General features: G+C 64.8%; 106 protein-coding genes and 1 tRNA gene (2 of these 107 only partly in view). 54 read left to right on the top strand and 53 right to left on the bottom strand.

The features are described from left to right. A protein-coding gene (locus AC3A4T_RS20370; RefSeq protein ID WP_487677053.1) for a serine/threonine protein kinase crosses the window boundary here: on the top strand, positions 1–352 show its final stretch. 2345 nt of this gene lie to the left of the window's left edge; 352 of the gene's 2697 nt are visible here — the last part of the coding sequence; its start codon lies off the left edge, out of view; its stop codon occupies positions 350–352. Positions 353–419: 67 nt separating this feature from the next. On the opposite strand, the gene AC3A4T_RS20365 is transcribed toward AC3A4T_RS20370, so the two are convergent. Further along, positions 420–1253 carry a hypothetical protein gene (locus tag AC3A4T_RS20365; protein WP_487677052.1) on the bottom strand — a complete coding sequence of 278 codons (834 nt, stop codon included), beginning with the start codon at positions 1251–1253 and terminating at the stop codon, positions 420–422. A 603-nt stretch (positions 1254–1856) separates the two neighbouring features. Here AC3A4T_RS20365 and AC3A4T_RS20360 point away from each other — a divergent pair. Continuing rightward, complete coding sequence (locus AC3A4T_RS20360; RefSeq protein WP_487677051.1) at positions 1857–2981, top strand: serine hydrolase domain-containing protein; 1125 nt, start codon at positions 1857–1859, stop codon at positions 2979–2981. On the opposite strand, the gene AC3A4T_RS20355 is transcribed toward AC3A4T_RS20360, so the two are convergent. Continuing rightward, on the bottom strand, positions 2965–4596 hold the full coding sequence (locus tag AC3A4T_RS20355) for a winged helix-turn-helix domain-containing protein (protein ID WP_487677050.1): 1632 nt from the start codon (positions 4594–4596) through the stop codon (positions 2965–2967). The two genes, AC3A4T_RS20360 and AC3A4T_RS20355, sit on opposite strands and share 17 nt — an antisense overlap. 294 nt (positions 4597–4890) lie before the next feature. Between AC3A4T_RS20355 and AC3A4T_RS20350 the strand changes: the two genes are divergently transcribed. Next, on the top strand, positions 4891–5154 hold the full coding sequence (locus AC3A4T_RS20350; protein WP_487677049.1) for a hypothetical protein: 264 nt from the start codon (positions 4891–4893) through the stop codon (positions 5152–5154). 161 nt (positions 5155–5315) lie between these two features. Here AC3A4T_RS20350 and AC3A4T_RS20345 read toward each other — a convergent pair whose 3' ends face one another. After that, a complete protein-coding gene (locus AC3A4T_RS20345; RefSeq protein WP_487677048.1) occupies positions 5316–6776 on the bottom strand; it encodes an MFS transporter in 1461 nt (486 codons plus the stop codon). 100 nt (positions 6777–6876) lie between these two features. On the opposite strand from AC3A4T_RS20345, the gene AC3A4T_RS20340 reads away from it, so the two are divergent. Next, complete coding sequence (locus tag AC3A4T_RS20340) at positions 6877–7800, top strand: LysR substrate-binding domain-containing protein (protein ID WP_487677047.1); 924 nt, start codon at positions 6877–6879, stop codon at positions 7798–7800. 7 nt (positions 7801–7807) lie between these two features. Here the strand turns inward: AC3A4T_RS20340 and AC3A4T_RS20335 are convergent, their stop codons facing one another. Next, positions 7808–8353 carry a DUF2058 domain-containing protein gene (locus AC3A4T_RS20335; protein WP_487677046.1) on the bottom strand — a complete coding sequence of 182 codons (546 nt, stop codon included), beginning with the start codon at positions 8351–8353 and terminating at the stop codon, positions 7808–7810. A gap of 136 nt (positions 8354–8489) precedes the next feature. Here AC3A4T_RS20335 and AC3A4T_RS20330 point away from each other — a divergent pair, with 136 nt between their 5' ends. Next, entirely contained in the window at positions 8490–8963 is a 474-nt protein-coding gene (locus AC3A4T_RS20330; protein WP_487677045.1) for a hypothetical protein, read from the top strand. 121 nt (positions 8964–9084) lie between these two features. Here AC3A4T_RS20330 and AC3A4T_RS20325 read toward each other — a convergent pair whose 3' ends face one another. The 7 genes from AC3A4T_RS20325 to AC3A4T_RS20295 form a co-directional block, all read right to left on the bottom strand. Next, on the bottom strand, positions 9085–9657 hold the full coding sequence (locus AC3A4T_RS20325; RefSeq protein WP_487677044.1) for a relaxation protein: 573 nt from the start codon (positions 9655–9657) through the stop codon (positions 9085–9087). A gap of 178 nt (positions 9658–9835) precedes the next feature. Further along, a complete protein-coding gene (locus AC3A4T_RS20320; protein WP_487677043.1) occupies positions 9836–10084 on the bottom strand; it encodes an Imm32 family immunity protein in 249 nt (82 codons plus the stop codon). Between the two features lie 76 nt (positions 10085–10160). Further along, entirely contained in the window at positions 10161–11399 is a 1239-nt protein-coding gene (locus tag AC3A4T_RS20315) for an MFS transporter (RefSeq protein WP_487677042.1), read from the bottom strand. A gap of 65 nt (positions 11400–11464) precedes the next feature. Then, positions 11465–12973 carry an XVIPCD domain-containing protein gene (locus AC3A4T_RS20310; RefSeq protein ID WP_487677041.1) on the bottom strand — a complete coding sequence of 503 codons (1509 nt, stop codon included), beginning with the start codon at positions 12971–12973 and terminating at the stop codon, positions 11465–11467. A gap of 27 nt (positions 12974–13000) precedes the next feature. Next, the gene (locus tag AC3A4T_RS20305) at positions 13001–13486 is read right to left on the bottom strand and encodes a hypothetical protein (RefSeq protein WP_487677040.1); all 486 of its coding nucleotides are present in this window, start codon (positions 13484–13486) and stop codon (positions 13001–13003) included. An 80-nt stretch (positions 13487–13566) separates the two neighbouring features. Next, complete coding sequence (locus tag AC3A4T_RS20300; RefSeq protein WP_487677039.1) at positions 13567–14052, bottom strand: hypothetical protein; 486 nt, start codon at positions 14050–14052, stop codon at positions 13567–13569. Between the two features lie 131 nt (positions 14053–14183). Continuing rightward, positions 14184–15305 (bottom strand): metallophosphoesterase, encoded by a 1122-nt coding sequence (locus AC3A4T_RS20295; protein WP_487677038.1) that lies wholly within the window; start codon positions 15303–15305, stop codon positions 14184–14186. Positions 15306–15575: 270 nt separating this feature from the next. On the opposite strand from AC3A4T_RS20295, the gene AC3A4T_RS20290 reads away from it, so the two are divergent. Continuing rightward, the gene (locus tag AC3A4T_RS20290) at positions 15576–16151 is read left to right on the top strand and encodes an RNA polymerase sigma factor (protein ID WP_487677037.1); all 576 of its coding nucleotides are present in this window, start codon (positions 15576–15578) and stop codon (positions 16149–16151) included. Continuing rightward, on the top strand, positions 16148–16636 hold the full coding sequence (locus AC3A4T_RS20285) for a hypothetical protein (RefSeq protein WP_487677036.1): 489 nt from the start codon (positions 16148–16150) through the stop codon (positions 16634–16636). The genes AC3A4T_RS20290 and AC3A4T_RS20285 overlap by 4 nt, the downstream gene beginning before the upstream one ends. Positions 16637–16654: 18 nt before the next feature. On the opposite strand, the gene AC3A4T_RS20280 is transcribed toward AC3A4T_RS20285, so the two are convergent. Beyond that, the gene (locus tag AC3A4T_RS20280; RefSeq protein ID WP_487677035.1) at positions 16655–17065 is read right to left on the bottom strand and encodes a RidA family protein; all 411 of its coding nucleotides are present in this window, start codon (positions 17063–17065) and stop codon (positions 16655–16657) included. A 145-nt stretch (positions 17066–17210) separates the two neighbouring features. Here AC3A4T_RS20280 and AC3A4T_RS20275 point away from each other — a divergent pair, with 145 nt between their 5' ends. The 4 genes from AC3A4T_RS20275 to AC3A4T_RS20260 all read left to right on the top strand — a co-directional run bounded on the left by AC3A4T_RS20275 (position 17211) and on the right by AC3A4T_RS20260 (position 20397). Next, the gene (locus AC3A4T_RS20275) at positions 17211–18137 is read left to right on the top strand and encodes a LysR family transcriptional regulator (RefSeq protein ID WP_487677034.1); all 927 of its coding nucleotides are present in this window, start codon (positions 17211–17213) and stop codon (positions 18135–18137) included. Positions 18138–18228: 91 nt separating this feature from the next. Further along, a complete protein-coding gene (locus AC3A4T_RS20270) occupies positions 18229–18798 on the top strand; it encodes a DUF2753 family protein (RefSeq protein WP_487677033.1) in 570 nt (189 codons plus the stop codon). A gap of 38 nt (positions 18799–18836) precedes the next feature. Continuing rightward, positions 18837–19469, top strand: coding sequence for a superoxide dismutase (locus tag AC3A4T_RS20265; RefSeq protein ID WP_487677032.1), 633 nt, complete (start codon positions 18837–18839; stop codon positions 19467–19469). A gap of 19 nt (positions 19470–19488) precedes the next feature. Next, positions 19489–20397: a ZIP family metal transporter gene (locus AC3A4T_RS20260; RefSeq protein WP_487677031.1), complete on the top strand. Its 909-nt coding sequence runs from the start codon at positions 19489–19491 to the stop codon at positions 20395–20397. Positions 20398–20671: 274 nt separating this feature from the next. On the opposite strand, the gene AC3A4T_RS20255 is transcribed toward AC3A4T_RS20260, so the two are convergent. Beyond that, positions 20672–21631, bottom strand: coding sequence for a LysR family transcriptional regulator (locus tag AC3A4T_RS20255; RefSeq protein WP_487677030.1), 960 nt, complete (start codon positions 21629–21631; stop codon positions 20672–20674). Positions 21632–21707: 76 nt separating this feature from the next. Between AC3A4T_RS20255 and AC3A4T_RS20250 the strand changes: the two genes are divergently transcribed. The 5 genes from AC3A4T_RS20250 to AC3A4T_RS20230 all read left to right on the top strand — a co-directional run bounded on the left by AC3A4T_RS20250 (position 21708) and on the right by AC3A4T_RS20230 (position 26294). After that, on the top strand, positions 21708–22943 hold the full coding sequence (locus tag AC3A4T_RS20250) for an MFS transporter (protein ID WP_487677029.1): 1236 nt from the start codon (positions 21708–21710) through the stop codon (positions 22941–22943). Next, a complete protein-coding gene (locus AC3A4T_RS20245; protein ID WP_487677028.1) occupies positions 22940–23638 on the top strand; it encodes an alpha/beta fold hydrolase in 699 nt (232 codons plus the stop codon). Before AC3A4T_RS20250 ends, AC3A4T_RS20245 begins: the two co-directional genes overlap by 4 nt. 55 nt (positions 23639–23693) lie before the next feature. Beyond that, positions 23694–24161, top strand: a complete 468-nt coding sequence (locus tag AC3A4T_RS20240) for a gamma-glutamylcyclotransferase family protein (RefSeq protein ID WP_487677027.1) — start codon at positions 23694–23696, stop codon at positions 24159–24161. Positions 24162–24339: 178 nt separating this feature from the next. Beyond that, entirely contained in the window at positions 24340–25305 is a 966-nt protein-coding gene (locus AC3A4T_RS20235) for an MBL fold metallo-hydrolase (protein ID WP_487677026.1), read from the top strand. Positions 25306–25616: 311 nt separating this feature from the next. Further along, positions 25617–26294 (top strand): hypothetical protein, encoded by a 678-nt coding sequence (locus AC3A4T_RS20230; protein ID WP_487677025.1) that lies wholly within the window; start codon positions 25617–25619, stop codon positions 26292–26294. 402 nt (positions 26295–26696) lie between these two features. Here the strand turns inward: AC3A4T_RS20230 and AC3A4T_RS20225 are convergent, their stop codons facing one another. The 3 genes from AC3A4T_RS20225 to AC3A4T_RS20215 all read right to left on the bottom strand — a co-directional run bounded on the left by AC3A4T_RS20225 (position 26697) and on the right by AC3A4T_RS20215 (position 28785). Beyond that, the gene (locus tag AC3A4T_RS20225) at positions 26697–27206 is read right to left on the bottom strand and encodes a lipocalin-like domain-containing protein (RefSeq protein ID WP_487677024.1); all 510 of its coding nucleotides are present in this window, start codon (positions 27204–27206) and stop codon (positions 26697–26699) included. A 215-nt stretch (positions 27207–27421) separates the two neighbouring features. Next, complete coding sequence (locus AC3A4T_RS20220) at positions 27422–27748, bottom strand: cupin domain-containing protein (RefSeq protein ID WP_487677023.1); 327 nt, start codon at positions 27746–27748, stop codon at positions 27422–27424. A 329-nt stretch (positions 27749–28077) separates the two neighbouring features. Further along, a complete protein-coding gene (locus AC3A4T_RS20215; RefSeq protein WP_487677107.1) occupies positions 28078–28785 on the bottom strand; it encodes a class I SAM-dependent methyltransferase in 708 nt (235 codons plus the stop codon). Positions 28786–28952: 167 nt separating this feature from the next. Here AC3A4T_RS20215 and AC3A4T_RS20210 point away from each other — a divergent pair, with 167 nt between their 5' ends. Then, on the top strand, positions 28953–29315 hold the full coding sequence (locus tag AC3A4T_RS20210; protein WP_487677022.1) for a hypothetical protein: 363 nt from the start codon (positions 28953–28955) through the stop codon (positions 29313–29315). A 97-nt stretch (positions 29316–29412) separates the two neighbouring features. Here the strand turns inward: AC3A4T_RS20210 and AC3A4T_RS20205 are convergent, their stop codons facing one another. From AC3A4T_RS20205 to AC3A4T_RS20185, 5 genes are all read right to left on the bottom strand, one after another. After that, a complete protein-coding gene (locus AC3A4T_RS20205) occupies positions 29413–32280 on the bottom strand; it encodes a type 2 lanthipeptide synthetase LanM family protein (RefSeq protein WP_487677021.1) in 2868 nt (955 codons plus the stop codon). Positions 32281–32395: 115 nt separating this feature from the next. After that, positions 32396–32581: a DUF6229 family protein gene (locus tag AC3A4T_RS20200; RefSeq protein WP_056106709.1), complete on the bottom strand. Its 186-nt coding sequence runs from the start codon at positions 32579–32581 to the stop codon at positions 32396–32398. A 348-nt stretch (positions 32582–32929) separates the two neighbouring features. Beyond that, positions 32930–34315 (bottom strand): MFS transporter, encoded by a 1386-nt coding sequence (locus AC3A4T_RS20195; RefSeq protein ID WP_487677020.1) that lies wholly within the window; start codon positions 34313–34315, stop codon positions 32930–32932. A gap of 99 nt (positions 34316–34414) precedes the next feature. Beyond that, positions 34415–34891: a DUF4442 domain-containing protein gene (locus AC3A4T_RS20190; RefSeq protein WP_487677019.1), complete on the bottom strand. Its 477-nt coding sequence runs from the start codon at positions 34889–34891 to the stop codon at positions 34415–34417. A 22-nt stretch (positions 34892–34913) separates the two neighbouring features. Next, positions 34914–35945: a phosphotransferase family protein gene (locus AC3A4T_RS20185; protein ID WP_487677018.1), complete on the bottom strand. Its 1032-nt coding sequence runs from the start codon at positions 35943–35945 to the stop codon at positions 34914–34916. Between AC3A4T_RS20185 and AC3A4T_RS20180 the strand changes: the two genes are divergently transcribed. From AC3A4T_RS20180 to glk, 7 genes are all read left to right on the top strand, one after another. Continuing rightward, complete coding sequence (locus AC3A4T_RS20180) at positions 35911–36084, top strand: hypothetical protein (protein ID WP_487677112.1); 174 nt, start codon at positions 35911–35913, stop codon at positions 36082–36084. The genes AC3A4T_RS20185 and AC3A4T_RS20180 overlap by 35 nt on opposite strands. A 765-nt stretch (positions 36085–36849) precedes the next feature. Then, entirely contained in the window at positions 36850–39918 is a 3069-nt protein-coding gene (locus AC3A4T_RS20175) for a TonB-dependent receptor (protein WP_487677017.1), read from the top strand. A gap of 292 nt (positions 39919–40210) precedes the next feature. After that, positions 40211–40942: a SapC family protein gene (locus tag AC3A4T_RS20170; RefSeq protein ID WP_487677016.1), complete on the top strand. Its 732-nt coding sequence runs from the start codon at positions 40211–40213 to the stop codon at positions 40940–40942. Further along, on the top strand, positions 40926–41951 hold the full coding sequence (locus tag AC3A4T_RS20165; RefSeq protein WP_487677015.1) for a cupin-like domain-containing protein: 1026 nt from the start codon (positions 40926–40928) through the stop codon (positions 41949–41951). Before AC3A4T_RS20170 ends, AC3A4T_RS20165 begins: the two co-directional genes overlap by 17 nt. An 8-nt stretch (positions 41952–41959) precedes the next feature. Beyond that, positions 41960–43498, top strand: a complete 1539-nt coding sequence (locus tag AC3A4T_RS20160) for a tryptophan halogenase family protein (RefSeq protein ID WP_487677014.1) — start codon at positions 41960–41962, stop codon at positions 43496–43498. A gap of 4 nt (positions 43499–43502) precedes the next feature. Then, complete coding sequence (locus tag AC3A4T_RS20155) at positions 43503–45251, top strand: cellulase family glycosylhydrolase (RefSeq protein ID WP_487677013.1); 1749 nt, start codon at positions 43503–43505, stop codon at positions 45249–45251. Beyond that, positions 45251–46237, top strand: a complete 987-nt coding sequence (gene glk / locus AC3A4T_RS20150) for a glucokinase (RefSeq protein ID WP_487677012.1) — start codon at positions 45251–45253, stop codon at positions 46235–46237. Before AC3A4T_RS20155 ends, glk begins: the two co-directional genes overlap by 1 nt. A gap of 98 nt (positions 46238–46335) precedes the next feature. On the opposite strand, the gene AC3A4T_RS20145 is transcribed toward glk, so the two are convergent. The 5 genes from AC3A4T_RS20145 to AC3A4T_RS20125 form a co-directional block, all read right to left on the bottom strand. Next, complete coding sequence (locus AC3A4T_RS20145) at positions 46336–47856, bottom strand: hypothetical protein (RefSeq protein ID WP_487677011.1); 1521 nt, start codon at positions 47854–47856, stop codon at positions 46336–46338. Positions 47857–47900: 44 nt separating this feature from the next. Then, entirely contained in the window at positions 47901–48161 is a 261-nt protein-coding gene (locus AC3A4T_RS20140; protein ID WP_487677010.1) for a hypothetical protein, read from the bottom strand. A gap of 94 nt (positions 48162–48255) precedes the next feature. Then, a complete protein-coding gene (locus AC3A4T_RS20135; protein WP_487677009.1) occupies positions 48256–48702 on the bottom strand; it encodes a hypothetical protein in 447 nt (148 codons plus the stop codon). 116 nt (positions 48703–48818) lie between these two features. Then, positions 48819–49136 (bottom strand): hypothetical protein, encoded by a 318-nt coding sequence (locus tag AC3A4T_RS20130; RefSeq protein ID WP_487677008.1) that lies wholly within the window; start codon positions 49134–49136, stop codon positions 48819–48821. Positions 49137–49551: 415 nt separating this feature from the next. After that, complete coding sequence (locus tag AC3A4T_RS20125; RefSeq protein WP_487677007.1) at positions 49552–50316, bottom strand: glycoside hydrolase family 16 protein; 765 nt, start codon at positions 50314–50316, stop codon at positions 49552–49554. A 606-nt stretch (positions 50317–50922) separates the two neighbouring features. Between AC3A4T_RS20125 and AC3A4T_RS20120 the strand changes: the two genes are divergently transcribed. The 4 genes from AC3A4T_RS20120 to AC3A4T_RS20105 all read left to right on the top strand — a co-directional run bounded on the left by AC3A4T_RS20120 (position 50923) and on the right by AC3A4T_RS20105 (position 55210). After that, positions 50923–51195: a DUF6289 family protein gene (locus AC3A4T_RS20120; RefSeq protein WP_487677006.1), complete on the top strand. Its 273-nt coding sequence runs from the start codon at positions 50923–50925 to the stop codon at positions 51193–51195. Between the two features lie 307 nt (positions 51196–51502). Further along, complete coding sequence (locus AC3A4T_RS20115; protein WP_487677005.1) at positions 51503–52528, top strand: M15 family metallopeptidase; 1026 nt, start codon at positions 51503–51505, stop codon at positions 52526–52528. A 72-nt stretch (positions 52529–52600) separates the two neighbouring features. Next, complete coding sequence (locus AC3A4T_RS20110) at positions 52601–53287, top strand: hypothetical protein (protein WP_487677004.1); 687 nt, start codon at positions 52601–52603, stop codon at positions 53285–53287. A gap of 603 nt (positions 53288–53890) precedes the next feature. Continuing rightward, the gene (locus AC3A4T_RS20105) at positions 53891–55210 is read left to right on the top strand and encodes a VOC family protein (protein ID WP_487677003.1); all 1320 of its coding nucleotides are present in this window, start codon (positions 53891–53893) and stop codon (positions 55208–55210) included. A 59-nt stretch (positions 55211–55269) separates the two neighbouring features. On the opposite strand, the gene AC3A4T_RS20100 is transcribed toward AC3A4T_RS20105, so the two are convergent. Continuing rightward, positions 55270–56640: an aminotransferase class III-fold pyridoxal phosphate-dependent enzyme gene (locus AC3A4T_RS20100; protein ID WP_487677002.1), complete on the bottom strand. Its 1371-nt coding sequence runs from the start codon at positions 56638–56640 to the stop codon at positions 55270–55272. Between the two features lie 105 nt (positions 56641–56745). Beyond that, positions 56746–57969, bottom strand: a complete 1224-nt coding sequence (locus tag AC3A4T_RS20095; RefSeq protein ID WP_487677106.1) for an acyltransferase family protein — start codon at positions 57967–57969, stop codon at positions 56746–56748. 42 nt (positions 57970–58011) lie between these two features. Between AC3A4T_RS20095 and AC3A4T_RS20090 the strand changes: the two genes are divergently transcribed. From AC3A4T_RS20090 to AC3A4T_RS20060, 7 genes are all read left to right on the top strand, one after another. After that, positions 58012–58785 (top strand): nuclear transport factor 2 family protein, encoded by a 774-nt coding sequence (locus AC3A4T_RS20090; RefSeq protein WP_487677001.1) that lies wholly within the window; start codon positions 58012–58014, stop codon positions 58783–58785. A 72-nt stretch (positions 58786–58857) separates the two neighbouring features. After that, positions 58858–59955 (top strand): sensor histidine kinase, encoded by a 1098-nt coding sequence (locus AC3A4T_RS20085; RefSeq protein ID WP_487677000.1) that lies wholly within the window; start codon positions 58858–58860, stop codon positions 59953–59955. Further along, the gene (locus AC3A4T_RS20080) at positions 59952–60716 is read left to right on the top strand and encodes a LytR/AlgR family response regulator transcription factor (RefSeq protein ID WP_487676999.1); all 765 of its coding nucleotides are present in this window, start codon (positions 59952–59954) and stop codon (positions 60714–60716) included. The genes AC3A4T_RS20085 and AC3A4T_RS20080 overlap by 4 nt, the downstream gene beginning before the upstream one ends. A 422-nt stretch (positions 60717–61138) precedes the next feature. Next, positions 61139–61402, top strand: coding sequence for a hypothetical protein (locus AC3A4T_RS20075; RefSeq protein WP_487676998.1), 264 nt, complete (start codon positions 61139–61141; stop codon positions 61400–61402). A gap of 202 nt (positions 61403–61604) precedes the next feature. Next, positions 61605–62408: a MipA/OmpV family protein gene (locus AC3A4T_RS20070; protein WP_487676997.1), complete on the top strand. Its 804-nt coding sequence runs from the start codon at positions 61605–61607 to the stop codon at positions 62406–62408. 37 nt (positions 62409–62445) lie between these two features. Continuing rightward, a complete protein-coding gene (locus tag AC3A4T_RS20065) occupies positions 62446–63156 on the top strand; it encodes a response regulator transcription factor (protein WP_487676996.1) in 711 nt (236 codons plus the stop codon). Further along, a complete protein-coding gene (locus AC3A4T_RS20060) occupies positions 63143–64528 on the top strand; it encodes a sensor histidine kinase (RefSeq protein ID WP_487676995.1) in 1386 nt (461 codons plus the stop codon). Before AC3A4T_RS20065 ends, AC3A4T_RS20060 begins: the two co-directional genes overlap by 14 nt. Positions 64529–64679: 151 nt before the next feature. Here the strand turns inward: AC3A4T_RS20060 and AC3A4T_RS20055 are convergent, their stop codons facing one another. Together AC3A4T_RS20055 and AC3A4T_RS20050 are read right to left on the bottom strand one after the other, a co-directional pair. Further along, a complete protein-coding gene (locus AC3A4T_RS20055; RefSeq protein WP_487676994.1) occupies positions 64680–65027 on the bottom strand; it encodes a cupin domain-containing protein in 348 nt (115 codons plus the stop codon). Positions 65028–65275: 248 nt separating this feature from the next. After that, positions 65276–65602: a hypothetical protein gene (locus AC3A4T_RS20050; protein WP_487676993.1), complete on the bottom strand. Its 327-nt coding sequence runs from the start codon at positions 65600–65602 to the stop codon at positions 65276–65278. Positions 65603–65796: 194 nt separating this feature from the next. Here AC3A4T_RS20050 and AC3A4T_RS20045 point away from each other — a divergent pair, with 194 nt between their 5' ends. After that, positions 65797–66255, top strand: a complete 459-nt coding sequence (locus AC3A4T_RS20045; RefSeq protein WP_487676992.1) for a hypothetical protein — start codon at positions 65797–65799, stop codon at positions 66253–66255. Positions 66256–66268: 13 nt separating this feature from the next. Here the strand turns inward: AC3A4T_RS20045 and AC3A4T_RS20040 are convergent, their stop codons facing one another. Together AC3A4T_RS20040 and AC3A4T_RS20035 are read right to left on the bottom strand one after the other, a co-directional pair. Then, entirely contained in the window at positions 66269–67105 is an 837-nt protein-coding gene (locus AC3A4T_RS20040) for a transglutaminase-like domain-containing protein (RefSeq protein ID WP_487676991.1), read from the bottom strand. Positions 67106–67157: 52 nt separating this feature from the next. Next, the gene (locus tag AC3A4T_RS20035) at positions 67158–68162 is read right to left on the bottom strand and encodes a LacI family DNA-binding transcriptional regulator (protein ID WP_487676990.1); all 1005 of its coding nucleotides are present in this window, start codon (positions 68160–68162) and stop codon (positions 67158–67160) included. 91 nt (positions 68163–68253) lie between these two features. On the opposite strand from AC3A4T_RS20035, the gene AC3A4T_RS20030 reads away from it, so the two are divergent. The 5 genes from AC3A4T_RS20030 to AC3A4T_RS20010 all read left to right on the top strand — a co-directional run bounded on the left by AC3A4T_RS20030 (position 68254) and on the right by AC3A4T_RS20010 (position 72968). Continuing rightward, entirely contained in the window at positions 68254–69306 is a 1053-nt protein-coding gene (locus tag AC3A4T_RS20030) for a sugar phosphate isomerase/epimerase family protein (protein ID WP_487677105.1), read from the top strand. A gap of 27 nt (positions 69307–69333) precedes the next feature. Next, entirely contained in the window at positions 69334–70563 is a 1230-nt protein-coding gene (locus tag AC3A4T_RS20025; RefSeq protein WP_487676989.1) for a nucleoside permease, read from the top strand. A gap of 12 nt (positions 70564–70575) precedes the next feature. After that, a complete protein-coding gene (locus AC3A4T_RS20020; protein WP_487676988.1) occupies positions 70576–71700 on the top strand; it encodes a Gfo/Idh/MocA family protein in 1125 nt (374 codons plus the stop codon). Between the two features lie 98 nt (positions 71701–71798). Beyond that, positions 71799–72653 (top strand): sugar phosphate isomerase/epimerase family protein, encoded by an 855-nt coding sequence (locus AC3A4T_RS20015; protein WP_487676987.1) that lies wholly within the window; start codon positions 71799–71801, stop codon positions 72651–72653. 15 nt (positions 72654–72668) lie between these two features. Then, a complete protein-coding gene (locus AC3A4T_RS20010; RefSeq protein ID WP_487676986.1) occupies positions 72669–72968 on the top strand; it encodes a c-type cytochrome in 300 nt (99 codons plus the stop codon). A 34-nt stretch (positions 72969–73002) separates the two neighbouring features. On the opposite strand, the gene AC3A4T_RS20005 is transcribed toward AC3A4T_RS20010, so the two are convergent. The 11 genes from AC3A4T_RS20005 to AC3A4T_RS19955 all read right to left on the bottom strand — a co-directional run bounded on the left by AC3A4T_RS20005 (position 73003) and on the right by AC3A4T_RS19955 (position 89167). After that, on the bottom strand, positions 73003–73746 hold the full coding sequence (locus tag AC3A4T_RS20005; RefSeq protein WP_487677104.1) for a 3-keto-disaccharide hydrolase: 744 nt from the start codon (positions 73744–73746) through the stop codon (positions 73003–73005). Positions 73747–73787: 41 nt separating this feature from the next. Continuing rightward, a complete protein-coding gene (locus tag AC3A4T_RS20000) occupies positions 73788–74366 on the bottom strand; it encodes a gluconate 2-dehydrogenase subunit 3 family protein (protein WP_487676985.1) in 579 nt (192 codons plus the stop codon). Next, a complete protein-coding gene (locus AC3A4T_RS19995; RefSeq protein ID WP_487676984.1) occupies positions 74366–76051 on the bottom strand; it encodes a GMC oxidoreductase in 1686 nt (561 codons plus the stop codon). Before AC3A4T_RS19995 ends, AC3A4T_RS20000 begins: the two co-directional genes overlap by 1 nt. Positions 76052–76078: 27 nt before the next feature. Next, entirely contained in the window at positions 76079–76906 is an 828-nt protein-coding gene (locus tag AC3A4T_RS19990) for a hydroxypyruvate isomerase family protein (protein ID WP_487677103.1), read from the bottom strand. Between the two features lie 640 nt (positions 76907–77546). Continuing rightward, positions 77547–78263 (bottom strand): M48 family metallopeptidase, encoded by a 717-nt coding sequence (locus tag AC3A4T_RS19985; RefSeq protein ID WP_487676983.1) that lies wholly within the window; start codon positions 78261–78263, stop codon positions 77547–77549. A 3-nt stretch (positions 78264–78266) separates the two neighbouring features. Continuing rightward, positions 78267–81377 carry a type I restriction endonuclease subunit R gene (locus AC3A4T_RS19980; protein ID WP_487676982.1) on the bottom strand — a complete coding sequence of 1037 codons (3111 nt, stop codon included), beginning with the start codon at positions 81375–81377 and terminating at the stop codon, positions 78267–78269. Between the two features lie 42 nt (positions 81378–81419). Further along, complete coding sequence (locus tag AC3A4T_RS19975) at positions 81420–82367, bottom strand: endonuclease NucS domain-containing protein (RefSeq protein ID WP_487676981.1); 948 nt, start codon at positions 82365–82367, stop codon at positions 81420–81422. Continuing rightward, positions 82364–83620, bottom strand: coding sequence for a restriction endonuclease subunit S (locus tag AC3A4T_RS19970; RefSeq protein ID WP_487676980.1), 1257 nt, complete (start codon positions 83618–83620; stop codon positions 82364–82366). Before AC3A4T_RS19970 ends, AC3A4T_RS19975 begins: the two co-directional genes overlap by 4 nt. Positions 83621–83628: 8 nt before the next feature. Continuing rightward, positions 83629–86052: a type I restriction-modification system subunit M gene (locus AC3A4T_RS19965; protein ID WP_487676979.1), complete on the bottom strand. Its 2424-nt coding sequence runs from the start codon at positions 86050–86052 to the stop codon at positions 83629–83631. Positions 86053–86858: 806 nt separating this feature from the next. After that, complete coding sequence (locus tag AC3A4T_RS19960) at positions 86859–88622, bottom strand: hypothetical protein (protein ID WP_487676978.1); 1764 nt, start codon at positions 88620–88622, stop codon at positions 86859–86861. A 119-nt stretch (positions 88623–88741) separates the two neighbouring features. Further along, positions 88742–89167 carry a fucose-binding lectin II gene (locus AC3A4T_RS19955; RefSeq protein WP_056106798.1) on the bottom strand — a complete coding sequence of 142 codons (426 nt, stop codon included), beginning with the start codon at positions 89165–89167 and terminating at the stop codon, positions 88742–88744. 400 nt (positions 89168–89567) lie between these two features. Between AC3A4T_RS19955 and AC3A4T_RS19950 the strand changes: the two genes are divergently transcribed. From AC3A4T_RS19950 to AC3A4T_RS19940, 3 genes are all read left to right on the top strand, one after another. Beyond that, positions 89568–89900: a YegP family protein gene (locus tag AC3A4T_RS19950; protein WP_487676977.1), complete on the top strand. Its 333-nt coding sequence runs from the start codon at positions 89568–89570 to the stop codon at positions 89898–89900. A 489-nt stretch (positions 89901–90389) separates the two neighbouring features. Then, entirely contained in the window at positions 90390–91583 is a 1194-nt protein-coding gene (locus AC3A4T_RS19945; RefSeq protein WP_487676976.1) for a hypothetical protein, read from the top strand. Positions 91584–92307: 724 nt separating this feature from the next. After that, the gene (locus AC3A4T_RS19940) at positions 92308–92640 is read left to right on the top strand and encodes a hypothetical protein (RefSeq protein WP_487676975.1); all 333 of its coding nucleotides are present in this window, start codon (positions 92308–92310) and stop codon (positions 92638–92640) included. A 430-nt stretch (positions 92641–93070) separates the two neighbouring features. Here AC3A4T_RS19940 and AC3A4T_RS19935 read toward each other — a convergent pair whose 3' ends face one another. The 4 genes from AC3A4T_RS19935 to AC3A4T_RS19920 all read right to left on the bottom strand — a co-directional run bounded on the left by AC3A4T_RS19935 (position 93071) and on the right by AC3A4T_RS19920 (position 98011). Further along, complete coding sequence (locus tag AC3A4T_RS19935; RefSeq protein ID WP_487676974.1) at positions 93071–93943, bottom strand: ion transporter; 873 nt, start codon at positions 93941–93943, stop codon at positions 93071–93073. A 62-nt stretch (positions 93944–94005) separates the two neighbouring features. Beyond that, positions 94006–94440, bottom strand: a complete 435-nt coding sequence (locus AC3A4T_RS19930) for a hypothetical protein (protein ID WP_487676973.1) — start codon at positions 94438–94440, stop codon at positions 94006–94008. Between the two features lie 586 nt (positions 94441–95026). After that, positions 95027–96505: a SulP family inorganic anion transporter gene (locus AC3A4T_RS19925; RefSeq protein ID WP_487676972.1), complete on the bottom strand. Its 1479-nt coding sequence runs from the start codon at positions 96503–96505 to the stop codon at positions 95027–95029. 663 nt (positions 96506–97168) lie between these two features. Beyond that, positions 97169–98011 carry an oxidoreductase gene (locus AC3A4T_RS19920; RefSeq protein ID WP_487676971.1) on the bottom strand — a complete coding sequence of 281 codons (843 nt, stop codon included), beginning with the start codon at positions 98009–98011 and terminating at the stop codon, positions 97169–97171. A 100-nt stretch (positions 98012–98111) separates the two neighbouring features. Here AC3A4T_RS19920 and AC3A4T_RS19915 point away from each other — a divergent pair, with 100 nt between their 5' ends. Then, entirely contained in the window at positions 98112–99074 is a 963-nt protein-coding gene (locus tag AC3A4T_RS19915) for an AraC family transcriptional regulator (protein WP_487676970.1), read from the top strand. Positions 99075–99788: 714 nt separating this feature from the next. Here AC3A4T_RS19915 and AC3A4T_RS19910 read toward each other — a convergent pair. Continuing rightward, positions 99789–99864 (bottom strand) — tRNA-Ile (locus tag AC3A4T_RS19910). Positions 99865–100077: 213 nt separating this feature from the next. After that, the gene (locus tag AC3A4T_RS19905; protein WP_487677102.1) at positions 100078–102390 is read right to left on the bottom strand and encodes a GH92 family glycosyl hydrolase; all 2313 of its coding nucleotides are present in this window, start codon (positions 102388–102390) and stop codon (positions 100078–100080) included. Positions 102391–102713: 323 nt separating this feature from the next. On the opposite strand from AC3A4T_RS19905, the gene AC3A4T_RS19900 reads away from it, so the two are divergent. The 6 genes from AC3A4T_RS19900 (at position 102714) to AC3A4T_RS19875 (ending at position 109611) form a co-directional block, all read left to right on the top strand. Next, positions 102714–103766: a LacI family DNA-binding transcriptional regulator gene (locus AC3A4T_RS19900; RefSeq protein ID WP_036105828.1), complete on the top strand. Its 1053-nt coding sequence runs from the start codon at positions 102714–102716 to the stop codon at positions 103764–103766. Beyond that, positions 103763–105061, top strand: a complete 1299-nt coding sequence (locus AC3A4T_RS19895) for a sugar MFS transporter (RefSeq protein WP_487676969.1) — start codon at positions 103763–103765, stop codon at positions 105059–105061. The genes AC3A4T_RS19900 and AC3A4T_RS19895 overlap by 4 nt, the downstream gene beginning before the upstream one ends. Continuing rightward, entirely contained in the window at positions 105061–106098 is a 1038-nt protein-coding gene (locus tag AC3A4T_RS19890; RefSeq protein WP_487676968.1) for a carbohydrate kinase family protein, read from the top strand. Before AC3A4T_RS19895 ends, AC3A4T_RS19890 begins: the two co-directional genes overlap by 1 nt. Positions 106099–106111: 13 nt before the next feature. Next, positions 106112–107332 (top strand): AGE family epimerase/isomerase, encoded by a 1221-nt coding sequence (locus tag AC3A4T_RS19885; RefSeq protein WP_487676967.1) that lies wholly within the window; start codon positions 106112–106114, stop codon positions 107330–107332. 421 nt (positions 107333–107753) lie between these two features. Further along, on the top strand, positions 107754–109109 hold the full coding sequence (locus tag AC3A4T_RS19880) for a serine hydrolase domain-containing protein (RefSeq protein ID WP_487676966.1): 1356 nt from the start codon (positions 107754–107756) through the stop codon (positions 109107–109109). Positions 109110–109245: 136 nt separating this feature from the next. Further along, positions 109246–109611: a SnoaL-like domain-containing protein gene (locus AC3A4T_RS19875; RefSeq protein ID WP_487676965.1), complete on the top strand. Its 366-nt coding sequence runs from the start codon at positions 109246–109248 to the stop codon at positions 109609–109611. A 105-nt stretch (positions 109612–109716) separates the two neighbouring features. Here the strand turns inward: AC3A4T_RS19875 and AC3A4T_RS19870 are convergent, their stop codons facing one another. The 4 genes from AC3A4T_RS19870 to dtd form a co-directional block, all read right to left on the bottom strand. After that, on the bottom strand, positions 109717–110217 hold the full coding sequence (locus AC3A4T_RS19870; RefSeq protein WP_487676964.1) for a hypothetical protein: 501 nt from the start codon (positions 110215–110217) through the stop codon (positions 109717–109719). 53 nt (positions 110218–110270) lie between these two features. Next, positions 110271–110774, bottom strand: a complete 504-nt coding sequence (locus tag AC3A4T_RS19865; protein ID WP_487676963.1) for a hypothetical protein — start codon at positions 110772–110774, stop codon at positions 110271–110273. A gap of 158 nt (positions 110775–110932) precedes the next feature. Then, positions 110933–112798: an RNA polymerase sigma factor RpoD gene (gene rpoD, locus AC3A4T_RS19860; protein WP_487676962.1), complete on the bottom strand. Its 1866-nt coding sequence runs from the start codon at positions 112796–112798 to the stop codon at positions 110933–110935. A 126-nt stretch (positions 112799–112924) separates the two neighbouring features. Beyond that, positions 112925–113365 carry a D-aminoacyl-tRNA deacylase gene (gene dtd, locus AC3A4T_RS19855; RefSeq protein WP_036105813.1) on the bottom strand — a complete coding sequence of 147 codons (441 nt, stop codon included), beginning with the start codon at positions 113363–113365 and terminating at the stop codon, positions 112925–112927. Positions 113366–113497: 132 nt separating this feature from the next. Here dtd and AC3A4T_RS19850 point away from each other — a divergent pair, with 132 nt between their 5' ends. The 3 genes from AC3A4T_RS19850 to AC3A4T_RS19840 all read left to right on the top strand — a co-directional run. Beyond that, positions 113498–114418, top strand: coding sequence for a lauroyl acyltransferase (locus AC3A4T_RS19850; protein WP_487676961.1), 921 nt, complete (start codon positions 113498–113500; stop codon positions 114416–114418). Between the two features lie 177 nt (positions 114419–114595). Continuing rightward, positions 114596–115165, top strand: a complete 570-nt coding sequence (locus tag AC3A4T_RS19845; protein WP_487676960.1) for a PH domain-containing protein — start codon at positions 114596–114598, stop codon at positions 115163–115165. Between the two features lie 116 nt (positions 115166–115281). After that, positions 115282–115343 carry the 5' end (the start) of a PH domain-containing protein gene (locus AC3A4T_RS19840; RefSeq protein WP_487677101.1) on the top strand. 1378 nt of this gene lie beyond the right edge of the window, so the window shows 62 of its 1440 coding nt (coding positions 1–62); its start codon is at positions 115282–115284; its stop codon lies beyond the right edge, outside the window.

Genomic DNA, 115343 nt, shown 5'->3' with positions numbered 1-115343 from the left:
TCTGCGCAAGGCGGTGGAGATCGCCACCGTCGCCACGCCGGAGCATATGAACCTGGCGATGTACCGGCTGGCCTGGGCAATGGCGCTGCACGACCTGGGTCGCGACGCGCAAGCGCGCGCGGTGCTGGCCCCGGCGATCGAGCGATTCAAGCCGATGCCCGGGCATGCCGCGAACCTGGCGCTGGCGCAGGCCGAAACGCTGTGCCTGGGCGATCTGCCGACGCCGGCGAACGCGACCCGCGAACTGGCCGACGCACTGGCGGTGATCCGTGTCGATTTCGCCGCCGACAACCCGCGCGTGCTGCGCCTGCAGGCCTGCCAGACCCGCCTGGGCGCGCTCACCGGAAAGTGAGCGCGCCGCAGGCGCATCGGGCGATCCGCGCGACCGGTCGAGATTGATCGAGGTCGCGCGCGGCGGCTTATTGCAACTGGGGCACGGTCGGATCCGGCGGCGGTATCGGCTGGTCCAGCGGATTGATCGGCGCCGGCACCGGAGCCGACCAATAGTGATCGAACGCAGTCGGCCAACCGATGCTCACCTCGGTACCGCTCTGCGTCGGCACGCCGAGCAGCAGCGCATTACGCAACCGCACCGGCCGCCAACTCGCCGACGGCAGCGGGAAACGCACTTCGCGCAATTGATCGGCGGCCCACACGCCGACCACGACCGCGCCGGGAACCCACTTCAGATACGCCGGCTGGCCTGTCACCTCAGGGCCGTCCAGGACGATGCTGCGGTGATCGAGCCATTCCGGTTCCAGCAACGACGCGGTGGCGTACGACCAGTCCGTCCTGGGCGACTTCAGCCAGTCGAGCACCAAGGTGATCTGTTTCTCCTCGCGCCGCAGCGATATCACCAGCATGCGCTCGACCCCGTACTTGTCGGTCGGCCGGAACGACCACTCGATCATCCGCGCCTCGGACGCCTGCGAGGTATTCCCGCCCAGCTTGAAATTATCGATGTGCCAGGCGATTTCCACCTCGTTGGACGGGTTGCGCAGACGGTTCAGCAGGGCGTCGCTGAAGCCGATCTCGCGAATGCGGCCGCGGGCTTCGATCGGCACCGTATCGAACATGCTGAGGGTGTAGACCAGATTGACTTCGCACGAGCCTGTGCCCGGATCTTGGCCCGACTCGGTGGTTTCCGGCGGCTCCGGGCCGTCGCCGCGGTCGTCGCAGAATTCTTCGCCCGCCCAGGCGGGTCCGACCGCCAGCGATACGGCAATGGCGAGCAGTCCTAGCATCTTCTTCATGGGAGCCTACTTGTCATGTTGAATAAGTGAGAAAGAGCCACGCGCCGCGACGGCGATCCTTGCGACCCCGCGACGCGCAACCTGGAACCACCCGATCCGCCCGGCGCGGACCGACCACCACCACCCCGGCACCCGGTCGCCGTGCCGGCCGACCGATGCGGGTCCGACCCGCGGCCCCGTTGCCTGTCAGGCGCAACGGGTCCGTGGACAGGCCGCTCGATCGGCACCGGCCGGGCGGAGCCGGATCGGCCCGGAGCCTCGGCGACGCCGAGCGTCGCGTGACGATAAACACGTAATCGACGTGAGGAACGGCTCATCGCGTATCAGCATCGCTTCGACACCGCTCCGCCCTCGCCGCTAACGCGCGCGGCCGCCTGTCCCCCTACGCGATGACGGGCGCCGGCCGTCGGATCGGTCCGCGTTGCCCGAGCCGTTCGCCCTCGCACGCCCCTGCCCGACGCGGCGCGAAGCCGCCCGACGCCCGCCCCCGCCTGCCCGCAAACCCATGCCGCGCAAGGCCTTCATAATTCTTCACCCAGGTTTCAGGCACTTCATCCGGCGCTCGTTCGCAATCGGGTTTCCTCATCGCTCGGAACCTCGACCATGCGTCCACGCCTCAGTTGCCTGACCCTTCCGCTGCTCGCCCTGCTCGCCGCCGCTCCCGCCCTGGCCGGTGCCTACCAACCGCCGCAAGCACGCGACGACGGCTGGGCGGTCGCCGACGCCGCCGGCCAGGGCTGGCAGGTCGAACGCTTCGGCGAACTCGAAGCCGCCATCGCCAAGGGCACCTTTCCCGACGTCACCAGCATCGTCGTCGCCAAGGACGGCAAGCTGGTCTACGAGGCTTACTTCAACAAAGGCGGCGCCGACGTCCTCAACGACGTGCGCTCGGCGACCAAGAGCGTCACCTCGCTGCTGGTCGGCGCGGCCATCGACCGCGGCCTGATCCCCAGCGCCCAGGCCGGCGTGTACGGCTACTTCGCCGACAAGCGCCCGTGGCAGAACCCCGACCCGCGCAAGGACAAGTTCACCCTCGAAGACCTGCTGACCATGAGCTCGCTGTGGGACTGCGACGACGACAACCCGTTTTCCGACGGCAACGAAGAGCGCATGTACGTGCGCGAGGACTGGACCGGCTTCGTCCTGGGCCTGCCGATCAAGGGCTTCGCGCCGTGGATGACGCGGCCGGAGAAAAGTCCGCACGGCCGTTCGTTCTCGTACTGCACCGCCGGCAGCTTTCTGCTCGGCGCGGTGGTCGAACGCGCGAGCGGACAGCCCTTGGAAAAATTCGCCGCGCAGACCCTGGAACAGCCACTGGGCATCAGCCGTTCGCAATGGAACCGCGCGCCCGAGGGCGTCGGCATGGGCGGCGGCGGCACCCGCTATCGCAGCCGCGACCTGGCCAAGCTCGGGCAGATGGTCGCCGACGGCGGACGCTGGCAGGGCAAGACGGTGATTTCGAAAGCCTGGATCGACGCCGCGCTGAGCGTGCATGCGCAGGCGCGCGACGACGCCGACTACGGCTATCAGTTCTGGCGCTTCCGCTTCCCGCTGCACGGCAAACAGACCGGGGTCTGGGCGATGTCGGGCAACGGCGGCAACTACGTGTTCATCCTGCCCGAGCAACGCCTGGTCGCGGTGTTGACGCGTACAGCGTTCAATCAGCGCAACGCCCATCCGCAATCGCAGCAGTTGTTCGCCGACTATCTGCTCAAGGCGATGCCGTAAGCCGCGCCAGCAACTCGCGCGGGACTTGGCGGTTTTGATCGGCCACGCGCTGATGGATGAGGTCGAGCGAACGCGCGAACTGCGGATGCGCGGCCAGCGATCGGAACAGCGGCGAGGCGCCGAGGTAATCGGCGTCGCGATAGCCTTCGTCGACCGCGCGCTGCACGTCGCGCAGCGCGGCGGCGGAGTCGCCGCTGCCGGCGTGCAGCAAGGCCACTTCCAGCCAATCGGAGGGATAGCCCGCGCCTTGTTGCAGATAACGGCTCGACTCGCTGGCGCGCTCGCGCAGGACCGCGGGCGCGGCCGGCGGACCGTACAGATCGACCAGCGTCCGCGGCAGACTCGCCTGCGGCCTCAGCGCGGCGGCGCGCGCGAACGCCGCCGCCGCGTCCTTGCGATCGCCGCGCGCCAACGCCAACTCGCCGGCCAGCAGATGCAGGTCGGCGTGTTCGGTGCCGCGCTGCAAGGCCTGGTCCAGCGCGCCCCGCGCTTCGGTCAGGCGGCCGTGACGGAACAGGAACCGCGGCCAGGCGATATTGGAAAACACATTGTCCGGGTACAGCCGGAAACTTTCGCGATAGCGCGCCTGAGCCGCCTGCGGATAACCGAGCAAGTCCAGATTGCTGGCGATCTGCAGTTGCAGAAAACGCACGCGCGCCGGATCGCCGTGCAATGAGGTGTTGGCGACCAATGCATCGGCCAGGCGGCCTTTGCGGTCGTACAGATACGCGGCCGAGGCGCGGGTGGCGTCGTTCGCCGGGTCCAGGCGCAGCGCCTGTTCGTAACCGGCCAGCGCGTCGTTGAGGCGCCCGCGGCAATCGTGCGAATACCCCAGCGCGGCGTAAGCGGCGGCATCGTTCGGCCCGGCGGCGATCGCGGCCTGGGCCAGGGTCTGCGCGCGCGCCGCCCAGTCGGGCGCGAAATTGAACAGGCATACGCGCGCACTGTAGGCGCGGCTCAATCCGACCTGGGCGGCGCGGTCGCGTGGCGTTTCCTGCAAGGCCTGCTGATACAGCGCGATCGCGCGTTCGTTGTTGTCGCGCTGGCCGAGGCTGGCGTAGTACTCGGCGCGCTGGGTCAGGCTTTGCGGCGCGGCGGCGACGGGCGCGACAGGCGCGCTGGAACGGCCGCGCCATACGCCGAAACCGATCGCCGCGATCGACAGCAGCGCGAGCGCGGCGATCCACGGCGCGAATCGGCGCAGCGATGACGGCGACGACAACGGGTGTGCAGGCATCGTCGCCGGCGCGGCCACCGCCTCGTCCGCATCGCGCAACCGCTCGGGCCGCACGCACAACTGATAACCGCGTCCGCGCACCGAACGCAGATAGCGCGGATCGCGGCCGTCGTCGCCCATCGCCTGACGCAGCAGCTTCACCCGCTGAGTCACGGTTTCCTCGTTGACCACCGCCGGCGCCCACACCTGCTGGATCAATTCGTCGAACCCCACCACGCGATCGCCCTGCGCGATCAGATACGCCAGCAATTGGAAGCTCAGCCCCGAGACCTTGAGCGCCACGCCGTCGCGTTCCACCCGCTGTCCCGCCGTGTCGACCACCAGGTCGGCCAGGGCGTAGCGGCCGGCAACGGGCGCGGAAGGAGCGGCATCGGCCATGCGGATCGTCGCTGCGTAGGGAACCCGAGTTTATCAGCCCGGCTCCGATCACCCGCGCGCGCTTCCGCGCGGGCAGTCGCACACCGATCGCCGCACCGTGTCGGGTTTTGCCCGCCCGCTACGAACTGGGTCATGTGCGGCGACGCGGTGATCGCGTAACGCACAGGCGTGTCGGACCGCGGCCCGGTCGGTCATCCGGGTCCGGCTGCAGACCAGACCCGGGTCGGCTTCCGGTCCGCACCCAGGACATTCACCGGCGCACATCTGTTCGCCGCCACTCATGGAGAGAACCGTATGAAAAAACCCTACAGAACCTTGATTCTCGCGATCGCGGCGACGGCGTTGTCGGCGGGTATCGCGTTCAACCTCTCGGCTCAGCCGGGCGCCTATGTCGAGATACGCACCTACCGCGACACCGGCGGCACGGTGCACGGCGTGCGCTACATCAGCCACGGCTGCGCCGACCCGCAGCCCGCGGGCTGGGGCCGGGCCATCGGCCTGTTCACCTCGCAGCAGAGCATGTGTTTCGCCCTGCCGACTCCGGGCGGCGAGTTGTGATTCATCGGTCGTGACCGTGGACTTGTGATCCACGATTAAGACCATGGCGTCGCGGGACGGGGCCCCAACACCCGTCCCGTTACGTTGCAGCGATGCGCGGTCTCGGCGTGATCTCGGCATGGAGCGCCGGCCATCGCCGTCGCGTTCGCAATGCGCCGCCCTCAGCGCCGCTTGCGCAGCAACTGCGCGAGCAAGGTCAGCACCGCGAACACCAGGATCACGACCACGCCCGGGTACAGCATCGACAGCTGCGTCGCCGGCGCGATCGCCGCGGTGACCACCGCCAGGCCGCAGGCGCCGCCCACCTGCAACGAACTGTTGAGCAATCCGGCCGCGAGCCCTTGCTCCTCGTCCTCGACGCCGTTGGTGCCGGCGACCATCAAGGCCGAAATGCTCAGCGCGAACCCCACACCCCACAGCACCGAGGCGGGCAGCAGCACCGTCCACAAGTCGGGCCGCGGTCCGATGCGCAGCATCAACAGATAGCACGGCACGAACGCGAGCAAGCCGACCAGCAACACCTTGTCGACGCCGAAGCGGCTGATCGCCGCGCCGAGTTTCGGCCCGAGGATCACCACCATCAACCCCGCCGGCAGCAACACCAGCGCCATCTGCCACGGCTGCCAGCCGTGCAGGTTCTGCAGGTACAAGGCGATCAGGAATTGAAAGCCCATCGCGCCGCCGTACAACAACGCGGCGCTGAGGTTGGCGGCGACCAAGCCGCGATTGCGGAAGATGCCGAGCCGGATCAGCGGATGCCTGGACTTGCGTTCGATCCGATAGAAGCCGAGCAGCAGCAGCGCCGAGACCGCGAAGCCGGCGATCGTGCGCGTCGCGATCCAACCCACTTGCTCGGCCGACACCAGGGTGAACACCAGCAACAGCATGCCGCCGACCAGGGTCAGCGCACCGGCGATGTCGAGCCGCACCGGTTCGCTGCGCGGCGGGTCCGGCGGCAGGAAACGCAGCGCGGCCAACAGCAGCAACACCGCGACCGGAATCGGCAAAATAAAGATGTAGCGCCAGTCCAGCGCCGCGAGCAGGCCGCCAATCAACAAGCCGCTGGAATAACCCGAGGCCTCGAACAGATTGAAGATGCCGAACGCCTTGTTGCGATGTGGGCCTTCGGCGAAGGTCGTGGTCAACAGCGACATCGCCGCCGGACCGGTGAAACCCGCGGCCATGCCCTTGACGAAGCGCGAGACGATCAACAGGCCGGCATCGCTGGCGAACGCGCCGAGCACCGACACCAGCGCGAACACTGCCAGGCCGATCACCAGCACCCGCCGGCGTCCGAACAGATCGGCGCAGCGTCCGCCCAACAACAGGAACCCGCCGAAGGCCAGGATGTAAGCGCTGACGAACCATTGCGCGGTGGCCGCGCTGATCGCGAACTCGCGCTGGATCTCCGGGATCGCCACCGCGATCATCGAGATATCCAGACCGTCGAGCAGGATCACCCCGCTGAAGATCAACAGCGCGATCCACGAACGCGCCGACCAACGCACGCGCTCGTCGCGCGGCACCGATGCCGTCGCGGACGCGGCCTCGATCGCGGAAGCGGACGCAGGCAAAGCAACGCCGTCCCGCGGCGTTTCGCCCGGGTTCAAGCCAACCGACATGACGCACTCCAATGGTTTCGTTGCCGCGATCATCGCCGCTTGTCGGCGCGCGCAAAAACGAGTAATTCTCAGCGCATCGTCAAACGTGGCTTGAAGATCGATGAATCGCATGCTGCCCGGCACCCGGGCGCTCAGGACCTTCGAAGCGGCCGCGCGCCACCTCAACTTCACCCGCGCCGCCGATGAAGTCGGCCTGACCCCGGCGGCGGTCAGTTACCAGATCAAGGAGATCGAAGAGCAACTGGGCATCGTGCTGTTCGTCCGCACCAGCCGCAGCATCCAGCTCACCGCGGCCGGCGCGGTATTGTTCGAAGCCACGACCGACGCCCTGGGCACGCTGCAACGCGCGCTCGCCCGCGCGCGCAGTCTCGAGCGCGGATCGAGCCGGTTGCGGGTGTCGCTCAGCGCCGGATTCGCCAGCAATTGGCTGCTGCCGCGCATGGCCCGATTCAATGCCGCCCATCCGCAGTTGCAACTGAGCTTCGACATCAGCGACGAGTTGCGCGAGTTCGAAACCGACGACATCGACGTGGCGATCCGCTTCGGCACCGGCGACTACCCGCGGACGCGATCGCACCGCTTGTTCGATACCGTCGTGGTCGCGGTATGCAGCCCGGCCTTGCTGGCTCAAGGGATGCCGCTGAACGAGCCGCGCGACTTGTTGCAACACACCTTGTGCTATGTCGACTGGAAGACCGAGCGCATGGTCTGGCCGAACTGGCGCATGTGGATGGCCGCGGCCGGCATCGACGATTTCGACGACAGCCGCTGCGTCGCCTTCGCCGATTCGGGCTATGTGGTGCAGACGGTGATCGACAGCGGCGCGATCGGCCTGGTCGACCTGGCGCTGATCGGCAACGACCTCGCCCAGGGCAGGCTGGTGCGTTTGTTCGATATCGGCGTCGAGGTGGCGGCGGATTACGCCTACCACCTGGTCTATCCGGAAAGCGGCGAGGACGATCCGCGCATCCAGGCGTTTACGCAGTGGATGCTCGATCAGGCCGGACAAAATATCCAGCCCTGACGATCGATCACCAGATCAGATCGTCCGGCACCTGGAACTTGGCGTAGAACGCATCGTCGTCGCTGGCCTCGGCTTGTGCCGCCGCCGCGGACGCGGCGTGGTCGAGCACGATCATCGACGGATCGCGCGCCATGACTTTTTCCGCCGCGGCGCGCGGCAGCAGCTCGTAGCCGTCCTCGTGGCGCGCGATCACCAGCGCGCCGCTCGCCAACTGCGCGCGCAAGGCCGGATTGATCCACACGCTCTTGATCGCCGCGCCATCGGTGAAGCGGTAGCTGATCTCGCCTTCGCGCTTGACCTTGTTCGCTTCGACGATCTGGCGGATCTGCGCGCGCAACTCGTGCGCGCGCGCCTGCGCATTGCGTTCGGCGGCCAGGGCGCGATCGCGCTCGGCCCGTTCCGCGCGCGCGCGCTCGGCTTCGATCTGCTCGGCGCTGGGCGCGGCCGGCGCCTTGCCGTGGCGCTGCTTGGCCTGCTCGCGCGCGACCTGGGCGACCTGGGACTTTTTCACCAGGCCGGCTTTGAGCAATTGATCTTGCAGGGGATTTCGCATGCTTACGAGTCTAGTACGCGCGGCGGCCGGCCGGAAGCGGGCAACCCCTCGCGCCGCAGGGTCTGCGCGATCCGTCCCGGCGGATTGACCCGGCCTCGCACCGGGACTGTAATGAATCCTCCGACGAGGCCCGCCCATGCCCGCTTACGCCGTCACGCCGCGCCTCGCCCAGTTCGAAGGCGAACACCTGCCCGGCAACAGCGTGTGGCGGACCAGCCACGTGCATTACCTCAGCGACGCCGAACTGCCGCCGTACCGGATCGAGGTTCGCGACGGCCGGCTGTACCGCGCCGACGGCAGCCTGTTCGACACCTCCGACTCGCACACCCATTGGAGCGGCCAGGGCCGCGCGATCTTCGTCATGCACGGCGACGGCGCGATTTATTCGGCGAAGGAACACCTGGTGGGCCGTTTCCATCATTCCAGCCTCGGCCAGGGCAAGCCGGTCGCCGGCGCGGGCGAACTGGAAGCGCGCGACGGCGTGCTGACCGCGATCACCGATCACAGCAGCCACTATTGCCCGACGCGGCGCTACACCGAACAAGTATTGAGCGAATTGGCGCGCGTCGGCGTGGACCTGACCGGGGTGACAAAGGAATTCCGCTACTGATCGGCGCGGCGCAGCACGATCGGATTCGCCATCGCCCGCACCGGTGACCGCGACGCATGCACGGCGCATCGGCAGGACGGGACGGACGGATGCCCGCGGCGGCAACGCCGCATCGACGGCCTCAGCGTCGCGGCTGCACCACGCGATACTGCTTCTGATCGCCGTAGCTCTTGCCTTGCGGCTCGACATTGGCGCACAGGCGGCCGTCGCACAGGGTCACGTCGGCCTGGTTGTAGGCGCGCAGCAGATCGGCCGCGACCCGGTTCTCGTCGATGTCGGCGCGGTACTGCCACAACAGCCAACCGCCGCCGACCAGCAACAGCAACACGCTGCCGAACGCGGCGCCGACCACTTTCCAGACCAGATGCTTGTGCAGCGATTCCATGCGCTTGAGCTGCGCGGCCAGGGTCTGCGAGCCTTCCTGCAGCAATCCGCCGGCGCTTTGCAGACGTTTCTCGTAAGCGCCCACCGGCTGGTCCAGGCCGCTTTCCAGCCGACCCATGACCGCGCCGGGCAAGCTGCGCAGGCTTTCGTCGGCCGACTGCCGGACCACGCCGGGTACTTGCTGGGCCAGTTGCTGCAGTTGCTGCATCACCGCGCGCTGACTGGCGCTGATTTCGTCGCAACGCCGCTCGAACTGCTCCATCAGCACCGCGGTCTTGCTGATCAAGGCCATCAATTCGTCTTGCTGCATGGTCCCCTCCTTGAGATCGTCATAGCCAATGATCGCGCGGGGTCGCTGCGTCCGGCGATGACCGCGCATCCGGCCGATCGCATCGCAGACACTCCCCACCAGACGGTCCCGAGCCTATGCCAGGGCGCGGGACAAGGCAACGACCGACGCCGCTTACCTCGAGGCGACGGCGTGTCGGCTAATCGTCGGCACGCCCGCTGGCGATCACCACGAAATGCGGTGAGTCGTCGAAACCCGGTTGCCGGTCCGACAGATGCTCATGGCCGTAGTTCGCGCCCATGCGCTGCATGGTGTCGGCGGCCTTGTTGAGAAAGTTCGCGATCCGGCGAAGTTCGGCTGGCGTCGCGACCAGGCTGATTTCCGCCATCTCCTTCGACTGGATCTCGCCGCTGGACCGACCCTCACCGCTGTAACCGTGGATCTTCATGTTCGATGGTCCTGGGTGATTCGCGGCTTGGTTGCCGAAGCCGTGCTCGTATCGCCGCGGCGCTTCGAGCGAACGATCAATCGGCTTCGCAAGGCACCGTCGACGGCGTTGCGCGACGTGCGTCGGCGCGCGCCCAAGCATAGATCAGCAATCCGGCCAGCGCGGTGATCGCGCCGACCACGCCGGTCGAGGTCCAACCGTAGCCCGCGGTGATCGCCATGCCGCCCAACCACGGCCCCAACGCATTGGCCATGTTGAACGCGGAGTGGTTGGAGGCCGCCGCCAAGGTCTGCGCCGACTTGGCGACGTCCATCAGATGCGCCTGCAACACCGTCGCCAGCGCGCCCATCGTGCCGACCGCCAACACCGCCGGCAGCACCGTCCACACCGAGCGCGCGGCCAGCGGGAACAGCAGCAGGATGATCGCCGACCACACCAGGATCCACGCCGCCGCGCGGAACTGCAGGCGATCGAACAACCAGCCGCCGCCCAATGTGCCGAGAATGCCGCCGATACCGAACGCGATCAGCCCGAACGGAATGAACGACTCGCGCACGCCGGTGACATGCACCAGGGTCGGCGCGAGATAACTGAAGACGCAGAACATGCCGGCGAAACCGATCGCGCCGATGCCCAGCGCCAGCCACACCGGCTTGCGATTGAAATCGCGCAGTTCGCGCATCGCGTCCGGACGCGGCGCGTTCATGCCGCGCGGCAATACCCGCATCGTCATCGCCACCGTCGCCAACGCGATCAGCGACACCAAGGCGAACGCCCAACGCCAACCGAAACTCTGCCCAAGCCACGTCGCCAGCGGATTGCCCAGCAACAGCGCGACCGACAAACCCAGCATGACCCGTCCGACCGCGGCGCCGCGTTGCTCGGGTGGACTGATGCGCGCGGCGACCAGGGCCGCGATCCCGAAATACGCGCCGTGCGGCAGGCCGGCGACGAAGCGCGCCAGCATCAGACTGTAGTAGCCCGGCGCCAACGCGCTGGCCAGATTGCCGAACGCGTAGAAGCCCATCAGCGCGAGCAGCAGACTGCGCCGCGACATGCGCGCGCCGAGGATCGCCAGGGTCGGCGCGCCGATCACCACGCCGAGCGCATACGCGCTGATGACATGCCCCACCTGCGGCTCGGTCACCGCCATCGCGCGGGCGATGTCGGTGATCAGCCCCATCACCACGAACTCGCTGGTGCCGATGGCGAAACCGCCCATGGCCAGCGCGAACACGATCAGGCCGACCTGGCGGGGAGACAGGATCGGGGCGGGTGCGGGGGTGTCCGGGCGGACGGGGGCGGCGACGGTCATGCAGCCATTATTGTGCATTGCAGCATGCGGCGCCATTGCGGGATTGGCCGGTCGCGGCGGCGGGACTAAACCCTCGGGCCTTTGATCGCCGGATCGTCCTGCGCCTGCGCGGGTGCTTGTTGCGCCACGCCCTGCGCTTGTGACGGCTGCTGGGCCAGGGTGTCGCGAACCTGCTGCGAGGCCTGGGACAGGCTGGTGGCGTTGTCCTGCGCGGCGGGCAGCAGGGCCAGTTTCGCGGTCGGATTGCGCAGTTCGCCCTGACCGGCGATCAGGCCGCTGCGGTCATTGTTGAACACGACGAAATCGATCCGATCCAGCCGCTCGTTCTGCCCGCCCTGCGGCCGTTGCGCGCCCGCGAGGCTGGCATAAGCCAGGTTGGCGGCGGCCTGCTGCAGGCGTTCGTCCGGAAATGTACCGGGCGGGATGTTCGGCGAACGCCCGATCGCGTCTATCGCTTGCTGGAAGCGCTCGTGCCCGGGGTGATTGCGGTCGGTGATGCTGGCCGCGCCCGGAGGCGAAGCGGCCGGTGCCTGCGATCCGGGTTGAGCCGGTTGCGTTGGTGTCGGCTGCGTCGTCGGCGCGCCTTGCGTTGGCGCGCTCTGCTCAGGCGAAGGCGCGCCTTGCTGCTGCGACTGCACGCGCGCCGCCGGGCCGATGTTGAACTCGGCGAAACTGCCCGCGTTTACAAGCCGATTGAGGTTGACTGTGATCTCCGGGTTGTTCGCGTTCCAGTTTGCGCCGATGTTGTGGTTACCTTCGTCTGCGAGCAGGTTGTTCCCGTAGGGATTGCGCAGCGTGACCTGGGCCTCGTTGGTGCGCGGATCGCGCGACACGCCCATCACCATATAGGCGTGGCTTTCCTCGAGACCATCTTGAACATCCCGGCCTTGCGTCGCCATCGATACCGGCCGATGTGTCGCCAGCGCCTGCTCCACCTCGGTATAGACCGCATCCAGCTCCAACTTGGCGCCATGTAAAGGTGCCCGGTACGGCGGCGGCTCGGGGCGTGCGACATGGTCGGGGCCGGTGGGCCGCATCGGCGGGGCGTCGGGATTCCGGATCTGGAGACTGCGGCCTGATTCTCCGGTCAAGGCATACACGCCGTCAGCAAGGCCACCGCCACCCGTCGGATCGCCTATCGTGCGATAACCCCGGTTCAAATTGACTTTTCCCTGCGCATCGCGGCCGTACAGTTCGGCGAACCCGGCTTCGATCACGGTCGGCCACAGGGGACCATCACCATTGCCATTGTTGTCGGCCGTGCCGCCGCCCTTCTTGCTGATGTTCCGGCGAATATCGTCTTGCGACACGACGATCGATTCCCGGATGGGATCGGTCTGCCCCTGCCCACGCTCTTGCGTGTTCGGCGGACGGTAGAGCGTTACCGTGAACTCACCGGACCGATCATCGAAGTCGATGGCATCGCGAATGCGATCGGGCTGTGTTTCGCCCAGCGCCCCCATCGGCGCGAGGAAATAGCAGTCGTAAATACTATCTTGAGTGATATGGGACGCGCGCGGTCGGCCGTCCGCACCATACAAATCCGCCGCCGTGTATTGCCGCTCCGTTGCCATGTTGATTTCTTCCCTGGATGGTCTTCGTCACTGTTTCGCGGATGGCACGAGTTCAAAATAGCCCACCAAACTTCGCTCATGTGTGCCAGGCAAGAAAACATTGGTAATCGTAAAAGCGATATAGCGCGGTGAGCTATCGCCAAATTTCCACAGAAGCATCATGTAATTATCATCGTCATACCAGCCTTCGACATGCATCGTGCCGCCCAGAGTCTGGGTCACATACTGATGCGCCTTGGAGCCGATCCCCGCATTGCTGGTGAACCCTGGCGCGGTCAAGACGAAACGTTGACTGACCACCCGATAGTCATGTTTCAGATACTGCTCGACCCACTGCACCATCGCCGCTTTGGCGCGCCGCTGCTCGTGCTCGGGCGACACGCTACCAATCAGCTTGGGCATCGACGCCTGTTGCAAATCTTCGAGCGTGCTATTGGTTGGCTCTATGGTTTTGCAACTCATCAGCGCGCAGCACACCACGAGGAGCAAGACCACGAGGGGACGGAGTTTCATGGCGATGCTCCTTCTGCTGAATGCGGCCGTGTGCCGTCGTTCTTCCCTGCTCATATCGAATTCCTGTCGTCGTGGGCCGGTCAATTTTTCGCCACGGGTGCGAGTTCCAGATAGCCCAACATACGGCGTTCGCGCGTACCAGGCAAAAAATCGCGGGTCAACACGAAAGCCACATAGCGTGGTGAGCTGTCGCCGAATTTCCACACATGCAGCATGTACTTATCATCGTCATACCAGCCATCGATATGCATCGCGCCACCCAAGTTCTGCGTGACATATTGATGCGCCTTGGAGCCGATCGCCGCTCCTGCGGTGTCCCCGGGCGCGGTCAAGACGAAACGTTGGCCGACCACTCGATATTCGTGCTTCAGATACTGCTCGACCCACTGCACCATCGCCGCCTTGGCGCGCCGCTGCTCATGCTCGGGCGACACGCTACCAATCAGCTTGGGCATCGACGCCTGTTGCAAATCTTCGAGCGTGCTATTGGCTGGCTCGATGGTTTTGCAGCTTGTCAGCGCGCAGCACACCAGAACGAGCAAGACCGCGAGAGGGCGAAATTTCATGGCGAGCTTCCTACTGCCGATTACCGCCAGTCTAGACCGTGCCTGTCGTGGTTGCCCGTCCTTTCCAGCCGCTGTGTCCCGCCCATACCGCCACGCCACGCTCCGCGGTCGTACCAAGCCCCGCACCCGACTCAAAGCGGCACGCGTTTTCCATCCAGCATGCCGCGTTCCAAGCGTCCGTTCTCGACGAACAATAATTCGCCGGAGCGGCCTTCCTTGATGCTGCTGTCGACGGCAATCACGCGGCCGTCGAAGTAGCCGCCGACATGCTCCATCGAGGTATGGCCGACGACGATCCGGCTCACGCCAAGTCGGTCGAGGATCGTCTGCACGTCGTTCTGGGCGAGTTCGCCTTGCTTGAAGTAGCCGCGGTACCAGATCGGGCTGGTCTTTCCGTCGTAGAGCGGCGCGAACAGCGGGTCTTGTTTCACCGTGGTCTTGGCCAGGCCGAGCGATTGCCGGTAGCGCGCGTTGACCGCGTCGCGATCCAGATGCAGATCGAAATGACCCGGCTCGATGCCGCCGTGAACGAACAGCAGGTCGTCGATCTTCAGCATCGTCGGCAGTGTGCGCAGCCACGCGCCCAGTACGCTGTCGGCGTCGTACAGCTGCGGGTAGGATTTGCCCAACAACTCGGCGCCGCGCAGGTACTTCGGGTTGACGTAACGCAGGTCGTCGTACAGCACCATGGTTTCGTGATTGCCGAGCAGCACATGCACGTCGCCGCCGGCGTCGCGCGCCTGCTGCTGCAACTGATACAGCAGCCAGAACGTCTCAGTGACGCGCGGGCCACGATCGAACACATCGCCGACCACGACCAGGTGACCGTTGCCGTAGTTCCAGCGACGCCGCTTATCGATGACGTGATTGGCTTGCAGCAAGCGCACGGCCAGATCGAACTGGCCGTGGATGTCGGACAGGGCGACGATGCGGTCGACGCCGCTGATCGACGATGTGGGTTCGGCGACCGCCTTCGCCCTGACGTCGATGGGATCGGGATAACCGCAGCGAGGCGGTATCCGCAGGGGCCATCGCCGCGCCTTGAACGTCTTGCGGATCACCTCGCCGTCGCAGACCCACTGCGCCTGCACCTGCGAGGCGCCGTAGCTCAGGTACGGCCCGTCCTGGATCGATGTCGCCGCCACCGCGTCGGCTTCGGCCGGTTGCTGGCTGCGCTGCTGCGCGAAGGCCGCGCCGCCAACCGCGAGCGTGGAGAGCAGGCATCCCGATAGCAGACGTGCGAAAGCATTCATCGAGGTCGGATTCCGTCCGGGGTCATGATTCATCGGCGCGGCCAGACCGCGCTCAAGCTTGCCACGATGCGCCTGCGTCGTCGTTGCCGAACCAGGCGCGGCGCGTGGCCGGATCTTGGACGATCCGGCGCCGCTTCTCCAGCATGCGACCCAGGCAGCACCCGGCGCCCGGCGACTGCCGATTGCGGCCTGGAAGGTCCCGCCGGCGCAGCGTGAACCTTTTTCCCCATGCACCGACTACCTTGGGGACGAGTGAAGGAGAGTCCGTCAGTGGACGAACACGCATCCGACCGCGAACCCATCGACCAAGCGCGCGCCGACCTGTTGCTGGTCGTGCGCTGCCAGTTGGGCGAGCGCGCGGCGTTCGACGATCTGATCCGGCGCTGGTCCGGCTCGCTGCATCGGTATGCGCTGAAGCTGTGCAATGACCCCGAACTGGCCGACGACCTCACCCAGGAGGTGTGGCTGCGCGCGTTGCAGGGGCTGGGAAAACTGCGCGAGGCCGCGCAGTTCCGCGCCTGGCTGTTCGGGATCGCGCACCGCAGCTTCATGGACCGGCTGCGAACCCGCTATGCCATGCCCGTGGACAGCGGCATTGATCTCGATGAGCTGGCGACGGTCGAGGCGGACGACGACGACGAGGATATGGAGCGGGCGCTCGCCGTCGGCATGGCGTCGCTGCCGTTGATCGAACGCGAAGTGTTGACGCTGTTCTACCTCGAAGAGCTGTCGCTGGCGGATATCGCCGCCGCGCTGGGCATTCCGCTCGGCACGGTCAAATCCCGGCTGTTCCGCGCCAGAACGCTGTTACGCAAACACATTGTCCCGGAGGCATCGCGCTCATGATCATCCAATCCTCGCCACGCTCGCTGGAGGCGGAACTGCGGCAGCTGACCACGCATGCGCTGTCCACGCGCTCACGCTATGGCCATGTCGCCTTGTTGTTGGCGGCGCTGATGATGAGCGTGCTGCTCGGCGCATTGCTCGCAACCGAGCCTGCGTTGTCGGGCCGCACCCGGGTCGCGCTCACGGTCATGCTCGGCATCGGTGCCAGTTGGGTCGTGTATGCGGTGTGGGTGCTGCGTCATCGCAGGCCTCTGCTGGCCAATCACCGGGTGGTGGCGGGCTGGATGGCGGTGACGTTCACCACGCTGTTTTTCGCCGGCGCATCGGCGATGGCGCTCACCGCGGGCGGCCCGGTTTACCAGGCCGCGGCCGCGATGGGCGCCGCGATGCTCGCCGTCGCGGTGGCCGTGCTGATTCAGGCCTGTCGCAACTTCGCCCGACTGCAGGCCCGGCGCCGCGAACTGGAACGGCAACTGGGCCTATGACGAACGCCGCGGCGTGGATCAGGCTGCCGACGCATCCGTCCGCGGCAGTTTGGCGATCACCTTGATCTCGAACTGAAAGCCGTACAGCCAGGTCACGCCGATGCCGGTCAGGGTCGGGTATGGCGCGCTGCCCCAGTAATCGGGCAGAACGCTCCAGATGGTGTCGAAGTTCGTTTCGGGATCGACGATGAACACGGTCACGTCGACCACATCGTCGAACGTGCAGCCCGCGGCTTGCAGGATCGCGTTGAGGTTGTCGAACGCGCGTCGCACCTGCGCGGTCAGTTCGGGCTCGGGCGAACCGTCTTCGCGGCTGCCCACTTGGCCGGAGACGAACAGGAAACCGTCGGAGCGGATCGCTGGCGAGTAGCGATTGCGTTCGTAGAGCGCCTGGCGCCCGGCGGGGAAGACCACGTCGCGTTTGTTCACTGAGTTATCTCCATCGAGGAATCGCAGCCGACCCGCGCTGCAACGATGCCAGGACTCTAGGACACAGGTTCCGGCGGATAAACAGGCCAGTACGGTCATCACTGTCCGTAGAATCCAAACAATCCCCGACCCGGCCGGAGCACGGATGGACCGTTTCGATGCGATGCAGGCCTTCGTTCGCGTGGTCGAAGCCGGCAGCTTCACCAAGGCGGCGCAGACCCTGCACATGAGCAAGACCAGCGTGACCCAGCTGGTGCAGCAACTGGAAGCGCGCTTGCGCGTGCGCCTGCTCAACCGCACCACGCGCAAGCTCGCCGTCACCGCCGACGGCGCCGCTTACTACGAGCGCGTGGTGCGCCTGTTGGCCGACATGGACGATGCCGAGACCAGCCTGTCCAGCGCCTCGGCGGCGCCCAAGGGCCGGTTGCGGGTCGACGTGCCCAGCCCGCTCGCGCGCATGATCCTGATGCCGGCGCTGCCCGCGTTCCACGCGCAATACCCGGACATCCAGTTCGACATGGGCGTGAGCGATCGTATCGTCGACCTGATCGGCGAACACGTCGACTGCGTGGTGCGCGGCGGCGCGCTCACCGATCAGTCGCTGATGGCGCGGCATGTCGGCGATCTGCAACTGCGCGTGTATGCGGCGCCTAGCTATCTGCAGCGCGTCGGCGCGCCGTCGCATCCAAGCGAACTGGAGGACAGCCATCACCGCATCGTCGGCTTCCATTGGGCGCGCAGCGGCAAGGTCTTTCGCTACGCCATGCAGCGCGGCGCAGAAAGCATCGACGTGCAAGGCCGCTACGTGCTCGCGGTCGACGACGGGAACGCCTATCTCGCCGCGGGCCTGGCCGGCATGGGCGTGCTGTGGTTGCCGGATTACATGGCGAAGGCGCATGCGGCTAGCGGCGAACTGATCCCCTTGTTCGAGGATTGGCGGATGGAACCGATGCCGTTGTACCTGGCGTTCCCACCCAACCGACATGTCAGCCGCAAACTGCGGGTGTTCATCGACTGGATCACTGAGCTGATGGCGCAGCACGCGCCGATCACCACCCGGCCCGATCCATGAACGCCGTCGCGGAAGCGTGATCCAGGTCGAATCATGACCGCCTGATCAGACAGTCCGTGCCATCGACGCGACTGGACGGACCGAACGGCGCGTGGCTATCATCCCAGCGCCTGAATACGCACGCAGATCCTCACGCAAAGGGCCCCTTGCAACCGAGGAGCCGCCCATGCGTGCGCAGTCCAGCCTTGAAACGATCCCGCAACCGGATGCGCAAACCGGACTCGCCCAATGGCGCGAGCTGACGCGCCAGGCCAACGCGGCCTTCGACCGACGCCAGATCGCGCATGCGCAGCGCCTGTACCGGCAGGCATTGCAGACAGCGCTCGCGCTGATCGCAAGTCCGGCGCTCGCCGCCTGCCCTGACGACTGCCTCGCCGCCCTGGTCGTGGCCCATCACAACGTGTCCGAAACCCATCGCCAGCGCCGCGATCCGGCCGGCACGCTCGACCACTTGTGCCTGCCGCACGAAGCCCTGATCCGGATCGCCGCCGATCCGCTTGCGCCCGATGCCGCGCGTCGCCGCGCCGTGCATCACCTCAGCCGCACCCGACTCGCGCTGCTCGACTGGCAGACCCGCCACGGCGCATGCGCGAGAACCCAAGCCCTGTTGCGCGATGGTCTGTCGGCGTTGTCGTCGCTGGGCGCAGCCGCGCTTCACTGATTCGCTTTGCCCCCTCTCCCGCCTTCGGAAAACCCGCCATGACTTACGCGCTTCCCGCCCTGCCCTACGCCTTTGATGCACTCGAGCCGCATATCGATGCGAAGACGATGGAGATCCATCACAGCAAGCATCACCAGACCTACATCAATAATCTCAACGCGGCGCTGCAAGGCAGCGAACACGACGGCGTCGCGGTGGAAACGCTGATCGCCGAGATCGACCGCCTGCCCGAACACCTGCGCGCACCGGTGCGCAACAACGGCGGCGGCCATACCAACCACAGTCTGTTCTGGACGGTCATGGCGCCCGCCGATCAAGGCGGCGGCGGTCGACCCGACGGCGCGTTGGCGCAGGCGATCGAGTCCGACCTCGGCGGCTTCGACGCCTTCAAGGACGCCTTCACCAAGGCCGCGCTGACCCGCTTCGGCAGCGGCTGGGCGTGGTTGGTGGTGAGCGCGGACGGAAAGCTCGGCGTCGAGAGCAGCGGCAATCAGGACAGCCCGCTGATGCGTGGGATTGGTTCGGGCGGCGTGCCCATCCTCGGCCTGGACGTGTGGGAGCACGCGTATTACCTGAAGTACCAGAACCGGCGGCCGGACTACATCGCCGCGTTCTACAACGTGGTGAATTGGCCGGAAGTGGCGAGGCGGTATGCACAGGCGCAGAACTGATTCCCGCGCCGGGGGCGCGATGAGCGGCGCGCGCGCGACGGTGTTCGGTCGCAGGTTGAGCGTGGCGCAATGGTTCGGGCTGGCGATCCTCGCGCTGGGCGCGATGGCGATGATCGCCGACGCGTGGCGCTTCATCGACAGCGTGCCGGCGGTGCGCGCCGCGTTCGTCGGCGGTTCGGTCGCGGCGCTGGCGACGGCACTGGGTGCGCTGCCGGTGTTGTTCTCGCAACGCCTGTCCGATCGCATCCAGGACACTCTGTTCGGATTCGGCGCCGGGGTGATGCTGGCGGCCTGCGCGTTCTCGCTGATCATTCCAGGCCTGGCGGCGGCGCAGGCCACCGCCCAGTTCGGCGGTGGCGAACGCGGCGCCAGTCTGGTGATCGGGCTCGCCGTGCTGCTGGGCGGCGCGACGATCATGCTGATCGATCGAGTCGTGCCGCACGAGCACTTCATCAAGGGCCGCGAAGGACAGTCGCCGGGAAAACTGCGTCGCACCTGGCTGTTCGTGTTCGCTATCGCGCTGCACAACCTGCCCGAGGGCCTGGCGATCGGCGTGGGTTATGCCGGCAACGAGGGCGCGGTGCGCGCCAATGCGCTGGCGATCGGCATCGCGATCCAGGACGTGCCCGAAGGCCTGGTGGTGGCGGTGGCGTTGCTGGCCGCGGGTTATGGCCGGTTATGGTCGGTGTTCATCGGCGCCGCGAGCGGTCTGATCGAACCGGTCGGCGCCGTGCTCGGCGCGGCCGTGACCAGTCATTCGCACGCCTTGCTGCCGTGGGGGCTGGGCTTCGCCGCGGGCGCGATGCTGTTCGTGATCAGCCACGAGATCATTCCCGAATCGCATCGCAAGGGCCACGAGAGTTTCGCCACGGCCGGGTTGATGATCGGGTTCGTGTTGATGATGGTGCTGGATACTGCATTAGGTTGAAGCCGGCGCTGGGCTGAGGCCGGCACTGGGATAACGCGGCGCGACACAAGATCGCAGCGCATCGATCCGCGCCTTGCACGGCCCCCAGGGCGGTATCGCGAACCGCAGGCTGCAATCGCCGCCAGTGGTGTGCGTCCACAGGCCGATGTGAGCTGGATCATGGCGATTTCCTGGGCCTGCGCGATCCACGCGAACGAGCAGCGCGGATGATGGCAACCGCGCGCCTGCAGTTCCTGCACTTCACCGCAGCGAATGACGCTTCATGCTTCCGCCGTCACCTCGGCGGCGTCCGACGTTTCTTCGCCGCGCCCTCGGACCGGGCAATGTCGTTCTGCTCGGGCGGACGGTCCGCGCAGGTCAGCGCCACGAAATTTTTCGTCTGCGCCGATTCCTGATCGAGCAGATGCGCCAGCGCCAGACGCGCGATCGGTTGCAGGCCGGCGATGTCGCGATAGACGATGCCGGGCAACGCGAACCGGCGCATCGCCTCGGGCACGATCGACACGCCCAGTTCGGCCGCGACCAATGCCAGCGACGAGGCGAGTTGCGGCGCATGCTGGCCCAGGCGCGGTTCGAATCCGGCATGACGGCAGGCGCCGACGATCGCGTCGTGCAGGGTCGGGCCGACCGTGCGCGGCGTCAGGATCAACGAATCCTCGCGCAGTTCGGTCAGGTGGATCGATTTGCGCCGGCCGTCGCGCGCGGCCGGGTGCGCGCTCGGAAGCGCGGCGATCATCGCCTCGTCGAGCAGCGGATACAGACGCATGTCGCCGTTCTCGGAACCGTCCGGGCGCAGGAACGCCAGGTCCAGCGACCCGTCGCGCAGCTTCGCCGAAAGATAGGCGCTGTTGCCTTCCTCCAAGGTGAGTTCGACATCGGCGTAGCGGCGGCGGAAATCGCGGATCGCCCGGGTCGTCAGCGGCGCGAGGATCGCCGATGAAGTGAAACCAAGACGCAGCGCGCCGGTCTCGCCGCGCGCCGCGCGCTGCGCCTGACGCATCGCCGCGTTGGCCTGCTCGGGCAATGTGCGCACGCGTTCGAGAAAGGCGCGGCCCGCGTCGGTGAGTTCGGCGCCATGCGGTACCCGGTGGAACAGACGCGCGCCGATCTGGGTTTCCAGATCGCGGATCTGCTGGCTCAACGGCGGCTGGCCGATGCCGAGCCGTTCCGCCGCGCGGGTGAAGTTGCGCTCGTCGGCGACGGCCAGGAAATAGCGGATATGGCGCAGTTCCATCGATATCTCCAAAACATATGGAGCATGTAGGTTTCATATATTGGACGAATGAAACACGCGGCGCCATCCTGCCCGCATGAGCACGACACCCCTGCCGCTATCCGCCCTCGCCGCGCCGATCGAACGTGGCACCAGCGCCTATCGCCGCGCCAATTTCGCCCTGTTCCTGGCCGGCTGTTCGACCTTCTCGCTGCTGTACTGCGTGCAGCCGCTGCTGCCGGAGTTCGCGCGCGATTTCGCTCTCGCTCCGGCGGTCAGTTCGCTCGCGCTGTCGCTGACCACCGCGGCGCTGGCGATCGCGATCTTCATCGCCGGCGCGCTGTCGCAGCAGGTGTCGCGGCGACGCCTGATGTTCGCCTCGATGGCCCTGGCCGCGGCCTGCAACCTGCTCGCCGCGGTCGCGCCGGACTGGAGCTTGCTGTTGCTGGCGCGAACGATCGAAGGCGCGATGCTCGGCGGCGTGCCGGCGGTGGCGATGGCCTACCTGGCCGAGGAAATGGACCCGCGCCATCTGAGCGGCGCGATGGGCCTGTACGTCGCCGGCACCGCGTTCGGCGGAATGATGGGCCGGGTCGGCATGGGCTTGCTGGTCGAGATCGGTTCCTGGCGCTCGGCGATGGCGGCGATCGGCGCGTTCGGGCTGATCGCGGCGATCGGCTTCGCCGCGCTGCTTCCGCCGTCGCGCCGGTTCGCGCCGCGTCGTGGTTTCGTGGTGCGTCATCATCTCGAGTCCTGGCGCGCGCATCTGGCTCATCCGGGCCTGCTGCGTTTGTTCGTGATCGGCTTCTTGCTGACCAGCGTGTTCGTGGCGCTGTTCAACTACGTCGGTTTCCGCCTAGCCGGCGCGCCCTATGCTCTGGGGCCGGCAGGGATCAGCCTGATCTTCCTGGCTTACGTGTTCGGCATGTTCTCCTCGCCGTTCGGCGGCCGTCTCGCCGATCACTTCGGCGGACGCGCGCCGCTGATTGGCGGCATCGCGATCATGACCGCCGGCGCCGTGGTCACGCTGGCCGCTTCGCTGCCCTTGATCGTGGTCGGCATCTGTCTGATCACGATCGGTTTCTTCGTCGCCCATTCGGTCGCCAGCGCCTGGGTCGGACGGCTCGCGCGCGCCGACAAGGGCCATGCTTCGTCGTTGTATCTGTTGTTCTACTACTTCGGCTCCAGCGTGACCGGCGTGATCGGCGGCTGGGCCTGGCAGCACGGCGGCTGGACCGGCGAAGTCGCGTTGACCGCGAGCCTGGCGCTGGCGGGTATCGTATTGGCGACCCGGATCGAAGACCCACGCCAACCGGACAGCAGCGACGCGTGAGCGACAAGCAACCGCTGCTGTTTCTGCCCGGCCTGCTTTGCGACGAACGCCTGTGGCGCGATCAGGCGCGCGATCTGGCCGATATCGCCGCGCCGACCATCGCCGACCTGAGTCTGGACGACAGCGTGGCGAGCATGGCCGCGCGCGTTCTGGCTGATGCGCCGCCGCGGTTCGCCCTGGCCGGATTGTCGATGGGCGGCTATGTGGCGTTCGAAGTCCTGCGCCAGCAACCCGAGCGCGTCTGTCGGCTGGCTCTGCTCGACACCCGCGCCGCGCCAGACTCGCCGGCGCGCGCCGAGCAACGACGCGCCGGCCTGCGATTGCTCGAACGCGGACGCTTCGCCGGCGTCACCCAGCAATTGCTGCCGACGTTGGTGCACCCGCGCCATGTGCATTCGGCGATCGGCGCGGAGGTGCGGGCGATGGCGCAACGGGTCGGCGCGCACGCGTACCGGCGCCAGCAGGCGGCGATTCTGCAACGGCCCGATTCGCGACCGCTGCTGGCCTCGATCGCGGTGCCGACCCTGGTCGTGGTCGGCGAAGACGACGTGCTCAACCCGCCCGCGGCGGCCGAGGAGATCCAGCGCGGCATCGCCGGCGCGGTGCTCGCGCGAATACCCGATTGCGGCCATCTGCCGACGATGGAAGACCCGCTGCAAACCAATCCCCTGTTGCGGCAATGGCTGACGTGGTGATCGCAGCGCGCTGCATCCGTACTATCCGACTTCGACGATCGACTGGAGCAATGCAATGAACGCGGTGGACTTCGACAATACCGATCTGGATGCGCTGCTGCGCCTCAACCGCCTGCGCGCCGAAGCGGCAAGCGAAGCCGCGCAAGCGATCGAACGCCATTTCGCCGAGCGCTGTCAGGCGGATCGCCGCTTCGCCGTGTACGGAACCCTTGCGCCCGGCAAGCCGAACCATCATCACCTCAGCGATCTGGACGGCAGCTGGACGCCGGGGCACTTCGTCACCGGACGGTTGGAGCAATCGGGATGGGGCGCCGACATGGGCTACCCGGCCTTGCGCTGGTCCGAAGCGGGCGACGCGATCGAAGTGCAGCTATTCGCATCCGACGACTTGCCCGCGCACTGGGCGCGGCTGGATGCGTTCGAAGGCGACGAATACCTGCGCATTCTGGTACCGGTGCATGGCCCGGACGGATCGGTGACGGTGGCCAATGTGTATGCCGCGAGGCCCGATCGGCAAGCCTGATCGTGGCGCGAAGTCCGATCGACTTCGTGTCCGTTCGCAACCCGAAGCGTCGGCGACTGCTGCGCGCGAGCGACCTTGCCCTCGTCCTGATCGCATCCGAGAATGTGGACGGTGCATCGCGCCGCGGCGCCATCGACGGCGTCGCGCGCCGCATCCCTCTCCCCTTGAGAGCATCCTCATGGCCCGTAACCACCTCTCCACCTTGGCGCTCGCGCTGTTCACCACCGCGATGCTGGCCGGATGCCCGCAATCCCGGCCGCTGCCGACCGAAACACCCAAGGCGGACGCCCCGGCGCCCGCCCCGGCCGCGACATCCGCGCCGCAGCCCGCGAACGCCGATGTGTTCCGTTTCAAAATCGGCACGCTCGACGCGGTGGCGCTGAAAGACGGCGACATCGACGTCGCCAACGACGGTAAGACCTTCGCCATCGGCCAACCGGCCGATGCGGTCAACGCGCTGCTGACCGCGGCGGGCCAACCGACCGACACCCTGCACCTGAGCATTCAACCGCTGCTGGTGCGCAGCGGCGCGCAGGTGCTGCTGTTCGATACCGGCGCGGCGGATGCCTCGTTCGCGCGCGCCGGACGCTTGCCGGCGTCGCTGCGCGCGGCCGGCGTCGAGCCCTCGCAGGTCACCGACATCTTCCTCTCGCATCACCATGCCGATCATGCCGGCGGCCTGCTCGGCAAGGACGGCGCGCTCGCTTTCGCCAACGCCAAGATCCATCTGTCGGCGCCCGAATGGGATGCGATGAAGAAAGACGACGGATCCGCCAAGCTGGTCGCCGCGATCGCGCCGAAGGTCGAAACCTTCCAGCCCGGCGCGGCGATCGTGCCCGGCGTGGTGACCGCGGTGGCCGTCGACGGACATACCCCGGGCCACAGCGCTTACGAGATCGCATCTGGCGATCAACGCCTGCTCTACATCGGCGACAGCGCGCATCACTTCGTGATCTCGGTGCAGCGCCCGGAGTGGACCGTGCAATACGACCAGAACGCACCGTTGGCTCAGACCAGCCGGCGCGCGCTGATGCAACGCGCCGCCGACGGCAAGCTGCGCGTGTACGCCGTGCATTTCCCGTTCCCCGGCCTGGGCCAGTTCAAGGCTCAGGGCGACAGCTTCGTGTGGGAACCCGAACGCTGATCCCCGCGCCCGCGACGAAACGACGGGTGTATAAGCCAGCATGAGCGGACGTCGATGGCGACGTCCACTCACTGTGAGCGGCATCCGGTACTCCATGGCACAGGCCTGCATCGCTGATGAACCTGACGTCAACGGGCCCGATCGGACCCGTCTCAAGCCCACCTCCTGGTCATGCCCCGGCATGGCCGCTGAACGGCTACGGCCCGGTCCCGCCACCGGCGGTCTTTGGCGCTAAGCTCTCGCCACGGCGCGCCGAAGGATGCCGCGCGATCGCCGTTCCCGCTCTGATGCACTACGACGAGGTGCCTGCGATGAAATCCCTGAAACGTTCCGCTCTATGCCTGATGCTCGGCTTGAGCTTTTCCCTGGCCCTGTCGGCGCAGGCCCAGACCGTCGGCTACAACATCCGCACCGGCGACGTCTGGGTCGATACGCGGCTGGGCGAGATCAACGATTACGGCCGCCGTTATCCGGAGCCTTTCGTCGACGAAATCAGCGGCTACTACGGTGCGCCGCGTTCGTACGTCGAAGAGCTGCTGCAGCGTCGGCGCTGGGCGCCGGGCGATGTCTACTACGCCTGCGCGCTCGCGCGTTCGCTCGGCGTGCCTTGCCAGAACGTCGTGCGCGAGTACGACCGCAACCCCGGGCAGGGTTGGGGCGCGGTCGCCAAGCGCATGGGCATCAAGCCCGGCTCGCCCGCGTTCCATGCGCTCAAGCGCGGCGCGGTGACGACTTACGACCGTTGGGGCTATCCGATCCGTGTCGATCAGTCCGTGCATGTGAACTGGGCCGATCATGGACCCGGTAAGGGCCATGGCAAGTCGAAAGGACCCGATCACCGCTCGTACGACTCCGGCCATCCGTCTTCGCAAGGCCACGGCAAGGGCAAGAGCCACAAGGGCGGCGAATCGCACGGCGGCGGCAAGGGCCACGGCAAAGACAAGGGCCACGGCAACGGCAACGGCAAGGGTAACGGCAAGGGCCACTGAGCCATCCTGGGCCGTGTAGACGACGGCCCGTTCTTCTCGACCCGACCGAGCCGCGACGCGGTTTCGGCTGGGTCGACCACCCGCGGTTTTCCGTTCACGACATCGGCGACGGCGCGCTGCGTCACCACGTAATGGCTGGCGAAATCCTCGCTTTCATCACGCCGAAGCAGTTGTACGAATAGACATCGGGATCCTGCCGATCCGGGACGAACGAGCAACTGGCGCGATAGCCGGCGAAAGAACCGCCGCTGCAGGCCGCGGCATTCGCCCGTTACTTCAGGGCGACGGCGATGAACTTCGGCGTTCCGCCGACGCGCTCGATCAGGTCCTGGGTGCGCGCGGTCGTGGCCTCGAGCAGGATCGCGCCTTGCACGTCAACGCCTTGCTCGTCGCGGACGTCCGCTACTTCACTCTGCGCAAGCGCCGGTAGAAACCGCCTTCGGGCGTGCTGCCTTCGATGATCAATTCATCCCCGACCAGCTTGATCGGGCGAGGCTGATCGGTGCCGGTGTAACTCGGCATCAGGCTGCCTTGCACCTGATGGATCACCTTGCTCTGCGCTTCATCGACCCGGTAGGTGCCGAAGTACGCGACATAACCGTCGTAAGCGGCGCGGACTTCGCGCTCGCTGCCGTTCTGGTCGCCCGCGGCGAACGGCGGTGTCGCGGGCGTTCGCATGACCTGCGCGTGCATATGGCCCGTCGCGTCGTAGACGATGTATCCGAGCGGATGCTCGCCATAGGGGTGCCGGACGACGCCGGACGAATCGGTGTCGGTCATTTCCATGACCTGCCAGGTACCCACCAGACGGGAGCTCAGCGAGTCCGCGCGACCCTTCGCCGCGCTCGGACCCGCGGTGGCGCAGCCGATCAACAGACTCGCCGCTATCGAAACGAAAAAGCAGGCTTTCACCGATTCCTCCACTGAATTAAATGCGACAAAAGGTCGGTATCCGCGGGCTGCGACGCAAGCCGCATATGTCATTGATGACGCATGACGGAGTGGATCGCGGCGTCGCCTGTACCGCCGTGCACGCGTCTGCCGATGAGAATGGCCAGGGATTCAGGCGCGGACGTGGAACCAGCCCGCGCTCAGTCCAGCGAGCGATGCGACCGTCGCCTGGCGCCTCAATCGCCCGACATCGGCGCCGGATGCAGATGAATCGCCAACCAGACCGCTCCCTGCGAAACCCTTCGCACAGTGTGCGGTGTACCGGCGGGCAAGAACACATAACCGCCGGCCTGCAACTCGATGGTCTCGTCCGCGACCTCCAGGGTCGCCTCACCCTGCAGCAGCGCGACCCACTCGTCCTGGGCCTGCACGTATTCCATCGGAACCGTCGCGGCGGAGCTGAGGATTCGTTCGACGACCAGGTTTTTGTGCGCGAGCAAGGTCTCGAAGCGTTCGCCCCGGACAGGCGCATCGGCATCGGCGAACAGGTTTCCAGTCGGCATGCAAACGATCTCCTCTCCCATACGGCTCGACCTCGAATCGGCCGCGTCGCCAAGCCTGTTCGGCTGGATGCCGCCGTGAGACGCGAGCGTACACGATCGCCATCGATGTCGAGTTGAATCGTCTACGCGAACGCTGCATGCCGTCGATGCATGGTCAGGCCGAAATCGCCGCGACAACGTCGGAAATTCATCGCGGCTGCTTGGTGCTCTACCGCGGAATGTAAATCCCATCGGCGATGGCTTTACTGGTGGAAGCGACGGTGAAGCCGGTGAGGCGTGCAGGCACCTCGGTAGAAGGTAGCGGCTCGTAGACTTCCGATCAGCCGCGGTTAGGACGGGTTGTACGCCACCCATCCCTTGAACGTGAACGCGGCATAGAACAGTTCGACATTCTCGAATCCGGCGTCGCGCAACAACGCCTCATCCTGTTCGGGCGAAAGCATGGGCAGCCGGCTGTCGAGTGCGACGACCGATTTGCCCGCGTCCTGCGCGGGAATACCACCGGACGCCACCGCGAATTCCGCATAGCGATGAAGCCATTGCAGCTTGCGATCGTCGGGAACGCTGTGGTGGGCCACGATCAACGGCGCGCCGGGCTTGAGTCGTCGCCTGAGTTCGACCAGCGTGCGCAGGCGTTCTTCGGCGGGCAGAAAATGCAGGGTCAGCAGACAAGTCGCGCCGTCGAACGGGCCGACCGGCGCGGTGTCGATATAGCCTTCGCACAGTTCGACCCGCGATGCGAGCGGGCCGAGGGTTTCGCTCGCCAGTTTCAGCATCTCGGCCGACGGATCCACGCCGACGAAACGCCATTCGGGCTGCGCGTCGGCGAAGACCTTCAACTCCAGGCCGCCGCCGGCGCCGAGAACGAGCACTTCGCCATCGCCAGGAACCGCCTCGGCGAGCAGTAACGCCGTCATCTGCTGCAGGGCGTGAAAGCCGGGAACCTGCCTGACCGGGCCTTGTGCGTAACGAGCGACCGCTTGGGGATCTGAGAACGACAAAGCACCGCTCCACTTGGCGAGTTCAATACGGCTCATGCTAGCGCAGCGCGTTTGCGCCTGGCCGATCGCGGATGCTTCGATCTGTTCCATCGATGTATCGCTGCGGGCGTTGCGCGCAACAACGATCCATAATGCCGCGGGCGATTCGCTGTAAGCGGATACACTCGTCATCGCTTATTGCCGCCAAGCCCAGAACGACCCGCATGCCCACGAAAGCGCGACCCCGGCTGATGACGATTGGAGCGACCAAGTACTCATGGATCGTTCGTCCCATCGATCCCAACCACGTCGTCCTGAAAGTCTGGTCGAAGCAGCGAGGGCGCAAGGATTTCCCGCTCGAAGTCCGCATCCGCTTCGACGATCCATGGCTGAACTATGGCCCGATCATCACGGCGCCCAGCGAACGGCGCCACGAGCTTTTCGAACTGGCCCCCGTCACTCCGAAACTGGTGCGCTTGGCCATCGATGCCGCGATAGCGGCGGGCTGGAATCCGGAGCAAACGCGCGAGCATCGCTTGTTCGAACGAGGATCGAACGGCGATCTGGTGAGCGTGCAAAGGCCCTGACGCGCCGGAGCGTTCCTGGGCCGACATTCGGCTTTCACGCTGGCGGAGAGAACCGGCCGTTCAAGGCGAGAAGACGTCCGCTATCTAGGACGCACGCTCAGGAAATCGCCAATGCCTCCATGTCCGCCACCGTCTCGCGCTCCTTCGCATTTTTCCGCCGGCATTCAAGCAACAACGGCGAAGCCAGATTGCAATCGGGATGCATCCGGTTGAGCGCATGAATCGCCCCAGCCAGACCGGTCATCAGACCAGGCGTGAATGCCTGACGGGTGATGCCGCCGACGATGCCGTGCTCTTCGATCGCCGAGACCACTTCGGCGGTCGCCTCATCAAAATCGATCGCGGAACCTTGCGGATCGAGCGCCGCCGCGCGCACCAGCAATTCCCACAGCGAGAAATCGCCGTGGCAGAGCGTGTGGGTAAAGCCCCATTGGCCGCGCGACGCCGCCACCGCGCGTCGCAAGTCGCGCAGATCGCGCGGATCGCCATTGCGTGCATACAGATCGGCCGCGGCCAGGCCGATGCCGACTCCGCCGTTGCACCAGGTCGGAAAGTTGACCGTGTCCTTCATGCGCACGTCGCGCCAGTTGCCGACCGCCGCGTCGAACAGCGAGTCCTGGAAGGCGAACGCGCCTTCGGCGAGCGCGTTCCAGCGTCGACGATCGTCTTCGCTGCCGGCTTCGGTCTGGACCAGGCGTGCCAAGGCCCAACCGATGCCGTAGCCGCCGTGGGCGAAGCCGCCGATCGGGTCGGCTATGCCCGCGGTGAGCCAGTAGGTACCTTGTTCGTCGACCCGCACTTTCGATTCCAGATGCGCGGCCGCGCGTGCGGCGAGCGCCAGCCAGCGTGGATCGGCGCTTGCCTCGGCGAGGCCCAGCAATGGCGCGATGGCGCCGCAACTGCCATCGGTGATATCGAGGCTGGGATCGTCGTCGAAGCCTTTTTGCTCCAACGCCGCCGCGCACGCACAAGCATTGGCGAGCAATTGCGGCCGCCTCAGCAGATCGTGCAACACCAGCCAGGCCCAGATGCGGCTGCCGTCGCCGGTGAAACCGCCGACCGTTGCCGGCGTTTCGGCCGCGACGAAGGTTTGCAGGGCGAGCAATGCACCTTCGAGCGCTTCATCCACGCCCGCGACCGGATCCGCGCGTCCGTGCGCGACTTCATGGCGGTAGCCGGCCAAGGTCACCGCCACGCCGCCGAGGCCGAAATACGCGTCGGCGCCTAACGGCTGCACATGCCAGCCCTGGCTACCGAAACTTTCCGGCGTGATCCAGGTGACCGAGCCGTCTTCGCCATGCACGGCAAGCTGCAACAGACGCCGCATCGTGTCGGCGGCCAGCCGGCGCCTGCGTTCGTCGAGCCGGTCGCGATGCGGATGGCGAGCGTAATGCGACCGGCTGTCGCGCTGGTCCGGACCATCCGCGCCGCTGTTGAGCTGGGTGACCACCAGCGAACTGCGGATCGTCATTTCCTCCAGTTCGATCCGCATGCCGCGCCAGTTGGCGAGCGTCGCGGCGATGCGTTCGGGCGACAGCGACAGCGCGAAGATCGGGATGTCGCCGTAGCGCAGCGCCTCGATTTCGCCGGCGATATCCTCCGGCGACGGCCGCGCGCCTCCAGTGGCGCTGGAAAACAGAGTGCGGGCGCGCTCGATCGCCTTGGCTTCCTCGTGCAGCGACGCCGGATGCCAGAGCATGCGGCCGATTTCCACGTAGACCTGGGTGGTGCGGCGCACGTCGCGGGCGCGGCAGCCTTCGAACGCGGCGAGCAACAGCGCGAGCCGGCCGTCCGCGTCGAGTCGGCGCAGCCGATGCGAGGCGTCGAGAAAGGCGTCGGTGATCTCATCCCAATAACGCGACACATCGGGGTTCGGGCTGGGATGGTTCTGCGACCGCTCCATGTCCGCCTCGACCAGTTCCACCCGCGCGGCGGTGGTGCCGTCGTCGGCGATCACCGGGACCTGCAGTTGCGGCTGCTCGCCCGGCAAGGAGCCGGCGGCGGACAAATCCGCGCGTCCGAAACCGACACTGCGCGAACGGAACGGCACGATGCCGGTACGCAGCACCGAATCCTGGATCAAGGTCTGGGCGAGGTCGTAGGCCTGGCCATAGTTCGACGACGCGACCGGCCGCGCGGCCGCGAACAGACTCTCGACATCGACCACCACCGGCACCGGGCCGGCCGCGACCAGATTCTCCAGATGGATGTCGGTGCCGCCGAGCAGACGCAGCATCGCCAGCCAATGGCCGAGGCCGCGATAGAAGCGGCGCAGTTCGTCGTCGCCGTCGCAGTAGCGATGATCGATGAAGGCAGCCCAGCCGTAGTCGTCGCGATCGAGCACCGCGGGCACGCGGATGCGTTGCTCCTCGTCGAACAGTTGAGCGAGGAACGCATCGAACACCGCATCGATGCGCAGCGAACGCGGCTTGTACATGACCTGTCCGGCTTCGAAGGTCAGCCGGGCCACGGTCTGCCCGCCTTCGTGCAGGTCGCCCTGGCCGAGGCTGAGCTTGATCAGGCGGCCGAGCGCGGCGCCCATGAACTCGGCCAGCGCCGCGCGATCGGCGATCAGGCGCGCCGCTAATGTTTCGATCGCCGCGCATTGCTGATCCAGCGCGCGTTGCAGACGCTCGCGCAGCGGTGGGTAGCGATGCCGCAGCAGTTCGGCGAATTCCGGGCTCAGCGCCTTGGCGACGAACTGGGCGAAGCGGCCGGCTTCGTCTTCGGCGGTAAGCTCGCCGCCGAGCTTGGCCGCATGCAGCTCAAGCAGCAGCACCCGATTGAGCTTGAGCCGCGCGTTCTCGTACAGGGCTTGCGCGAGCGCCGCGCGGATCAGTTCGGATTCGCGCGGGTCGAGGCCGGCGGGCAAGGCCGCGAGCCGGGAGTCGAACGCGTCGCGCGCGGCCGCGGTGAAGTGATCGATGATCGGACCGAAGCCCTCGTGGATACGGCTTTCGGTCATTGCGACACCGCGATGGAATTTGGGAGAGCGGGCCGTCGGCCCATGAAAGTACCGAATCAGTACCGAGACGACGCGCAACCCGGCTGGATTGCGCGCCGACGACCTCGTGAACGGCTTACATGCAGCAGTAGCAGCGGCCGCTCGGGCAGGTCGATATCGAAGTGGAGTGGGTCAACGGGGTCTTCATCGCTTCGTCCATCGCGATCTCCCCTTCGATGTAGAGCGGTCCCGCCGGATTCTTGTAACCGCCGACGTTGTTGGCGCCGGTGAGCCAGGCGGAGACGATATCGTTGCTTTGCATTGCAGGTCCTCCTTGAGTACTGAATGTCGCCCGGCAGACGGCGGCTCCGTGTGGCGAAACTCCGTCGCACCGGACATCGATTTCGAGCCTTGCGGCCTCTCACCGCGAACCGATTTTCATCGGCGACGTACCTCAAGAGATACCGCCTCGGCACTCTAAACAGCGGTATCGACCACTGTCAAATGAGTCGCGCGCTGAACTTTCGCTCGCGCCTTTCTGTTGCATCGCGACGTTCGGCGAAGGCACGAACGCATTGGATGCGGCGGTCGAAAAACAGGTCGCCGCGATACTTGGCATCGTACACAAGCGCTGCGCAAAGCCGCCGATAGTGACCCAAACCTTACCGGCTCAGGCCGAACCGCCGTCACGGATATAACGCCACGACAAACCCGCCGATACCAGCAGCCCGACCATGCAAACGACGCACACGATTCGCAGGCCGGCATCGATGCGTACCGCATCGGCCAGCAACAGCCCGCACAAGGCCACGCCCAGCGCCGCGCCGGTCTGGCGCACCGCATTGAGCACCGCGGCGGCCATGCCCGACCAGGACCGGTCCACGCTGGCCAGGATCATCGTCGTGGTGGCCGGCATGGCCAGCCCCATGCCGGCGGGAACCGCCAGGAACGCCGGCAATATCCAAAAGTAATTGTCTCCGTGCCCGAGCCGGCTCAGCCACGCGAAGCCCGACGCGCACAGCAGCAGGCCCGACAGGATCGTGACGCGAAAGCCATAGCGCGCCAGCAGCCGGCCGCCAAGCAGATTGGCCGCGATGAAGGCCAAGGTAAGCGGCACATAGGCCAGACCGGTCTGCAGCGGCGAATAGCCGGCGAACTGCTGCAGGTACAGGCTCATGACGAAGATCAGGCCGTAGTAGGCCAGACTGATCGCGATGGCGGACAACAGCGCGATGCTGAAGTTGGGCAAGCGCAACAGCGCCAATGGCAACATCGGTTGCGCGACCCGCGTCTGCGCGATCGCAAACGCGATGGCGCATGCCGCGGCCAAACCGAACCCGCCCAGGACCACGGCATGATCGAATCCCAGGCGCGGCGTCTCAATGATCGCGCCGATCAAACAGACCAAGCCGACCACCGCCAACACCTGCCCGGCCAGATCGAGGCGCCTGTCCGGTTTGCGCGGCGTTTCCGCGATGCGCCAAGCCAGCACGATGCCGAGCGCGCACAGCGGCAGGTTGACGAAGAAGATGCTGCGCCACCCGAGCGTTTGCAACAGCACCCCGCCCAATAACAAGCCCATCGCCGCCGCCGCGGCGCCCGAGGCGGTCCACACCGCCATGGCGCGTGCGCGCTGTATCGGGTCGTGCGCGTAGGCGTGATTGAGCAGGGCCAGCGAGGATGGCACCATCAAGGCGGCGAACAATCCTTGGCCGGCGCGCGCCGCCACCAGTTGGGTCAGGCTCTGGGCGAGGCCGCATGCCGCCGAGGCCAGCAGGAATCCGCCCAGGCCGATCAGAAAACTGCGTCTGGCACCGAAGCGATCGCTGATCGCGCCGGCCGACAGCAGCAACGAGGCGAACAGGAGGGTGTAGGCATCCACCACCCACTGCAGGCCTGCGATGTCGGCGGCCAGATCGTTCGCCAGCGTCGGCAGCGCCAGATTGACGATGGTGATGTCGAGTTGGACCACCATGAAGCCGAAGCAGGCCGCGAGTCGGGTGACACGCAGCAGACGGTCGGAGGATCGAGGCGACGATGGCGATGGGTCGGACATTTTGTTTCCATCGACGAGGTGAGAAGTGGTCCGTTGTTTGCGTGCGTGAAGATCTAATCCACTGCGGTGTCTTCGCCAGCGTCGCGACGCCCGTGCGCGCTAGCGCGAGCGCCACACCACATCCACGTATCCGCGGATCGGCACTTGGCCGCTCGCATCGACCACCTGCATCGCGATGCGCGCCCTGCCCTGGCTTGAACCGGTCACGGCGATGAGCTGCGCCGCGTCGATCGACGCATTGGCCTGGATGTCGCCGCACAGCGGCTTGCGGAAATCGGCCTGCACCGCCTTGACCACGAGCTTCGCGCCGCGCGCCAGATGCTGCGCGATCACCAGCGCGGCGGCGTATTCGCCGGCCAGGCTTGCCGCCATCGAATGAATGCCGCCGGCGCGATTGCGCAGATGACGACGATTGCCGGCCACAATCGACACCTTGCCCGGTTCGATGGCGACGATGCGGAAGCCGTGGGTGCGGAAATACCGGCTTTGCCGGCCCAGCGCCGCCGATACGATCCGGTAGCGCCAGCCGCGCGGAAGAAACGCCAGCCTATCCAGCGAAGCGGACAGATCGCTCATGATGCGCTCATGCCAAATCAGGCTAGGCATGCCGCATCAACCCGCGGCATGTCCAGTTGACGTAATGGCTCAGCACCCAGATGCCGCGGAAGAATTGCCTTTCTTCGCCGCCCTGCACTACATGCCGCTGATGCAGTTCCTGCAAGGTCAGCAGATAGCGGAACAAACCGAAGATCCGATAGAACGTCCAGTCCTTGCTGCCGCGCGCGGACGCGCTCAGGTAACGATCCAGCAGTTCCTCGCGGCCGAGCATGCCGGGCAAGTGCGACGGTTGCCATTGATAGCGCCGCGCGACGAAGTTGTCGCCCGGCTCGGTCCAGTACGACAGCAGGATGCCCAGATCCATCAACGGATCGCCGAGGCAGGCGAATTCCCAATCCAGCACCGCGCGTATCCGCGTCGGCCGCGCCGCATCGAAGACGATGTTGTCGAGCCGCCAATCGTTGTGCAGCAAGGCGGCGTGGCGTTGCTCGGGCACGTGGTCGAGCAACCACTGGCCTATCGCGCGCAGATCGGCGCCGTGCCAGGTCCTCAGCCGGGCGTGGCGGCTCAACCAGTGCAGCAGCAGCTTGCGCAGGTGGCTCGCGCTGGGTGGCGCCAGGGTCAGATGCTTCGAGACCAGCGAACGCGGATCGATCCGATGCAACGCGAGCATCTGCTCCAGCAGGTTGATGCACACCTGCCGCGCATCGCCGACCGACAAAGCGACGCCGCCGAACGATCGCCGGCGAGGCACGATCCCCGGAACGTAGCACATGACATAGAACGGCGTTCCGACGATGCCTTGATCCGCGCACAGACGGACCATGTCGGCGACCGGACAATGCGGCCGCAGCGCGGCCTGCAAGGCGAACTCGCGCCGCATCCGCTGCAACCCGCCCTGCCCCGGCGGCGGCCGGCGCAGCACCAGGTCGTGCGTGTCGTAGCGCAGGCGATAGGTCAGATGCGACATGCCGCCGTCGCAACGCCGGATATCGGGCCGCCCGTCGACATCGACTCCCTCCGATCGCAGCCAGCGCGTGACCGCCGCGACCGCACCGGACGTTTCCGACAACAACGCATCGGTGGATCGCGACGGCGCCGGTTCGGCGCGCGCGCGTTGTACGACGAACTGCCGCGGCCGGATCGAAATTCCGGCCGTGCTTGTCCGATGGCGAAAGCCGAAATCCGGATCGGCGAACCGTCGCGCGTGAGCGCCTGAATCGGTCAACACCACCGAACCGAGACGATGCGGCCCGCGCAGCGGTCCATCGAGACCGGGCGTCGACGCAAGCGTCGTCGGCTTGTCGTACGCGGATGGCCCGCCGCCTGTATCGCCATCGTCCTTGTCGTTCGCCATGGCGCGCCCCTGTCCGACTGCGTCCGCCTTCGAGTGCTCCGCGCAAAATCGGCTGCAGCGCACAGTTCCGTTCACTGCATCCGCGGCGGCAAGCACGCCGCTATCGCGCGAATCGATAGCACGCGTCGGGTCGCATAACCGATACTCGCGGCCGCTTTCCCGGCCCCGGGCGGATCGGCGCGCCTACGCGATCGCGCATATCGGTCGGCGGTCTCAGTTGCGATGCGTGATCGGTTGCCGTGCGTGCGCAGGCGATCGTGGGAGCGTCGCGCGCCCCGGTCAGCAAAGCGTCGGACGCCAAGACACGCGCTGCTACTGCCTTGTTGCCAGGACGAGGAGCGGACGCCTCGCCCGCATGGAACGTCCAACGCGGCGCCATCCCGCCATGAATGCGCACACGCATCGTCCATCCCGCGACGCAAGGCCGTTTCGCGCCATCGCCATGTTGCGCCGCGACAAATAAACCCGCCAAGAAAACGCTTTCTGTCGAGTCATCAGCAGCCTGTGTCCTGTTTTATTGACAGCGCTGTCAATCCACGTGTCAAATCGCCCCGCGGCACTTTCGGGGCACGCAGGATGCACCTGCATGTCCATCGCAAGATCCTGGGGAGGAGTTTCGATGAAGCAAACGCGTGTTGCCCCGCGGCACACCATGCTGGCGTCCGCACTGTTGTTGGTGCTCGGCCAGCCGCTGTACGCACAGACGACCACGACCACGCCGGGCACCGCTGCCGACGAGCAGCCCAAAGCCGATGCCGAGCGCGATGCGAGGACGCTCGACACCGTCGTCGTCACCGGCATCAAGGGAAGCCTGACCTCGTCGATGAACCTCAAGCGCGACGCGCAGGGCGTCGTCGACGGCATCGCCGCCGAGGACATCGGCAAGTTCCCCGACACCAACCTGGCCGAGGCGCTGCAGCGCATCAGCGGCGTGTCGATCGACCGCAGCAACGGCGAAGGCTCGCGCGTGACCGTGCGCGGCGTCGGCCCCGACTTCAACCTCGTGCTGCTCAACGGCCGGCAGATGCCGACCGCGACCGGCGGCCGCGCGTTCGAATTCAGCGACCTGGCGGCCGAATCCATTTCCGCGGTCGAGGTGTTCAAGACCAGCCGCGCCGCCACGCCCACCGGCGGCATCGGCGCGACGATCAACATCAAGACCGCGCGGCCGCTGGACAATCCCGGCCTGCACGCCAATGCCGGCATCAAGGGCATCTGGGACGGCTCCGACGACGATCTTCCGGGCGCCTACAAAGGCGATTCGGTGACGCCGGACGCGTCCGGCATTTTCAGCAACACCTCGGCCGACGGCCGCTTCGGCATCGCGCTGAGCGCGAATTACCAAAAGCGCGAATCCGGCTCGGCCTCGGCGTTCGTGGCCTCGGGCAATGGCTGGCGTCCGTTCATCGATACCCCGCAGCCCAACGGCGAAGGCGCCGGCTCGGCGCTGCCGCTGCCCGGACAGCCCGGTTCGGAGAACATCACCAACCGCCCCGGCCCGAACGACGTCTACTCGATGCCGCAAAGCCTGGGTTACAGCATCAACTCGGTCAAACGCGAACGCGTCAACAGCCAGCTCACCTTTCAGTGGGCGCCGACCGACAACCTCACCACCACGCTCGACTACACCTATTCGCAGAACAAGATCGAGCAGCTGCGCAACGACATGTCGGTGTGGTTGAACTTCACCCCGGGCACGAGTTCGTGGACCAAGGGTTCGGGTTCTTCGCCGACCTATTACGACGAGCGCTACAACGGCAACTCCGACTTCGCCAACGGCGCGAGCAAGACCGCGGTCAAGCGCGAGAACAAGTCGGTCGGCCTCAACGTCGATTGGCGCGTGGCCGACAACTTCAAGCTGAACTTCGACTACCACCGCTCCACCGCCGAATCCTCGCCCGACAGCCCGTACGGTTCGAGCAACACCCTGGGCGCCGCAGGCTTTTTCCGCGCCGGCAATACCATCGACTTCAGCCGCGATTTCCCGGTGCTGACGCTGCACTTGCCGGCCGGCATGACCGCGATCGATCCGGCGCAGATGCTGGTCGCCGGCTCGGTGTTCCGCAACGACATGCACCGCGCGAAGATCGAACAGTTCCAGGCCAACGGCGAGTTCGAGTTCCAGAACTATTCCAAGCTCAATTTCGGCGTCGCCTCGACCGACTACGAAAACCGCTCGGCCTTCACCAACGTCCAGCTCGATACCTGGGGCGGCGCGACCAGCGTCAACGATTACCCCGATTCGGTCTGGCGCCTGCAGCACATGGGCGATTTCTTCAACGGCGTCAGCGGCAGCAACGATCCGAACTTCACCGATTCGTTCTTCCTGTTCGACTTCGACCAGGTGCGCCAACTGGCCGAGGATGCGTGGGTCGCCGCGGGCAAGGGCTCGCGCGAGGACTACCGCGCGTCGTTCGATTACAGCGGCGCCGCGGTTCCGGGCAGCACCGCCAACCGCACCGTGGGCGACAGCCAGGTGCGCGAAGAGTCGAGCAGCTTCTACGTGCAGTGGAGCAATACCTTCGAGTGGAAGCTGCCGGTCAACCTCGCCGCCGGCGTGCGCTACGAGCGCACCAAGGTCAAGGCCTCGGCGCTGCAGCCGGCGCCATCGGGTATCGATTGGCTGTCGGAGAACGAATTCATCATCCGCTACTCCGGTTCGGAGTTCCGCAATCTCGACGGCGACTACAAGTACTGGCTGCCTAGCCTGGACGTGTCGGTCGACCTGACCGACAGCATGAAGTTGCGCGCCAGCTACGGCGAGTCGATCGGCCGGCCTAACTGGAGCAGCCTGAATCCGGCGCTGGGCGTCGGCGGTCAGGCGCGCTACGACGGCGGCGGCGGCGGCGCGGGCAATCCCGGGCTCAAGCCGCTGGAATCGCGCAACTTCGACCTGTCCTACGAGTGGTATTACGGCGAATCGAGCTATTTCTCGGTCGGTTACTTCCGCAAGAAGATCGACAACTTCATCGCCGATCAGGTCAGTCGTCAGACGCCCTATCCGGATCTGCACACGCCCGCGGGCGGCGCGTACTGGAATCAGGCCATCGCCCAGGGCTGCGCCGCCACCGACCGACCGTGCATCCGCAACTTCATCCTCAACACCTACAACGGCCAACCCGGCGTGGTCAGAACCGGCGTCGACGCCAACGGCATCGCCACCGGCACGATCACCGGCCAGCCCGGCGATCCGGTGCTGGCGTTCAACATCACCGCGCCAGTCAATAACCGCTCCGATACGCTCGACGGTTGGGAGTTCAACCTGCAGCACGTGTTCGGCGACTCGGGCTTCGGCCTGGCGGCGAACTACACCATCGTCAATTCCGGTCTGACCTATAACGACGGGCGCCTGGGCACCCAGTTCGCGATGACCGGCCTGAGCGATTCGGCGAACCTCGTCGCGTTCTACGAAAAGGGCCCGTGGCAGGCGCGCGCCGCCTACAACTGGCGCGACAAGTTCCTGACCTCGCTCGGCGACGGCAAGGGCGCCAATCCCGCCTACGTCGAGGCTTACGGGCAGCTGGACATGAACGTCAGCTACGCGGTCAACGACAATCTGGTGCTGTCGCTGGAAGGCATCAACATCACCGACGAGACCATGCGGACCCACGGGCGCAACTCACGCCAGTTGTATTCCTACGATCAGTCCGGACCACGCTATATGTTTGGGGTGCGCTACAAGTTCTGATCGCGGCGATCGCCACGCCTTGCCGGCGACGCGCACGGGCTACTGCTTCGGCGGGCCCGTGCGACGTCGACGGCGAGTGCGCGGCGAACAGCGTCTTCGGTCGCGGTCCGCCGCACGATGCGCCTAGCATGCACGGGCCTTCCGCTCGGTGCGCCGCGGGTCCATTCTCCTGCGGAGCAGCCACCGCGGCCGCAGCCCCGCGGAAACCTGCGCCGCGGCGGGTGTTCCGCGGACATCCGCACCCGCTGGGCGCCACGCTCACTCATGGCCCGCACCGATCCTGGAAACCGCGATGCCCCAAGCCGTCCTGCTCAACAACATCGATCACCACGACCTGCGCGTGATCACCGCCCGCGGTGCTCGCTACGGCGACGACACGATGCTGGCGCCGACGTTTTTTCGCGAGTTCCGCGACTTGCAGGCGCACTATCCGGTGGTGTTCCAGAAGACCGCGGACGGCGGTTTCCAGCCGATGGCGCTGCTGGGCCTGCGGCCGGACGAAAATCTGTTTCTCGACGGCGAAGGTTCCGGCATCCAACGCTGGGACGCGCATTACCTGCCGATCGCGGTACAGCGCCTGCCGTTTCTGATCGGTATCGCCGACGACGAACCGATGATCCATATCGACCTGGCTCACCCCCGCGTCGCCCGTGGCGACGCGGCCGAAGGCGAGCCGCTGTTTCTCGAACACGGCGGCACCACCGCGTACCTCGAGCACATGGCCTCGATGCTGCGCGCGCTGCACGACGGCCTGCGCGACAATGCGGACTTCATCGCCGCGCTGCTGCGCCATCGTCTGCTGGAACCGTTCGCGCTCGAGATCCGCCTGGACGACCGATCCGAGCTGCGCCTGAGCGGATTCCACACCATCGACGAACAACGCCTGCGCGAGCTCGATGCCGCGGCACTGCGTGAGCTGTCGCAAGCCGGCTATCTGGAAGCCGCGTACATGGCGCTGGCGTCGATGTCGCATCTGCGCGACCTGATCGAACGAATGAACCGCCGCCATGCCGCCGATCGCTGAGGCCATCGAGGAACTGCACGGCATCGACGCGGCGGCGCTGCCCGAGGCCCTGCTGCATCCCACCCGACCGTACGTCTTGCGCGGCCTCACGGCGGATTGGCCGATCGCACGCGCCGGCGCGGCGTCGGCGCAGGAAGCGATCGCCTACCTCAAGGGTTTCGCGCGCGACATGCCGGTTACGGTCAGCATCGCGCCGCCGCAGGCAGGCGGACGGATTTCCTATCGCGAGGACATGCTCGGCTTCGGTTTTTCGCAGGAGAAGGCGACGCTACCGGTCGTGCTCGACAGCTTGCTGCAACAACTCAACGATCCGGCAGCGTCCACCATCTACGTCGGCTCGACCACGATCGATACCTGGCTGCCGGGTTTTCGCGAACACAACGACCTCGGCTTCGGCGCAGTGCAGCCACTGGCGAGCATCTGGATCGGCAATCGCACCCGCATCCCCGCGCATCAGGACGTCCCCGACAACATCGCCTGCGTGGTCGCCGGTCGGCGTCGGGTAACGTTGTTTCCGCCGGACCAGTTGCAGAACCTCTACATCGGTCCGCTCGACCGCACCCCGGCCGGGCAAGCAGTCAGCCTGGTCGATTTCACCGCGCCGGATTACCAGCACGACCAAGAACGTTTTCCCCGATTCGCCGACGCCTTGCGCCACGCGCAAACCGCCGAACTCGGGCCAGGCGACGCGGTGCTGATCCCGAGCATGTGGTGGCACCACATGCAGGCGCTGGATGCATTCAACGTGCTGGTCAACTACTGGTGGCGGCAATCGCCGAAGTGGATGGACACGCCGATGAACGCGTTGCTGCTCGCGATCATGAGCGTGCGCGATCTGCCGCCCGAGCAACGCGAGATCTGGCGCGAGGTGTTCCGCCATTACGTCTTCGATGCCGACGCGCAGACCGCGGCGCATATTCCCGAAGCGGTGCGCGGCCTGCTCGCGCCGATCGACGAACTCCGCGCGCGCGAACTGCGCGCGCGCCTGCTACACGGCCTGAACCGTTGAGAGACGCAATGCATAACGATGCCGAGCGCAATGCGAGCGCTGCCAGACCGATCAAGCGCGTGGTGATCGCCGGCGGCGGCACCGCGGGCTGGATGGCCGCGGCCGCGATTTCCAAGATCTTCGGCGACACCCTGGAGATCAGCCTGATCGAGTCGGAGGAAATCGGCACCGTCGGCGTCGGCGAAGCCACGATTCCGACCCTGACCACGTTCCACCGCCTGCTCGACATCGACGAGCGCGAGTTCATGGCCGCGACCCAGGGCACGATCAAGCTCGGTATCTCGTTCGAAAACTGGACCACCGAGCAGCACCGCTATATCCATTCCTTCGGCAGCACCGGCAAGGATCACTGGAGCGCCGGCTTCCAGCATTTCTGGCGCAGGGGCCGCGAGCTCGGCCTGGCCGGCAGCTACGACGACTACTGCGTCGAACTGCAGGCCGCGTTGCAAGGCAAGTTCGCGCATCTGAAGAATTACCGGATGAACTACGCCTACCACCTTGACGCCAGCCTGTACGCGCGTTTCCTGCGCACGATGAGCGAGGGCAACGGATGCCGGCGCATCGAAGGCAAGATCGTCGAAGTGCTCACCGATCCGGATTCGGGCTGCATCACCGCCTTGCGCCTGGAGCGCGGCGAAGTGATCGAAGGCGACCTGTTCATCGATTGCACCGGCTTCCGCGCGCTGCTGATCGACAAAACCCTGGGCGTCGGCTTCGAGGATTGGTCGCACTGGCTGCTCAACGACAGCGCCATCGCCGTGCAGACCACCTCGGTATGCGATCCGGTGCCGTACACCCGCGCGATCGCCGAGAAGTGGGGCTGGCAGTGGCGGATCGCGCTGCAGCACCGGGTCGGCAACGGCATCGTCTATTCCAGCCGTCACGTCGACGACGATGAGGCCAAGCAGGCGTTGCTGGGCAGCGTCGACGGCGAGATCCTCAAGAATCCCTGGCCGGTGCGGTTCCGTCCGGGACGGCGCCTGCAGTGCTGGAGCCATAACTGCATCGCACTCGGTCTGGCCGGAAGTTTCATCGAACCGCTGGAATCGACCACCATCCATCTGATCCAGCGCGGCATCACTCACCTTATCCGTTCGTTCCCGCAGGTGATCAGCCAGGCCGGCGTCGACGAATACAATACCCAGATGGCCGAGGAACTGCAGCACGTCCGCGACTTCGTGGTGCTGCACTACCACGCCACCGAGCGTCGCGATTCGCCGTACTGGGAGTACGTGTCGAGCATGAGCTTGCCCGATACGCTGCGTCGCCGCATCGAATTGTTCCGCGAGACCGGCACGGTGTTCCACGTACCCGGCGAGTTGTTCGCCGAGAACTCGTGGATACAAGTGATGATGGGACAAGGCATCACGCCGAAGACGCACCATCCGACCGCCGACACCATGAGCGAGGTCGATCTGCGGCGGTTCCTCGACGACATCCGCAACCAGGTCGATGCCACCGTGCGCGCATTACCGCCGCACCAGGCTTATCTCAGCCAGTACTGTCCCAGCGCGCCGCGTGCGACGGTGCCCGCCAATGTCGCGTGACTGCATGAACACTCGCTCCGGCAACACGCGAGGCCTCGGCGTCGCGCTGGCTTCGGTTGGTCTGTGCGCGGCGATGGCCTTCGCCCCGAAAGCAGCCGAGGCCGAGGGATTTCTGCGCGCGCAGGGTCAGCAGATCGTAGACGAACACAACCGCCCGGTGATTCTGCGCGGCGTGGGTCTGGGCGGCTGGATGCTGCAGGAGGGCTACATGCTGGGGCTCAGCGGTCCGGGCATGCAGCACACGATCCGCAGGCGCATCGTCGATCTGATCGGCGAGCAGGACACGCGAGTGTTCTACCAGGCCTGGCTGGACAACTATGTCAGCAAGGACGACATCGACACCTTGGCGGCCTGGGGCTTCAATTCCATTCGCTTGCCGATGCATTACGCGCTCTACACCCTGCCGGTGTCGAAAGAGCCGGTGCCGGGCCAGCAGACCTGGCTGGAGGACGGCTTTCGTCGCACCGACGAACTGATCGCCTGGGCCAAGGCCAACGGCGTGTACGTGATTCTCGATCTGCACGCGGCGCCAGGCGGCCAGGGCAACGACCTCAACATCTCCGATCGCGATCCGTCCACGCCCTCGCTGTGGGACGACGCCGCCAACCGCGACAAGATGGTCGCGCTGTGGCGCAAACTGGCCCAGCGTTATCGCGACGAACCCGCGGTCGCCGGCTACGACATCATCAACGAGCCCAATTGGGGCTTCGCCAGCGCCAAGGACAAGAACGGCTGCGAGGAAACCGGCAATGCGCCGCTGCGCGAGCTGTTGGTGCGCACCACCGCGGCGATCCGCGAGGTCGACAAGCGCCACATCGTCATCATCGAAGGCAATTGCTGGGGCAACAATTACCGGGGCGTGCTCGACGCCGGTCTGTGGGACGACAACCTGGTGCTGAGTTTCCATAAGTACTGGAACGGCACCGGCCGCGACAGCATCAAGGATCAGCTGGCCTTGCGCGCGCGCTGGAACATCCCGCTGTGGCTCGGCGAAACCGGCGAGAACTCCAACGACTGGTTCGCCCGCACCGTCGAAACGATGGAAGGCGAAGGCATCGGCTGGGCCAACTGGCCGGTGAAGAAGCTGCGTTACAACAACCCGCTGCAGGTGATCGGCAACCCGGGCTATGAGCGGGTGCTGGCGTACTGGGAAGGCAAAGGCCCCCGGCCGAGCCGCGAACAAGCTCGCGAGGCGCTGCTAACTCTGGCCAATCACGATATTCGCCTGCAGAACAACGCGCGCCACCCCGACGTGGTCGATGCCTGGCTGCGCGCGCCGCGCGACGACCGCAGCCTGCCGTTCAAGCGCAATGCGATCGCGTCCGGCGGCGGCGAGGTGGCCGCGGTCGATTTCGACATGGGCCGCAACGGCGTGGCCTATTTCGACCTGACCGCGGCGAACGAAAGCGGCAAGCCGAGCGGCGACTGGAACCCGTCGCAGTTGTATCGCAACGACGGCGTGGACCTGATTCGCGATGCCGACGGCCTGCGCGTGGCCGCGATGCAGAACGGCGAATGGCTCAAGTACACGATCGAGGTCGAGGCTGCCGGCAACTACGCGTTGACGGTGCGCGGTACCTCGGGCCGTGTACGCACGAAGGTCAACGGCAACGCATTGGCGCCGATCGATGTCAATCAATCGCAGTCGGTGGCACTGCCACACGGCCGCAACACGCTGGTGATCGAGGCAGTCTCGGGCACGCCCGACCTCGCATCGCTGCAACTGCAACCCGTTTCCGGAGACGCTCGCTGATGCGGGTACTGGTCAGCGACATCGGCGGCACCAACGCGCGTTTCGCCATGGCGGAACTGGCGCGCAGCGCGCCGCTCCTGCACGACAGCGTGCGCGAGTATCCGGCGGCGGATTTCGCGAGCGCCGCCGATGCCGCGCGCCATTTCCTCGACGAACTGGGCGAGCGCGCCGAGGCCGCGGTGTTCGCGGTAGCCGGCCGCGTACGCTTGGAGGAAGCACAGATCACCAATCATCCCTGGCAGATCCGCGCGCCCGAAATCGGCGCCGCGCTGGGGACGCCGCGGGTGGCGCTGATCAACGACTTCGCCGCGCAGGCGATGGCGATCTCGCGTCTGCGCGCGGACGACGTGGTCGCGATAGGTGCGGTCGGCTGGCCGGGCTTCGACACGCGCGCAACGCAAACCTATGCGGTCATCGGACCGGGCACCGGCCTGGGCGTGGGCGGCCTGCTGGTTCGCAACGGCCGCTGCTTTCCATTGGAGACCGAAGGCGGCCACGCAGGTTTCGCACCGTCGCAACCGCGGGATTTGCGCACGTTGGAATGCCTGATGCGCCGCTTCGGTCGGGTGTCGTGCGAACGACTCGTATCCGGGCCCGGGCTGGTGAATCTGTATCTGTCGGTGTGCGAGGTCGAAGGCCTGGCAGCGGAGTCGTTGTCGCCCGCGCAGATCAACACGCGCGCGGCGGCCGGGGATGCGCACTGCCAGCAAGCCGTGGATCTGTTCTGCGCCGCGTTCGGCTCGATGGCCGGCGATCTGGTATTGACCCTCGGCGCCTGGGACGGCGTATTCCTCGCCGGCGGCGTGGTGCCGAAGCTGTTGGATGCGATGCGCACGCGCGGCTTTCGTCAGGCCTTCGAAGCCAAGGGCCGCTTTTCGCCGGCCATGGCCGACGTGCCGTCGTTGGCGGTCGTGCATGCCTGCGCGGGCCTGCTCGGCGCGGCGGCATATGCGGCGGAAACTTACGAACCGATGGTGGTCGGTTAGCGGTCGCCGGATGCGTCGGACCGATTGCTTTCCCGGCGGGCGCCGACGCCGTGGCATTGGCGCGGCAGCCTCGACTCGCCTGAAGTCGGCTGCCGCCGTCAGCAGCTGAAAAAGAACGGCTTGCCCGGCGTGCCCTTGCCCAGGGTGCCGGTGTTGATATCGAGCGAGTACCACAGCCCGCCGCGTCGCAACGACACCGGCACGGCGCCACAACCGGGTGCCGCATCCTGGAAATCGTCGCCGAACGGCGCGCGGCCGGCCCCGTCGATCACCGCATAGCCGCGCGCGCGTTGCAGTACCAGGAAGTCCTGAGTCTGCATGTACAGCCGTCCCTCGAAGCGTCCCACCCGGCGCGGCTCGCCGCGAGCATCGAAACGGAACAACTCGGTGTTGCCGTCCTCCGACGGCAACACCAGCATTCCTGATCCGGTGATCGCGGCCCTGCAGCCGTTGAGGCCATGCGGCGCGCGGGCGAACGGGGTCAGGTCCAGGGTGAGGAAGACACAACCATCGCCCTTCATGTCCAGCGCCAGCGCCACCAGCGTATTCCACCGCCATAGCGCCGCCGGTTGCCCGTCGGTCAGCGCGCGCAGCTCGATCACCTTGGTGATGCCGTCGGCTGCATGGTGCGGGCCACACTCGCTCAACAGTTCGACCCGCTGCTTGGCGAATGCGATCCACAGTCCGGCGCCGTGTCCCGTAGCCTGCTCCTGACTTGGCTTCGACGCCGGACACCTGTCGATTCCGCCGCTCGCGGCATCGACGAATTCGATCGAATCGAAACGCGGCGGCAGCACTTCGCGCAGGTCGGACGCGAGTATGCCGGTCGCGCCGGCATCGGCCTTCGGCGCATACCAGTACGTCTCGCCGCCGCTTCTGCCGCGATAAGGCGAAAGGTAAGCGTAATAGTCGGAACGCCGCACAAGCGGACGATCGCCGGGCCCGATGCGGATCAGCTGCATGCCCAGGGGATCGCCGCCGACCAGCACCACGCTGCCGTCGTCGTTGATGTGATCCACGCCCAGACTCGCATGGGCCAGCGGCAACACCGTGGCGCCGTGGACGTCGATCACGCCCTGACAGCTCCCGCGCGCGACTTGCAGCAATCGGTCATTGATCGGCTGCATGCGGTCGAAGATCGGCGGCGTCAGGCGCCGACCTTTTTGCTCCAGGCCGAATCGCCACAAGCCAGCGGCACTCACCGCATAACGGCGAATGCCCTGGTCCGGCGCGATGTCATCGTTCTGCTCGTCATAAAGCGAATTGAATGCATCGCCGTCGGGCTCGCCGTCGAAACGGCAGGGCCCGGCTGCTTCGCGCAGCGCGCGCGCCGAGGAGAAGTCGATACTCGATCCGGTGTGCACCCCGGTTTCGCTGGCGACGCTTACCGTCGACCAGAACAGGTATAACGCAAAAAACCATGCTCTTTTCACCAACCGACTCCGTTTTCGCGAGCTGCAACGCCTTCCGTTGGCTATGAAGCCGGCCACCGCCCATAACGGAATCGCCCCTGTAAGGCATGAATTATGCATCGGGGGAGATCGACCCGGGGCGAACCGCCGTTCGTGCGGTTGCCTTGCACGGTCAAGGCGGACTCGTGCGTCCACACTTTGCGTCATCGAGGCTTGAATGCGGTCTGCCGCGAAGTCGCTTGGGCTTGAAGTCAGATATCGGCAGCGGCGCCTGACGAAACGGCGATCGTGATGGCTTCCTGCAGATGCTCATGGCGCCACGTGCTCGGACCGCGAGCGTGCGCGGTAACGCGAACGGCGCCATGCGTCTTGTCTTGCCAAGCGACCTGACACTCGATCTCGATCAGCTCCCCGCTCACGTCGACGACTCGGGTCGAAGCTGCGCATCCCGCCAAGGCGATGAGCGCCGCCTCAGGGAGGTTGCGGATGGCCTCCAGTTCCCTCAGCAGCACGGCGTATGCGTCCGAAGTTCTCATTGATGAATACCCATGCGCGTAACGGCGGGATTGAACCCGGCCACGCGGCGATTCAGTTCGGGATGATTTTTCACCTGCTACAGGCCGCCTTTACCTTGGAAGTCCAGTGCGGATCGCCAGGATCGATCGTAACGACACGGAAGCCGTGCCTGTCGCCTTCCGCTTCGACTCCGGCGGAGTCATCGACCAGCAAGTCGATCCCGAATGCCGGCGGGTATTTGGACGGGCTGTAGGGCCGGCCGCGCAAGGCGTTCGCATGGGCGGTTGCATTCACCACGCCGCCGAGTCGAATTCCCGCGCACAACAGCCAAAGGTACAAGTAACGCTTCGAGCGCAGCGAGGACGTGTATATCCAGACCTCATGCCCATCGGCCTGCAGTTCGCGCATGAGCGCGACCGTGCCTTCGCGCAAGGGTTCGCGAAAAACCAGACGCATCGGCAGCGGCAACGACGAAGACCGGAATTGCCCTTGACCCAGCGGAGTCAAAGTCCCGTCGATATCGAAGGCGATCCGCATCTGAAGTTGGCCTGGGACTTCGGTCAATGGCGCCATGCCGCGGAAAGAGCGCGGCGCGAAATCGGCGGCGGCCGCATGCCACGACCGCCGCCGGCGTCCGCACGAACGAACAAGGCTTATTGCGCGCTGCGGTCGCTCCGCGGGCTCTGCGCCTGGGCGATCTGGATCGGGCGCGGCAACGGATTTTCGACCATCGGCCGCAGCAGGTCGGTGAACGGCGCGGCGATCGGGTTGGTGCAGAAGGTCTCTTCGCACAGCGCACGCGCTTCTTCGCAGACCTGTTCCTGCTCCGGCGTGTCTGCGTGGATCATGCAACGCACGAACAGCCAGGGGCAATCGTTGCAGGCGGCGAACGCGCTGGAAACGGGCATCAACGTGGCGACGACGGTGATCGAGCCAAACAGCAATGGGGTCAGCAAGCGAGACTTGAACATGACGATCCTTCCCATGGGTGGCGCCGACTCATTCGGCCCGGTGAGATTATCACTTGGCCGATCCCGCCGAAGGCTGCATGGCGAAGCGCCGCGAGCGACCCGCGCTTGGATGGAAATCAGGACGCAGCGCGCATTAAGCGTCTGACCGCCGTCGACAAACCGGACTAAATCGACGTTTGATTTGCGGTTGAACCGAGCCGCGACGCGGCGACAGCCCGCAACCATCCGCCCTATCGATCACCGGCCTGGACTTGAGCTTTGGATGCATTCGGCTCGATGCATGCCGCATTGCGGTAAAGACATCGGTGCCTGGCGGACGTCGCCGACCATCGCCGGATGGCTCGCCCCTTCCTACTGCGACGCGACAGCGCGACGCCGCCCCGGGCAGCGCCACGCTGTCGTTTAACGCCGTCGCTCAGAGCCTGCGATACACGCGCACATAGTCCACGTGCATCTTCGCCGGCAACTTGCTCTCGTCGACGTTGAAGCCCGGCCAGTTGCCACCGATGGCGAAGTTCAGCAGCAGGAAGAAGTCGCGATGGAATTCGTCGGTGCCGTTGATGCTGTTCTGGATGTTGGCTTCATGGAACTTGTTGCCGTCGACGTACCAGCGGATCGCATTGGCGTCCCACTCCACCGCGTAGACATGCCAGTCGGCGACGTTGACGGCGGTGTTGCCGCCGTACTGCGCGTAGTTGCCGTTGTGGTCGCGCCAATGAATGGTGCCGTAGCTGCGGTTCTCGTTGTTGATGTGCTCCATGACGTCGATCTCGCCGGAGGCGGGCCAGCCGACTTGCGGCAGGTTGGAGCCCAGCGCCCAGAACGCCGGCCACGCGCCCATGAACGACGGCAACCGCATCCGCGCCTCGATCTTGCCGTACCTGAAGTTACGCACGCCCTGAGTCTTCATGCGCGCGGAGGTATAGCGGAAACCGCCGAAATCCTGGCGCCGGGCGGTGATGACCAGGGCGTTGTTCTCGATCGCGGCGTTCTCGCGCCGGTAATACTGCAACTCGTTGTTGCCCCAACCGCTGCTGCCGTTGCCGGTCTCGAACACCCAGCTCGGGCCGATCGATCCGTTGAACTCGTCGCTCCAGGCCAGCTGCCAGGTCTGCGCGCTGGCGCCGCCGGCGAACATGCAGGCGACGAAGAACAGCATGCCTTTCATAAGCAGTTTCATGACGTCTTATCCTCGTGGGAAAGGGAGTGAATATCGATTCGACCGGACACGGCGCGACGACTCGCGCGCAACGACGCGAGGTGTTCTGCGATATCCGACTGGCCGCGATGAAGCCCGACCGCTTAGGCCGGCTGCTTGGTCCTTGATGAGATTCCGCGGCGTCGCCGAGGTCGAACGCATGCCGCCAGCGACGCGCTCAAGCGTTCGGCAACCGGCCGCGAGGGTGGATCGATCGGCGCATGCGCCGAGGTTTCGCCACCCTTCCGCATCAGTCCCGCGATCGACGCTGTCCTCGCATGACAGCGCTGTCAACCGCTGGTTTGCCGGGCGATTCTTTGCGCGGACGGGTTCACATTCCGGATGTGGGCTGGTTGGTACTAAGTGCTCGCGTTCGCGTAAGCCGTGCTGCACGACAGCACGACGCTGCGCCCGCATCGGCGACGCGGGCTGTGCGTACGCGCGCAGGCTCGCTTGCCTCGATACAAAATTTGCCGAGTCTGCCCGGGTCGCGATTTTGCGCGGCAGTGCCGCTCGAAGCTTTCGCGCGACGGGTAGAAGCGACGTTCCGGCGTGGGCCGGAATCCCAAGGCGCTAAGGAGAGTTCCGATGTTCCGTTTGCACAGGTTGTCCAAGAAGAAGTTGTCGCTGGCGTTGTTCGCCGTCGGCGTGGTCGTGTCGTTCGCCGCGGCCGCCCTGCCCTATCCGAATCCGGGCGAAGCCTATATCCAGACCTATTACTCCGATGCGGCGCGTACCCAGGTGGTCGGCGAGCGTTCCTACGGCCACTGCGGCGAGAATTTCTCCTGGGGTGTCCTGAAGGGCTACTTCACCCTGCGCAAGGTCACTTGCGGAACCGGCGGCCCGGAAGGCGCGAACTGAGTTGTCGGCCGCGGCGCTCGTCGCCACGAGCCGCAACCGAGCCCACCGCATGCGGTGGGCTTTTTGTTTGTCGATCCATGTTTGATCGCGAGCGATCGCCCCATGTCGGCCGAAATGTTCGACGTCGGTTTTCGTCGGCGGCCGGCCCAGACCACATTCGACCGTGACGCAGAACGCACTTTCACGAGCATGTAACCGTTTCCAAGGGTAAGCCCTAGCTGGTCCTGTGCCATCGCGGCACCTGTAATAAGCCACAACCGCTATCACCGCCGCGCACCGGGCGGCACACAGCACAGGAGACCGACTCATGGACAGCGTCAACGGCAGCTCCGGCACCTCAGGCACTTCGGGCACTCACGACAGCCAATCCGCCTCGCTCGGCGCGCAGTCCACGCCGACCCAGGCCGAGACCCAGGAACAGGATCTGCGCGACGCGCTGGCCGAAAATCCCCAGGCGGTGGCCGCGTTGTCAGCGCTGACCGCGAACACCCACTACGCTCAGCTCAGCGTCGAACAGCAGGTGCAGGCACTGGACGCGTTCAACGCCGCGCCCAACCTCGCCACCGCGACCTATCTGCAAGGCGTCGCCGAACAGACCTTGAATCCGCAGGCCACGCCCACCTCGCTGACGCCCGATGCCGGCACGCTGACCCTCGACGGGCAGACCTACAGCATCCGCAACGGCAATCTGATCGGCGCCGACGGCCAGGTCGCCGGCACCATCCGCAACGACGGCCAGGTGCAGCTCAACAACGAAACCACGACGCGCAGCGTCTACGACGACATCAACACCCGCGTGCAGTTGCGCGAGACCAACGCGGCGCAGGAGTTGCAGGATCTGGTCAACCTGCACGCCGCCGATCCCAACGCGCGCCTGGACAACGCCAACATCAATCGCGAAATGGCCCGCCTCGCCACCGACGTGATTTCGCGCGCGCGCATGGAAGGCATGGACATGCGCGTGGTCAGCGATTTCCGCAGCGTCGAGGAGCAGAACGCGCTGTTCGCGCAAGGCCGCACCGCGCCGGGCCGGGTGGTGACCAACGCCACCGGCGGCAGCTCCTGGCATAACTACGGGCTGGCGGTGGACGTGGCCTTCAACAACGCCAACGGTCAACCGAGTTGGCCGGAAAACGCCAACTGGGATCGCTACGGCGAGATCGCGGTTCAGCGCGGACTGGAATGGGGCGGCAACTGGCGCGGGATCAACGACCGTCCGCATATCGAATACCACCCCGGGCTCGGCGCCGGCGAGGCGCGCACCATGCTGCCGGCGTATCGCCAGGGCGGACTGGATCAGGTCTGGAACAACCTCGGGCTCGGCGGACGTTGACGTGGGTCGCCTGACGATGCCGGCGTTCGCGTGGATACTGAAGCCATCCGCGCCGACCGGGACCGCATCGCCATGACCGCAGCATCGCTTCGCCATCGTCGTTTGCGCCTGGCCGTCGCCGCCTGCTTCCTGATCGCGACCGCCGCTTGCGCCGCGCCGCCGCGCGACGGCGTGCCCGCGGTCGACGCCACCGCGGTGCAACTGCCCTCACAGGGCCCGCTGTCGTTTCACCCGCAGCGCGATGAACTGTCCTGGGCGCAGGGCCGCGACTGGCATCGGCTGGATCTGAGCACTGGCCGCGGCGAACGCTTTCACGCCGAGGCCGAGATCGCCGATCTCGCTTACGCCGACGATGGCGCGCTGTGGCTCGCCGCCGGTGCGCCGCAGCGTTGGCTGCAAGGCCGGCGCACTTGCCGCGGCGACAACGCCGATCTCAGCCGCGCGTTCGGCGCCGACCGCGACGGCATGCGCATGGCCAGTTACGGCCACGACGACACTCAAGGACCGATCCGCCATCAATACTGGTTCGATCCGCAATGCCGCGTGCGTCGCGACAGTCTCGCGCCGTTGCCGGCCGGCCTGACCGACAGCGCCGCCGATCCGGGCGAATCGCCCGGCGCGGGCGACGCGCTCGCGGCCAAGCTGCGCAACACCGCGCAGCCGAGCGCGGACGGCACCGTCGCGGTCTCGCGCGACGGCCGCTGGCGTGTGGTCGAACGCGGCGGCGAACGAAAACTCGAGCGCGTCGGTCCGGGTTAAGTCCGCAGCCGGCTGCCGCCAGGCGCATCGGCGCGACGCGAGCGATCGCATTCGCGGCGGCTGCGACGTGTCCGGCCAAGACTGACGGCTCATACAACGACAGGGCTGGAACTTCGCGCAATTTGAACGATCGCGGCGGTCATCGCGGCGCGTCCACGCACCGAACGCCGTCGCGCCTCGGCTGAATTCGGCAGTCTGCGCGGGCGGGCGTGGCACATCGGGCCGTGGCGGAACTCATGCATGAAATCGCGACTTATCGCGAATCCGATCACACGCCAAAAGGACGGCCATTTAATTTTTCCGCTCAAGCGGCGACGGCTTCGAATCGCGCATCGCCGCGGCGGCACAAGCCGCGTGCGATGCCGATGCATCGCATGCGTTATCTGTCGCGCTGACTCAGAGCAGGCTGATCGCAATCACCGTTATCGTCGCATCGGCCGTCGGCATTCGCGCGCGCGACGGTCGCCGAGAGGTCGAGCACGCGCGGACGCCTCGCCGCCAAGCCTTGCTCACGCAAGGTTACGGCACAGGCATTCGATGGGTGGCTGACGCCCGGCTCGACTCGATGTCATCGCTACTCAAACCACAGGATGGATCACCGACATGAAGCTCGATTCGCCACAATCGTCTTGTCTGCGCACCCCCGTCGATATCGGCCAGTTCTGGAAACTGGCCGACGATCTGCAAGGCAGGACCGTCGAACACGCCAAGGACATGTTCGCCTTCGTCGAAACCGCCAGCCCGGACCGCTTGTTCTCGTTGCTGGTGCAGTACCGGTATTTCACCGTCTACTACATCTGCGACATCGCGCTGCTGATCGCGCGCCTGCAACCGGGCCGGATGCGCAGCTTTCTCGCCGACATTCTGCTCGACGAACTCGGCGGCGGCGATCACACCCAGGCCCATCCGGAGTTGTACGACCGCTTTCTGGCCAGCCTGGGAATCGAACATTCCTCGCTCGACGGCATGGCGCTCGCCGACAACATCGCCTTGCTGGAAACCGCGCGGGCGAAGTTGATCGCGCCGGAAAACACCAGCGCCTACGGCATCGGCCTGCGCGGGATGGGCGGCGAATGCGTATGCCAGATCTACCTGGCCCGCTTGTACGAGCATCTGATCCTCAATCCGTACATTCGCGAACGCACGGCGAGCATCAACTGGACGTTCTGGGAACTGCACATCGGCGAGCACGACATCGCGCATCGCGAGAACCTGCGCAAACTCATCAGCGACGAAGTCGCCGGCATGGACGGCGACAGCGTGGCGGCGCTCGAAGCCGGCTTCCGCGACAGCATGACCGCGTGGTCGGCGTTCTGGCAGAACATCCACGACGAGGCGACGCGGCCGGCGGATCAAGCGTCGAACCCGCGCGCGGACATCGGCGAGGTGGCGCTCGGCCCGGTCGTCGACGATCGCGACGCGGACGCCGACATCCGTCAGTTCCATCTCGCGATCGGCGTGCACGACCTGCAGCAGGCGCGGCAGTTCTATTGCGAGGTGCTCGGCGCCAAACAGGGGCGCTCGACCAAGAACCTGATCGATCTTGACTTCTACGGCCATCACCTGGTGATCCATCAGACGCCGCAGGACGCGGACAACACCGACAACGCGTTCGGCTCGGCGTTCTATGGCGAAACCGTGCGTGTCCCGCACTTCGGCATGAACCTCAACTGGCGCGACTGGAGTTCGCTGGCCGATCGGATCAAGTCGATGGACTACGCCTTCATCGACCCGCCGCACGTGCGCATGCGCGACCTGCCCGGCGAGCACGCGACCATGTTCCTCAACGATCCCAGCGGCAATTCACTGGAGTTCAAGGCGTTCCGCAATCACGACGAAGTGTTCTCGGTGATCTTCTCCAACAGCACCCGCGACATCTTCGGGTTGGATTCGCTGGTGGCGAAGGCCGCCGCGGCGGCCTGACCGCGAACGGACCGCTGCATCGAAGAGGTCCCGAGCAGTTCGGGGCCTCTTTGTTTCCGCTACGCGACCGCGTATCGATCGGTCACGGCCAACGCCTCATCGATGATGGCCAGCCCCTGGCGCAGGTCGTCCTCGCTGATCGTCAGCGGCGGCACGACATGGGTTCGATTGAAATGGGTGAAGGGCCACAGGCCGCCCTGCCTGCAGGCGGCGGCGAACTCGGCCATCGGCCGGTTGTCGGCGCCCGCGGCGTTGTACGGCACCAGCGGCTCGCGGCTGGCGCGGTCGCGGACCAGTTCGATCGCCCAGAACATGCCGACACCGCGCACCTCGCCGACCGAGGGATGCCGCTGCTTGATCGCCTCCAGCGCGGGCGCGATGAGTTCGTCGCCGAGCCGGCGCACGCGCTCGATGATGCCTTCGTCCTGGTAAACGTTGATGCAGGCCACCGCGGCCGCGCAGGCAAGCGGATGTCCGGAGTACGTGAGTCCGCCGGGGAACACCTTGGTGGCGAAACTCTCGGAGATGCGCTCGCTGATGATCACGCCGCCGAGCGGCACGTAACCGCAGTTGACGCCCTTGGCGAAGGCGATCAGGTCCGGCACCACGCGCCAGCGGTCGATCGCGAACCATTCGCCGCAGCGGCCGAAACCGGCCATCACTTCGTCGGCGACCATGACGATGCCATGCCGGTCGCACAACTCGCGAACGCCCTGCAGATAGCCGTCGGGCGGCACCAGGATGCCGTTGCCGCCGACGACGCTCTCCAGCACGATCGCCGCCACGGTGTGCGGACCTTCGACCATCAACACATCGGCCAGATGGGCCAGGGCGCGATCGCGCTCCTGCTCGGGCGAGGACGAATAAAAGGCCGAGCGGTACGGATACGGCCCCCAGAATTTGACCGCGCCGGACGCCCCCGGCTCGGCGCCCCAGCGACGCGGATCGCCGGTCAAGGCCAGGGCGCCCGCGGTGGCGCCGTGATAACTGCGATAGGCCGACAGCACCTTGTGCCGGCCAGTGTGATGACGGGCGATGCGCACGGCGTTCTCGATCGCCTCGGCGCCGCCGCTGGTGAAGAACACCTTGTTGAGATCGCCGGGCGCGACCTGCGCGATCAGCCGCGCCGCTTCGGCGGTGGCCTCGTTGGCGTGATACGGCGCGAGCGTGCACAGCTTGTCGGCTTGCGCCTTGATCGCTTCGATCAAGCGGGGATGTTGATGGCCCAGATTGACGTTGACCAGTTGGCTGGAGAAATCCAGCCAGGTCGTGCCGCTCTCGTCCCAGAAGCGGGAGCCGCTGGCGCCGGCGACCACGACCGGATCCAGCGAGGCCTGCGCCGACCATGGATGGAACACGTGGGCGCGATCGTTGCGATACGCGGCCGATCTGGCCTGAGCCTGTGCGTCGTGGTCGCTGTCTGTCGTCATGCCGTCGCTCCGGATGGGCGGAATGGATGGCCGTCAGGGCGGATCGTCAATGCGTCGCGGCCGATCGGTTTGTTCGGCGGCAGCGATCCAGGCCCGCGGCCAGAATTACAGTGACCGATCCGGCGCGCAAGCCGGATTGGATGCGACCGACGCCGCTCGATCGTCACGCTGATCGTCACGCCGATCGATGCGCGCCGCCGCGCGCCTGCGGGCCAGCAACCGATCGCGCAGCCGCAGGAACGGCCGTTCCACGCCGTAATGCAACAGCGCGGCGGCGGCCAACGCGGCGACGCCATAGGCGGCGAAGGCGACGATGCCGCGCCCGGCCAATACCTCGCCGAACGCTTCGTCGACTACATGGAACATCGCCTTGTGCACCAGGTACAGGCTGTACGAGGTGGCCGCGAGCCAACCGGCCCCGGGAATCGCCCAGCGCCCGATCCAACTGCCGCGGCTGGCGCCGGCGAACACCAGCAAGCCCAGGCCGGCCGACAGCACCGGCCAGCCGATCGCATTGCCGAGCAAGCCGGTGCGAACGTGAAACAGCTCGAACGCAAGCGCGACCACGGCCAGGCCGAGCAACAAGGCGATGTTGGCGTGAGCCTGCGCGCGCCGCCACGTGTGCGGGCGGAACGTCTTGAGCGTCGCCAGCACCACGCCCGCGAGCAGGCCGTCGAGCCGGTTCCAGGTCGGGTAATAAATGTCCTCGACGAACCAGTTGCGCCGCGCCGCATTGACCGGCCCTTCGACCGCGGCATCGTGCAGCCAGACACCGGCGCGCAAGGCCACCCCGGCCAGCACCACGCCGACGCAGATCGCGACGAACGCCGTCTTCGAAGGCCGCCGCGTCAGCCACCACGCCAGCAGCGGGAACACCAGGTAGAAATGCTCTTCCACGCACAGCGACCAGGCGTGCGAGAACGCCTTGTTGTCGCCGTAGTCGATCAGCAGATTGAGGGTGAAGCTCAAGAACTTCCACGCCGGCTCCAGGCCCGGCGCTTCGCGGAATCCCGGCACCCACATGTAGATCGCCAATACCGCCAGAAACGCCGGCAGGATGCGGAACGCACGACGCAGGTAGAAACCGCCGAACGACAGACGCTCGCCGCGCGCGAGCGGCGCCAGCACCTGCGAGCCGATCAGATAGCCGCTGAGCACGAAGAACAGGTCGACACCCATCCAACCGTAGCGCGACAGCCAGGCGTAGTCCTCGCCCAGGCCGCCGACCACGTAGGAATGAAACAGCATCACCCAGACCACGGCGATCGCCCGCAGCAGATCGAGTCCGGGCAGGCGTACCGCCTCGCCGGCCGGCTCCGGCGTTTGCAGGCGCGCTGCGTCGATGGGTGCGTCCGCCACGAGGGTCGTCCTGTGCAGGAATCAAACCGGAACTGTAACGGACCCGGCGCGGTTGCGAATCGGCGCGTCGCCGAATCGTGCGCGGGTCGCGGCGAAGCGGTGGTTGCGTTTTCGAAACGCTCGGCGCTCCTGGCCAAGCCGCCTTGTCCCCCGGTTCGCCGCATCCAGCCACCGGCTGGCCGCAGCGCGCGCGCTCGCCGCGGCGCGCGGCGCTTACATTCCGCTGCACCCTTGCAACCTGTCGAGGTTCGTATGAAAGCGTTGTCGATTCTGCTCGCCTGCCTGCTGTCGCTGCCCGTGTCCGCGTCCACTTCCGCGTCCACCTCTGCGCAAGCGCCGTCGCCCCAGCACGAGGCGGGGATCCGCTCGGTGATCGAAGCGTTCCGGGCGTCCATCGTCGAAAAGGACAAGGCGCGCTTCGTCGCGCTGTTCGTGCCCGCGCCGGTCACCTGGCAATCGGTCGACAGCGACGAGATGGTCGAACGGATGCGCAAGCAGCACCCTCGGGCGGCCAAGACCCGCTTCAATCCGGACAGCACCTATCTGAGCTTCATCGACAGCATCGTCAACGACCCCAAGCGGATCGAGGAGACCTTCGATCGCATCCGCATCGACAGCGACGGCGATATCGCATCGGTCGCTTTCGACTACCGGTTCGTCGTCGCGGGCGTCGAAAGCCATCATGGCCAGGAAAACTGGCAGTTGCTGCGCACCGACCAGGGCTGGCGGATCGCTTCGGTGATCTGGTCCATGCGTCCGTCGCGCAAGGCGAGCGGCACTCGATGACGCGGTTGCCGCCTGGATCGGCGGACCTGATGGCATCATGATTTCAAACCCAGCCGCCGGGGCACCGAGTCGATGAACCAAGCCGGGGATAGCGACATTGAACCGCTGTCGTCGCCGCCGTTCTGGCTGCCCGTACTGGCGGGCCTGCCGATCGGCCTGTGCCTGATCGTGATGGCCCTGCCGGTGCTGGGCCACGGCCACGCCACCGCCTACCGGACCTTGTACCTGCTCGCGTTCCTGATGTGGGTCGTGCCGCTGACCGCGTTGCAGCGCGCGTTGTGGCGCCGGCGGACGCCGCTGTGGGCCATGGCCTTCGCGCTGCTGGCGACGACTTATCTGATGTCGCTCGCGAACAACGCCCTCGGCGCCGCGCTGGCGGTGATCGCCGGCTGGGAGTCGGCATCGGATTTCGAATGGACCGGACTGTTCAGCGGCCTGGATGGCTGCTGGCTGGCCTTGATCGCGTTCTGCGCGATCCACGCAGTGGTGGCGTACTACGCCCAGCTGAAACAGGAGCAGCACCGGCGCCTGCACATGACCGCGCTGGTGCGCGACGCCGAATTGCGCGCGCTGCGTTATCAACTGCGCCCGCACTTCCTGTTCAACACGCTCAACGCCATCTCGGCCCTGGTGGCCGAGAACCGCAATCGCGAGGCCAACGACATGATCGTCCGGCTCGGCGACTTCCTGCGCGCCACCCTGGATGGATCGCAGGGCCACGAGGTCGCCCTGGCCGACGAACTGGCGTTGACCGAGACCTATCTGGAGATCGAGAAAGCGCGCCTCGGCGAGCGCCTGCGCCTGAAATGGCAACTGGGACCGGATCTGCTGCGCGCGCGCGTGCCCTGCCTGCTGCTGCAACCGCTGGTCGAGAACGCCATCCATCACGGCATCGCGCGCCGCACCGCCGCCGGCGAACTCGATATCCGCATCGCCCGCGAGGGCGACCGGCTCTGCCTGCGCCTGAGCAACGACACCGAACCGACGCCATCGGCCGATGCCGCGCCGCGCGCCAGCGCCATCGGCCTGCGCAATATCCAGGAGCGCCTGGAAAAGCTCTACCCCGGCGAACACGGCTTCGAGGCGGGTCCGCGCCCGGACGGCGGTTTCGAAGTGCGGGTGAGTCTGCCGTTTCGTGAAGCCTCCAGCGTGCAGGACGCCGCAGCATGATCCGCGTCGCGGTGATCGACGACGAACCGCTGGCCCGCAGCGGCGTGATCGTGCGGCTTGCACGGCAGGCCGATGTGGCGGTGATCGGCGAATACGGCGATGGCGCCGCCGCGCTCGCCGGTTTGCGCGAACTGCGGCCCGACCTGGTGTTCATCGACGTGCGCATGCCCGGGCTGTCCGGACTCGATGTGCTCGCCGCCCTGCCCGCGCACGAGCGCCCGATGGCGATTCTGCTGACCGCCTACGAAAGTTTCGCCGTGCGGGCCTTCGAGCTGCGCGCCGTCGACTACCTGCTCAAGCCCATCGACGACGAACGCTTCGCCGAAGCGCTCGATCGCGCGCGCCAGGCGCTGGCGTGGCGAACGTCGATGCCACCGGCGCCCGCGGCCGCCGAGCCGAACCCACCCAGCCGCTGGCTGACCCGCTTCTGCGTGCGCGTGGGCCGCAAGACCGTCTACCTCGCCGCCAGCGAGGTGGAATGGATCGAGGCCGACGGCGACTACGCCACCCTGCATGCCGGCGACAAGACGCATCTGCTGCGCGAATCGCTGCAACGGCTGTGCGAGCGTCTCGACCCCGCGCTGTTCATGCGCGTGCATCGTTCCGCGATCGTCCGCATCGACTGCGTCACCGAGCTGCAGCCGCTGGCCAACCGCGACGCCATGCTGCGATTGCGCAGCGGCACGCCGCTGCGCGCGAGCCGCACCTATATCGAGCCCTTGCTCGGGCGGCTGCGTGGTGAGCCGGACCCCCAATCGTAGCTGCCGGATTCCGGCGGCAAGTCGAACCTGGAGTAGCCATCGTCGCGAAAGTCTCGTGCAACCTCCCGGCAACCAACCCCACGGCACAGACCAATCGCAACGATGCCGAAGAACCGAATGCGTCGAGCGTCGCTTGCTTGAGAAACCTCGGTTCCGGCCTCGCTCGTCCGCCTTGGACGAACACGCCCGCATGCCCAGCCGGACCGCCGCGCGAACCGGACTGGGCGGGTCCATTGAACCTTGGTCGCAGTGCCCGGCAAGTACGAGCGGCGCGGATCCTGTGCTAGCGTCGCCTTTCCCGATAATTCCGGAGGCCGCCGCCGCTTCCGGAGGGGTCGCGTCATCGCGATACGCGAGGGTTGCGCGTGCTGTCCGACCGATGAGGGGAACGACCGGGGCGGCTTTCAACGGAGGGATAAGGCATGAAGGGATGGATTGCAAAAGGCGCCGTGTTGGCGGTGTTCGTCGGTGCGATGGTGTCGGCCATGCCGGCCGCGGCGGAACCGAGCTACGAATGCACGCTGGCGCACGAAGGCGAGTTGTTCCAGGTCGCGTACGATCACCCGGTCGATCCGGGCTACCTGTACCAATGCCGCGGCGCCAACTGGCGCCTGGTCGGAATCTGCAGCCAGAGCCAGGGTTGCCCGCCGGCGCCGGACCCGGGTGGTCCGATCGTAGAGATGTAAGGATTGCTCGCGTCCGATGGACGTGGCTATTCGAGGCGGGGCCCAGGCATGGGTCCCGCCTTTTTCATGCTCGCTCGGCGGCGATGCACGGCGCATGCAAGCCGCGTCCGATTCTGAATCGTCGATCGCGCGCGCCCTCAGCGTAAGTCCGCAGTAAGAAGGCGCCGGCAACACTGCGCGCCCTCCCCCATGAGTCCGGACCATGCTGAAGTTCTTCCCGCTCGCCTTGTTGTTCGCCGCGCCCTCGATGGCGATGGCGCAATCCGCGACCAGCAGCGTCGACCTGCTCGCCGAGGAGGTCGACGATCGCTGGGATCTCGGCCTGGCGCTGTCGGTCAACGACAGCCCCTACGCCGGCGAAGGCGCGCGCGCGCGGCCGTTTCCGCTGATCGGCTACGAAGGCGAGCGCCTGTTCTGGCGCGGCCTGTCGGGCGGCGTGCATGCCCTTCGCGGCGATGTCTTCAACCTCGACGTCATCGTGTCAGGCCGTTTCGACGGCTTCGACATCGACGACCTCGGCCGCCGCGAGCTGGCGGCGAACGGCCTCGACGCCGATCTGCTCGACGATCGCGACGACGGCTTCGACGTCGGCCTCGCTGCCAGTTGGAAGGGGCGCGCGGGAGAATTCAAACTGCGCGCATTGGCCGATGCCAGCGACACCCACGACGGCTACGAATTCACCGCCGACTACGCCTACCCGATTCATCTCGGCCGCACCACGCTGGTACCCAGCATCGGCGCGCGTTGGCTGTCCAAGGACCTGGCGAACTACTATTACGGCACCCTGGACAGCGAAGTCGCGCGCGGTGTGACCCTGTACCGGCCGGGATCGGCGGTGATTCCGCAAGTCGGCGTGGCGCTGTTGCGGCCGCTCGGCGAGAAATGGCGGTTGTTCGGATCGATCGACTACAAGCTCCTGCCCGACGAGATCAAGGACAGCCCGCTGATCGATCCCGACGTCAGCGGCGAGGCCGGCCTCAAGATCGGCATCAGCCGCGGTTTCTGAGCTATCGAGCGCCGTCCACGCCCCTGTCGGAAAGCCCATGTCGCCAAGCACCCGCAAACTGCATCACCGGATCGCGCTGGTCGAAGACCACGCGCGCCTGGCCGATCTGGTGACGCGAGGGCTGGCCGGCGCGGGCATCGCGGTCGACGCTTTCGCCACGCTCGAATCGGCCTGGCACGGCATCGGCGAGCGCGAATACGCGGTCGCGGTGATCGATCGCGGCATGCCCGACGGCGACGGGCTCGGCCTGGTGCGGCGCATGCGCGACGCGCGGATTCTGACGCCGTGCCTGATGCTGACCGCGCGCGATGCCTTGCGCGATCGCGTCGACGGATTGGACGCGGGCGCCGACGACTACCTCGCCAAGCCCTTCGCCATGGAGGAATTGATCGCGCGCGTGCGCGCCTTGATGCGCCGGCCGACGCAGATCAGCGACACGCGGCTGTCGTACCACGGCGTCAGCGTGCAGCCCGAAGCCGGCCATATGCTGTGCGGCGACCAGCACGTGAGCCTGGCGCCGGCGGAACTGCAGATCATGATCTGCCTGGTGCGCGCCGGCGGACAGGCGGTGCGCCGGGCGACCCTGGAAGCGGCCGCCTGGGGCGTCGGCGAAGCGGTCACGCCGAACGCGTTCGACGTCGCCCTGCACCGCTTGCGCAAGAAACTCGCCGCGATCGACGCCGACCTGGCCCTGGTCAACCTGCGTAGCTACGGCTACGCGCTGAAGGCCGGCGATGCTGCCGCGTAGCCTCACCGCGCGGCTGATGCTCGCCAGCCTGGGCGGGCTGCTCGCGGCCGCGATCGCGGGCGCGGCGTTCGTCTGGCTGCAGTTCTGGCCCGCCTCGCCCGCCAGCACGGTGCGCGCGGAACTGCGCGGTGAACTCGGCGATATCGAGGAAGGATTCCGGGTCGATGCGGGCGGACGCGCGCGCGTCGTGCTCGATCATTACGACGCGGCCACTTACGACGCCATGACCAAGGACGCCGCCTACCTCGTGTTGAACGATGCGGGCGATGAAGTCGCCCGAAGCATCGACGGCGCCGCGCTCGTCGGCCTGCGCGCGGCGCCGCGCGGCGCGCGCGCGCTCACCCTGCCCGGTAGCGACGCGACGGTGCGCTTGCAGATCGGCGAAGGCCATGCGACGCGCGCAGGCCATCGCTACCTTATTCGCATCGCCCGCAGCGAGCGTCTCGTCGTCACGCTCAACACCTTCGCCGGCGAAAAATTCATGCGCGGCGCGATGGTCACGGCGGGGTTCGCCTTGTGCACCTTCGCCCTGGTGGTCTACTTCACGATCCGTCGCATGGTCCGGCCGCTGCGGCGCGCGTCGGCGGTGGCCGCGCGGCTGGAACCGGGCAACATGTCCGAACGCCTGCGCACCACGGGCGTGCCGAACGAAATCGTGCCGCTGATCGACGCCTTCAACTCCGCGCTGGGCCGGCTGGAGCGCGGCTTCCGCGTGCAGCAGGATTTCCTGGCCTCGGCCGCGCACGAACTCAAGACCCCGCTGGCCCTGCTGCAGGCCGAGATCGAACTGGGCGGCGCCGCCGACAAGGACGCGCTGCTGCGCGACACCGCGCAGATGGCGCGTATCGTGCATCAGCTGTTGCATCTGGCCGAAGTCAGCGAAGGCCAAAACTACCGGTTCGAACCGGTGCAGCTGCGGATCGAGATCGGCGAGGCCGTCGATTATCTGCAGCGCTTGGCCGCGCAACGCGAGGTGTTGCTGCGGCTGGACGGCGCAACCACCGACAACGCGGTCGAAGCGGACCGCGGCGCGGTATTCGTGCTGGCGAAGAACCTGCTCGAAAACGCATTGCATCACTCGCCTCCCGGCTCGACCGTGCACGTGCGGGTCGAGCCGGACGGTTTCCAGGTAAAGGACCAAGGGCGCGGCGTGGCGCCCGAGAACATCCCGCACCTGTTCGAACGGTTCTGGCGCGCCGACAAACACAACAGCGACGGCGCCGGGCTCGGTCTGGCGATCTGCGAAGAAATCTGCCGGGCGCATGGTTGGCGGATTCGCTACGAAGGTGCGGGTGCGGGTGCGGGCTTGGACGCGGGTGCGACCGGCGCGCGCTTCGTCGTGACGACTGTCGCGGGTGGAGCGCTGGATTAGCGGACCTCGCGGCCGATGCGCAACGCCGCCATTCCGAAAGCATGCGGGATTGTCGACAATACGAGCTTGCCATCGCCCGGCCCGCGATATTCACTCTCGCGCCTTACGGTCGCGGCTTGTGTCCATCCGGCAATGACGGCTGCGGCGATCTTTAGTCCTGCTTCTTCCCCGCCGACAACGGCTCGCCTTCGTCGTCATAGGCCGGCGGCGAATAAATATTGACCGTCTTCAGCGCGGTCCGACCGGTGTTTCGTATCTCATGCCGCTCACCGCGTTCGATCACGATCAGACTGCCGGGCCCGAGTCGCTGGCGATGGCCTTCGACGATCGCCACACCACTGCCCGCGACCACATACAGCCATTGGTCCGCGCCGCGATGGCGATTGTCGAGCCCGCCCTCGCTGTCGCCCGGCGCGATGACCATTTCCGCCGCCTGCACCCGACGCACCTGGAACGCAACCCGAAAGCCTTTACCGAAACGGAATCGCTTGTGCTTCATGCCCGGCTCCATCGATCGTGGATCGCGGGCCAGAATGCGCGGCGCGGCGTTAACGCCGCACGCAGGGGATGTGAAGAAGCGCGCGGAGGTTTTTCATGGCCGGTCTGGACCATGTCCAGCCGCACGATCGAAACAGCGAAAATTTGCGATCTGGCGATCCGCCGCGCACGGCCGGTCGTCGCGTTCAAGGCTGACACCGCACGCCAGCCGGACCTAAGAACGCCGTCAGTACAATCGCCTTCCCAGCCTCACTTGACGAACTGCATCTCAAGCAACGCCCCGGTCTTCACATCGACCCGGGCGATATAGCCCACGTCGAGATAGAAGCTCAAAGGATCCTCGCCCGCGATGCTGTACACCACCAGATGGTCGTCGTCGCGCGGGAAATGCGCCAGGTCGAGGTCGCTCCAAAGCACGGTGCGATCCAGATCGAGCGCGAGAATGGAGGGTTCCCCGTCGTCGGGCAGGAACGTCACGATCACCGTATCGCCGATGAGCGCCGCATCGTGAATGTGTCGACCGAAGTCCCACTCGCTGCCGTTGACGATGATGGTTCTTCTGATGGGGATCTTCATGCTGGGCCTGTCCATGGATGGCTGGCGCGGGAACTGCGTCGCCGACGAATGCGCCCCGCAATCGTAGTTCACTGACGGCGGAGGTCGGGCGATCTCGAGCGAACTGCCCCACACCGCGCACCGACCGCCAGTCCACGCGACCCAAGCCGTGGGCCGTGCTACAACTACCCATCATCCAGCGCAAAGGACCCGCCATGGCCCGCTATCCCAGGATCGACCAACCCTGCCCGCTCGACGCGACGGCCCGCGGCCGCATCGACGGCCACTGCGGCCAGTGCGGCAAGACCGTGCATTGCCTGGACGCGAACAGCGATGCCGAGCGCGCGGCATTGTTGCGGCAAGCCAGCGGCCCGATCTGCGTTTCGTATCGATTGGCGATGGGCACGGCCTTGGCCCTGGCGATCGCCGCGCCAGCCGCCGCCACTTCGGTGGACGCCAACGCAGCAGCCGCATCGTCGCAGGCCGCGCCCCTGACTTCGCCCAATGCCGCGTCGCAGGCGCAAACGCCGGTAGCGCCCGAGACGCTGGTCGAGCCCGACCTGCGGATGGTGTTCGTCGGCGGCATCAGCCGGCCCGACGAAGCCGAATGGATCGACGACGATCACGAGCTGCCGGAGCTGCCGATGCGGCGCGAACCGCCGCCGCGCGAATAGGCGCTCGCGACACTCAGTTCGCGGCGCGGTCCTCGTCCAATACCCCGAACGCATCCTCGATACGCAGGCCGGCGATGGCCTGCATCGCTCCGCGCAGACTGTCCGGATCGCCATCGCCGACCACCAACGCAAGGTGGCCGGCGTCGAATTCGCCCATACCGGCGTCGTAACTGACCCAGCGTTCCCCGTTCCAGGCCTGCACCCACATATGCGGCCCGAACGCGTTAGCGCGGCCGACGAAGCGACTGCCGTAGGCCAGGCCGGCGACCACCCGAGCCGGTATGCCGCGCGCCCGTGCGGCCGCGGCGAGCAACAGCGCGTACTCGGTGCAATCGCCTTCGCGCCGCGCCAAGGCCTCGCGCGCGCTGTGATAGCCGCTGTAAACCACGGGTCCGGACAGATGCGCCTGCACCGCCGCAACCAGGCGGCGCATGCGTGCATCGACGCTGCCACCGCCGGCGGCGCGGGCGAACCCCCTCACCGCGCGATCGTCACTCTGCAGCCACGGCGTGGGCGCGAGGTAACTCCTCAGCGCTTGCGCGTCGGGTGCGGTTTCGCGGCCGCAATCCTTGCAGACGGTCACCTCCAGCCCATCGGACCGGCGCACCGCGATTTGCTCGCCGGTCCGCGGCCACGACCAGCCCACCGCGCCATCGCGCTCGCCGAGCCGGTAACGGATGGTGCCGTGACGCGCCGCCGGCGACAGCCGGTACGGCGACGGCACCAGCATCGCCTGGATCTGCGCCTTGAGCTTGAACTCGGACGCGGCGCTATCCACGGCGCCGGCTTCGCCCACCCAACCCGAAGCCAAGATCAGCAACGCGCATAGCAGAATTCGCTTCGACTTCATCCACCGCCTTCCCAGCGTTCTCGTTATCTCCAAGTCGAGCGCGCGCCCCGTCTCACGCCGCGGGCGCGGCGGTCGACCCACGCAGCATCAAGCTGAAATCCAGTGTCTGTTGATGCGGCACTTCCACTGCCTCGATGATGGCGAGCAGCAGGTGGACGGCGCGCACGCCGATCTCGCGCATCGGCTGGCTGATCGTCGTCAACGGCGGGGTGAGATAGCGCGACGATTCAAGGTCGTCGAAACCGACGATCGAAAAATCCTGCGGCACGCGGATGGCCAGATCCCTGCACGCGGCGAGAACGCCCAGTGCCATCTGATCGCTGAAACAGAACGCGGCGGTTGGCGCGGATGCCTGGCTCAGCAGTTTTTTGGCAGCCACATAACCGGATTCAACCGAAAAGTCGCCCGGGGCGATCGTCAGCAGACGCAAACGACCCTTCGCTCTGGCCGCGGCCTTGGCGCCTTCCAGCCGTTGTCGATGCAAGGGGTTGTCGGGCGGGCCGCCCACCACGGCGATCCGCTCGTGCCCCAATCCATACAGATGCTCCATCGCGACGCGCGCGGCGGCGGCGTTGTCGATGTGGACGCTGGGAATGCCCAGCGCCGGGTCGAATTCGCATCCGTTGACCACCGGCGCGGTAACGCCGAGCCGCTTGACGATCTCCTGCGCCGTCGGCGGAAGCCGATGCCCCAGCACGATCAGGCCGTCCGCTTCGTTGCGGGGAAGCATCTGCGCGTAGCGTTCTTCGCGCTCCGGTCGGTTCTGGGTATCGCCGAGCAGCACGGCGTAGTCGGCGGCCTGCGCGGCTTCTTCCGCGCCCTTGAGGATCTGCGCGAAGAACGGATTGGCGATGTCCGGAACCGTGACCAGGATCTTGCCGCTGCGCTGGGTCTTGAGCGTCCTGGCCACCGTGTTGGGGACATACGCCAGCGCGGCGGCCGCCTCCTCGATGCGCTTGCGCGTGGCCGGCAACACCTTGTCCGGACGGGAGAGCGCGCGCGACACGGTGCCGGCCGAGACACCGACGTGTTTAGCGATGTCGTAGATGGTCGCCATGACTCAGCCGCAGGTCCTGCGATGCAGTGCACAACGCGTGTCCCGGGGACCCCATGCTAGGATTGCAATCGATTGCATTGGGCGGGTTACCGTGAAAACACTCAAGGGTCCAGCGCTGTTCCTCGCGCAGTTCATCGATGACAAGCCTCCGTTCGATCGGTTGGACACGTTGGCCGAGTGGGCGGCCGGGCTTGGCTATTGTGGGGTACAAGTGCCGACCAGCGCGCCCCACCTCTTCGATCTCGCCCAAGCCGCGCGCAGTCAGGCCTACTGCGACGATATCGCCGGCACGCTGGCGCGGCACGGCATCCAGATCACCGAGCTGTCCACGCACCTGCAAGGTCAGCTGGTCGCCGTCCATCCAGCCTACGACATCTTGTTCGACGGTTTCGCCCCGCCGGAAAAACGCGGCGATCCGGCCGCGCGACAGGCCTGGGCCGTCGAACAGCTGACACTGGCCGCCAAGGCCAGTCAGCGCCTGGGACTTAGCGCGCATGCCACGTTTTCCGGTGCGCTGGCCTGGCCTTACTTCTATCCCTGGCCGCAACGGCCGAACGGGTTGGTCGAGGAAGCCTTCGCCGAACTCGGTCGCCGCTGGCGCCCCATTCTCGACGCCTTCGACGACTGCGGCGTGGACCTGTGCTACGAGATCCACCCCGGCGAAGACCTGCACGACGGCGCGACCTTCGAGCGATTTCTCGACGTCGTCGATCAGCATCCGCGCGCGAAGATCCTGTATGACCCCAGTCACCTGCTGCTCCAGCAGATGGATTACCTGGGCTTCATCGACCGCTATCACGAGCGGATCGGCATCTTTCACGTCAAGGACGCCGAATACCGCGCCAGTGCGCGCAGCGGCGTGTATGGCGGCTACGAGAACTGGATCGATCGTCCCGGACGATTCCGCTCGCTGGGCGATGGCCAGATCGATTTCAAGGCGATCTTCTCCAAGCTGGCCCAGTACGACTTCCCGGGCTGGGCGGTGCTGGAATGGGAGTGCTGCCTGAAGCATCCCGAAGACGGCGCGCGCGAGGGGTCCGCCTTCATCCGCGACCACCTCATTCGCGTCACCGAGCGCGCCTTCGACGATTTCGCCGACAGCGGCGCCAGTGCGGAAACGATGCGCGGCATGCTGGGGATTTGATCCGACACCCACTTGGGAGGGGAAGTCATGACGTTCACCATGTCGCGCCTGAGCGCGATGATGTTTCTTCAGTTCTTCATCTGGGGTGCGTGGTTCGTGACCCTGGGTACGTACCTGGTGCAGGGGCCGCTGCAAGCCAGCGCCAGCCAGGTGGCGACGGCGTTCCTCAGCCAGTCCATCGGCGCCATCGTCGCGCCGTTCCTGGTCGGACTGATCGCCGACCGCTACTTCGCCGCGCAACGCATCCTCGCGGTGCTGCACTTGGCCGGCGCGGTGCTGATGTGGCAGGCCTCCACGGCGACCAGCTTCGGCGCGTTCTCGGCCTGCGTCATGATCTACATGCTGCTGTTCATGCCCACATTGGCGCTGGTCAACAGCATCGCGATGCGGCATATGCAGGCGCCCGAAAAGCAGTTTCCGCCCGTGCGCGTCGCCGGCAGCATCGGCTGGATCGTCGCTGGCGTGCTGATCGGCTGGCTGGGCTGGGAGCAGGCCCATCGGCTCGAACTCACGTTCCAGATGGCCGCGGCGGCCTCGCTGGCTCTCGGTCTGTATGCGCTCACCCTTCCGAGCACACCGCCGCTGGAACAGCAACGCAACGCCAAGCTCGGACAGATCCTGGGCCTGGATGCGCTGCGCCTGTTGAAGTCGCGTTCGTACCTGGTGTTCTTCCTGGCCTCGATCGCGATCTGCATCCCGCTGTCGTTCTACTACAACTTCACCAACCCGTATCTCAACGACCTCGGCGTGCGCGGCGCGGCGGGCCTGCAGTCGCTCGGCCAGGTGTCCGAAGTGCTGTTAATGCTGGCGATGCCGTTCCTGTTCGCGCGGCTGGGCGTCAAGACAATGCTCGCGCTGGGCATGGCGGCGTGGGTGCTGCGCTATGTCCTGTTCGCCTACGGCGACGCCGGCGCCGGGTTCGCGCTGCTGGTGGGCGGCATCGTGCTGCATGGCATCTGCTACGACTTCTTCTTCGTCACCGGTCAGATCTATACCGATGCCCATGCGGGCCCCGCATCGCGCAGCAGCGCGCAGGGCTTCATCACCCTGGCCACCTACGGCGTCGGCATGTTGATCGGCAGCTTCCTGTCCGGCGCGATCGTCGAGCACTACACCACGGCGGCGGGCCGCGACTGGCAGCAGATCTGGCTGTTCCCGGCGGGCGTGGCCCTGGTCGTGCTGGTGGCCTTCGTGTTCCTGTTTCGCGAACGGACGGCCGCCGTGCCCGACGCATCGTCCGCGCCATCCGCGCACTGAGGGTTCATACCGATGAGCAAGCTTGGAGTCGCCATCGTGGGTGCCGGGATGATCGGCGAGGTGCATCGCCGCGCGGCGATTCTGGCGGGCGCCAACGTCAGGGGCGTGAGCGCATCGTCGCCTGAGCGCGCCACCCAGGTCGCATCAGCCTGGGATGTTGCGCGCGCCTATCGCGATATCGAAGAAGTCGTCGCGGACCCGCAGGTGCAGGTCGTGCACGTATGCACGCCCAACCACCTGCATCGCGCGATGGCGCAGGCGGCGCTGGCGGCCGGCAAGCACGTGATCTGCGAAAAGCCGCTGGCCACGACACTCGAAGATGCCAAGGCCCTCGCGGCGTTGGCCGCATCCACCGGCCTGACGGCCACCGTGCCCTTCGTCTACCGCTACCACCCGGTCGTCCGCGAGGCGCGCGCGCGCATCGCCCACGGTGAACTGGGGCCGCTGCGCCTGATTCACGGCAGCTACCTGCAGGACTGGTTGATGGATCCCGCCAGCAACAATTGGCGCGTTGATCCGAAACTGGGCGGCGCCTCGCGCGTGTTCGCCGACATCGGCTCGCACTGGTGCGATCTGGTGGAATGGGTCAGCGGCGAGCGCTTCGCCGAGGTCAGCGCCGCATTCGAAACCGTGATCGCCGAGCGAGGCGCGGCCACCAGCAAGAGCTTCGCCGCCGCAACGACGGACGGCGGGATGCATGCGGTATCGAGCGAAGACGTCGCAGCGGCGATGTTCAAGACAGGAAGCGGCACGCTCGCCTCATTGACCGTCAGCCAAGTGTCGGCCGGGCGCAGGAATCGCCTCTGGTTCGAGATCGACGGCGCCAAGGCCAGCGTGGCGTTCGACCAGGAAGACAGCGAGCGATTGTGGATCGGCTTGCCCGATCAGCGCGAAGAAATCTTCGTGCGCGGCCCGGGCGCGGGAAGTTCCGAGCAACGCAGGCTCTCGGTGCTGCCGGTCGGCCACGCACAAGGCTACGGCCACTGCTTCGAGGCCTTTGTCGCCGACACCTATAGCGCCATTGCCTCCGAACGCCCGGAAGGGCTGCCGACCTTCGATGACGGGCTGCGCTCGGCCTTGATCGTCGATCGCGTCATCGCATCGGCCAGAACACGCGTCTGGACACCCATCGATTGAACGACAGCGAAGCGCGTCGGTCCGCCCGACGCCGCAGGTACAGCGCCACTTGAGTCATTACTTGTCCATCGTCATCACAATCCCGGAAGGAAACCATGATGATCGCCACCCCACGCAGCATCGCGGCCGCCGTACTTCTCTTGCTCACCGCCTTGCCCGCCTTCGCGCAGACCACCAAGCCCCAAGCCAAGCCCATCGCGGTGCAGATGTACACACTGCGCAACATCGCCTCGCTCGAGGAACAGCTGAAGATCGTCCACGACGCCGGCATCCACGCCGTGGAGACCGTCGGCACGCAGAACGCGTCGGCCAAGGACCTCAAGCAGCTTCTGGACAAGTATTCGATCAAGGTCGTTTCGACCCACGTGCAGTTGTCCGATCTGCGCAGCGACCTCGACAAGGTGGTGGCGTTCAACAAGTCGATCGGCAACATCGTGCTGGTGGTGCCGTATCTGAAAAAAGAGGAGCGTCCGACCGATGCCGCCGGCTGGACCGCATTGGGCCAGGAACTGGGTGAGATTTCGAACAAGGTCCGGGCCAAGGGCATGACGCTGGCCTATCACAACCACGACTTCGAGATCGTCGACTTCAACGGCAAGACCGGCCTTGAACTCATGTTCGAAAGCGCCGGTCCGAAGCTCGAAGCCGAACTCGACCTGGCCTGGATCGCGCGCGCGGGCTACGACCCGGCCGCGTTGCTCGGCAAGTTCCGTGGGCGTGTGTACGCGGTACACGCCAAGGACAACGCGCCGTCAGGTCAGGCCAAGGAAGAGGACGGTTTCGCCGCCGTGGGCAAAGGCGTGCTGAATTGGAATGCGATTCTTCCCGCCGCCGCAGGCGCCGGCGTGCAGTGGTACATCATCGAACACGATCATCCGCTCGATCCGGCCGCTGTCATCAAGACCGGCGCGGCCTACCTCAACCAGCACCTGCCCGCGGGCGCGGGTCGTTAGTACCGAGGAAAGCCCATGTTTAAATTCATTCCGATAGCGGCCCTGCCCTTGTTCGCCGCGGCGATCGCGGCCGCGCCCGCCACCGCGCAGGATGCCGCGGCAGGCGCCAAGCTCTATGCCGCCAACTGCTCGGCTTGCCACGGTCCCGACCGCGCGGGTATCGCGGGAACGTTTCCCGCCCTGACCGACGTGAATAAGCGGCTCGACCCGAAGCAGATCAAGGAAAAGATCCAGAAAGGCGGCGGACTGATGCCGCCGTTCGCGCAACTGTCGGAAAAGGATATCGACGACATCGCGGTCTTCCTGAAACAGTAAGACGCGGGCGCGGAGGTCGCTCCGCGCCTGTCGCTCACAACTCGCGCACCCAGACGTTGCGGAAGCTGACCTTCGAATCGTGATCCTGTAGGTAGATCGGCGCGCAGCCATGAGGCGAGTACGAAGGCGCTCCGATGTATTCGGTCTTGCCCGACAAGACGGTGTCGTTCTGCACGAGAACACCGTTGTGCAAGACGGTGATGCGGGCGGGCGAAACGAGACCGCCACCGTCCGAGAAGCGCGGCGCCTTCCAGATAACGTCGTACGCCTGCCATTCGCCCGGCGCGCGCGATGCGTTCACCAGCGGAATGGCCTGCTTGTAGATCGAAGCCGCCTGGCCGTTGGAATAGGTCGGGTTGTCGTAGCTGTCGAGCACCTGCAGCTCGTAGATTTCCTGCAGGAAAACTCCGCTGTTGCCGCGGTTCTGGCCGTCGAATCCTTGGGTCTTCGCCGGACTGCGCCATTCGATATGCAGCTGGATATCGCAGAAGCGCTTCTTGGTGCGGATCCCCTTGCTGCCGGGCACCACGGTGAACGCGCCGTCGGCTACGGCCCAGGGCGCTTCGCCGCCCTGCTCGCTTTCCCAGGCCGACAGATCCTTGCCGTCGAACAACACCACCGCGTCGGACGGCGCGGCGTCCTTGGGCGTGGCGACGGCCACGGGAACCGGCTTCCAAGCTTCGGTTTTGGCCGGGTCGCGCTGCTTGTCGCCTTGTGCCTGCGCGAACGTGGGCGTTGCGGCCAGCACGCACAAAGCCATCAAAATCGGTCTGGTCATCATTCCCCCAAGAAGAGCGGCTCGAGCACGTCGAAGCGTTATCAGTTGGTCGCCCACGCGGGCGTGCCCGGCTCGTAGGCGACGTTGCCGTCATAGCGGCCCGGCACGGCGACGTAATGCAGCGCCTGTGTCGCTCCCACCTTGGAGGTGAAAAATCCGAAGAGAACGAGCTGCTTGATCATCGCGAAGTAATGCAGTTTCACCGAAGTCGGATTGGCGCCTCCGGTGGCCACTTCTGTCGCGTTGCGCTGCTTTCCGGCTTCGGCATCCAGGACACGCAGCAATTCCGTGCGGGCCTGGGGCGTCAGCGACATGTAGTCGCCGCCCGCGCGCTGGTCGATATCGGCCAATCCCTTGCGGAAGACCGTCCGATACTCGGGCGTGTAGCAATCGCTCACGAACTGCGCCATGAACAGGCCCACGCCCGCATCCTTGGCGCCAGGCGTCTTGGTGCGCGGCAGGATGGTTTCCGCGATCTCGTCCAGCTTGGCCACTTCGGCCGCGGAAAAAACCGTCGTCCCGTTCGCGACCGGCGCCTGTCCATAGACGAACGCCGGCAGGCCGATCATGGCCGCGCCGGTGGCGGCGGCGATCATCTTCAAAAGCTCACGACGTTCCATCACAAGTTCCCCGCCTTGAGTTCGCGCGCCGCATGATCCGCCGCCCGCGCCGTCAGCGCCATGTAGGTCAGCGACGGATTCACGCAGGCACTGGAGGTCATGCAGGCCCCGTCGGTCACGTAGACGTTCGGCGCATCCCAGACCTGATTATGCATGTTGAGGACCGAATTCTTCCGATCGCGGCCCATGCGCGCCGTGCCCATTTCGTGGATGCCCATGCCGGGGGCGTAGTCGCCCTTGTGCACCTTGACGTTCTTGACGCCGGCGGCCTCCAGCATTTCGGCCGCATCCGCGCCCATGTCCTTGCGCATGGCCAATTCGTTCTCGCGCAGGCTCACATCCATCGCCAGCACCGGCAGACCCCACTTGTCCTTGCGCTTCGGATCGAGGCTGATCGCGTTGTCGTGATACGGCAGCATCTCGCCAAAACCCGTCATGCCGATGGACCAATCCCCCGGTACGCTCAACGCGTCCTTCAGGTCGGCGCCGATGCTGAGTTCGGCGATATCGCGCGACCAGCCGGTGCGGCTGGCCGAACCCTGATAACCGAACCCACGCACATAACCGCGCTTGTCGCCGCCGAGGTTGCGGAAACGCGGGATGTAGAAGCCGCACGGGCGGCGGCCGAAGTAGTACTTGTCTTCGTAACCCTCGACCATCCCGGCGGCGCCGACGCGGAAGTGATGATCCATGACGTTATGCCCCAGCTCGCCCGAAGACGAGCCCAGTCCGCCTTCCCACACATCGGTGGCTGAGTTCATCAGCAGCCAGGTCGAATTGAAGCTCGATGCGTTGAGGAAGATGACGTCGGCCGTGTATTCATAAGTCTGGCCGTTCTCCGCATCGATGATTTCGACCCCGCGTGCCCGCTTGCGGTCCTTGTCGTAAAGCACTTCCTTGACGATCGAGAACGGGCGCAAGGTCAGGTTGCCCGTCTTCATCGCCGCCGGCAGCGTCGCCGACTGGGTCGAGAAGTAAGCGCCGTACGGACAACCCAGGATGCACTTGTTGCGGTACTGGCAATTGACGCGGCCCTGCTCGAGCTTGGGCTGAGTGATGTTCGCGGTGCGCGAGTGGATCAGATGGCGGGTGCCGCCGAAGGCTTTCTTTATCCGCGCCGCCACGTCCTTTTCGACCACGTTCAACGGGATGGGCGGCAGGAACTGACCGTCGGGCAGCACGTCCAGCCCCTCGACGGTGCCGGCGATGCCCGCGAATTTCTCGACGTGGTCGTACCATGGCGCGATGTCGGCGTAACGGATCGGCCAGTCGGTGGCGATGCCATCCTTGAGGTTTGCTTCGAAATCCAGATCCGACAGGCGATAACTCTGCCGGCCCCACATCAGCGAGCGGCCGCCGACGTGATAACCGCGGAACCAATCAAAGCGCTTGGTTTCGGTGTAGGGACTATCCTTTTCGTTGGCCCACATCCCCATCGTGTTTTCGGCCAGCGCGTAGTCGCGCATCAGCACCGGGAAGTCCGCCTTCATCGCCTGGGTCGGCCGGTCGCGATGCGGGAAGTCCCACGACTCCTTCATCGCGTTGACGTAGTCCTTGACGTGTTCGATGTTGCGGCCGCGTTCCAGCATCAGGACCTTGAGCCCCTTTTCGGTCAGCTCCTTGGCAGCCCAACCGCCACTGATTCCCGATCCAACGACAATGGCGTCGTAGTGATTGTCTGCCATGGGTGTTTACCTAGGTGGATATCGATTTCAAACGTCGCACAAACGTATCGCCTCACGCAGCGAGGCGACGGGATCGGGCGCCTGCGGCATGAACTCCTGCGCCAGATAGCCGGCGAAGCCGGTGTCGCGGATCGCGCGGCAGATCGCGGGATAATTGAGTTCCTGATCCGCGCCGATCTCATGCCGGCCGGGTACGCCGGCGGTGTGGTAATGCTTGAAGAAGGCATGGTGCTTGCGGATGCTGGCGATGATGTCGCCTTCCATGATCTGCATGTGATAGATGTCGTAGAGCAGGCCGAAGTTGTCCGAACCGATCCGCTTGCACAACTCGATACCCCACGCGGAGTGATCGCAAAGGTAGTCGGGGTGATCCACCCGGGAATTCAGCAGTTCCATCACCAGTACGACGCCGCGCTTCTCGGCATGCCCGAGAATGCGCTTGAGCCCCGCCTCCGCGTTCGCCATCCCCACCGCGGGATCCATGCCGTTGCGATTGCCGGAGAAGCAGATGAGGTTGCGGTAACCGGCGTCCGCCACCAGGTCGATGTGGCGGGTGTAGCGCTCCAACAACTGATCGTGGAACTCGGTGGCGGCGAAGCCCTTGGTCAGGCCGATCTCCGCGCCATTGCACATCGAGCTGTCCACGCCGTGCGCTTTCAAGGTCGGCCAGTCGTCCGGGCCGACCAGATCGATGGCGGAAAAGCCGATGTCCTTCACTATCCGGCAAAGCTGATCGACCGACTGCTTCGGGAACGTCCAACGCGCGACGGAATGCTTCAGGTTGCCCTTGAGCGGCTTTGTCGCCGCAAGCCCGGGCGTAACCGCGCCCGCGGCCAGCCCGAGACCGGCCATCATCGCGGCGCCAATCGCGTTTCGCCGTGTGAGTTTGGGGTTCAAGGAACTCATCGCGGCGTCCTCAAACCACAAACGAAAGATTTCCCGGACGAATCTTTCGAGGCATCGCCTCTGCTGCAGGATGCATATCCGTCACTGATTCGTTGCGTCGGTTGGATCGAATAGATACCCATCTATCTTCCGGCCTCCCAACCGGCGCGAAACCTTGAAATTCGCCAAGATGCAATCGATTGCACCATAAACAACGCGGCGCGTCACCGCAAGGCTTCCGAGGTCGAATTTTATGCTGCAAGGCACAACGAAAACGACGCGAAATCCGCAGTCCCTCGCGATCCGACCGTTAGATGATTTTATGGTGGTCGTCCGCGCGGATGGCATCGTGCGTCGCCGCGGCGATCGTGTTCGCCATGCGGAACATGTCGGGCATCAGCCGCGAGGAATGAATGGTTAAAGATTTCTAATTGACTCTGCGCGGATCGCGAATGGTTCGGATCGCAGTAACCAGGTACGCACAGCCAACGCTATGACATTTTTCACCGCAACACCCAAGATCAGCACGCCAACAGCGAGCTATCTCTTGATGAGAGCAGCGTGATATCGACCTGTCCACACAAGACCGGCCTGAATACTTTCCGAAAATTCAGTAGTGCCAGTCCTCATGCCTAACAGGCAACTTGTTCAGCTGCCTCCTTAGGTGCTGCCAGTGCGGCAGGTACACATCCATCAGCGCCGTGAACCGTTCATTGTGAGTCGACTCCAGCAGATGCACGAGTTCATGCACAACGATGTATTCCAAACACTCAGGCGGCTTTTTAGCCAGGTCAGTGTTAAGCCGGATGTAACCTGAGCTTGGCGTACAGCTGCCCCACTTGGTCTTCATGCGCTGAACGAAGACCCGATTTGCCTTTACTCCCATCAAGGGCTCCCACTTGGCTAGCAATCCAGGCATCGCATCACGCACCTGCTGGCGATACCAGCCGTCAAGCACTTCCTCGCATCGGGCTTGGTCGGCACCTGGGCGCACCTGAAGCAGCAACTTGCGGGGAGTCAAAGCTACTGATGGTGCGGCATCGGCAACGCTGATCTCCAGCAAGTAGCGCTTTCCCCATAGGTAATGGCTTTCCTTGTTCAAGAATTCGCGAGGCGTTTCGCGCTCCTGGGACTGCAGCTTGCGCTGCTGTGCGCGGATCCAAGCAAGCTTCGAGATAACAAACAACCGGATCGTCTCCAGATCCATGCCTTGTGGCGCAGCCACGCGTACCTTGCCCGCTGGCGGCAGCACGCTCAGGTGCACGTGTTTGATCGCCTTGCGAGTGACCTCGGCGCGCAACACACCGAGATCTAGAACGTCGTGCACTTGTCAGTACTCCTTCTGCGCAAAGACGATCGGGAATATACGACTGACTTCATGGATGTCCTGCAGCACCTCAAACATCGCTTGTTTAACCATCTGTTCCTTCGCCACCACGCCACGCCACCCATCCGGCCGCCTTGACTTGATTGCGGCATCTAGAGCCAGAGCCTGCTCTAGCGCATGCGTCTTGCCGGCATAGGACACTTCGGGCTCCCGCACGGCATTGGTGACGACGCGGTCCTTCAGGTTGTTGTAAAGCGCCAGTTGTCCCGTCGTCTTTAGCTGCAGGGGTGTGTCGTCAGCCCGACCCGCGCTAACCTTCTTAACGATATCGGCAATGCGTGCTAGGTAGTCCTCGTACTCCACTGCCCGCTCTTTACGCAAGCGGATTATTTCGTCCAGCAGTGCTGACATTTTTGCGAAGAATGCCGGATCGGTCAGTTGTTCTTTCAGTATCTTGCTGCGGACGTTGTTCTCTATCGTTTCAGCAATCGACTCTTTGTTGCCTTTCATCTCTCCGAGACGTTCGGCGATCGCATCGGCGATACCAGTTTTGACTATGAGTTCGAGCAGGCCGATACCATCGAAAGGCGAGATCTTTCGTGGTGCTTGAGCCTCGATGTAGGTGTCAATGAGGTGGCGCATATCCGCTTCATACGGCTTCAGGTCCAGAGTCTCGCCTGCGGCCTTGCGGATAATCTCGCGCAAGTCAAGATAACGCCTCTGCAGGCTCTTCAGGTGATCGATCTGCGCGCACGTGTAGCCGGCCGCTTCCAACTCATCAGCCACGTTGGCGTAGGCCCGCACCAATGCCACCACGGCCTTATAGAGCGCCACTCGATGGGGCTCGCGTGCCTCCAGATCATCGGCAATCTCGGTATTGCCGCAGAAGTAGTGAATATGGTCCAGATCTCCCTTGGGTGGTTGCACCGGCTCGCACAGCAAAGCCAGAGCCTCGACCGCGTCGTCCAGGCGCTCCCTTCCGGCCTCCAGTCGATCTTTGAGCAGAATCTCCGGATCCGCGCCTTCCACACTGTGGGCCAGCTCCGAAGTGTAGACAGCTATGGCTTTCTCAACCTTCTTGAACAAATCTTTGTAGTCGACGATGTGGCCAAAATCCTTATCGTCGCCATCCAGTCGATTGGTGCGGCAGATGGCCTGAAACAGGCCATGATCCTGCATCGACTTGTCGATGTAGAGGTAGGTGCAGGGCGGCGCATCAAAACCCGTCAGCAGCTTGTCCACCACGATTAGCAGTTTCATATTTGCGGGTGACTTGACGAAGCGATTCTTGACCTGTTGTTCGTAGGTCTCGGTCTTGGTCTTGCCCGCCTCCGCCACCACGTCCTTGAGCAGCTCGGTGTAGGTGTTGTAAATGAATTGCTTGTCGCTCTCGGTATTGGCGCCAGTCTCTTCCTTGCTCACATCCGATGCCTGTGGGTTATAGGAGGTGACCACCGCGCACCGCCCCTTGAATGCGGTTTTGCCGAACAAAACAAAATACTTGCAAGCCTCGTAGATGCTGGACGCCACCAGCATGGCATTGCCGCGCTCATTGGAGAGTCGTGGTTTGACGGCAAAGTCGAAGACGATATCGGCCACCACCCGGTCCATGCGGGCGCGAGAGCTGAGCACGTTTTGCATCGTGCCCCATTGCCTCTTCAGCTCGTCCTTCTGCCAATCGTTCAAGGCTTTGGTCTTGGCCTCGAACCATTGATCGATCTGCTCGCTGTTACCTAGCTTTTGGTCGATGTCTCGGGCCTCATAGGCCAAGTCCAGCACCACTTTGTCTTCCACCGCTTCCGCGAATTTGTAGGTGTGGATGTATCCGCCGAACACCTCCAGGCTGGTCTGCGCATCCGACTTCAGTAATGGCGTGCCGGTAAAACCAATGAACACCGCGTTGGGCATCATCGCCTTCATCAGCCGGTGTAGCTTGCCGCCCTGCGTTCGATGGCACTCGTCCACAAAAACGTAGACCTCACCCTGGGTCTGGCTGGGCTGCGCAGCCAGGTCGCGCAGGAAGGTCTCGAAATCGTCCACATCACGCCGGCCGAACTTGTGCACCAGCGAGCAGAGCAGTCGCGGGTTGGGCTGCGCCAGTTGGGCCATCAGGTCGCGGCCGCTCTGGCTGCGGTGGATCTTCTCTCCCGCGTCCTTGAACACCCGCTCGATCTGGCCGTCCAGCTCATCTCGGTCGGTGATGATGGCCACACGCGCCGCCGGCTTGTTCTCCAGGATCCAGCGGGCCAGCAGCACCATCAAGATGCTCTTACCCGCCCCCTGCGTGTGCCAGATGATGCCGCCACGCCGTTGCTGCACGTGGTCTTGTGCAGCCTTGATGCCGAAGTACTGGTGCACACGAGGCAGTTTCTTTACGCCACCATCGAAAAGCACGAAGTCCCGAATCAGTTCCAGCAACCGGTCTTTGCGACAAAGCTTGGCCAAGTACTTATCGAGCTTGTAGCCGACGTTGTCGGCCTCATCTTCCTTCCAGGCCAAAAAGTACTTTTCCTGGGTTTCGATGGCGCCGTAACGCAGGCCTTCCGAGTCGTTTCCCGCCATCACCAGTTGGACCGTACTGAAGAACCAATCGTTGAATTCCGGCTTCTGGTTGGACAAGCACTGGCGGATGCCCTCGCCCAGTCCCACGCGACTGCTCTTCAATTCCAGCACGCCAACGGCGATGCCGTTGAGATAGAGCACGATGTCGGGGCGGCGCTCGTGCTCACCCTTCAGCGTCACTTCTTCGGCGACGGCGAAATCGTTGTTGGCGGGCGTGCTCCAATCCACCAAATGCACGGTCTCATTCACTTGGCCGGCCGCCAGCTTCACCGGGATGCCGTAGCGCAACAGCTGATACACCGCCTCATTGGCGGCATAGAGCGTGCGTCCATGCACCAAGGCTTCAGCGCGCAGCTTATGAAGTGCGGCGCTGATATGCGCTTGGCTATAACCGCGACGGTTCAAGAACGCTGTCAGCAGGCCGTCATCTATGCAGTCATTGCCCGAACGGTCGGACCAGTCCCCCAGGTAGCGATAGTCCAATTGCTCGGCAAAAAGTTCCACTACCCGTTTCTGGGTGACACGTTCCGGCTTGCTAATGAGATCCTTCATCGCTCCACATCCCTCGCTTGTCGCGGCCGTTGTTCTTTACCGTCAGTGTTTGATCAGTTTGAAGCTCACGTGGTAACGGTAGAAACTGATGTTGGGTACGGCGAGCAAGGCCCAGCGCAGTTTCTGATCATCGTCCAGCGCTATGATCGCGCCTTCGACGATTTGGTGTGGCTCGGCGATCTGTTCTTTCACATAGCCCATGTAGCGCAGGATCTGGCCCACCACCACATCGGACGCACGGCCGCGCTTGAGTTCCACCACCAGCAGACGTTGGCCATCCTTGCTGACGGCTAGAACGTCGATAGGCCCAGCGTCAGTACCGTACTGCTGGCCTACCAGCTCACCATCTTCCTCGTAGATCTTAAAGTGCTGAGCCAGTTCGGTTTGCGCCCAGTTTTTAACCAGGAAGTCCTCCAGGTGTTTCTCCATCGCAAACGCCACCGGGTCTTCCACCACTGGGTCAGTCGCCACGATGACAGGCGTTGTCTGGCCCGGCAGCACGGCCAGGAACTGCTCGATCTCATGGTGGTGTTGAGTGATCGTGCTCACCGTGCCGATGGAGCCAGTGGAGTTGCGCAACGCCTCGCTCATGGCCGCGCGAGCGATAGTCACCGGCAGCCAGTTCACCTGGCGGCGATGCGGCAGTTCCTGATCGGGCACGTAGCGGTATTCGCCCTCGACGATGCCCACATGGTAGATACCCGTACCGTCCGGGCTCAACACCACGTCACCGGGACGAATGCCCTTGGCCACCGTCCACAATGCACCGCAGGCCAGTCCCGCCGAGATCTTGCTCTTGTGCGGGTGGCCGGCCAGGAACACTGGGATGAAGGCTGCGTTGAACTGCCGCCATGCGTCGGGCAGATGGCCACTGAGGTCTTGCTCGATGCCGAAGTCGGCACCGATAAAGCCACCGGCCAGGCATTCGGCGGCGTGGGCGCTCTGGCGGCCTAGCATTACGCGGTAGTAGCTCTTGGCAGACTGTGTCATGCGCAGGGCTCCGCAAGGCGGATGCGGCCGGTTAGCAAGGCCTGAGCCATCGCTTGCTTAAGGGCGCGTGCTTTAGTGAGGCGGGATTCAAGAGTAGCGATATCGGTGTCGATATCGGCGAGAACTGCGGCGATGGCCTGCTGTTCGGCTACTTCAGGAAGATGCAGCTCGTATCTAGCCATGTCTCGAGCATAGAGGTGGAATACCGTCGAGCCAGTGACCAACTCTAAAACGCGCTCCGGCCACAATCGAATCAAGTTACTGAGAAACGGACCATGCAGCACATTGGAATCAGCTCTGATCACCAATATGTCTCCGCCCAGAGCCACACCGCGTTGCAACACACAACTGGCCTTGGCCAGGCCGCCCGGCGTGACATCTGATGTTGGCATAAGCACATCGTTTCTTAGCGATGTAGGGCCGCGCGGCGGCGTTTGCATGAAACTCTTTACTGCATCAATAACAGCACTGTATTCGGTAAAAAGCTGACCGTAGTGGATACAAGGGAATTGACCATCTGACGACAGCGCCGCCTTGCTCAGACCCGATCCCTTAAGAAAAATTGCTACATCGGCAAGGCGAAAATGCTTCCAGGCAGCCACAAACCCCGGTAACCGCCGCTTTCCGGTGAGCAGTTCCTGCATGGCGCCTTGCTTGATCTGGCGCTTCTTTGCCAGCAATTTCTCCAGCGAGTTGATTAGCTCATCGGCGTCATCAAGTGATCTCGCGACCGCATCTTGCTCCGCGCGGTGTTTTGGAAGAAGTACGGAAATGGCCCGCAATACGGAAGCACTCAGTGAAGGGAGTGCCGTCGTTGCGACCAAATTGCTAAACCGAATGGATTGCAGTTGATGGCAGACGTATGAAGCAGAAACGTCAGAATCTACGACGAGCGCAGACAAATTGTTATCTATGCAGCTGGTGTGTGCAACCATCCGCTTGCGCTCGAGGAAGACTGCTGCACCTACCTTGGCGAAGATAATCGCGCTGGCGGGAATCTTGCGAGCTCCAATCTTCCGCCTAACCGCGTCCGAGACATAGTGATTGGCAACCTCAAATCGATGCTCGTTACCTGGATTGCTGAAATCAGACACCTTTAAAAACGGGAAGTCACCATCGGCTCCGCCCTGATAGCGTAAGGCGAAAGCACTTCCGCCCACGATCTGTCCAAGCTCCCCAAGAGGGAGAGTTGTCCAGTCTGTTGGCCTCCCAAAGACGCTTTCGTTTGCGGACTGCCCAAGCGGCGTATCCACTTGACAATTCACCTCCATGTGAACCCCATCTTCGACAGATGCCCCGCCACCCGCGCCTCTACCGTCTCCACCTGCTCCACCAACTCCGACATCGTCCGCCCGTATCGCTCTGCCAGTTCCTTCACCCGCCCTGTCAGTGCTTGGCTCACCTGACTCAGCTCGCCCTGTACAACCATACCCAACGACTCCATCCACTTATGATCCACCACCAACGTCTTCACTTCGTCCGCCGTCAGCTTTGGGTAGCGCGCCAAGGCCTTCGAATCCAGCTCGGCATCCAACATCCTGATGCGCTTCTTCAACATGCTCACCTGCTCTGACACAGCCAGCCACTTCTTCAGCACGGCAAGCTCATCGGCTGCATCCTCGTCACGCCCGATTTCCCTGATGCGCGACTTCACTTCCTTGTCGCTGATCTTGTCGAAGCCAGAAAACACCGCGTCATCGCCGCTGTGTTCTTCTTCCAGCTCAATCTGCGTGGCCTGGGTGTTTTCTAGCTCCACGGCCAGGTGATCTAGCACGGCCCGCTCGGACGCAAAGTGGTGCTTCAACAGCAGGGCCTTGGGCACCAAGTCACAGGCCCAGCCCTTGTCCACAGTCTTACCCGGTGAGCCGTCCTTATTCTTCTTAGTCTCCAGCACGCGATAGGGCTGCGCCTTCCAGCCGTCTTGTGCGACTAGGTAGGCGTCGTCCTGCATCGTCTCGGCCCAATAATCCATCAAGTGCTGGTAAACGGCGTAGGGATCGATTAAGGCTTGTGCGGTGGGTTGGTGTTCATAGTGGGCCAGCAAGCCTTCCGCCAGTTCGTGGATTAGCGCCTTGGGTTTGAAGCCGGGCACTAGAATCTTGAGCCGCTGGGTCACCGGCGCGCGCCATGCGTCAAAGTGGCCATTCATGGCCTTGGTAAAGGCCTGGAATTCGGGGTGTTGATGAATGGCCGGCTTGATAGCGGCCGAGGTGACCGTCAAATCCAAATAGCCAAGCCGACGCGGCTGGAACAAGACAGCTCGCAGTTGCGGGCACACGGCCCAATAACGGCTTAGCGCGTCCACGTCGGCCTGAGGAATCCCGCCATTGAGATGTGCATCGATATCTTGCTGGTCTTCTGGCGCGCTGCTGTCGATATAGCGCGACAGGTTGAGGTTGAAGTCGTTTTTTTTAATCTCGTCCAGGCCCACCATGCGTGCGTAGCGCGGAGCGCTTTCACCCAACGTAGTGAAAGCATCGACGATGCGGTGGATGTCGCGCTCACGCAGCCGATTCTTGGGGCCGTCCTTCATGAAGCCCTGACTGGCATCGATCATGAAGATGCCCTTGCGCGCCGCCGCGCCGGCCTTGTCGATAACGATAATGCAGGCCGGGATGCCGGTGCCGTAAAACAGATTGGCCGGCAGGCCGATGACGGCCTGGATCAAGCCGCGCCGTACCAAGCTCTTGCGGATTTCGGCCTCGGCGTTGCCGCGAAACAACACGCCGTGCGGCAGGATGCAGGCGCCTCGGCCGGTGGGTTTGAGCGAGCGGATGATGTGCAGCAGGTAAGCGTAGTCGCCCTGCTTGTCGGGCGGCGTGCCGAAGCCTTCGAAGCGCTGGTAGGGGTCGCCGTTCAAGCCGTTGCTCCAGCGCTTGTCTGAGAACGGCGGATTGGCCACCACGTAGTCGAAGGTCTTGAGCCGGTCGCCGTCCAGGAACTTCGGGTCGGCCAGGGTGTTGCCCTGCTCGATCACCGCACCGGGGTTGTGGTGCAGGATCATGTTCATGCGGGCCAGGCCGCTGGTGACTTCCTCCTTTTCCTGGCCGTAGACACTCACTGGCGTAGGTGCGGCCTCGGCCACCTTCAGCAGCAGCGAGCCCGAGCCGCAGGTGGGGTCGTATACCGTGGTGTTGGGGCTGGTCTTGGCCTTGGCGATACCCAGCACCTGAGCCATTACCCGGCTGACCTCGGCCGGGGTATAGAACTGCCCCTTGCTCTTGCCACTCTCAGTGGCGAAATGGCGCATCAGGTATTCGTAGGCATCGCCCAGGATGTCATCGCCATCGGCGCGATGGCGGCTGAAGTCCAGGTCCTGGGATTCGAAGATGCCGATCAGGTTGGTGAGCTTATCGACCTTTTCCTTGCCCTGGCCCAGCAACGCGTCGTCGTTGAAATCGGCCTTGATGCGCAGGCGGTTGGCTTCTTCCAGCGGGCGAATGATCTTCTTGTTGATCTGGTCGCCGATGTCGCTCTTGCCCTTGAGCGCCACCATGTCGGCAAAGCTGGCGCCATCGGGGACCTTGATGGCTGCAAAGGGCTGGCCGGCATACTTGTCGCTGATGTACTTGATGAACAGCAGGACCAGCACGTAGTCCTTGTACTGACTGGCATCCATACCGCCACGTAACTCATCGCACGAGGCCCAGAGTTTGGAATAGAGATCGGATTTCTTGATGGGCATGAGGCCTGAACTTCCTTCTTAGAACGCAACGTGCCCGTACACAGGCGTGCACAGACGGGTCTAGCCGCGAGATCATAGCTGGCTCGGGTAAGGCCTGAAATGCATTTGTGCTGGCGATCTACCTCTTAAAGGGGCCTTTTATGGACCGATTCGCCGAATGTAGTTGGGGGTGGCGCGCAGGCATAACTCACTCACCTCACCCTCGATGGAGTTGGCGAAATATCCACGGCGTTGAAGCCGCCTGGCGGACAGAACCCCAAGAGCACCATCTACCGCGCCTGCCGCACAGCTTATGGCTGCATTGCCATCGCAAGTTGGCCCAAAGGGAAAACTTATGCTTCCAAGAGCACAGACGCGGGTTTGAGTTCGGGAGGGTGGTGTAGCCACGGGAACCCGGTTCAAGCCCTTTATGGGCTAACGGGGGCTCATGGGGGCCAACGAGGGTCATTGGGGGTCGGCTCGCGGAGACGTTGCGGGCGTTGGCTTTTGCAGCCGAGTACCTGGCGGGCACTCTACGCGCCCGCGATTCTCACCGGCAGCGCTGGCCTCGGCCATGCCGTCTAACGTCAATCGCGGCGTCAGTGCCGAAGCGTTTGAACGCGCCTCACGTTGAGGCCGGTCAGTATGTGACTTCGCTTCGCAGCTCGACCGAGCCCGCTACTCGACAGACGGATTCAATCCTGAGCACAACGATGGGATCAGGTTGAGCCACCCGGACTTTTCGCAGCGTGGTGCCAAGCTCCAGGGCGCCGCGCGACCATAACGCATGACCCGGAAGCGAGAACGCTTCCGGGCCCGCGCACTACTTAATAGACCAGATATTCCAGACGTTTCGCGCTCAACTCCGCGGACGATTCGTTGCGCACGTCGGCACTGAAGCCTTGCCCGGTCAGGGTGCTCTGGCTGATCAGGAAGCTGAAGATACTCGGCCCCTTGCCTGTTGTTTTGTCCCTGGGGTATTGCGCGTTGCCGTGGCAACCCATGCATCCGCCCATCACCAGTTGGTCGCTGTTCGGCGGCAACTTCTTAACGCCCAGGATGCTCGGCAGCCCGCGCTTGGCAAGCAGGGTGAATTGCTGCTGGTCGGGATCGGGATCCTTGACGCCGCCCTTGAACAACTGGATGCCAGGCTGGCTGCTCTCGATCACGATATTCGCCAGGTAAAAGTCCTGAGTAAGCGGATCGGGCTTGGCCGGCGTGACCGAGCTGTCCTCGTTGGTGGGCAACACCTGCAGCCCTACGAGACGGTAATAGCGCCACACCGAATTCTTGAACGCGGGCGCGCTGGCCATCGCTTGCTGGACTTCGTTGTTGACGTCATACACCGCGCTTGTCGCTACCGGTGGATTCTGGACCTTGATCGGACCCGAAAATCCGGGCGGCAAGGTGAATTTCCCGGCAATGACATCGTAGCCGTGGGCGCTGTCTATCGCGCCCGCCAAGGGCAGCGTGACCGCTGTGCGGTTGGAGCCCGAATTGAGGATCGCCGTCGGCCGCGTCCCTGACGGTACCGATGCATCGTATTGCATCTGGTCATACAGATTGATGAGATACAAGCCGGTGTCTTTGTTGTCCGGCGTGGTCAGGCTGTCCACCTGTTCGAAGGTGGTGTAGACGAAGGTCGGGTAGTTTTCCATCTTGCGCAGGATGTGCAGGCCGACCAGTCCGAAGGTCGCCACCCGAGCCTGAGTCACGCCGTTTTCCTTGTAGTAGTACAAGGCCTCGGCCGTGTGATAGCGGCCGGACGCGATCAAGGCGGGCGTCATTTCCCGCCATGCCGACTTGACCTCCACCGATTCGTTCTGGTTCGTCGCGTTGGGAGGCAATTCGAGCGAAGCCGGGGGATTTCCGGCGTTGTAGATGGATTTTATATAGTCGTATTCGACTGGATTCACCTTGGCCTGGAACAAGATGATGTGATCGTCCTGAGGATTGGGCGACGGCGTGTTGCCGTTCTTCGGGAAGAAGATCTGGTTCTGGCCGATCTGGGTGTTTTCGTCGAGATTGTTGAATCGGGCGTCGGTCGACGCGACCTTCAGATTCGCCTGGAAGACGTACTCGGGATCCAGGGTGGCCAAGTTCCCTTTGGGCGCCGATCCCGCGGGAAAGAGCTCGGACCGATGAGCGAAGGTTTCCCACACCAACTGATTGCCGCTGAAGTTGGAAGCGCCGGTTCTGCCGCTCTGGTAGAAGTCGCTGGCGCCGGATGCGGCGAAGTTGCGGCTCGGATCGATGCTGCCCCGCACTACCGGAGACTTGCCGGCGGCATCGACACCGTTCTTCTGCGCCGGCGAATTGAAGTGGATGAACTGCCGCCAGGCAAAGCGGGCGTATTCCGCATGAGTGATGTTGGGGTTGTAAGGGTCGTAGTTGTACGCTGGCGGAGCGACGGGCAAAGCTGCCGGGGTCGCGGTCAGATCAGCCGCGGTGATCGGCGCGCCGCCCGGAAACGGTGTTGCTTGATCCTTGGCGGCCGATGAAACGGCGACAGCGGGTTCGGTTTTCGTACACGATGCGGACATCGCCAGCACACTGGCGAGTGCGCCGAACATAAGGATCCTGGTCTTCATTGCCGCACTCCGTCATTGTTGCGCCGCGCGGCGAATCCACGCGATCCATCGCGGCAGCCATGGGAATTCATGAGGTGTCGTGCCTCCCCCGCTTCAGTCGGGAACGGGGGCGGTGGCGGTCAGCCTACGTACGCGTACCACTGGATCACGAAGCTGGTGTCGTTGTAATCCATATCGCCACCGTCTTCCGTCACGTACAGGGTGCCACCGCCGAATACCTTGTTATTGATGAAGAACTGGACCGGATTGCCCGCCGAGACCAGCGGAACGTTCGGCCCGCTGCTGCCGAACTGGACCTGCATCCCGGACGCCATGGTGAACCGACCGGCGCCGTTCTGGAGGAAGCCGACGTTGACGCCGCTTCCCGAGATCGGAAAGCTCGCCTGACTGCCATCCAGGCAATGGAAACTGATGGGCCGGTTGTTGGCGTCGATGATCTGGACGTATTGCGTGTACTCGGCCTGATGCATCGCCGTGAACGTCACGAGCATGCCGTCGGGGATATAGGCCAGGGATTGAGCGGCCGACCATTGAACGCCTGCCATGATGAAATCTCCTTGTCTTGATTGGCTTCCAGGATTGAGTGAGGCAACGCTGCTACCTTCACCGACTCCCACGGAGCCGGTGATTGCCGTTGAAACACGCGGGCTTGAATTAGAAAACAGTGCTTCGCGCGACGACGTTCCCCGAACGGCGACACAGGGCGATAAGTGACGAAGTAGTCTCAGGGTTCATCGACAGCCTTTTCCGCGATTCAACGCAAACACCGTCGCCTCAGGCTCGAGCATCTGCGTCTTGGCGCATCACCAGCTACTACGCTGTCAGGCGGAAGCTGCGGCCAGTTTTTTTGTCGATGCTTGATTGAGCTCACAAAATTCGACCTCTACTTCGCGCCAATGCGACCTCGCTCGCACAAGAATCAATAACCAGCGAGCGAGAAACTCCATGCGCGCAGCAGCCAGATCGGCGCTGATGCTTCGAAGAAAAAGTCGATTCGCCCTGAAGGCGGGCAAACACGAGACGACCCTCATGAGCGATATCTGCAACGCGAAGAGCAGCGCGGAGGACGGAATCGAATCAGTAGAGAAGAGTTTCACGCTCGACGAACGCTACGAGCGGGAGGACTCAAGCAACGGCAGGCCGATGTTCAATCTCAAAGCATCGAATGGCCAGATCATCGGCACCAGCGAGCTTTACTCGCGCGCCTCAGCCCGGGACGGGGGCATAGCCTCGGTGAAAGCGAACGGGCCGGCGGCAGAAGTCGGCGATCAGACTTGATTAAATTCCGGGATCGCGGAGTGGGGCCCCTCGCCCCTTTTTCACGCCAGGCATTGGCCGTGAAGCGGCTTCGGCAACGAAGACAGGAAGTACACGCTCCTGGTCAAGACGGGGGCGGGCTAGAGGATCACTGCTGTTGCTTGGTGGGGCAATCTATAACCCCAGCCATTTTGGCCTGTTTGGCCTGTCCGATCTGGCGCGACCGGCCAACCGGCTGGGTGCATTCAACACACGCCTCACAGCAGACTGCGTGATGACGAAATGGACATGGACAAGCGTTCGGGGCGTCCTCGATGGAGCCACGTATGAATGCAGCTTGCCGATGCCCGAGGGACGGATACTGGCGATTCTTCGACGAAGGCCGGGCCTTGAAGATGCGAATCAGCTGTTGGCCGCGATACGATATCGATTCCGTAGATTGCCGGCGACGGCAATCTGCGTTTCCTATGCAAAACCGGGCACTAACAACGCGCTACAGGGAGAGCCATGATGGATGTGGAGATAAAAGGGATGCGGGGCGCATCACGTGCTGCGCTGATGATGGCGCTGACGTGCGCATCGACAGCCGTTAACGCGAACGTTCTGATGTTCCACGGGCAAGGGGAAGCGGGTAACCGCCAACTTTACTTCGCGAATCTATCGAGCATTGCGGACCGTACCCCGATGGACGACATCCTCGGCTCAACTTCCGTATTCGAGATGGAAGTGCTGACTGTTTACGAAGGCGTCGAAGGCCCCGACTGGTCCGCGACAAAGCTGCAGTTCGAATGTCCGGCGCCCACGGCGCCCCAATGGCCGGGTTCGCGCAAGAAGAAGCAAACCGAACCGGCATCGCCGCGGCCATTGCGTTGGCGTGTCGGCAATCGAAGCTACCAGCTCATGCGCGACGCGGCGGAAGTGCCGGTCGCGCCGACCGCATGGGCGCCGGTGACCGATCAGGCTATCGGCAAGGCCGGGCTTCTGGCGTGCAACGAGCTTGTGGTGCGCGATGCGATTCGCAGCAGTGGCGCATCGTCCGGCGTCGACAACGCCAAGCTCAACGCTTCGCTGGCGCCAATCGGTGTCGGTGGCGTCGCATGGGTGCAGGACACCGTGAACGTCCTTGGCTTGCGAACCCTTGCGTGGAACCAACTGTGGAAGCGAGAGCGGCCGAAGGGCAAAGCCGACAGGCAACTGACTGCCGCCGAGTTGGCCAAGAGCAATGCAGCCCTGGAAGGTGTTGCGAAGGATATGTCGCGGCTGAATGACCAAGCCAATGCGTTCGCGAAGCCGCATGTTGAGGCTCACGGAGCCGATCAAGCATTTCTAGCCCAGGTCGCTCAAGTGCGCGGCGGGCGACAGGTGACGCAGCTAGAATCGTCGATGCTGATGGTCTGGCTGGCCAAGCCCCAGGAACTGGTCGCGGCCCGCCTAGGCGCGAATCCACGCCTCAGCGAGGTGGGAAACCTGCGTTTCATTAGCTACTCGAACCAATCGGACACCCGGTCGGCAACCGTAAGCGCAGCTTCAGGCCGTGTGATACAGCAACACGGCGCTTTCGCAGCTTGCACGGTGAGCTTCGTCCTGGCACAGGACTCCAAGAGCGTGTGGCGCGTAGCCGACATCAGAATCGAGGCCGACGGGCCTGCCGGCAGTTTGTGCCGATCCTTGTTGAACACGCCCGAAGGCGGAACCTTGGAATGACGAATCCTTCGGTCAGTATCACAAGTGTCGTGACCCAAGACAGCATTGATCGTGAAAAATCGGGCCTCAGTATGAATCGCCATCAGTAGCCATATCGTTCAAGTGTTCGATGCGGGGCTTGCCAAATTGCGGCCCAGGCGCTTGCGTTGGAACATCAAGTGGAGCGCAACGACTGCGGCAACCCGGAGTCGCACGGGTCGCCGCCAACGTCGACTGCGATCACGGCGAACGCGAAGCCTGCGAACGGAGGTTGAAGGAACGGTTGCCGAGGCGTTACGAGCCTGTGCATTTCCGCTCGCCCCGGCATCAGACTCCGTCGGACCTGAGATACCCATCCGATGCTTGCACGGGCCGCAAGGCACCGGGTCCGCTGCGGGTACCGTCGATGAAGCCGATCCGATCGATGTTCACCGTTCGGCCCTAGTGGGTGTTGTTGTGCAGCAACAGCGTGCGCTTATCCCAGTTGACGCGCTTCAACACCCCTTGCTCGATCGTCGGGTTGATTGAACTGTCATGCCTGCCCAGCTCATCAGGCACTTTCCGACCGGATATTGCTTGAGATCAGCATCGAAAGTGCGTGAATTCTTCGGCTCATTACCGAACGTACTGATGGTGCCGACGTCCCCGAACTTGCATTCGACAAGGTCTTCGCGCTCGACTTTTCCGTCAAGACCCACGCCGTGATGCCAGACGACAGTATCGCTCCTATTCCAGATTTCGCGCCGTGTTCCGACAACTGATCGCCGGTGTATTTCCGAACTACGACCTCCCGACACTGCAAGGCGCGCTTGCCGCGCAGGTTCTCAGCGGCGTGGATCGCGTTTTTCGCGGTCCCGAACGTGAGAGCCGCCAGAAACAGTTGTTCGAGATCGTCCAACACTACGACTTAGCTCGTTGGGGACATGATTTTCTGCAATCTGTACGCACCGATGAACAGTCGTCAACAATCGCTCCGCCTCGGCAAGATTTGACGGGAGAAGAACCGCTCGTCGGCAGGCTTCTTCATTCAGCAGAACCCATTATCGTGGACCTGGAACGGATGTCCGAGGCTGGATAGTCAACGAATGTGGTTCGGCAGCCTCAAGGCTTCATCTGGCAGCGCGCACGTCGTTAGGATCAAAAGTGAGGCAAGCAGCGGACATGCATTGCAATCAGGCATTGGACGAAGACCAAGCTACAAAGCCACGCAGCACAGGCCGTGCCCGCGCTGCGTGGCGATACAGACCCAGCAAGCCCGCCGCCGGAATGCGCAGGTGGATTCTTCGTTACAAGCCCAAGAGCAAGATTAAATAGAAATGCATACCCGAAACTTCACACAGGGGAAGAATCGCAGGCTCGACAAGGGTAGAGAACTCACCAGCCGGTTGGCTACACGTTTCGTCTCAGGTCAGCACCAAGCTGATGAACGATTGGCCCGATCCTTCGCGACGCGGAAGTAGTTCATTGCTACCGTCAATGAGTCACAACTCTTTCAACAGGCGCGCCGTTCACCCCATCGGCGCAGGCAATTGATGCCCGCAGTTGCGGCAGAACAGTGCATCCGGATCGTGCCCTTCCAAGGCGCAATGTGGACAGCCGCGCCGGTCCAGGTGACCGCGCTCGTGGCTCGCCTCGCGCAGACTGCTGGCCAATTCGGCGGTATATATCCCGGTCGGAACAGCAATGACGCTATAGCCGATCAGGATCAGCACCGACGTAACAAAGCGACCCAACGTGGTCGCTGGCGCGATATCGCCGAAGCCGACCGTCGCCATGGTCACAATGGCCCAATACATGCTGGTCGGGATGCTGGTGAAACCGTGTTGCGGCCCTTCAATCACGTACATCAGCGCGCCAAATATCACCACGACGGTGAGCACGGCGCAGATGAATACAAAGATCTTGCGCCGGCTACGCCACAATGCGCCGATCAGCACGCCACCTTCCTCGACGTACTGGGTCAGTTTGAGAATGCGGAACAGACGCAGGATGCGCAGGATGCGCACTACCAGCAGGCTCTGGCTACCGGGCAGTAGCAGCGACAGAAACGTCGGAAGGATCGACACCAGGTCAATGAGACCCCAACTGCTCAGAGCATAGCGCCATGGCCGCCGCACTACCGCCAGGCGCATTGCGTACTCCAGGCTAAAGAGCACGGTAAAAATCCACTCCAATGCATACAGCCAGCGCGACCAGCGGGCATGAATGCCCTCCACGCTGTCGAACATGATCACCAGAACGCTCGCCAGGATTAGCCCGATTAACAGCAGGTCAAAGTTTCGCGACGGCGGGGTGTCGTGGCGATAGATGATGTCGAACCAGCGTCGACGCCAGCCGGCTTCGGTCGCCGGGTTGAGTTGGGGGTCCAGCAATAGACGCATGCCCTACTCCATTTCGGCTGCGACAGGCTATGAAGTGTCTGGGGATTTAAAGGCCGGGCGATTTACAGCCAGTCTTTTGTGCTGACATCCTTGACGCAATCTGCCCAGCGGGGCCCGCATTGCGCTGACTCCGCCGCGCACAGCTCTTCACTCGCACGCCAGGCTTCAATCTTACTTGAGCCACGGCCGACAAGGACTCGTCCAGCGGAAAGATCAATAACGCCTGTCGCGACCGTGGTTGTGGAGCTGCCTGCCATGCCGGCCCACGTCATAAACGCAGCGTACTCATTGCGGTAATTGGCAATGCTTTTGCAGCTCTCGCCGCCACTTTTCTCTTCGCGGCGATTGAGTGCGGCGCGTGCGGCGCTACGTTTGCTTGTTGGTTCGACCGCAACGCCCCCTTTCTCCCGTGAAGGCAACTGCCAACGCGGATCGTTGCTGTGACCGATCGCGCCAATTGGGGCGGAGTAAGCGAACGCGCCATACGCCTTGAGCACAAAGTCCCGTGGCGGTGGCGGCGGAGATGGGACGGCAGGCATTGGTCTGGGCTGATTCTGCGACCAAGCGTTGGGCGGGATGCGGCCGGGATCGTTAGGGATGCCAGCCGGACATTGCGCCCTCGCGATGTTTCCCCAATGGGCGCCGATGATACTCGCCAACACCAGAGTACTCGCTAGCGACCAAGCGTATCGTCTACTGATCATAGGCCTGACAAATCCCGCAACCTGTTATACATCTATCTTGGCAGATCAGCCGCGATGCACGGAGATCTGTCTATGCAATTCCTAGCGCCTCAATCTGCGTTCGCCATCTGATTCTATGCCAAGTTAACGAACGATAGCCCTGCATTAGAGAAGGCAGCGTCGTGAAGCGGCTTCGGCTCGGAGACGTAATACATATGCGCTCGATTACTGATCAGGCGAGGCGGTGGTTGACGCCCATAACCGATCGTGCGCGCAAGTAGCGATTCATGGTCCGAGCGACGCGCCTGTCTCAGCCGACGAGCGCTATTGACCCAAGAGCGGTCATTCTGGAATGCATCGCCTTAGCGGAGATTGCCTTTAGACGCGACGCCTTTCGGAATCAATGGCCAGCAGCCGAACTGGCGTTATCACCCCGGTGTTTGCTGATACGCTCGATCAACGTATCGCTGGCCTCGTTAAGGCCGATTACTTCGACTTCCGCTCCGTGCGCACGCAGCTTCAGTACCACCCGATCTAGCGCGCCCACCGCGCTGAGGTCCCAGAAGTGCGCGTGAGCCAGGTCGATCACCACCTTCTTCGGCGCGTGCAGGTAATCGAAGCTGTTGGCAAATTGAGCGGCGTCGGCGAAGAACACCTGCCCCCTCACTTCGTACACGCGCGTGCCGTCGGCTTCATCGTGATCAGTCACCTGCAGCATCGCACTGACGCGACGGCTGAATGACAGCGCGGTTAGCAATACTCCGGTCAACACGCCCTTGGCGAGATCATGCGTGGCGACGGTGACGATCACGGTGGCGAGCATAATGAGCGTAGCGCTCTTCGGATAGGTCTTAATGTCGGTGAAGGACTTCCACTGGAAGGTGCCGATGCTGACCATAATCATCACCGCCACCAGCGCCGCCATCGGAATTCGCGACACCCAATCGGAGCCATACACCACGAGCAACAACAGCACCACGCCAGCGATCAGGCACGACAGCCGCCCGCGTCCGCCGGATGTTACGTTAATCACCGATTGCCCGATCATCGCGCAGCCGGCCATACCGCCGAAAAATCCTGTCACTATGTTGGCCGCGCCCTGTCCGGCGCATTCGCGCCTGCGGTTGGTCGGGGTGTCAGTCATGTCCTCAACGATCTGCGCGGTCATCAATGATTCGAGCAGGCCGACGACCGCCAACGTAGCCGACACCGGGAGCAGGATCTTCAGCGTTTCCCAGGTGAACGGCACATCCGGGAACAGGAACACCGGCAAGCTGTCAGGCAGATCGCCCATGTCTCCAACGGTACGGATGTCTAAGCCCAGCAAGATGCATACTGCAGTCAACACGATGATCGCAACCAGTGGCGAGGGAATCGCTTTGGTCAACACAGGAAGCAGGTAGATGATGCCGAGTCCCGCCGCACACACCGCGTAGACCGGCCACGGCATGCCGATGAGCTCGGGGAGCTGCGCGAGGAAGATCAGGATCGCCAAGGCATTCACGAAGCCGGTCACGACAGAGCGCGACACGAAGCGCATCAGCGTGTTCAACCGTAACACTCCCGCCACGATCTGGAGCACGCCAGTGAGAATGGTGGCTGCGAACAGATATTGAAGACCGTGATCCTTCACAAGGTCGACCATCACTAAGGCCATTGCACCGGTCGCGGCGGAAATCATTCCGGGGCGACCACCGGCCACGGCCGTGACCACTGCGATGCAGAAGGACGCGTACAGACCGACCTTGGGGTCAACGCCTGCAATGATAGAAAACGCAATCGCTTCTGGAATGAGCGCGAGCGCAACCAGCAAGCCGGAAAGAATGTCGCCACGAACATTACCGAACCACTGCTCGCGCAGTGAATAGACCACGGACATGAATTGACTCCGTGCGCGCCGGTTGCCGGCACGCGGTGTAGAAGAATAGAAACGCAGACCCACTCGCCGCCACGGTTCGCGGCAGCACTGTCATATCGGAGGTGAGTCAGGGCGGAGTCATCAGCGGAGTCGGTCCAAATGCAGGCGCAGTTTAGTGCAGCCTGGTAGATCGCTCAACTTGGCCGCCTGCGCCGTTGGCACCTCCCGGCGGCCCTCGCCTCCGGCTGGCTGCTGCTTTCGGCTCACTTCGCAGATCGAAGCGTTTGTTCGGAAATCGGCTGGCGGTGTAGGCCCGGGCTGGGAGTACCACCTCGGCATGCTGGTTGCTGCTCGCGAAGGTAAGCCGCTTCCGTCATTCGTCGACTACTATCCGGCGCAAAAGGCGCACTACCTGGAAGGTACGTAGGCACCGGTTGCCACAGCAGTGCGTGCATGCGCCGATTCAGGACCTGCACGTACCAGCGCGACGACCCGCCCTTTGGACGTCTAGCCGCGAAGCGGCTTCGGCTCAGTTACATCGTTGACAATGTGGCCACCGAATAACGCACCTGTGAAAGTACACGCTGGCCCCTGTTTTCTCTCCCAGTTTCGTCGGCCGCGCGACGAAACTGCGGTGGCGCTCGCAGGCTAGATTTTCTTACGATCATCCCCCCGGCGAGGCGCTCAGGCCTGCAAACTATCGGTCGAGCGCGTAACGTCCTCCCAGCGATCGATCTCGCCGTTCAACTCGACCAGCTTCTTGCGCACCAGATCGAGGGCATCGCTCCCCAGCAACAGATGCGCTGGCGGCGAATCGCTGTCGATCACCTTCAGCATGGCCCGCGCCGCTTTTTCCGGATCGCCGAGTTGCTGCCCGCTCTTTTGTTGGCGGGCCTCGCGGACCGGATCGAACAAGCCGTCGTAATCGCCGATCGAACGCGGCGTTCTGACCATCGAACGTCCCGCCCAATCGGTGCGGAATGAACCCGGTGCCACCGCTGTCACCGCGATGCCGAGCGGCCCGACTTCCTTGCCGAGCGTTTCCGATATACCTTCCAACGCGAATTTGCTGCCGCAGTAGTAGGAAATCCCCGGCATGGTGATGTAACCACCCATCGACGTGATGTTGAGGATATGTCCGCGGCGTCGATCTCGCATATAAGGCAGCACGGCCTTTATCATCGCCACCGCGCCGAACACGTTGACCTCGAACTGTCGCCGCATCTCGGCCAACGGCGACTCTTCCATAACGCCTTCGTGACCGTATCCGGCGTTGTTGACCAACACATCGATCGGTCCGACGGTCCGCTCGATTTCGGCTACCACCGTATCGATCGAACCGAAGTCGGTGACGTCGAGCAGGCGACCGATCGCATTCGCACCAGCCGAGGTTTCGAACTCGGCGCGGGCTCGCTCGCTCCGCACCGTGCCCACGACGCGATGGCCCGTCGAGAGCGCCCCGCGGGCCAGGGCACGACCGAATCCGCTGCTGACTCCGGTGATCAATAAGGTCTTAGGGGCTTTCATGGTGGCGGTTCCTGTAAGAGGAGACCGCACAATAGGATTATCCGCACGCGGATTTTACGCCTTATCGTCTACATTCATTGCCTATTTCTCTGATTCGCCCATGTCCGTGAAAAAGGCCGAGCCCACCATGGAAGACGAAAGCCGGCGCATCAAAGCTCTCGCGTGCCAGCTGGCGCCGCAAGAGGGCTACAACCTCACCGCCCTACCCGGCGTGCGCCTGCTGCGTTCGGATCGCGCGCTGTCGCGAACGCCGGTGCTGTACGACCCCGGCATCGTGATCGTCTGCCAAGGCCGCAAGCGCGGCTATTTCGGCGAACAGGTTTTTCTCTACGACGAGCAGCATTACCTCGCGGTGGCCATGCCCGTGCCGTTCACGATGGAATCCGACGGTAGTCCCGAGCATCCGTTGTTGGCGATCTATTTGCATCTGGATTTTCAGATCGCCGCCGAACTGATGATCGAGATCGACCGCCATCCCTCACCACCCGACGATGAGCATGCGCCGCTCAGCATGATCTCCAGTCCGATGGGGCCGACGCTGCAGTATTCCGTTCTGCGTTTTCTGGAAGCGATGAATCACCCGTTGGAAGTCTCGGTGCTGGGGCCAGGCCTGCTGCGGGAAGTGTATTTCCGTGTGCTCACCGGTCCGCAAGGCACCGCCATGCGGTCGGCGCTCGGCATGCACGGACAGTTCGGAAAGATCGGCAAAGCGCTGCGCCGCATCCACGCCGCCTACGCGCAACCGATCACCCTGACACAACTGGCTGCGGAAGCCGACATGAGCGCGCCTACCTTCCATCATCATTTCAGAGCGGTGACGCGAACCTCGCCGATGCAATACCTGAAGTCGACGCGATTGCATCAAGCGCGCCTGTTGATGGTGCGCCAAGGCATGACCGCAGACGCCGCTGGTTACGCCGTCGGCTATGCGAGCGCATCGCAGTTCAATCGCGAGTTCAAACGGCTCTTCGGCCTGCCGCCCGCCGCGGAAGTGAAGCGGATGCGCGAGAACTTCGCGATACCGCCCGCGCTGGCGGCATCGGACTATGTTTCCTCGCATTGATTGGCCAAACCCGAAGTTTCGCCTGATCCATGCGTGCCTGCTGTATACCAACTCTTGAGATCCCTTTAGACATTGAACCTACCGCGCCAGAGGTGGACTCATTGGTCGGATCAGGCGGTTTGATGTGGCGCTGGGGTCAAAACGTCAAAACAACTGTTGACTCAGACCATTGCTAAGTCACTGATTCTTATATGCAACCAATGGTCGGCCGACCACAGGCTCGGAGAAAAAGGCCAGGAGAGAGGCGAAAAAATCACCAAACATCCCCTCTGTGGATAACTAGCCGACCAATGGAAAATGCCAAAAGCCTCGGAAATAAGGCCTTTTTCGTCGTTGCGACGGGGCGTAGAAAAAGTTGGAAGGGGAAGTTTGGCGCGCCCAGCGGGATGCAAACCTCCGACCAATGGCCAACGCCTACTTATCGCGACCAAATTTGCGCCGTGGTTTTCACGTTGAGTGTTCTGGTTGACCTGTTGACGGCCGAAAAACTCGCAAAAAAGTCCACGGCTAACCCATTGATCTACAAGACCCTGAAAAATGGGCCTTTGGTTCCGGGACCACAGGTAGGGAGAGGAGAGAGGGCTGACTGGCGAAATTTTCGCCAGACGGCGTTTTTCGCCGACTCTCCGAAACCACGGCCTTCGCAAAAAAGCCCAGAAATAAGGCGGTTTTGGAGTTCCGCGTCGGCGGAGAAAACCGCCCCAGGAAGAACGGTGGTGGGCCCACCAGGATTCGAACCTGGAACCAAAGGATTATGAGTCCTCTGCTCTAACCGTTGAGCTATAGGCCCGCGCGAGGCGCGAGCGGGAATTCTAAAGGCTTGGCGGGTCTGGCGTAAGCCGCGGTCGGGACGGCGGATACGGAAAAGGCCCGGGGTGCGGAAACCCGGGCCTTTCGTGGTTGCATCACTCACTGAGCCGTGGCTCGGTGTCGCGGCAAGGCGGCTGGTCGGCGCGTCAACCGGCCTCGACGGACGTGCCCACCCAACCCGGAGCCGCCACCCTCACCGCCCCACACTCATCGAATACGGCCGCAGTTTCGGATCCGTCGCCCATTCCTTGTTCGGCTGCGCCTGCATCACGAATCGCAATTCCCCGCCCGCGACGATTTCCTCATGCCGCAGGAAGCTGCGATTCAACGGTTTGCCGTTGAGGGTCGCGCTGCCGATGTAGGTATGCGCCTCGTCCAGCCCCTCGGCGATCACGCTGAAGCGCTTGCCATTGGGCAGGTTGAGGGTGGCGCGCGGCAGGAACGGGCGGCCGATGGCGTATTCGTTGCTCGCCGGGGCGACGGGGTAGAAGCCCAGGGCGGTGAAGACGTACCAGGCGGACATCTGGCCGAGGTCGTCGTTGCCGGCCAGGCCGTCGGGGCGCGGGGCGTATTGGGTCGCCATGATCTGCTTCAGACGCTCCTGGGTGCGCCAGGGTTGGCCGGCGTAGCCGTATAGATACGCGACGTGGTGGCTGGGTTCGTTGCCGTGCGCGTACCAGCCGATCAGGCCGGTGATGTCTTCCATGTGTTCGAAGATTTTCGGGTCGACCTTGGCGTCGAACACCTGGTCGAGTTTGTCGACCAGTTTGGCGTCGCCGCCGAGGGCCTGGGTCAGGCCGGCGACGTCCTGCGGTACGTACCACGAGTACTGCCAGGCGTTGCCTTCGGTGTAGTCGCTGCCGTAGCCGCTGACGGTCGGGTCGAAGGGTTCGCGGAAGCTGCCGTCGCGTTTGCGCGCGCGCATGAAGCCACTCGACGCGTCGAATGCATGTTTCCAGTTACCCGCACGCTTGGAGAATTGCGCGGCGATGTCCTTGCGCCCCATGTCTGCGGCCACGCGCGAAATCGTCCAATCATCGAACGCGTATTCCAGGGTTTTCGACGCGGCCTCGCCCTCTTCGTCGATCGGCACGTAGCCCAGCTCCATGTACTGGGCGATGCCGTCGTAGGGGCCGTAACTCGCGCTGGCGACCATCGCGTCCAGCGCTTCCTTGGTGTCGTAGCCGCGGATGCCTTTCATGTAGGCATCGGCGATCACCGGCACGGCGTGGTAGCCGACCATGCACCAGGTTTCCTGCCCATGGAACGCCCACACCGGCAGGATGCCGTAGGGGCTGTCGCGGCGCGACGCCAACAGCGAATTGATGAAGTCGTTATTACGTTGCTCGGGCTGCACCAGGGTCAGCAGCGGGTGCAGCGCGCGGTAGGTGTCCCACAACGAGAAGGTCGAGTGGTAACGAAACCCTTTCGCCTGATGCACGGCGTTATCGGGCCCGCGATAACGGCCGTCGCTGTCCATGAACAGACTCGGGCCCATCAGCGTGTGGTACAGCGCGGTGTAGAAACTCTTGCGCATCGGCTCGGGCGCGTCGGCGTCGATCGCCGACAAGGCTTGCGTCCAGGTGGCGCGCGCGTTGGCGCGCACGGCGTCGAAATCGAAGCCCGGCACTTCGGCTTCGAGGTTGGCGATCGCGTTGTCTTCGCTGACCGGCGAGATCGACACTTTCACCACCAAGTCTTTGCCGGCGGCGTCGTTGAAGTCGAAGCTGCCGACCAGCTGCCGGCCTTCGATCTGCGCACGCTTGCTCGGATCTTTTTCGCCCGGCGGCGGGAAGCCCTTGTAGGCGACATCGGCTTCGGTGTCGTGGAAACCGTGGCCACTGACCGGCCGCGAGAAGCGCATCGCGAAATACAGCTGCCGGCCCGGCGCCCAGCCGCGGGTTTCGCGAAAGCCGGTGACGGTGCCGTCGGCGCGCAGGCGCAGCCGCGACCACAGCACCTTGCCGGGGTAGTCGTACATGCTGGTGCGCAGGTCGATCAGCACGTGCGCGGCCTGCCCTTGCGGGAAGCGGTAGCGATGCACGCCGACGCGCTCGCTCGCGGTGAGTTCGGCGCGGATCTTGTAGTCGTCGAGAGTGACGGCGTAGTAGCCGGGCTGGGCGACTTCGTCGTCGTGGCGGAAGCTCGATCGGTAACCGCTGCGCGCGACCTTGGAATCGCCGCGCTCGAGTTTCACTTCGCCGGCGATCGGCATCAGCAGCACGTCGCCCAGGTCGGAATGGCCGGTGCCGGAAAAATGCGTGTGCGAGAAGCCGACGATGCTGCTGTCGCTGTAGCGGTAACCGGCGGCCCAGCCATAGGCGTCCTTGCGCGGCTTGATCTCGGTGTCGGGGCTGAGCTGGATCATGCCGAACGGCACGGTCGCGCCGGGGAAGGTGTGGCCCTCGCCGCCGGTGCCGATGAAGGGGTCGACCGCCTCATAGGCGCGGCGACCGGCCTCGTTGGCCGGCGCGGCGGACACGGCGAAGCTGCAAGCCACCAGCATCGCGGCACTCAGGCCGCGCCATAAACGACGCGCGCCGGGTGCCATGGCGGTAGGCTGGGGCAATTGGGTCGGCCGGGTCATCCGCAGTACTCCATCTCAGACAGGATCGGGGTGGGGCCGGCCGCCAGGGGATCGGGGCTGGACACTTTTAGATCGTTCTAAATACGGGCAAGCTAACACGGGGCCAGGACGCGTTCATGCTGCATTGCAGAATGCAGGGACGGGCCTCAAGCCGCAGGATGACGGCATTTAGAACGATCCAAAAGCCTCCAGCGCGAGCCCGCCATGATCCGCCACCGCCCTATCCCAGTGAGGTGCCACCGATGAACGACGCGCCCGCCCCCCGAGGCCGGGTCACCCTGGCCGACATCGCCCGTGCCTGCGGCCTGTCGCGCGCGACCGTGTCGCTGGTGCTGCGCGGCAGTCCGCTGGTCCATAGCGAAACCCGGGCCCGGGTCGAGGCCGAGCTCAAGCGCCAAGGCTACGTCTATCACCGCGGCGCGGCCAACCTGCGGCGCAAGGTGTCGACCGGCGTGGCGCTGGTGATCAACGACCTGTCCAACCCGTTCTTCGCCGAATTCGCCGCCGGCGTGGACGAATGGCTGGCCACGGCCGGCTTCGTCACCCTGCTCGGCAGCACCAACGAGTCGGTCGAGCGCCAGCAGGCGGTGCTGACTTCGCTGATGGAGCACGACCCGGCCGGGATCATCCTGTCGCCGGCCGAAGGCAGCGACGGCGCGCGCGTGCGCGCCCAGGTCGGCGGACGCACGCCGGTGCTGGTGTTCAACCGCGAGCTCGACGCCACCGACTGGGATTTCCTCGCTCTCGACAACACCCACGGCGCGCGTCTGGCGACCCGTCATCTGCTCGAACGCGGCCATCGCCGCATCGCGTTCTTCGGCGGCCATCGCGATTCGTCCTCGTGCCGGCAACGCCGCCAGGGTTATCGCGAAGCGCTGGCCGAAGCCGGCATCGAGCCCGAACCGCAGTGGCTGGTCGAATGCGCACCCACCCGTCTTGAAGCCGCGCAACAGACCGGCGCGCTGTTCGTGCGCGATCCCGCGCCGACCGCGGCGGTCTGCTACAACGACGCGGTCGCGCTGGGCCTGATGGCAGGACTGGTCGCGCGCGGGCGCCGTCCCGGCGGCGATTTCGCGGTGATCGGCTTCGACGATATTCCCGAAGCCTCGGTCGCCTCGCCCACGCTCACCACGATCGCGGTCGACCCGCGCGCGCGCGGCCGTCAGGCCGCCGAACTGATCCTCAAGCGCCTGCGCGAACCCGAGCTGCCGCGCGCCCATACCGTCGCACCAGTCCGGCTGCAGGCACGCAGCAGCAGCGAGGTGCTTGTTCCGCCGTCCGGAGAGTCCGCATGAGTCGTCGCGACATGTCCTACACCGCCGCGCTGGCGGTGGTGACCATCATCTTCTTCACCTGGGGCGGGCTGACCAGCCTCAACGACGTGCTGATCCCGCATCTGAAGAACGTGTTTCAGATGAACTACACCGAGTCGATGCTGATCCAGTCGACGTTCTTCGGCGCCTACTTCCTGATGTCGCTGCCGGCGAGCAAGGTGGTGGCGATGTACGGCTACAAGAACAGCATCGTGATCGGCCTGATCGTCGCGGCGATCGGCGCGGCGATGTTCTTCCCGGCCGCGCGCCTGCCGTCGTATCCGTTGTTTCTGAGCGCGCTGTTCGTGCTCGCCAGCGGCATCACCCTGCTGCAGGTGTCGGCCAATCCCTACATCAGCCTGCTCGGCGATCCGGCCGGCGCGCCCAGCCGCCTGAATCTCGCGCAGGCCTTGAATTCGCTCGGCACCACGGTATTTCCGTACGTGATCGGCCCGCTGATCCTGGCCGGCGCGGCGCTCAGCGTCGACGAACTCGCCGCCAAGCCGGTCGCCGAGCAGATCGCGTACCGCGCGCACGAAGCGGCGTCGGTGCAGATTCCGTACATGATCATCGCCGCCGGCCTGCTGCTGCTCGCGGTGTTCGTCTACACCATGCGCATCCCCTCGCTCGCCGAAGCCACCGAGAGCGCCGATCCGGTGCATCACAGCTTCGCCGAGGTGCTGGGGCAGAAGCATCTGTTCTATGGCGTGATCGCGATCTTCCTGTACGTCGGCGCGGAAGTATCGATCGGCAGCTTCCTGATCAACTACATCTCCGCGCCCGAGATCGGCAACATGGATCACGCCACCGCGAGCGAGCATCTGCCGTATTACTGGGGCGGCGCGATGGTCGGCCGCTTCATCGGCGCGGCGCTGCTGCAACGCTTCGATGCACGCCGGCTGTTGGCGTTGTTCGCGGTGGTCGCGATGGCATTGCTCGCGTTGACCATGCTGACCCAGGGCACGGTGTCGATGTGGGCGGTGCTGGCGATCGGCCTGTTCAACTCGATCATGTTCCCGACCATCTTCACCATCGCGATCGAACGGCTGGGGCCGCTGACCAGCAAGGCCTCGAGCCTGTTGATCATGGGCATCGTCGGCGGCGCGCTGATCCCGTTGCTGCAGGGCGTGCTGTCGGATCGCTTCGGCATCCAGCATTCGTTCGTGCTACCGCTGGCGTGTTACGCCTTCATCGTCTGGTACGGCCTGAGCGGTTCGCGCATTCGCGCCGGCCAGGGCCAGCACGCCAATGCCCAGGCTTCCGGAGTGATGCATTGATGTCTGTTGCACCCGTGGTATCCGATTCCGCCGTAGCCAATCCATCCTCGCCGCGCGGCGCCGCCATCGTGTGTTTCGGCGAGGCGTTGATCGATTTTCTCGCCCGTCCGTCGTCAGTCGTCGGCGAGCCGCGCCACTTCGTCGAATACGCCGGCGGCGCGCCGGCCAATGTCGCGGTCGCGGCGGCGCGCCTCGGCGGCAATGCGCGCTTCGTCGGCATGCTCGGCGAGGACATGTTCGGCGACTTCCTGGCCGAGCAGTTCGAGCACTACGGTGTCGACACCCAGCACGTGGTGCGCACCGCTCAAGCCAAGACCGCGCTCGCGTTCGTCTCGCTCGACGGCCACGGCGAACGCAGCTTCAGTTTCTATCGACCGCCGGCCGCGGACCTGTTGTTCCGCGATTCGGATTTCAGCGTCGACAGCTTCGTCGATGCGGGCGTGTTCCATGTCTGCTCCAACAGCCTGACCGAGGAAGCGATCGCCGCGGCGACCTTGGCCGGCATGCGCCGCGCGCGCATGGCCGGCGCCTTGGTGAGCATGGACATGAACCTGCGTCCGTCGTTGTGGCCGAGCGATGTCGATCCCGCGCCGCGATTGCTCGCCGCGTTGCTGGAAGCCGACCTGATCAAGCTGTGCCAGAGCGAGCTGGATTTCCTCGCCCGCCATCTCGGCGGCGAACGCGCCGCGTTGCAGCGCCTGTGGGTCGGTTATGCGACCTGCGTGCTGATAACCGACGGCGCCACCCCGATTCGCTGGCATACCCGCACGCGTTCGGGCGAAGTGGCGACGTTCAAGGTCGCGCCGGCCGACACCACCGGCGCCGGCGACGCCTTCGTCGGCGGCCTGCTGCACCGTCTGGCCGCGCTGAATGTCGACGCGGCGAATTTCACGTCGTTCCTCGAACGCAAGAGCGATTTCGTCGACGCCCTGCGCTATGCCGCGGCGGTCGGCGCGCTCGCCACTACCCGCCATGGCGCGTTCGCGGCGATGCCGAGCGCCGCCGAAGTCCAGCGTTTGATGCAAGAGCAAGTCTGATGCAGGAGCAAGCATGAATCTTCCCGCGACCCCACTGCCCGATTTCCGCCAAGTCGATGTGTTGCGCGCGCACGTCGCCGACACGATGGCGTTCTACGATCCGGTTGCGCTCGATCCGGACGGCGGGTTCTTCCATTACTTCCGCGACGACGGCACGGTGTACGAGGCGTCGCATCGGCACTTGGTCAGCAGCACCCGCTTCGTCTTCAACTACGCGATGGCGGCGATCGAGTTCGAGCGCCAGGACTACCGCGAACGCGCACGCCACGGCCTGCGCTACCTGCGCGAGGCGCATCGCAACCCGATCAGCGGCGGCTATGCCTGGACGATCCGCGACGGCGTCGCCGAAGACCGCATGAATCACTGCTACGGCGTGGCGTTCGTGCTGCTCGCCTACTCGACCGCGCTCAAAGCCGGCATCGATGAAGCGGCGGCGTGGATGGACGAAACCTGGGACCTGCTGGAAACGCGCTTCTGGGAAACCGATCACGGTTTGTATCGCGACGAAGCCGACGCCGACTGGAATTTCACCGATTACCGCGGCCAGAACGCCAACATGCACATGTGCGAGGCGATGCTGGCCGCGTATGAGGCGAGCGGCAAGACGCGTTATCTCGAGCGCGCGCTGATCCTCGCGCAGAACATGACCCAGCGCCAGGCCGCACAGGCCGACGGATTGGTGTGGGAACACTACGATCGCGATTGGAGTATCGACTGGGACTATCACCGCGACGATCCCAAGCACTTGTTCCGCCCTTGGGGTTTCCAGCCCGGCCATCAGACCGAGTGGGCGAAGCTGCTGCTGATCCTGGACCGTCATCTGTCCGCGCGCGGCGATGCGCCGCAGTGGCTGGTGCCGACCGCGCGGCATCTGTTCGACGTCGCGGTCGCGCGCTCCTGGGACGACGCGCGCGGCGGCTTGTACTACGGGTTCGCACCCGACGGCACGGTCTGCGACGACGACAAGTATTTCTGGGTGCAGGCCGAATCGCTGGCGACCGCGGCACTGCTCGGCGCGCGCACTGGCGACGACTTGTACTGGCAGTGGTACGACAAGTTGTGGGCGTACGCGTGGCAGCACATGGTGGATCACCGCTACGGCGCGTGGTATCGGATCGTGGACGCCGACAACCGCAAGTACGACGACGAAAAGAGCCCGGCCGGCAAGACCGACTATCACACCATGGGCGCGTGCTACGAGGTCATGCCGTTGTTGCGCTCGCGCGAGGCTTGATCCGCGCACACGTCGTATCGCGACCGGGTCGGCGCATACCGGTAACGCTTGAGCGCACGGCGCCGCGGGCGGTCGCGGGCGTCGGCTAACCTGTCGGCCTTCGCCAGGATCGGATGACCGCATGCGCTCGACCCGCTTCCACATCGCGCATCCGCGCGCGCCTCGTTCGCCGCGGACGTTCGCGCCGCGGCGCTTGTCGTTGCTCGCACTGGCCTTGCTCGTATCGGCCTCGCTCGCAACGGCGGGAATCACGCCGCTTGCCGCGGCGACCGCGGCCGACACGACAAGCGCATCCGCATCCGCATCCGCATCCGCATCCAAGCCGGCGCCAACGCCTGCCGCAATCGCATGGGAACACCGGCTGCGTCCAACCGTGATCAAGGCCGGCGACGCGCAGCCTGCGTGGTCACTGAGCGAACGCATGGCCCACTATCGCGTCCCCGGCGTCGCGGTGGCGATCTTGCGCGACGGCAAGATCGTGTCCAGCCGCGGCTACGGCGTGCGCGACAGCGTCAGCCGCGAACCGATCGATGCGCAGACCCTGTTTTCCACTGGTTCGGTCAGCAAGGTGGTCACCGCCACGACGACGTTGCGATTGAGCGCCGCGGGCAAGCTCGACCTGGACCGCGACGTCAACGATTACCTCAAGCAATGGCGGGTGCCGGCCGATCCGAAGTGGCCCGACGCGCAGGTCACGCTGCGCATGCTGATGTCGCACACCGGCGGCTTCAACGTGCATGGCTTTCCCGACCTGCAGCCCGGCGAACCGTTGCCGAGCCTGTTGCAGACCTTGAACGGCCAACCTCCGTCGAAGACCGAAGCGGTGCGATTGATTCATGCGCCCGGCGCGCAACAGGATTATTCCGGCGGCGGCGTGACCATCGAACAAGCGGTGATCGAAGCGGTCGACGCGCAGGGCCTGGACGCGGTCGCGCGGCGCGAAGTGTTCGAGCCGTTGCACATGCGCCGCAGCGGCTTCATCGCCGAACTGCCGGCGACCACGGCGAACGTGGCCAAAGCCCACGACGAGAAAGGCCAACCGACGGCGTTGCCGCGCGGCTGGGAGTCGTTCCCGGAACTGGGCGCGTCCGGCCTGTGGACCAACGCCGACGATCTGGCCGCTTTTGTCGCCGCGTTGCTCGGCAGCTATCGCGGCTCAAACGATTTCCTGCCGCGCGCGTTGGCGACGGCGATGATGACCGAAGTCGCGCCGGGCAACTTTGGCTTGGGTCCGCGTCTCAACGGCGTCGGTCGCGGCCGCGTGTTCCATCATGGCGGCGCCAACGATCACTACTACGCCTGGATCGAAGGCCATCTCGACAGCGGCGACGGCCTGGTCGTGTTGACCAATGGCGCCGAAGGCGACCGCTTGATCACCGAGATCCGCAACGCGGTGACCGACGCCGCGCATTGGCCGCTCAACGAACCGGTGCATAGCGTGAGGCTGGAAGCGGGCGCGGTCGCGAGCGCCGATTATCGTGGCAACTACCGGCTCGACCCGCGCCAACCCATGGACCGGCGCGGCGTGCTCGCCGATATGTTCGACGTCGAATCGCTCAAGATCGGCGGCGACGATGGCGGCGCGATCACGCTGCAGGCGACCGGTTCCAAGCGCGTGCATCCGCTGCTGCCGCTGACGCCGAACCGCTACGTCGCGCCGGAGATCAGCGTGCCGGCGACGACCTTGCAAGTCGAATTTCACCGCGGCGGCGACGGCCGCGTGCACGCGCTGACCGTGCTGTGCGGTGAGTCGCGCGCGCATTACCTGCGCGAATGAGCGCCGGCTCGCGTGGGCGACCGCCGGTCTGAATGAATGCGCGGGTGATGCCTGTCACCGCGCAGCGCTGACGTTAGTGCGCAGCGCCGTCATGGCGCGCCGCCTATGCTGGGCGCTCCATCAACGCAGCGTCGCCATGGACATCCAGCAAATCGCCGATCGCTATGTCGAGCTGTGCCGCGCCGGCAAGCACGAGCAGATCCAGGACGAGTTGTACGCCGACGATGCGGTCAGCCTCGAAGCGCCCGGCAACGAGGCCGGTCCGCTCGGCAACGTGCAAGGTCTCGACGCGATTCGCGCGAAGGGCCGCAAGTTTCAGCAAGACGTGATCGAAGTTCACGGCAGTGGCTGCAGCGATCCGTTGATCGGCGGCAACTGGTTCAGCGTCGCGATGAGCATCGACGCAACCTATAAGAGCATGGGTCGCGTGGCGATGGCCGAGGTCGCGGTGTATCGGGTGCGCGACGGCAAGATCGTGCACGAACAGTTCTTCTACGGCTGACGGCTGAGTGCGTGGCGCCGCGGCATGCGCATGCCGCGAGGTCTCCGCCTCGATCGCCGGACGCGTCGCGCGCCTGCCCTGAGCCGCTTCGGCAGGCTCGCGGTCTCAATAGCCCAGCAGCGTCGCCATAACGCCCACCAGCACCATGGCCAGCGGCGCGATGAACAACACCAGCGCCGGCAGCAACGCCACCGCGATCACCAGCGCGAGCACGTTCGACGCCATCGGCCCGCCGGTCCGGATGCGTTGCGCGATCGCCGGGCCTTGCAGCATCGCCGCCAGGCCCGTCATCGCCAGCGGCTGCGTCATCAGCGCGAGCAACAGCAACGGTATCGGTTCGATCCCGAACCGTCGCGAGCCGACGTACAAGCCGCTCAGCACCACGATCGTCAGCACCGGCCCGAGCAGCAAGACCACCGCCCACGCGGTGCCGCGTTGCTTCTGCGCGGCGTAGTTCAACGCGATCAGGACCGTGCCGGCGAACACGCTGCCCAGCGCGCTGGCGAGCGCGATCGCGGTCAGGCCGAACAGGCCGCGCTCGTCGTCGTCGGCATCGGGCGGCTGGATGTCCGCTTCGGGTGGTCGGTACGGGTCAATGTCGTTCAATCGGTCGCTCCGTTTCCCGACGTGTTCGTCCGCGCTCGTCGCAATCGGTCCGCTCATGCCGCCTCGGCCAGGCCGACCACGGTGAACATCAGCATCAGGATCAACGGAAACGCGATGGCCAGCAGCACGAACGCGATCGCGACCAACAGCGCCAGCCACCACGGCCGCGCCGCCAACCCGGCTTCGGCGCGCGCGCGGATCGCCCTTCCGTGCGCCCAGTCGGCGAGCAGGTACATGATCGCCGGCACGATCACCACGACGGCCAGCGCCACGGTGATTCGATCGTTGCTGTTGGCGTTGACCGCGAAGCGGAATCCCTCGAGCGCGGCGAGCGCGAGCATCGGCAGCCCCAGCAACCGCAACAGCCAGGCCGTGGCGTGCCGCCCCTGCGCCGCGTAGTTCATCGATATCAGCCAGACCCCGGCGAGCGCGCTGCCGACGATGCTGGCGACGGCGATGCTCGTCAAGCCGAACAAGGGCCGGCCGGAGTCGGGCGCGCCGCCGGTCGCGCGCGGTGGCGGCGGCAACGGCGGCGGTGAACTGGGTGACGCGTCCATGGTCCGGCCTGCTCGGCATTGTCCTGCGCCGATCATGCACCGGCGCGGTCGCGATGTCGCCACGGGCGCCGTCGCGAGCGGCCCGAAACGAAACAGGCCCCGTTTCCGGGGCCTGTTTCTACACAACTTGTTTCTTACACGTTTTTTTGCTGACGCGATCAATCGATATCGAGGAAGCTGCGCAGCTGTTCCGACCGGCTCGGATGACGCAGCTTGCGCAACGCCTTCGCTTCGATCTGACGGATGCGCTCGCGGGTCACGTCGAACTGCTTGCCGACTTCTTCCAGGGTGTGATCGGTGTTCATGTCGATGCCGAAACGCATGCGCAACACCTTGGCCTCGCGCGGGGTCAGGCCGGCGAGCACGTCGCGGACCGTTTCCGACAGGTTGATGTTGGTGGTGGCTTCGACCGGGGACTCCACGTTGGTGTCCTCGATGAAGTCGCCCAGGTGCGAGTCTTCGTCGTCGCCGATCGGAGTCTCCATCGAGATGGGCTCCTTGGCGATCTTCATGACCTTGCGGATCTTGTCCTCGGGCATGTCCATTTCTTTCGCAAGCTCTTCCGGCGTGGCCTCGCGGCCGTACTGCTGGAGCATCTGGCGCGAGATGCGGTTGAGCTTGTTGATCGTCTCGATCATGTGCACCGGAATACGAATGGTGCGGGCCTGATCGGCGATCGAACGGGTGATGGCCTGACGGATCCACCAGGTGGCGTAGGTCGAGAACTTGAAGCCGCGGCGGAATTCGAACTTGTCGACCGCCTTCATCAGACCGATGTTGCCTTCCTGGATCAGATCGAGGAACTGCAGACCGCGGTTGGTGTACTTCTTGGCGATCGAGATCACCAGACGCAGGTTGGCCTCGACCATTTCCTTCTTGGCCTTGCGCGCCTTGGCTTCGCCGTAGGCCATCGCGCGGCTGATTTCCTTGATGTCGTTCAAGGTCAGCAGCGAGGCCTGTTCGATCTCGATCGTCGTCTGTTGTTCGACGATGATCTGATCCTTGACGTCGCGCAGGCCCGACGACCACTTCTGCTTGCGCTTGAGCAGTTCGTCGACCCATTCCAGATTGGTCTGGTTGCCTTCCCACGCGCGGATGAAATCCTTGCGCGGCATCTTGGCGACGCGGGTGGCCAGATCCAGGATCTTGCGCTCGCGGTCCTTGATCGAACCGACCACGTCGCGCAGGTTGCGCATCAGGCTGTCGGTCAGGGCGAGCGGCAGCTTGAGGGTGACGAACACGGCGGCGATGTCTTCGCGCAGCTTGGTCACGGTCTTGTGGCCGGCGCCGTTCTTGGCCTGGGCCTTGACGAACTTGCCGTACAGGTCGGCGATGACCTCCATGCGCGCGGCGACTTCGACCGGGTCGGGACCGGAGGTGGTTTCCTCGGCGTCGGCATCGTCGCCGGCGGCCTCGACTTCTTCGTCGTCGTCCGCGTCGGCGTCGGCCTCGGCCACCACCACCGGCGGCGCCGGCGGTTCGGGTTCTTCGTCGAGGTGATCGTTGAAGCCCACCACGATCTCGGCCAGGCGCTTCTTGCCGGCCTTGTGGGTTTCGTAGTCTTCCAGGATCAACTGGATGGTGGACGGGAACAGAGCGAGCGAAGCCTGGACCTGGTTGAGGCCTTCTTCGATGCGCTTGGCGATGGCGATTTCGCCTTCGCGGGTCAGCAGTTCCACCGTGCCCATTTCGCGCATGTACATGCGCACCGGGTCGGTGGTACGGCCGCCTTCGCCGTCGAGCGCAGTCAGCGCCGCCGCGGCTTCTTCAGCGGCGGTGTCGTCGACTTCGCGGTTACCGGTATTGCCGTCGGCGAGCAACAGCGTTTCGGCATCGGGCGCAACTTCATGCACCTCGATGCCCATGCCGTTGATCATGCCGATGATGTCTTCGATCTGTTCCGCGTCGACGAGATCGTCGGGCAGGTGATCGTTGACCTCGGCATAGGTCAGATAGCCCTGCTCCAAGCCCTTGCTGATCAGGAGCTTGATATCGGACGGAGGGGGCTGACGTTCGTTGGCCATGGGCTGCGCCACCGCGCTATTGAGGGTAGGGAACGCTCCAGTATAGCAGGTCCGGGCCGGTCGGCCGGGTCATGCATGCGGGAGGCTTGGGTCGAGCGGGTCGATCAGGGCGGTCGGATGGACCGGTCAGGCGCGGAGCAAGAAGGTCACCGGACCGTCGTTGACCAGGCTGACCACCATATGGGCACCGAAGCGGCCGGTTTCCACCCCCCCGGCATGACGTTGCCGGCAGGTTTCGACCAAACGGTTGAATAGCGGTTCAGCCAGGGCCGGGGCGGCCGCGGTACTGAAGCCTGGACGCATGCCGCTGCTGGTGTCGGCCGCCAGGGTGAACTGGCTGACCAGCAACAATCCGCCGCCGCTGTCGGCCAGGCCGCGATTCATGCGGCCGGCGTCGTCGGCGAAGACCCGGTACCCGAGCAGGCGTTCGGCCATGCGAGCGATCTGGGGTTCGCCGTCGCCGGGTTCAACCCCGACCAGGGCCAACAGCCCCGGGCCGATCGCGCCGACGGTTTCGCCGTCGACGACCACGCTGGCCTGGGTCACGCGCTGGATCAGGCTCAGCATGCCGCACACCTGTTCGAAAAGTCGGGAACGCCAGTGTAAAGCCTGGATCGCGCCGGCATCGGCGGCGTTCGTCCACCGAACCGGCATACCCGGCACGATCGGCGCCGAACTGCCTGCCGCTACACTCGCGCCATGAGCTCATTCGTCGCCCGCGTGCTGTATGTCCTGGCCGGTCTGCTGGGCCGCCTGCCGTGGTCGTGGCAACGGCGGCTGGGCGATGCGATCGCGGCCTTGTGGCTGCGTCGCGACGCCCGCGAGAGCCGGGTGGTCCGGGTCAACCTGGAACTGGCCTACCCGGGCCTGCCGCCGGCCGAACGCGCGCAGTGGCAGCGCGCGATCATGCGCACCACCGCGCGCCAGGCGGTCGAGACGGTGCGGTTGTGGACCCGGCCGCATGCGGAAAATCTGCGCCTGTTGCGTGAGCAGCACGGCACCGAGCTGTTCGACGCGGCCGTGGCCTCGGGCAAGGGCCTGATCGTGGCCGCGCCGCATTACGGCAACTGGGAACTGTTGAACCAGTGGCTGGCTTCGCGCACGCCGCTGGCGATTTTGTACCGGCCGCCGGAATCGGCGATCGGCGAGGCCTTCCTGAATCTGGTGCGCGCCGACACCGACGCCGAACGCGTGACCCAGATACGCGCCGAAGGTGCCGCCGTGCGCCAGTTGTGGAAACGGCTCAACGCCGGCGGCGTGGTCGGCATCCTGCCCGACCAGCAGCCCAAGGCCGGCGACGGCGAGTTCGCGCCGTTCTTCGGCGTGCCGGCGCTGACCATGACCCTGCTCGGCCGGCTGGCCGAACGCACCGGCGCGACCGTGCTGTTCGCGTATTGCGAACGCATCGGCACCGATGCCGACCCGCTCGGCTTCGCCTTGCGCATCGAGGCCGCGCCCGACGGCATCGCCGACCCCGATCCGCAACGCGCCTGCGTGGCGCTCAACGCCGCGGTCGAACGCATCGCGCGGCGCGATCCGGCCCAGTACCAGTGGACCTACAAGCGCTACACCCTGCGCCCGTCCGGCGACGGCAACGACAATCCGTATCGGTTGCGTTGAATCCCGGGCTTGGTTGAATCCCGGCCCTGTTGAATCCTCGCCCGCGCTGATCCCATCGGCGACGATGCGCGCCTTTTGCACGCACGATCAAACATCGCCGCGCGCGCGCGTGTCGATGCCGTTCCACGCCCCGCGCCGGCGACTACACTGCAAGCTGACTCACCCGATGGCCGCAGGATGACGCAGACCGATCACGACGACGCAGCGCCCGCTCCCGCATCGGCCGCCCCGACCGAGCCCGCGCGCGATCCGCCTGCGCCGACGACGTACGCCGGCGGCGAATGGCAGCGACTGCCGGCGCGCGCGATCCCGCTGTGCACGATCGACATCAGCCTGTCGCTGGCGTTCGTATTCGGCATCGCCGGCACCATCGTCGGCGTGCTCACCCTGGGCCGCTATGCCGGCCTGGCCAGCGGCCTGGCCGGGGCGCTGTTCGGCGCCGGCATCGGCATGTGGATCGGCTTCCGCCGGTATCGCAACACCCTGTGGCGATTGGACGACTACGGCTTCGCCGTGCGCCGCGGCGTGGCCTGGCAACGCGAGACGCTGGTGCCGCTGACCCGGGTCCAGCATCTGGACCTCAAGCACGGGCCGCTGCAACGCATGCGCCGCCTGTCGACCCTGGTCGTGCACACCGCCGGCACCCGCCACAGCGCGGTCTCGATCGATCACCTCGACGCCGACGACGCCCAGCGCCTGCGCGAGCGCCTGGGCCGCCAGCTCGATCACGAAGACGACGACGCCTGATGAGCGCGTCCGAGATCGAGCACGCCGCGCCGGCCGAACCCGCCGCGCCCGCAAGCGTCAACGCAACCAACGCCAACCCGGCCGCAGCCGTCGACGCCGACCGCCGCCTGCATCCGATGTCGTGGCTGTTCGTGCTGATCCAGCAGCTGCGCCAGTTCATCGTGCCGCTGCTGGCGCT

Source organism: Lysobacter sp. Soil_N_51 (assembly GCF_057655755.1).
Note: the sequence above shows the minus strand (reverse complement) of the source record. Positions and strands in the feature narration are given on the sequence as shown.

Coding starts and splice junctions, on each gene's coding strand:
- AC3A4T_RS20365 (WP_487677052.1), bottom strand. CDS start 1,253: ATGAAGAAGATGCTAGGACTGCTCGCCATTGCCGTATCGCTGGCGGTC.
- AC3A4T_RS20360 (WP_487677051.1), top strand. CDS start 1,857: ATGCGTCCACGCCTCAGTTGCCTGACCCTTCCGCTGCTCGCCCTGCTC.
- AC3A4T_RS20355 (WP_487677050.1), bottom strand. CDS start 4,596: ATGGCCGATGCCGCTCCTTCCGCGCCCGTTGCCGGCCGCTACGCCCTG.
- AC3A4T_RS20350 (WP_487677049.1), top strand. CDS start 4,891: ATGAAAAAACCCTACAGAACCTTGATTCTCGCGATCGCGGCGACGGCG.
- AC3A4T_RS20345 (WP_487677048.1), bottom strand. CDS start 6,776: ATGTCGGTTGGCTTGAACCCGGGCGAAACGCCGCGGGACGGCGTTGCT.
- AC3A4T_RS20340 (WP_487677047.1), top strand. CDS start 6,877: ATGAATCGCATGCTGCCCGGCACCCGGGCGCTCAGGACCTTCGAAGCG.
- AC3A4T_RS20335 (WP_487677046.1), bottom strand. CDS start 8,353: ATGCGAAATCCCCTGCAAGATCAATTGCTCAAAGCCGGCCTGGTGAAA.
- AC3A4T_RS20330 (WP_487677045.1), top strand. CDS start 8,490: ATGCCCGCTTACGCCGTCACGCCGCGCCTCGCCCAGTTCGAAGGCGAA.
- AC3A4T_RS20325 (WP_487677044.1), bottom strand. CDS start 9,657: ATGCAGCAAGACGAATTGATGGCCTTGATCAGCAAGACCGCGGTGCTG.
- AC3A4T_RS20320 (WP_487677043.1), bottom strand. CDS start 10,084: ATGAAGATCCACGGTTACAGCGGTGAGGGTCGGTCCAGCGGCGAGATC.
- AC3A4T_RS20315 (WP_487677042.1), bottom strand. CDS start 11,399: ATGACCGTCGCCGCCCCCGTCCGCCCGGACACCCCCGCACCCGCCCCG.
- AC3A4T_RS20310 (WP_487677041.1), bottom strand. CDS start 12,973: ATGGCAACGGAGCGGCAATACACGGCGGCGGATTTGTATGGTGCGGAC.
- AC3A4T_RS20305 (WP_487677040.1), bottom strand. CDS start 13,486: ATGAAACTCCGTCCCCTCGTGGTCTTGCTCCTCGTGGTGTGCTGCGCG.
- AC3A4T_RS20300 (WP_487677039.1), bottom strand. CDS start 14,052: ATGAAATTTCGCCCTCTCGCGGTCTTGCTCGTTCTGGTGTGCTGCGCG.
- AC3A4T_RS20295 (WP_487677038.1), bottom strand. CDS start 15,305: ATGAATGCTTTCGCACGTCTGCTATCGGGATGCCTGCTCTCCACGCTC.
- AC3A4T_RS20285 (WP_487677036.1), top strand. CDS start 16,148: ATGATCATCCAATCCTCGCCACGCTCGCTGGAGGCGGAACTGCGGCAG.
- AC3A4T_RS20275 (WP_487677034.1), top strand. CDS start 17,211: ATGGACCGTTTCGATGCGATGCAGGCCTTCGTTCGCGTGGTCGAAGCC.
- AC3A4T_RS20265 (WP_487677032.1), top strand. CDS start 18,837: ATGACTTACGCGCTTCCCGCCCTGCCCTACGCCTTTGATGCACTCGAG.
- AC3A4T_RS20260 (WP_487677031.1), top strand. CDS start 19,489: ATGAGCGGCGCGCGCGCGACGGTGTTCGGTCGCAGGTTGAGCGTGGCG.
- AC3A4T_RS20255 (WP_487677030.1), bottom strand. CDS start 21,631: ATGGAACTGCGCCATATCCGCTATTTCCTGGCCGTCGCCGACGAGCGC.
- AC3A4T_RS20250 (WP_487677029.1), top strand. CDS start 21,708: ATGAGCACGACACCCCTGCCGCTATCCGCCCTCGCCGCGCCGATCGAA.
- AC3A4T_RS20240 (WP_487677027.1), top strand. CDS start 23,694: ATGAACGCGGTGGACTTCGACAATACCGATCTGGATGCGCTGCTGCGC.
- AC3A4T_RS20235 (WP_487677026.1), top strand. CDS start 24,340: ATGGCCCGTAACCACCTCTCCACCTTGGCGCTCGCGCTGTTCACCACC.
- AC3A4T_RS20230 (WP_487677025.1), top strand. CDS start 25,617: ATGAAATCCCTGAAACGTTCCGCTCTATGCCTGATGCTCGGCTTGAGC.
- AC3A4T_RS20220 (WP_487677023.1), bottom strand. CDS start 27,748: ATGCCGACTGGAAACCTGTTCGCCGATGCCGATGCGCCTGTCCGGGGC.
- AC3A4T_RS20215 (WP_487677107.1), bottom strand. CDS start 28,785: ATGAGCCGTATTGAACTCGCCAAGTGGAGCGGTGCTTTGTCGTTCTCA.
- AC3A4T_RS20210 (WP_487677022.1), top strand. CDS start 28,953: ATGCCCACGAAAGCGCGACCCCGGCTGATGACGATTGGAGCGACCAAG.
- AC3A4T_RS20205 (WP_487677021.1), bottom strand. CDS start 32,280: ATGACCGAAAGCCGTATCCACGAGGGCTTCGGTCCGATCATCGATCAC.
- AC3A4T_RS20200 (WP_056106709.1), bottom strand. CDS start 32,581: ATGCAAAGCAACGATATCGTCTCCGCCTGGCTCACCGGCGCCAACAAC.
- AC3A4T_RS20195 (WP_487677020.1), bottom strand. CDS start 34,315: ATGTCCGACCCATCGCCATCGTCGCCTCGATCCTCCGACCGTCTGCTG.
- AC3A4T_RS20190 (WP_487677019.1), bottom strand. CDS start 34,891: ATGAGCGATCTGTCCGCTTCGCTGGATAGGCTGGCGTTTCTTCCGCGC.
- AC3A4T_RS20175 (WP_487677017.1), top strand. CDS start 36,850: ATGAAGCAAACGCGTGTTGCCCCGCGGCACACCATGCTGGCGTCCGCA.
- AC3A4T_RS20170 (WP_487677016.1), top strand. CDS start 40,211: ATGCCCCAAGCCGTCCTGCTCAACAACATCGATCACCACGACCTGCGC.
- AC3A4T_RS20165 (WP_487677015.1), top strand. CDS start 40,926: ATGCCGCCGATCGCTGAGGCCATCGAGGAACTGCACGGCATCGACGCG.
- AC3A4T_RS20160 (WP_487677014.1), top strand. CDS start 41,960: ATGCATAACGATGCCGAGCGCAATGCGAGCGCTGCCAGACCGATCAAG.
- AC3A4T_RS20155 (WP_487677013.1), top strand. CDS start 43,503: ATGAACACTCGCTCCGGCAACACGCGAGGCCTCGGCGTCGCGCTGGCT.
- glk (WP_487677012.1), top strand. CDS start 45,251: ATGCGGGTACTGGTCAGCGACATCGGCGGCACCAACGCGCGTTTCGCC.
- AC3A4T_RS20145 (WP_487677011.1), bottom strand. CDS start 47,856: ATGACGCAAAGTGTGGACGCACGAGTCCGCCTTGACCGTGCAAGGCAA.
- AC3A4T_RS20135 (WP_487677009.1), bottom strand. CDS start 48,702: ATGCGGATCGCCTTCGATATCGACGGGACTTTGACTCCGCTGGGTCAA.
- AC3A4T_RS20130 (WP_487677008.1), bottom strand. CDS start 49,136: ATGTTCAAGTCTCGCTTGCTGACCCCATTGCTGTTTGGCTCGATCACC.
- AC3A4T_RS20125 (WP_487677007.1), bottom strand. CDS start 50,316: ATGAAACTGCTTATGAAAGGCATGCTGTTCTTCGTCGCCTGCATGTTC.
- AC3A4T_RS20120 (WP_487677006.1), top strand. CDS start 50,923: ATGTTCCGTTTGCACAGGTTGTCCAAGAAGAAGTTGTCGCTGGCGTTG.
- AC3A4T_RS20115 (WP_487677005.1), top strand. CDS start 51,503: ATGGACAGCGTCAACGGCAGCTCCGGCACCTCAGGCACTTCGGGCACT.
- AC3A4T_RS20110 (WP_487677004.1), top strand. CDS start 52,601: ATGACCGCAGCATCGCTTCGCCATCGTCGTTTGCGCCTGGCCGTCGCC.
- AC3A4T_RS20105 (WP_487677003.1), top strand. CDS start 53,891: ATGAAGCTCGATTCGCCACAATCGTCTTGTCTGCGCACCCCCGTCGAT.
- AC3A4T_RS20100 (WP_487677002.1), bottom strand. CDS start 56,640: ATGACGACAGACAGCGACCACGACGCACAGGCTCAGGCCAGATCGGCC.
- AC3A4T_RS20085 (WP_487677000.1), top strand. CDS start 58,858: ATGAACCAAGCCGGGGATAGCGACATTGAACCGCTGTCGTCGCCGCCG.
- AC3A4T_RS20080 (WP_487676999.1), top strand. CDS start 59,952: ATGATCCGCGTCGCGGTGATCGACGACGAACCGCTGGCCCGCAGCGGC.
- AC3A4T_RS20075 (WP_487676998.1), top strand. CDS start 61,139: ATGAAGGGATGGATTGCAAAAGGCGCCGTGTTGGCGGTGTTCGTCGGT.
- AC3A4T_RS20070 (WP_487676997.1), top strand. CDS start 61,605: ATGCTGAAGTTCTTCCCGCTCGCCTTGTTGTTCGCCGCGCCCTCGATG.
- AC3A4T_RS20065 (WP_487676996.1), top strand. CDS start 62,446: ATGTCGCCAAGCACCCGCAAACTGCATCACCGGATCGCGCTGGTCGAA.
- AC3A4T_RS20060 (WP_487676995.1), top strand. CDS start 63,143: ATGCTGCCGCGTAGCCTCACCGCGCGGCTGATGCTCGCCAGCCTGGGC.
- AC3A4T_RS20055 (WP_487676994.1), bottom strand. CDS start 65,027: ATGAAGCACAAGCGATTCCGTTTCGGTAAAGGCTTTCGGGTTGCGTTC.
- AC3A4T_RS20050 (WP_487676993.1), bottom strand. CDS start 65,602: ATGAAGATCCCCATCAGAAGAACCATCATCGTCAACGGCAGCGAGTGG.
- AC3A4T_RS20045 (WP_487676992.1), top strand. CDS start 65,797: ATGGCCCGCTATCCCAGGATCGACCAACCCTGCCCGCTCGACGCGACG.
- AC3A4T_RS20040 (WP_487676991.1), bottom strand. CDS start 67,105: ATGAAGTCGAAGCGAATTCTGCTATGCGCGTTGCTGATCTTGGCTTCG.
- AC3A4T_RS20035 (WP_487676990.1), bottom strand. CDS start 68,162: ATGGCGACCATCTACGACATCGCTAAACACGTCGGTGTCTCGGCCGGC.
- AC3A4T_RS20025 (WP_487676989.1), top strand. CDS start 69,334: ATGACGTTCACCATGTCGCGCCTGAGCGCGATGATGTTTCTTCAGTTC.
- AC3A4T_RS20020 (WP_487676988.1), top strand. CDS start 70,576: ATGAGCAAGCTTGGAGTCGCCATCGTGGGTGCCGGGATGATCGGCGAG.
- AC3A4T_RS20015 (WP_487676987.1), top strand. CDS start 71,799: ATGATCGCCACCCCACGCAGCATCGCGGCCGCCGTACTTCTCTTGCTC.
- AC3A4T_RS20010 (WP_487676986.1), top strand. CDS start 72,669: ATGTTTAAATTCATTCCGATAGCGGCCCTGCCCTTGTTCGCCGCGGCG.
- AC3A4T_RS20005 (WP_487677104.1), bottom strand. CDS start 73,746: ATGACCAGACCGATTTTGATGGCTTTGTGCGTGCTGGCCGCAACGCCC.
- AC3A4T_RS20000 (WP_487676985.1), bottom strand. CDS start 74,366: ATGGAACGTCGTGAGCTTTTGAAGATGATCGCCGCCGCCACCGGCGCG.
- AC3A4T_RS19995 (WP_487676984.1), bottom strand. CDS start 76,051: ATGGCAGACAATCACTACGACGCCATTGTCGTTGGATCGGGAATCAGT.
- AC3A4T_RS19990 (WP_487677103.1), bottom strand. CDS start 76,906: ATGATGGCCGGTCTCGGGCTGGCCGCGGGCGCGGTTACGCCCGGGCTT.
- AC3A4T_RS19980 (WP_487676982.1), bottom strand. CDS start 81,377: ATGAAGGATCTCATTAGCAAGCCGGAACGTGTCACCCAGAAACGGGTA.
- AC3A4T_RS19975 (WP_487676981.1), bottom strand. CDS start 82,367: ATGACACAGTCTGCCAAGAGCTACTACCGCGTAATGCTAGGCCGCCAG.
- AC3A4T_RS19965 (WP_487676979.1), bottom strand. CDS start 86,052: ATGCCCATCAAGAAATCCGATCTCTATTCCAAACTCTGGGCCTCGTGC.
- AC3A4T_RS19960 (WP_487676978.1), bottom strand. CDS start 88,622: ATGAAGACCAGGATCCTTATGTTCGGCGCACTCGCCAGTGTGCTGGCG.
- AC3A4T_RS19955 (WP_056106798.1), bottom strand. CDS start 89,167: ATGGCAGGCGTTCAATGGTCGGCCGCTCAATCCCTGGCCTATATCCCC.
- AC3A4T_RS19950 (WP_487676977.1), top strand. CDS start 89,568: ATGCGCGCAGCAGCCAGATCGGCGCTGATGCTTCGAAGAAAAAGTCGA.
- AC3A4T_RS19945 (WP_487676976.1), top strand. CDS start 90,390: ATGGATGTGGAGATAAAAGGGATGCGGGGCGCATCACGTGCTGCGCTG.
- AC3A4T_RS19935 (WP_487676974.1), bottom strand. CDS start 93,943: ATGCGTCTATTGCTGGACCCCCAACTCAACCCGGCGACCGAAGCCGGC.
- AC3A4T_RS19925 (WP_487676972.1), bottom strand. CDS start 96,505: ATGTCCGTGGTCTATTCACTGCGCGAGCAGTGGTTCGGTAATGTTCGT.
- AC3A4T_RS19920 (WP_487676971.1), bottom strand. CDS start 98,011: ATGAAAGCCCCTAAGACCTTATTGATCACCGGAGTCAGCAGCGGATTC.
- AC3A4T_RS19915 (WP_487676970.1), top strand. CDS start 98,112: ATGTCCGTGAAAAAGGCCGAGCCCACCATGGAAGACGAAAGCCGGCGC.
- AC3A4T_RS19905 (WP_487677102.1), bottom strand. CDS start 102,390: ATGCTGGTGGCTTGCAGCTTCGCCGTGTCCGCCGCGCCGGCCAACGAG.
- AC3A4T_RS19900 (WP_036105828.1), top strand. CDS start 102,714: ATGAACGACGCGCCCGCCCCCCGAGGCCGGGTCACCCTGGCCGACATC.
- AC3A4T_RS19895 (WP_487676969.1), top strand. CDS start 103,763: ATGAGTCGTCGCGACATGTCCTACACCGCCGCGCTGGCGGTGGTGACC.
- AC3A4T_RS19890 (WP_487676968.1), top strand. CDS start 105,061: ATGTCTGTTGCACCCGTGGTATCCGATTCCGCCGTAGCCAATCCATCC.
- AC3A4T_RS19885 (WP_487676967.1), top strand. CDS start 106,112: ATGAATCTTCCCGCGACCCCACTGCCCGATTTCCGCCAAGTCGATGTG.
- AC3A4T_RS19880 (WP_487676966.1), top strand. CDS start 107,754: ATGGCCCACTATCGCGTCCCCGGCGTCGCGGTGGCGATCTTGCGCGAC.
- AC3A4T_RS19875 (WP_487676965.1), top strand. CDS start 109,246: ATGGACATCCAGCAAATCGCCGATCGCTATGTCGAGCTGTGCCGCGCC.
- AC3A4T_RS19865 (WP_487676963.1), bottom strand. CDS start 110,774: ATGGACGCGTCACCCAGTTCACCGCCGCCGTTGCCGCCGCCACCGCGC.
- rpoD (WP_487676962.1), bottom strand. CDS start 112,798: ATGGCCAACGAACGTCAGCCCCCTCCGTCCGATATCAAGCTCCTGATC.
- dtd (WP_036105813.1), bottom strand. CDS start 113,365: ATGCTGAGCCTGATCCAGCGCGTGACCCAGGCCAGCGTGGTCGTCGAC.
- AC3A4T_RS19850 (WP_487676961.1), top strand. CDS start 113,498: ATGAGCTCATTCGTCGCCCGCGTGCTGTATGTCCTGGCCGGTCTGCTG.
- AC3A4T_RS19845 (WP_487676960.1), top strand. CDS start 114,596: ATGACGCAGACCGATCACGACGACGCAGCGCCCGCTCCCGCATCGGCC.